We start from the raw sequence: 115,343 nt of genomic DNA on the forward strand, positions 1-115,343 counted from the left end.
CGGCCCCCCCGCCCCCCCCGGGGGGCCCCCCCCCCCGCCCCCCCCCCCCGGCGGGGGGGGGGGGGGGGGGGGGGGGGGGGCGGGGGCCCCCCCCCCCCCCCCCCGCCCTTTGCGCTGCGTCGGTACCCGTCCGATGGCCCGATGGATACGATGCCTCGTGGTACGGCGCATCCACTGTGATCCACCTCGGAGGGGGAACGGAGCCATGCGATCGGTGAGCCGGAGCCAACTGGTGACTGCGGGTCTGGGAATCGGCGCGGTCGGTGGATTCGTCGGCAGCCTGCTCCGGGAATGGAGCGCGCTGAGTGCCGCCCGCGGTGCGGCAGGCGAGGAAAGTGGGGAACGGCCTTGGGTCGTCGGCTCGTACCGCTCACGCTGGACAACCTTGCGGATCTTCCCCAGCGGTGTCGCGGTTGCGTCTTCTGGGAACTCGACCCCGTCCGCGGTGAAGCGGCGATAGAGGCGGGTCGGGCTGAGTCGGAGAAGGAGGCCTGGATCTCCGCGGTGCTCCTGGAGTGGGGGTCCTGCGGCCGGATCGTCTACGTGGACGAGGTCCCGGTGGGCTTCGTGATGTACGCGCCGCCGGCCTACGTGCCCCGGGCGACGGCGTTTCCCACCAGCCCGGTGTCGCCGGACGCCGTGCAGCTGATGACGTCCCTGATCGTGCCCGGCTACCAGGGGCAGGGGCTCGGGCGGGTGATGGTGCAGACCGTGGCGAAGGACCTGCTGGGGCGCGGCTTCAAGGCGATCGAGGCGTTCGGCGATGCCCGGTGGAAGGAGCCCGGGTGTCTGCTGCCCGCGGATCATCTGCTGTCGGTCGGCTTCAAGACGGTCCGCCCGCACCCCACTCATCCCCGCCTCAGACTGGAGTTGCGGACCGCGCTGTCCTGGAAGGAGGACGTGGAGCTGGCGCTGGACAAGCTGCTGGGGGTCGTGCAGAAGGATCCGGTGCTGCGGCCGCTCTAGGGAGAACGCGCGGAGGCCCACCCCGTGCGGGGTGGGCCTCCGTGTTTCACGTGAAACAGCGCCGGTGATTACTCACCGATGAAGGAGTCCAGGTCGCGGACGATCGCGGCCTTCGGCTTGGCGCCGACGATGGTCTTGGCGACCTCGCCGTTCTGGTAGACGTTCAGCGTCGGGATGGACATGACGCCGTACTTGGCAGCGGTGGCCGGGTTCTCGTCGATGTTGAGCTTGACGACCTCGATCTTGTCGCCGTGCTCGGCCGCGATGGCCTCCAACGAGGGGGCGATCTGACGGCACGGACCGCACCAGGCGGCCCAGAAGTCAACGAGGACGGGCTTGTCGCTCTTGAGGACGATCTCGTCGAAGGAGTCGTCGGTCACGTTCTTCAGGTCGCCGGCCACGGCGGCCTCCTTCACTGCTCAGGGGTGTGGGGTGGGGTGGGGTTCAGACAGCGGGGGTCTTCTCGGGCTCGGCCAGCTTCTCGCTGTCGGCGAGAGCCGCGAGGTAGCGCTCCGCGTCGAGCGCGGCGGAGCAGCCGGTGCCCGCGGCCGTGATGGCCTGCCGGTAGGTGTGGTCGACGACGTCACCTGCGGCGAAGACCCCGGGGAGGTTGGTGCGGGTCGAGGGGGCTTCGACCTTCACGTAGCCCTCGTCGTCCAGTTCGACCTGGCCCTTGAAGAGCTCGCTGCGCGGGTCGTGGCCGACGGCGATGAACAGGCCGGTCACGTCGAGCGGGGCGGTCTCGCCGGTCTTGGTGCTGCGCAGCGTGATCCCGGAGAGCTTCTGGTCGCCTTCGAGGGAAGCGGTCTCGCTGTCCCAGGCGAACTTGATCTTCGGGTCGGCGAAGGCGCGCTCCTGCATCGCCTTGGAGGCGCGCAGGGTGTCGCGGCGGTGGACGATGGTGACGGACTTCGCGAAGCGGGAGAGGAAGGTGGCCTCCTCCATCGCGGTGTCGCCGCCGCCCACCACGGCGATGTCGTGGTCCTTGAAGAAGAAGCCGTCGCAGGTGGCACACCAGGAGACGCCGCGTCCGGAGAGCGCGTCCTCCTGGGGCAGGCCCAGCTTGCGGTGCTGCGAACCGGTGGAGATGATCACGGCCTTGGCGCGGTGCACGGTGCCGGCGGTGTCGGTGACGGTCTTGATGTCGCCCTTGAGGTCCACCGAGACGATGTCGTCGGGGATCAGCTCGGCACCGAAGCGCTCGGCCTGGGCGCGCATGCTGTCCATCAGGTCCGGGCCCATGATGCCGTCACGGAAGCCGGGGAAGTTCTCGACCTCGGTGGTGTTCATCAGGGCACCGCCTGCGGTGACAGCGCCTTCGAACACCAGCGGCTTCAGCGACGCGCGCGCGGTGTACAGCGCGGCGGTGTAGCCGGCCGGCCCGGAGCCAATGATGATCACGTTACGGACGTCGCTCACGGGTTTCTTCCTCGTCTCTGCAGACTGCTTACTGCCAACCGGGGCCCGGTCTGAACCTTTCACCCCACCCAACGGATACTACGGGGCTGGCATTCCCGAGCCGGACGTCCGCTTTGCGCGCGGGTCAGCCGCGGGGGTAGCCATGCGTCAGCAGCAGCTCGCCCTTGCCCGCGGGCGCCGTCTTCACACAGGCCGCGTCCACGACGTACGCCTGGACCTGCTTGGGGTCGGACGTGTGCGGGAGCAGGAGGAGGAAGGCCTGCTTGCCCTCGTAGGAGCCCTGCTTGGCGGCGAGCGGGGCGTCGGACCTGCCGGTGCCCTGCTGCACGCAGGCGGGGACGGCGACGGTCTGCACCGCGAAGGGCGTCTTCTCCTGGACGTCGACCGAGGGGGCGTTCTTGTCGCTCCGCACCGGCTTGGGAGGGTCCAGCAGAGCATCCACCTGTGTTTCCAGCGGGGTGCCGGCGAACTGCGGGGTCTGGGCCTTGGCTGCGTTCGGATGGTCGGCGTCGTTGCCGTCGGCCGGAAGGTTCTGGACGAGCAGGGCGCCCAGGCCCAGGGCTGCGGCACCCAGTACGGCGCTCCACACGGCACGGCGCCGTGGCGTGCGCTGGGAGGAGCGGCCGGGGCCGGTCGTTCCACGAGCGCGGCCCGCGGGGCGGCCTGCGGCCGACCGGGCAGGAGTCTGTGTTGTTTCACGTGAAACATCGCCTGTTGCCGTTTCACGTGAAACATCGGCGGCCGTCGTTTCACGTGAAACACCGTGGGCCGTGTCGGAGCTCGCTCCGGGGGCCGTGGAGTCCAGCAGGGCTTCAGCGGCGAGGGCGGCGTCGATGCGGCCGGCGATGTCGGCGGGCATCCGCTGCGGCCCCGGCAGTGTGCCGAGCAGTCCGCGGATCTCCTCCAGGGACAGCTGGACGTCGGCGCACAGCTCGCAGTCGTCGACGTGACGGCGTACGTCCTGAGCGCGGGACGGCGACAGCAGCCCCTCCGTGAGATCGGAGATCTCCGCGACATCCGGGTGCTGAGCCGTTCCGGTCGTGGATGTCACGCGCGCCCACCTCCGCCCTTCACAGCGGCAGGACCGTTCGGCCCTGCGTCCCTCGGTTCCGTTGCCGGTGGGACGGATGTCCCCGGCCTCCGGTTCCTTCCCCCTCCGCGGTCCTCGTTACCCCCGGTTCCGCTGCGCAGATGAGTGAGAAGAGGAAGGAGCCTGGCGCGGCCGCGTGCGCAGCGGCTTTTCACTGTTCCGGTGGGGACGTCGAGGACGCGCGCGGCCTCGGCCACCGGATATCCCTGCATGTCCACGAGGACGAGTGCGGCTCTCTGCTCGGCCGGGAGGGTACGCAGCGCGGCCAGGAGTTCACGGTGCAGGTCCTGGCGTTCGGCGGGGGCCTCGGCGGACTCGTGGGGCTCCAGGAGCTGATCGAGCCGGTCGGCGTCGTCCACGGGCGAGGTCTTGCGGGAGGCGGCCTTGCGGGCGCGGTCCAGGCAGGCGTTCACGGTTATCCGGTGCAGCCAGGTGGTGACGGCGGACTGGCCGCGGAAGGTGTGGGCGGCCCGGTAGGCGGAGACCAGGGCGTCCTGCACCGCGTCGGCGGCCTCCTCCCGGTCGCCGAGCGTGCGCAGGGCCACGGCCCACAGCCGGTCGCGGTGGCGGCGTACGAGTTCACCGAAGGCGTCGGGGTCTCCTCCGACGTGCTGGGCCAGGAGTTCCTGGTCGTCGGCATCGCGCAGTGTGACCTCGTCCAACGGTGAGCCCCCTTCCCCCCGGCGGCTGAGTCAGCCTGTGAACTTCACATCGGTTATGGCCTGCTTGTACCCGGCGTCGCTGTACTGGTCGTAGGGAGCCTGCGGCATGGCCGTGATCCACACAAGTACGTACCGGGTCTTCACAGGAGACTTTGCCCGCAGGGCGGCCGTCTTGCCCTCGGTCTCCGTGGAGGCGAACTTCTTCATCGAGTCCAGAGGGGTCGACGAGGAGAGGGACTTCGCGGCGTACAGGGAGATGGCGGTCTTGTTGCCGCTGTAGTTCAGCTGTATCGACGCGGTCGACACGTCCTTGGCCTCGCCGAGGTCGTAGACGATGCCGACGCCCTGCTTGAACGGGGCGAGTACCGGACCGCCCTTGAAGGAGTAGGAGCGCCAGTACGTCGAGCTGTCGCCGTCGTAGGTCTTGTCGACGTCCTCGGGGTGCTGCGCCTTGCCGTCCGGGTAGTACTCACGGGCGTCCTTGATCGCGACTGGCCCGGCGGGCCTGGGCTTCTCGTTGCCGCCCTGGTTGGTGGTGATCTCCGTGGGTTCGGCCACTTTGTTGCGGTCCAGGAGCGTGTCGGCGAGCTGCCAGCTCCCGAGGCCGAGGGCGGCGATCAGGAGGGAGGCGACACCCCACTTGAGGGCCCGGCCGGTACGGCTCTGCAGAGGACGGGGCGGCGGCTGCACGGGCTGCGGGGCGGCGGCGGGCCCTGGCTGCGGACGCCCGTAGGCGCCCTGCTGGTACGTGGTGCGCTGGTACTCGGGACGGGGGGCGAACTCGGGCTCCGGCGGGCGGACGCGCGGCATCGCCGCCACCGCCTTGGCCAGCTCGTCGGGGGTCGTGCAGGGCGGTTCCTGCCGGGACGCGGTCGCGCCGTCGTTGGCCAGAGCCCGCATGGCGAGCTCGGACAGGCCCCGGTGGACGCCGGCCCGCACCTGGTCGGGGGCGATCAGCCCGATGCCCTTGGGGAGCCCGGTGAGGCCGTAGGCGTCGCTCTCGTACGGCCAGCGCTGGGTCAGCGACGCGTACAGCAGGGCGCCGATGGCCTCGGTGTCTTCGAGCTGCGGGCGCTCGGAGGTGATGCCGCGCAGGGCGGCGCTGACCGCGAGGCCGCGGATGCGGTACTGGCCGGTGGAGGTGCGCAGGACGGCGTTCGGGGTGAGCTGGAGGTGGGCCAGGCCCTCGCGGTGGGCGGCGGCCATGGCCTGGGAGACCTGGCTGACCAGCTGGTACGCGTCGTGCGGTTCCAGCGGGCCGGAGGCGAGGACGGCGGTCAGCTCGGTGGCGTCGGGCAGCCACTCGTGGACGACGTAGACGAGGTCGTTCTCCTCGACGGCGTCCAGGACCTGCACGAAGCGGGGGTCGCCCAGCAGTGCGGAGGCGCGGGCCGCGGCGAGCACGGAACGGGCCCGGGCATGGTCTGCGGGCAGCAGGTGGACCCCGACGGCCCGGCGCAGCTTCTCGTCGACGGCCCGCCAGCTGCTGAAGCCGTCGAGCCGGGTGAGGCACTCCTCCAGTCGGTAGCGTCTGGCCAGCTTGTGGCCGCTGTGGAGTTCGGGCGCGACGATCGCGGACTCCGTGCCCTTCTTCGTACCGGGCTCGTCCTGCGTGCTCATCTCCGGTGTGTCCTGGCCTTCCGCCACCCCGTCGGCCGTGGCCCCGTCCGCACAGGCGGTGACCGGTCCTGCTCCGCCGGGGGCGGGAGTGGGACCGTCACCGCTGTTGTCGGCCACGTCGACGGCAGCCGTGCTACGTTCCGCCACCGTCGTTCCTGCCTCCCCATTCGTTGCGCGCTGCTGTGCAGCCCTGCCAATTGTGCCCACAGTCCGCCGCCGCGCACGACATGCGGCGGCGGGCGGGAGCGCCCCGGGCGCTTCGCCGGCTCAGCGGCCGAGGCGTCCGCGGACCATGCCGACCAGGGCGTTGAGTTCCGCGATGCGCATCTTCTTCGCCGCGACGAAGAAGACTCCGAGCAGGACCGCACCGCCGACTACCAGCGCCGCGATCGAACCGAGGACCCCCTTGCCGAGGGCCTGGGAGAGCGCGTACCCCACTCCACCGGCAAGCATGGCTGCGGGAATCGAGGCGATCGCGAGACGTGCGTACGTACGGAGGACGTTCGCGCCGTCCAGGTCGCCGCCCAGCCGCTTGCGCAGCCGCTGCCAGGCGATGCCGACACCGATGGCGTAGGCGAGGCCGTAGGCGGCCGCCATGCCGGTGACGGCCCAGCGGTCGGGCAGCAGCAGGTAGCACAGGGCCGAGGCGCCGGCGTTGACGGCGGCGACGATGACCGTGTTGTAGAAGGGGGTGCGGGTGTCCTCGTACGCGTAGAAGGCGCGCAGGACGACGTACTGCACGGAGTAGGGGATCAGGCCGAGGCCGAAGGCCATCAGCATGTACCCCATGTTCGTGGCGGCGGTGATGCCCGAGGAGCCGAAGATCAGGGTGCAGATCGGCACGCCGAGGGAGAGGAAGGCGAAGGCGATCGGGACGATGGCCACAGCGGTGGTGCGCAGCCCCTGCGAGATGTCGTCGCGGACGGCGCCCGCGTCGTTCTCGTTGGCCGAACGCGAGAGCCTCGGCAGCAGGGCGGCCATCAGGGAGACGGTGATGATGGCCTGCGGGAGGCCCCAGATCAGCTGGGCGTTGGCGTAGGCGGCGAAACCGATGCCCTCGCCGTGCTTGCCGACGGCGGCGGTGGCGAGCTGGATGACGACGACCGCGCCGACCTGGTTGGCGAGGACGAACAGGATCGTCCACTTGGCCAGCTTGGCCGCCTTGCCGAGGCCCTGGCCCTTCCAGTCGAAGCGCGGACGCAGCTTGAAACCGGTCTCGCGCAGGTACGGGATCATCGCCAGGGCCTGCACGACCAGGCCCAGCAGGACGCCGACGCCCAGCAGGCGCTCGCCCTCCGGCGGGATCGTCGAGACGGTCATTCCGGAGCTCGCCGAGGTGCCGTACACCCAGATGAACATGCCGAGGGTGGCGATGATGACGATGTTGTTGAGGACCGGGGTCCACATCATGGCGCCGAACTTGCCGCGCGTGTTGAGGATCTGGCCCATCACCACGTGAACGCCCATGAAGAAGATCGTGGGCAGGAAGTAGCGCAGCAGGGTCACCGCGACGTCGTTGGACTCCGGGTTGCTGGAGATCGGCACCGACAGGAAGCGCACCAGCAGCGGCGCGAAGACCATCGCGAGGGCGGTGAGCGCGCCGAGTGCGACCGTGACCAGCGTCAGCAGGCGGTTGGCGTACGCTTCGCCGCCGTCGGCGTCGTCCTTCATGGCCCGCACCAGTTGCGGTACGAAGACGGAGTTGAGGCCGCCGCCGACGGTGAGGATGTAGATCATCGTCGGCAGTTGGTAGGCCACCTGGAAGGTGTCGCCGAGCAGACCCGCACCGAGCGCCGCGATGATCAGCGCGGAGCGGATGAAGCCGGTGAGGCGGGAGACCATGGTGCCCATGGCCATGACGGCGCTGGACTTCACGAGGCCCGCCGCGCGGCCCGCGGGCTTCTTGGGCGCGACAGGCGGGGCCGCCTGCGGTTCCGGGGCCGCCGGGGCGGGGATTCCCGGGGTCTGCTGGTCGCGGTAGAGGTGCGCGAAGGCGTCCTTCTCCGGCTGCTCGTCCTGGGCGGCCCGGGTCACCAGGTCGTCGACGCCGGTGAACTGCACGGTGCGGGCGTCGTCCCCGTACGGCAGGTGGCGGGACGGGCCGTCCGGCTCGGGCGGCGGGGTCTGGGCCCACACCCTGGGGTCCGGGGCGTGCCGGGGCGCGGCGGGCTGCTGGTAGAGCGGAGGGGTGTCCGGGTAGGTGCCGGGCGGCGGCGGGGGGTGCGCGGCGCGGTCGTAGAGCGCCTCGGTCACCGGGTCCTGGGCGGAGAGGTCCTGCGACCGGTAGGGGTCGTGGTCGTAGGCGGAGCGGAGGTACGGGTCGTCCGGGGCGTCCGGTGCGGGCTGCTGCGGCGGGGCGTGGCCCGCCGCATCGCCGCCCGCGCGCTGGCCGCGGTCACCGTCGTACGGCGCGTTCATTGCAACCCCACCTCATCGTCCCCGGCCGACGGCCGCGACATCATGACATCGCTCAACGGTCCACTTTCTCACCCGTGGCCTTGGGCTCCCCGCTTTCCGGACCGGTGTCCGCGGGCGGATCACTCGGCTGCTCGGGGTTCTCGTCCTGATCCGTGCCGTCCTCGGGGACCTCGTCCCGGGCGGCGGCGCGCTTGCGCTGCGAGTACATCTTGATTCCGGCGAGCACCAGCAGGAGCACACCTCCGGCGATCACCAGCATGATCGTCGGGGTGACCTCGTTGACCTTGACCGTGAACTGCATCGGCGGGCCGTACGGCGTGTTGTCCTCGGTGAACAACTGCGCGACGACCTGGACCTTGCCGTTGGCGTTGGCGGTCGTGGGGATCTTCACGGACTGGCTGTGCCCGCCGCGGACCTTGATCGGCACACGGGTCTCCGCCTGGCCCTCGCCCTCGCCCAGCTTGAGCCGGGTCGGCATGGTCGAGCGGAGGCGCAGCACCAGGTGGTCGACGTCCTGCACCAGCTTGTTCTGCACCGTCACCGGGATCGTCGCGCTGCGGCCCGAAAGGGTCGCCGTGGACTTCTCGATCAGATTGACTTCCTCGGTGAGGGCCAGCAGATAGCCCTGGACGTCCTCCCGGTAGGCGCCCGCGGCGGTGTCCTTGCCGCGCCAGGAGGTCGACATCTCGCGGTTTATGGCGTTGCCGAACGGGGTGACCACCCGCTCCGGCCGGGTCAGGACCACCTTGAACTGGTCCAGCCGCTGCTGGGTGGCCTTGATGGTCTCGAAGGCGGAGGTCGGGAGCTCCCGGTCGCGCAGCTCCTCCGGATAGGCAGCGGAACCGGGCACCCGGGTGGTGGCGCCGGGGTCCGGCTTGGCCTTGGCCGCGGCCTCCAGGTCGAGGGGCTGCGTCCAGCGCCCGGCGCTCAGTGCGCGCAGGGCGGCGGCCATCGTCTGGACCTGGGTGACGCTGGGCATGCGCTGGGGCGCGACGACGATGCTGCGCTGCTTGTCCTCGTCCTGCAGGGTCAGCGCCAGGGTGTGGGCGAGGAACTGCTGGACGGCGCGCGTCGAGTTCTCCGCCCGGGACATGTCGCCCTGGAAAACGGTGGAGAGCCGCGCGTCGGCGACGACGGCGGTGCGTCCCGCGCCGATGGGACGGACGGCGGTCGGCGTGTAGCGGAGGTTGCCGCCCTCACCCAGGCTGTCACTGCGGGCGATCACGTGGTGGGCGCCCGCGGAGGTGGCCGCGTTGACGATCGCCGGGTCGACGGCCCCCTCCACCGGCCAGGCGAAGTCGGTGGACGGCTTCACGTGCAGGATCGAGTCCACGGTGATCACGGCGGCCTCGGTGGCCCGCTGGAGCTGGTTGAGGGAACCGGGGACCTGCTTGCCGCGGTGGGCGAGCGAGGCCAGGTCGGGGTCGGCGAAGGGCAGCGCGACCACCTTCTGGTCCTTCACCGCCTTCTCCAGCGAGTTCAGCCAGTCCTTGGCGACGTTCCGGTTCTCGCGGGTGCCGGCGGACGTGCTGCCGGTCGCCTTGTCCTTGACCGTGTAGCCCTTCACCATCGCTTCGACGGTGGCGAGCAGGTCGGGGTCGATCACCCAGGTCACGGGCAGTTCGTTGCCGAGCGAGACGAGCTGCTCCAACCGCCCGCCGGGAGCGAGCTCCCTGGCCAGGTCGTCGTTCTCGAAGACGGGGGTCTGCTGCTCGTCGGAGCCCGTCTCCGCGGACAGCCGGGTCGTGGAGATCAGCGGCCACAGGTAGGTGAGCTGCGTCTTCTGCTGCGCCGGGCTGCTCTGCCAGGGAAGGAAGGTGCGCTCGACGCCGAGCACCCGCTCGGTGCTGCGTCCCCTGGTCTTTCCGGAGAGAGTCACGCCGAGCTGGTAGACGCCGGGGTCGTCGAGGTCGAGCTTGTCGACGGGGACGGCCAGGCTGAAGTCCTTGCTTATCCCCGGCGCCAGTTCGGGGATCTTGACGACGTACGTCTCCAGCTCGTCCGGCTCGACGCTCTCGACGAAGCCGGTACGGTCCGCCGCGGTGTCGAGCTGCGTGCGGCCGGAGAGCGGCTTGCCGACGCGCAGACCGACATGAGCCTCCGTGACGGGGGTACGGCTCTTGTTGGTCACCGTGCCGGAGAGGGTCACGGTGTCGCCCTTCACCGGGGCCGCGGGAGACAGCGAGTCCAGCGACACGTCCACGGTGCGTGACCCCGAGGCCTCTTCCGCGGCCTGAGCGGCCGGTGCGGGCGGCAACTGTGCCGTCGCCGCCAGAAGCGGCGCTCCGACCAGCAGGGATGCCGCGCGCAGGGCCCATCGGCGGGCAGGAGAGGGAGTCATCCCCTGAAAGTCTGCCGCCTCGGCCACGCGCCCGCCCGTCCCTGTTCGTTGGCTGCCGTTGATGGTTGTCCGGTTGCTGCGTCCACGCATGGTAACGATGCGCGCGGCACCGAAGTGCCGCGGACCGTGCCACGTGATCGCACGAGTCTCTCAGGGGCCCGGAAAACGAGGACATCGCGCCCGGCGGGGGCACGTACCCTTTTCTGTTGTGCCGAACGCCAACGAAGACCACTCCAGCGCCCTGAGCCAGGTGCAGCACCGCGCAGTCAGTGAACTGCTGCGGGTCTCACCCGTCGCCGACGACCTCGCCCGCCGTTTCCAGGAGGCGGGCTTCAGCCTCGCCCTGGTCGGGGGTTCGGTCCGGGACGCGCTCCTGGGCCGGCTCGGCAACGACCTGGACTTCACCACCGATGCCCGCCCCGAGGACGTACTGAAGATCGTCAGGCCGTGGGCGGACGCCGTGTGGGAGGTCGGAATCGCCTTCGGGACGGTCGGGTGCCAGAAGAACGCCCGCGTCGGAGAAACCGATGTGAGCTTCCTCGTCGAGGTCACGACGTACCGCTCCGAGGCGTACGACCGGACCTCGCGCAAGCCCGAGGTGTCCTACGGCGACTCCATCGAGGAGGACCTGGTCCGCCGCGACTTCACGGTGAACGCCATGGCCGTCGCCCTTCCCGAGAAGGAGTTCGTCGACCCGCACGGCGGACTGGAGGACCTCTCGGCGAAGGTGCTGCGCACGCCGGGCACCCCCCAGGACTCCTTCTCCGACGACCCGCTGCGGATGCTGCGCGCCGCCCGCTTCGCCGCCCAGCTCGACTTCGAGGTCGCTCCCGAGGTCGTCGCCGCGATGACCGCGATGGCGGAGCGCATCGAGATCGTCTCCGCCGAGCGGGTGCGCGACGAGCTCAACAAGCTGCTGCTGTCCGCGCACCCCGCCAAGGGTCTGTCGCTGCTCGTCGACACCGGACTGGCCGCGCACGTTCTTCCCGAGCTGCCCGCGCTGCGCCTGGAGAGCGACGAGCACCACCGGCACAAGGACGTCTACGAGCACTCCCTGATCGTCCTCCAGCAGGCCATCGACCTGGAGGAGGACGGCCCGGACCTGGTCCTGCGGCTGGCCGCGCTGCTGCACGACATCGGCAAGCCGCGCACCCGCCGCTTCGAGAAGGACGGCCGTGTCTCCTTCCACCACCACGAAGTGGTCGGCGCGAAGATGGCCAAGAAGCGGATGACCGCGCTGAAGTACTCCAACGACATGATCAAGGACGTGTCGAAGCTGGTGGAGCTGCACCTGCGCTTCCACGGCTACGGCACCGGTGAGTGGACCGACTCGGCCGTCCGCCGGTACGTGCGCGACGCGGGCCCGCTCGTGGAGCGACTGCACAAGCTGACCCGTTCGGACTGCACCACCCGCAACAAGCGCAAGGCCGCCGCGCTCTCCCGGGCGTACGACGGGCTGGAGGAGCGCATCGCGCAGCTCCAGGAGCAGGAGGAGCTGGACTCGATCCGGCCCGACCTGGACGGCAACCAGATCATGGAGATCCTGGGCATCCGTCCCGGCCCCGCGATCGGCAAGGCCTACCAGTTCCTGCTCGAACTGCGGCTGGAGAACGGGCCGATGGAACACGACGACGCGGTCGCCGCGCTCAAGGAGTGGTGGGCCCAGCAGGACTGAGGGGCTGTCGCACGGGCCGATGTTTCACGTGAAACATCGGCCCGTCTTCGTGTGCGGCGACGGATGCTCCTCGTGCGTCGGCAAGCGGTGTTTCACGTGAAACATCACGCGCGCTCCCTCTGCCGGTTCCACCGGAACAGCGCCGCCGCCACCGCCGCGTACAGGACCGCGACCCCCAGAACCAGGGCCGCCGAGCGTCCGTCCGTCGGCAGGACCAGGGCGGCCGTCGCCGCCGCGCCGACGAAGGCGACGTTGAAGAGCACGTCGTAGAGCGAGAAGACCCGGCCCCGATAGGCGTCGTCCACCGCGGACTGCACGACCGTGTCGGTGGCGATCTTCGGGCCCTGGGTGACGAGCCCCAGCACGAAGGCGCCGATCAGAACCGGTACGGGCGAGAACGACAGCCACAGTGCCGGCACGAGGACGGCGGCCGAGGCGGTGCACACCACCATCCAGCCGTACGGGCCCCACCGTTTCGCGGCCCACGGGGTGAGCACGGCCGCGGTGAAGAAACCCGCGCCGGAGAGCCCGGCGGCCAGGCCGAGCAGCGCCAGACCGTCGGCTCCGCCGGAACGGGCGGGCTCCTCGGTCCAGGCATACCGGCAGAGCATCAGGACCGTGACCGTCAACGCGCCGAAGCAGAAGCGCAGCACGGTCATCGACGCCAGCGCACGGACGGCGGAGCGGTGTTCGCGCAGATGCCGCAGACCGTCGCGCAGTCCGTACGCCGTGGAGGCGAGCGCGGCACCGAGCCTGGGCTGCCGCAGTTCGGGTTCGGGCCCCAGCAGTTCCCGGTTCATGCGCAGTGAGGCCAGCGCCGAGCAGAGGTAGAGGACCGCGCCCAGCAGGACGACCACGGCGTCGGAGTCCGAGCCGAGCAGCCGTACGCCGAAGGCGAGCCCGCCGCCGAGCGTGGCGGCGAGGGTGCCGGCGGTCGGCGAGAGGGAGTTGGCGATGACCAGGCGATCGGCGTCGACCACCCGGGGCAGGGCGGCCGAGAGCCCGGACAGGACGAAGCGGTTGACGGCGGTGACCGACAGGGCGGAGGCGTAGAAGATCCAGTCCGGGGCGGATCCGACGATGAGCAGGGCGGTGCAGGCGGCGAGGACCGCGCGCAGCACATTGCCGTACAGGAAGACCTGGCGACGGCTCCAGCGGTCGAGGAGGACCCCGGCGAAGGGGCCGACCACCGAGTACGGCAGCAGGAGCACCGCCATGGCGGAGGCGATCGCGGCGGGCGAGGTCTGCTTCTCCGGTGAGAACACGACGTACGCGGCGAGGGCGACCTGGTAGACGCCGTCCGCGGACTGGGAGAGCAGCCGCACGCTCAGCAGGCGCCGGAAGTCGGGCAGGCGCAGCAGCACTCGTAGATCACGCACGACGGACATGCGAGCAAGAGTCACACACGGCGGACACGAGGAGGGGCCCGGGCAGTAGCTGCCCGGGCCCCTCCTCGTGGAGGACGGTGGTGCTTAGCGCTCGACCTCGCCCTTGATGAACTTCTCGACGTTCTCGTAGGCCTCGTCGTCGAAGTACTGCACCGGCGGCGACTTCATGAAGTACGAGGACGCGGAGAGGATCGGGCCGCCGATGCCGCGGTCCTTGGCGATCTTGGCGGCGCGCACCGCGTCGATGATGACGCCCGCGGAGTTCGGGGAGTCCCACACTTCGAGCTTGTACTCGAGGTTCAGCGGGACGTCGCCGAAGGCACGGCCCTCCAGGCGGACGTACGCCCACTTGCGGTCGTCGAGCCAGGCGACGTAGTCGGAGGGGCCGATGTGGACGTTGTTGTCGCCCAGCTCGCGGTCGCGGATCTGCGAGGTGACGGCCTGCGTCTTGGAGACCTTCTTGGACTCCAGGCGGTCGCGCTCCAGCATGTTCTTGAAGTCCATGTTGCCGCCGACGTTCAGCTGCATGGTGCGCTCCAGGCGCACACCGCGGTCCTCGAAGAGCTTCGCCATGACGCGGTGCGTGATGGTGGCGCCGACCTGCGACTTGATGTCGTCGCCGACGATCGGGACGCCCGCCTCGGTGAACTTGTCCGCCCACTCCTTGGTGCCGGCGATGAAGACCGGGAGGGCGTTGACGAAGGCGACCTTGGCGTCGATGGCGCACTGGGCGTAGAACTTCGCCGCGTCCTCGGAGCCGACCGGGAGGTAGCAGACCAGGACGTCGGCCTGGGCGTCCTTCAGGGCCTGGACGACGTCGACCGGCTCCTGCTCCGACTCCTCGATGGTCAGGCGGTAGTACTTGCCCAGACCGTCGAGGGTGTGGCCGCGCTGCACGGTGACGCCGGTCGGCGGCACGTCGCAGATCTTGATGGTGTTGTTCTCGCTGGCGCCGATGGCGTCCGCGAGGTCGAGACCGACCTTCTTGGCGTCGACGTCGAAGGCGGCCACGAACTCCACGTCCTTGACGTGGTAGTCGCCGAACTGGACGTGCATCAGACCGGGCACGCGAGCGTCCGGGTCAGCGTCCTTGTAGTACTCGACGCCCTGGACCAGCGACGCAGAGCAGTTGCCCACGCCGACGATGGCTACGCGAACGGAACCCATTGACGGTTGCTCCCTGTGTGTTCTGTACGAGACCTGCGGAGTGCAGGACCTCAGTTGGCGGTGGCGTCGGGCGTGTCCGGCGGGGTGGAACCCCTGTCCCGGGGCGGTCCGCCCTTGTCACCTGATGTGCGGTCACCGGCCGTGCCGGCGTCCTCGGCCCGGAGTCGGTCCCGGCCCACGCGCTCGCTCTCGATGAGCTCGTTCAGCCAGCGCACCTCGCGCTCCACGGACTCCATTCCGTGCCGCTGGAGTTCGAGGGTGTAGTCGTCCAGGCGCTCCCGGGTGCGGGCCAGCGAGGCCCGCATCTTCTCCAGGCGCTCCTCCAGACGGCTGCGGCGCCCTTCCAGGACACGCATCCGCACCTCGCGCTCCGTCTGCCCGAAGAAGGCGAAACGGGCCGCGAAGTGCTCGTCCTCCCAGGAGTCGGGACCGGTGTGCGAGAGCAGCTCCTCGAAGTGCTCCTTGCCCTCCGCCGTGAGCCGGTAGACGATCTTGGCCCGCCGTCCGGCGAGCGAGGCGGCGAGCGCGTCCTCGGGGGCGCTGCCCGGCTCCTCGATCAACCACCCATGTGCGACCAGTGCTTTGAGGCACGGGTAGAGGGTGCCGTAGCTGAAGGCACGGAAGACGCCCAGCGAGGTGTTGAGCCTCTTGCGGAGTTCGTACCCGTGCATCGGGGACTCGCGCAGCAGACCGAGCACGGCGAATTCGAGGATGCCGGAGCGTCTGCTCATCCTTCGCCTTCCCTGTCGCTGTCGTGAAGTCCCGCCCGCCGACCTGCACTTATGCTGATCTTATGCCGGACCGATGTATCGACTCGATACATCCAGACGATAGAACGGCCGTCTGCCCGCGACAAGGCCAGCCACCGTGAGCGGCGTCACATCATCAATTCGTGGGAAGCAACTTGCCTGATTTGGGGTGAACATCGGCACTGAGGCGGTTTTGAGCGTGCGTAGTCTGTGCGGCATGCACAACACCGGAAGCCGCGTGACGCAAGGGGGCGTCGTGCTTCCGGGAGTAGCGAGAGCGGGCCTGTGGGAAGGCTCGTTCGCATTTCGGGGGGACCGGAACTCAGCTGCCGCTTCCAGGCGAACTCGCCTGCCCGAGGAGTAGTCGTTCGATGAGCGAGCACCGTCGCAAGCCTCCGCAGCCTCAGGGCGGCGGGCGTGCCGCGGCCAGGAAAGCCGCCCAGCAACCGTCAGGCCGCCGCGCGGCCCCGCCGCCCCCCGGTGCTTCCGAGGGGTCGCAGTCCGGTGCGTACGGGCAGGAACGTCCGTACGGAGGAAGGGCCGAGGCGCGCCGTGCCGCCCAGCGGGGCAGTGGCGGTGGCGGCGGCAAGCGCGGAGGAGGCGGCGGCCGGGGCGGCCCCGAGGGCCCCGGCCGCGGAAGAGGTGGGCAGCCGCCGGGCAGAAAGAGGTTCATCGACTACCCGCGCTCCACGAAGTACGGGTGGCAGCGGTTCGTTCCGTCGTGGAAGCAGGTGGCGGGGCTGGGCATCGGCTTCGTCGGTGCGGTGATGGCGGCGGGCAGCATCGGGTACGCCATGGTGGACGTTCCGGACATCAACAAGGCCGCCAAGGCGCAGAACAACGTCTACTACTACTCGAACCCCGACGGGACCAGGGGCGACCAGATGGTCGCTACCGGCGGGGAGATCAACCGCCAGGCGCTGTCGATCAAGCAGATCCCCGACGCCATGAAGAACGCGGTGATCTCCGCGGAGAACAAGACGTTCAGGACGGACAAGGGCGTCGACCCCATGGGCATCGCCCGGGCCGTCTTCAACATGGCCAGGGGAGGCAACACCCAGGGTGGCTCCACCATCACCCAGCAGTACGTCAAGAACTCCCGGCTGAGCCAGGAGCAGACGCTCACCCGGAAGGCCGAGGAGCTCTTCATCTCGATGAAGGTCGGCATCGAGGAGGGCAAGGACACGATCATGGCGGGGTACCTCAACGTCTCGTACTACGGACGCGGTGCCTACGGACTCCAGGCGGCTGCCCGCGCGTACTACAACAAGGACGCGGTGGACCTCAACCCGAGCGAGTGCGCCTTCCTCGCCGCGGTCCTCAAGGGCGCGACGTACTACGACCCCGCCGGCGCGCCCGAGATCGACCCCCGGGCCACCAAGGAGCAGAACACCTACAACGCCACGAAGCGGTGGCGCTGGATCATGGACGAGATGGTCAAGGACGGTTCGCTGAGCGCCGGCGACCGGGCCAAGTACCGCGAGTTCCCCATGCCTCTCGCACCGCGCAAGAACGCGCAGCTCGGCGGGCAGGTCGGTTACCTGGTCGACCTGGCGAAGTCGTACATCCTGAACAACACGGACATCGACTCGGACAAGCTCTCCCAGGGCGGCTACCAGATCCAGACCACCTTCCAGAAGGACAAGGTCCAAGCCCTCTCGAAGGCCGTCAAGAAGGTCTACGACAAGAACATCGACCCGAAGAAGCGCCCCGACCTGGACTCCCACGTGCAGTTCGGCGGGGCTTCGGTCAACCCCAAGGACGGGGCGATCGTCGCCATCTACGGCGGCACCGACGCCACGAAGCACTTCACCAACAACGCCGACACGACGGGCGCCCAGGTCGGTTCGACGTTCAAGCCGTTCGTCCTCGCGGCGGCGATGGAGTGGGGCAAGCGCGACCCCGAGGGCGGCAAGGAACAGGGCGAATCCATGCGGACCAAGCTCTCGCCCAAGAGCATCTACAACGGCAAGAACAAGCTGAAGATCAAGAACTACGACGGAAGCGTCTGGCGGAACGAGAACGGCCTGGAGTGGCTCCAGACCAACGACGGTGACGAGTCGTACGGCGACATAGACCTCCGCAAGGCGATGGAGGTGTCGGCCAACTCGCCCTACGTGCAACTGGGCATGGACGTCGGGGTCGGCAAGGTCCGGGAGATGGCGATCAACGCGGGTCTGCTGAAGAGCAGCCTGGGCGGCGGCGACGTCCCGTCGTTCTCCATCGGCATCTCCGACCCGAGCGCCATCCGGATGGCGGGCGCCTACGCCACCTTTGCGGCCAGCGGGAAGCAGAACGACCCCTACTCCGTCGTCAAGGTGGAGAAGGAGGGCGTGACCAAGTACGAGCGGAAGTCGGACCCGGAGGCCAAGGCCGAGCAGACGATCTCCAAGAACGTCGCCGACAACGTCACCGAGGTGCTGAAGAACGTCGTGGAGAAGGGCACCGGCACCAAGGCCCGGATTCCGGGCCGCGAGGTGGCGGGCAAGACGGGCACGACCGACGGCAACAAGTCCGCCTGGTTCGTCGGGTACACACCGCAGCTGTCGACCGCCATCGACATGTACCGGTTGGACGACAACGCGGAGAACAAGAAGCGGGCGTTCCTGAAGATGTTCGGAACGGGCGGCCAGGAGAAGATCCACGGCGCCTCGTTCCCGTCGGAGATCTGGCGCGACTACATGGTCACCGCGCTCAAGGGAACGGACCCCAAGAAGTTCCCCGTCCCCGAGCCCATCGGCGAGACGGTCTGGGGCGGCGGTGCCAAGAGCCCGGAGCCCACGCCGACCGACACGCCCGACCCGACCCCCTCGGACACGCCCCCGGTGACGACACCGCCGGTGAACACTCCCCCGGCCCACACCCCGCCCCCGGAGCCGCCGGACGGCGGCGACAAGGAGTGCGAGTTCTGGGACTGGGAGTGCAAGCAGAACCAGAACGGCGGCGGCGACAACAAGGGCGGCGACAACAAGGGCGGCGACAACGGCGGCGGCGACCCGGGCCGCCCGCCGGAGGAGACCAAGCCTCCGGGCGGGGACAACGGCGGTGACAACGGAGGCGGCAACGCCAACGGCAACGGAGGCGGCGGCATCTTCGGCTGACCCCGGCCGTCACGCCGACGAGCCGGCTCCCGCCCCCGGGTTCGCCCGGCGCCGCCCAGGAGGGCCGTCGCACCGAGAATCCCGGTGCGGCGGCCCTCCGCCGTGACCGGGCCCGGCCGGCTCAGGTACAGGGGGCCTGGCCGTGTGTCCCGTCGCGCTCAGGCTCGTACGGCAGGATGTCCCGCATGACGAGCGTGCACGAGGACCGGCCCGTACCCCCCACACGGCAGGACGACGTCGCCGCCGCGGGCAGCGAGCTGATCGGCGGTCCCGTCGGCCGGTGGGCGAGACTCGGCAGCAGCCCGCTCACCCCGGTCCGGGTGGTCGCGCTCGTGATGATCGGCATGTTCGCCCTGGGCATGGTGCAGAAGCTGCCCTGTTACAACTGGGCCTGGTTCCAGGGCGCCAGCTCCCAGTACACGCACGCCTGCTACTCCGACATCCCGCACCTTTTCGTCGGACGTGGCTTCTCCGAAGGGCTCCTGCCCTACTTCGACCGGCTCTCCGGCGACATGGACTTCCTCGAGTACCCGGTGCTCACCGGTCTGTTCATGGAGGTCGCGTCCTGGTTCACCCCCTCCGGCGGGACGATCCAGTACCGGGAGCAGATCTACTGGCTCGTGAACTGCGGGATGCTGATGGTCTGTGCCGTCGTCATCGCGGTCTGCGTCGCCCGTACCCACCGCAGGCGTCCCTGGGACGGGCTCCTGGTCGCCCTGGCGCCCGCGTTCGCCCTCACCGCGACGATCAACTGGGACCTCTTCGCCATCGCCCTCACGGCCGCGGGCATGCTGATGTGGTCGCGCGGCCGCTCGCTGATGTTCGGCATCCTCATCGGGCTCGCCACCGCCGCCAAGCTCTATCCCGTACTGCTGCTGGGGCCGCTGCTCGTGCTCTGCCTGCGGGCCGGGAAATGGCGGGAGTTCGGGGCCGCCCTGTTGGGCACCGCGGGTTCCTGGCTGCTGGTGAACCTGCCCGTGATGCTCGCGGCGCCCGAGGGCTGGAAGAAGTTCTACTCCTTCAGCCAGGAACGCGAGGTCGACTTCGGCTCGTTCTGGCTGATCATCACCCAGAGCACCGGCGTCTCGCTCCGGCACGAGCAGGTCAACACCTACGCCATCGTGCTGATGGTGCTGGCGTGCGCGGGCATCGCCTGGCTGACGTTCACGGCCCCCCGCCGGCCGCGCTTCGCGCAGTTGGCCTTCCTGGTCGTCGCCGCGTTCATCCTCACCAACAAGGTCTATTCACCGCAGTACGTCCTGTGGCTCATCCCCCTCGCAGCGCTCGCCCTGCCGCGCTGGCGGCACTTCCTGGTCTGGCAGGCCTGCGAGGTCATGTACTTCCTGGGGATCTGGATGTATCTCGCCTACACGACCAGCGGTGACAAGCACCAGGGCCTGCCCACCGACGGCTACCACCTGGCGATCCTGCTCCACCTGGTCGGCACGCTGTACCTCTGCGCGGTCATCGTCCGCGACATCCTGCTGCCCGACCGGGACACGGTCCGCCGCGACGGCTCCGACGACCCTTCCGGGGGTGTGCTGGACCGGGCTCCCGACGTGTTCGCCCTCGGCCGGGCCGCGGCGCCCAGCCGGGGCGAGGCGCAACTGGTCCAGGGGCCGCGCGTGCAGTGGGGAATGCGGCAGGGCGGGGCCACGGCAGCCGACTGAGGAGGTGTTTCACGTGAAACGACCCATGTTTCACGTGAAACGCCGCACGGGCACGTGAGCCGCTCCACGGGCACGCGGGACGCTCCACGCGGCACGCGAAACGGCCGGTGTTTCACGTGAAACACCGGCCGCCGGTTTCCGCTCAGGGACGTCTCAGCGGTCGAGCATGCGATCGAACTGCGTCGTCGTGTGCCGCAGATGGGCCACGAGTTCGTCACCCACCGTCGGCTCCGTCGCGTCGGACGGCACGAACAGGATCGACACCTGCATGTGCGGCGGCTCCGCGAACCAGCGCTGCTTGCCCGCCCACACGAACGGCGACAGGTTCCGGTTCACCGTCGCCAGGCCGGCCCGCGCCACCCCCTTGGCACGGGGCATCATGCCGTGCAGCGCCTTCGGGGCCTCCAGGCCCACGCCGTGCGAGGTTCCTCCCGCGACGACCACCAGCCAGCCGTCGGAGGCCACCTTCTGCTGCCGGTAGCCGAACCGGTCGCCCTTGGACACGGGCGTCACGTCGAGCACCGAGCCCCGGTACTCCGTCGCCTCGTGGTCGCCCAGCCACAGCCGGGTGCCGATCCGGGCGCGGAACCGGGTCTGCGGGAACTGCTGCTGGAGTCGCGCCTGTTCCTCGGCCTTGAGGTGGCTGACGAACATGGTGTGCAGCGGAAGCCGCGCGGTACGCAGGCGGTCCATCCACGCGATGACCTCCTCGACCGCGTCGGAACCGTCGGCGCGGTCGAGCGGCAGGTGCAGCGCGAAGCCCTCCAGCCGGACGTCCTCGATCGCGGCGTGCAACTGCGCGAGTTCGGACTCCTTGACGCCGTGCCGCTTCATCGAGCTCATGCACTCGATGACGACCCGGGCGCCCACCAGGGCGTGCACACCGTCCACGGACGACACGGAACGGATGACCCGGTCGGGCAGCGGCACCGGCTCCTCACCCCGCCGGAACGGGGTGAGGACCAGCAGGTCTCCGCTGAACCAGTCCTTGATCCGAGCGGCCTCGTAGGTGGTGCCGACGGCGAGGATGTCCGAGCCGAAGCGCGTCACCTCTTCGGCGAGACGCTCGTGCCCGAAGCCGTATCCGTTGCCCTTGCAGACCGGAACCAGGCCCGGGAACTGCTCGATCACGGACTTCTGGTGCGCCCGCCAGCGCGCGGTGTCGACGGAGAGAGTGAGCGCCATGAGCCGGTCCGGAACCTTTCCTGTTGCTGCGGTGTGTCGGAGGTGGGAGAACGTACGGGGGCCGGGGAGGCCCGGCCGTCAGCGGCGTGACATGTAGACGTCGAGCGCCTTGTGCAGCAGCTTGTTGAGCGGGAAGTCCCACTCGCCGAGGTACTGGGCGGCCTCGCCGCCCGTGCCCACCTTGAACTGGATCAGTCCGAAGAGGTGGTCCGTCTCGTCCAGCGAGTCGGAGATGCCCCGCAGGTCGTAGACCGAGGCGCCCATCGCGTAGGCGTCGCGCAGCATCCGCCACTGCATGGCGTTGGAGGGACGGACCTCACGGCCGATGTTGTCGGAGGCGCCGTAGGAGTACCAGACGTGCCCGCCGACGACGAGCATCGTCGCCGCGGAGAGGTTCACACCGTTGTGGCGGGCGAAGTACAGCCGCATCCGGTTGGGGTCCTCGGTGTTGAGGGCCGACCACATGCGCTGGAAGTACGCCAGCGGGCGGGGCCGGAAGTGGTCGCGGACCGCGGTGATCTCGTACAGCCGCTGCCACTCGGCGAGGTCCTGGTAGCCGCCCTGGACGACCTCGACACCGGCCTTCTCGGCCTTCTTGATGTTGCGACGCCACAGCTGGTTGAAGCCCTTGTGGACGTCCTCCAGCGAGCGGTTGGCGAGGGGGACCTGGAAGACGTAGCGGGGCTGCGCGTCGCCGAATCCGGCGCCGTCGTCCTCACCCTGCTGCCAGCCCATCTTGCGCAGCCGGTCCGCCACCTCGAAGGCGCGCGGCTCGATGTGGGTGGCCTCGACGTCGCGCAGCCGCTTCACGTCCGGGTCCTGGATGCCCGCCTTGATGGCCGCGGCGTTCCAACGGCGGATGACGACGGGCGGGCCCATCTTCACCGAGAAGGCGCCCTGCTGCTTGAGGTGCGTCAGCATCGGCTGGAGCCAGTCGTCCAGGTTCGGGGCGTACCAGTTGATGACCGGGCCCTCGGGGAGGTACGCCAGGTACCGCTTGATCTTCGGGAGCTGCCGGTACAGCACCAGGCCGGCGCCGACCAGTTCGCCGTTGCGGTCGTCGAACCAGCCCAGGCTCTCCGAGCGCCACTCCGCCTTCACGTCGGCCCATGCCGGGACCTGCATGTGGCTCGCCGCGGGCAGGCTCTGGATGTACGCCAGATGCTGCTCTCGGGGGATGGTCCGAAGGGTCAGGCTCGTCATGCGGGGCGCTCCTCGGCAGGTGTGTCCCCATGGGGTCAGGGGCTCCGGCTCTCGCGCCGAAGCCTACTGGGCCGATGGAGCGCCCCGTCCGGCCCTGCCCGGCCGAAATGCCGCCGGGTTCAGCCCAGAAGGCCGCCGAAGAGCCCGCCGTGTGCCATCCCCAGGAAGAAACCGAGCGCGGAGGCGCCCAGACCGAGGATCAGAGCGAAGCGCTCGCGGGTGGTCGCGGAGACGTACATCCCGTAGCCCCCGGTGAGGATGCCCACCAGGCCGGCCCAGGAGGACAGGAGGTGGAGGTGGTGGAACATCGCCGTCACCAGGGCCAGCACGCCGAGGACCAGGGTGATCCCCAGGAGGGTGTCCTGGAGCGGATGGGGCTTGCCGTCGGTGGCGAAGAGGGAGACGGACGAGTCGTGTCGCATTGCCTGTGCCATGGGGCACCTCCTGGCAGAAGGCGGCGCACTGTAGCGCCGCTCACACCCGATGTGTACAGATTGCGGTCATCCGGGGCCCGATTTCAACCGGAAGCCTCTCTACGGGTACTCTGGACGGTCTGCACCGGTGTCACCCCTGCCCTAAACGTCTCCGCGGGCTCTTTCCCGCGGGATTGTCAGAGGCAGCCGATACCGTTGCGTACGCATCACGACCCTCCTGCCACGGAACGACCGTGGCCGCTGAGTCCAAAGGAGGTGGGTTCCACATGCGTCACTACGAAGTGATGGTCATCCTCGACCCCGATCTGGAGGAGCGCGCTGTCGCCCCCCTGATCGAGAACTTCCTCTCCGTCGTCCGTGAGGGCAACGGAAAGGTCGAGAAGGTCGACACCTGGGGCCGTCGTCGTCTGTCCTACGAGATCAAGAAGAAGCCCGAGGGCATCTACTCGGTCATCGACCTGCAGGCCGAGCCTGCGGTCGTCAAGGAGCTCGACCGACAGATGAACCTGAACGAGTCGGTCCTCCGGACCAAGGTCCTCCGCCCCGAGACCCACTGAACTTCGGTTCAGCGGTAATCGGGTTCGAGTAGCACCCACCAGCAGCACCACAGCTTTCCGCAGCAATCCCCGCCGAGAGGTTCACCCATGGCAGGCGAGACCGTCATCACGGTCGTCGGCAATCTCGTCGACGACCCCGAGCTGCGCTTCACCCCGTCCGGTGCGGCGGTCGCGAAGTTCCGTGTCGCGTCCACTCCCCGCATCTTCGACAAGCAGACCAATGAGTGGAAGGACGGCGAAGGCCTGTTCCTCACCTGCTCGGTCTGGCGTCAGGCGGCGGAGAACGTCGCGGAGTCGCTCCAGCGAGGCATGCGCGTCATCGTGCAGGGCCGGCTGAAGCAGCGGTCCTACGAGGACCGTGAGGGCATCAAGCGCACGGTCTACGAGCTGGACGTCGAAGAAGTCGGTCCCGCGCTCAAGAACGCCACGGCCAAGGTCACCAAGACCACCGGCCGCGGTGGTCAGGGTGGCGGCGGCGGATTCGGCGGCGGCCAGCAGGGTGGCGGCGGAAACTGGGGCGGCGGTTCCGGTGGCGGCCAGCAGGGCGGCGGAGCTCCCTCCGACGACCCCTGGGCCTCCAGCGCGCCGGCCGGTGGGCAGCAGCCGCAGGGCGGGGGTGGCTGGGGTGGGAACTCCGGCAACTCCGGCGCCGGCGGCGGCGGTGGCTACTCGGACGAGCCGCCCTTCTAGGGCTGTTCGTACCCCCACTTCTTGATCACACAGGAGAAACACCATGGCGAAGCCGCCTGTGCGCAAGCCTAAGAAGAAGGTCTGCGCGTTCTGCAAGGACAAGACCCAGTACGTGGACTACAAGGACACGAACATGCTGCGGAAGTTCATTTCCGACCGCGGCAAGATCCGTGCCCGCCGCGTCACCGGCAACTGCACGCAGCACCAGCGTGACGTCGCCACGGCCGTCAAGAACAGCCGTGAGATGGCGCTGCTGCCCTACACGTCCACCGCGCGATAAGGAAAGGGTGACCGAAAAATGAAGATCATCCTGACCCACGAGGTCTCCGGCCTCGGTACCGCTGGCGACGTCGTCGACGTCAAGGACGGCTACGCTCGCAACTACCTGGTTCCCCGCGGCTTCGCGCTGCGCTGGACCAAGGGTGGCGAGAAGGACGTGGCGCAGATCCGCCGCGCCCGCAAGATCCACGAGATCGCGACCATCGAGCAGGCCAACGAGGTCAAGGCCAAGCTCGAGGGCACGAAGGTCAGCCTCTCCGTTCGCTCCGGCGACGCGGGCCGTCTCTTCGGCTCCGTGACCCCCGCCGACGTCGCTGCCGCGATCGTCGCCGCCGGTGGTCCGAAGGTCGACAAGCGCAGCGTCGAGCTGGGCTCCCCGATCAAGACCCTCGGTTCGCACCAGGTCTCCGTGCGTCTGCACGCCGACGTGGCCGCGAAGCTCGGCGTCGAGGTCGTCGCTGCCTGAGTGCAGCACGCCCCGGCCTGAGAAGGTCTGAGCAGTGAGAAGGGCCGCATCCCCTCGGGGGTGCGGCCCTTTCTCATGGGCGGATGTTTCACGTGGAACATCCACCGCTACGTCACCGGGATGCGCCCGTGACGATCCAGCGGCCCGAGCGGGTCCGCCACCACAGGGTGACCATGCGGACCGCCATCATCAGCACCATCGCCCACCACAGCGCCGTCAGGCCGCCGCCCAGCGTCGGTACCAGCAGGGCCACCGGGGCGAACACGGCGAGCGTGGCCAGCATGGCCCAGGCCAGGTACGGGCCGTCGCCCGCGCCCATCAGCACGCCGTCCAGCACGAAGACCACACCGGAGACCGGCTGGCTGACGGCCACCACCAGAAGCGCGGGCAGCAGGGCGTCCCGGACGAGCTGGTCGCCGGTGAAGAGCGGGACGAAGAGCGGGCGGGAGAGTACGACCAGGACGCCGAGCACCACACCGGCCGCGATGCCCCACTCGACCATGCGGCGGCAGGCGGCCCGGGCGCCTTCTTCGTCCCCCGCGCCCAGACAGCGGCCGATGATGGACTGCCCGGCGATGGCGATGGCGTCCAGGGCGAAAGCGAGCAGGCTCCACAGGGTCAGGATGATCTGGTGGGCGGCCACGTCCGCGTCGCCGAGCCGGGCGGCGACGGCGGTGGCGATCATCAGCACCGCGCGCAGCGACAGCGTACGGACGAGAAGGGGGGCGCCGGCCTGGGCCGAGGCCCTTATCCCGGCGGCGTCCGGACGCAGGGAGGCGCCGTGCCGGCGGGCGCCGCGGACGACGACCACGAGGTAGACCGCGGCCATGGCCCACTGGGCGGCCACGGTGCCCCAGGCCGACCCGGCGATGCCGAGCCCGAAGCCGTACACGAGGAGCACGTTGAGGATGCCGTTGGCGACGAAGCCGCCGATGGCGACGTACAGCGGGGTCTTCGTGTCCTGGAGGCCGCGCAGGACACCGGTGGCGGCCAGGACCACGAGCATCGCGGGGATGCCGAGGCTGGAGATGCGCAGATACGTGAGGGCGTGGGGAGCGGCGGTGTCCGAGGCGCCGAAGAGCTCGACCAGGCCGGGGGCGGTCGGCAGCACGGCGGCGATGACGATCGCGCCCAGGAGCAGGGCGAGCCAGATGCCGTCCATGCCCTGGCGGATGGCGGCGGCGAGGTCGCCCGCGCCGACGCGTCGGGAGACGGCCGCGGTGGTGGCGTACGCGAGGAAGACGAAGATGCTCACCGCGGTGGTGAGCAGCGCCGAGGCGATGCCGAGACCTGCGAGCTGGGGGGTGCCGAGGTGGCCGACGATGGCACTGTCGGCCATCAGGAAGAGGGGCTCGGCGACGAGTGCGCCGAACGCGGGCAGGGCGAGGGCGACGATCTCGCGGTCGTGCCGTCGGCGGCCTGCTTTCGTTGTCGCGGGAGCCGATGTCATGGCCTCAATCTAATCTTCCACAGGTAAGAGATGCAATGGCTTTGGGACCCTTACTGATCGGCGTTTCGCGGTGCGCGGCGTGCGCCGTTTGCAGTGATCTTGGCCTGCTGGGGAAAGTTTTTCTCCCCCACAGCCGGTGGATGGCGTTTCCGCAGGTCAGATGGGCCACGGTGAGAGTGCTGTGAACTTGTCCACAGCACTGTCCCCCGGTCCGTGCACAGGTTCTGGGGAGTTCTCCACAGCAACGGCGTACTTTCTCACAGGGCCTGTGGATAACCAGATTGGCTGACGGGGCCCGCGGGCCTACCGTGGACCGGCGCCCGCCCTGTCTTCCGGCCGCGTTCGGCCTCCGGGTGCCTGCGGAGATCACGCCTCATCCGAACAGTGGGAAGCGGAAGTCGGGCGTCTCATTTGTCGGAGCCGTGCCGTAAGAAAGAGTGGCACAGCGAGGTCCGCGGAGCGGACGGGAGGAGGTGGGCCCGGTGACGATTTCCGAGCCCTTGGACGACCCCTGGGCCGACAGCGGTCCGGGTGACCGTCTGCCCGCCCGTAAGCGAGGCGACGGCGGCGGCCGAGGCCGTGACGACCGGCACGACCGCGGCTCCGACAGCGGGGGCTGGGACGGCGGCGGGGGCAGCGGCTTCGAGCGCGTACCGCCGCAGGACCTGGACGCGGAGCAGTCGGTGCTCGGCGGCATGCTGCTGTCCAAGGACGCCATCGCGGACGTGGTCGAGGTCCTCAAGGGACACGACTTCTACAAGCCGGCGCACGAGACCGTCTTCCAGGCGATCCTCGACCTGTACGCCAAGGGCGAGCCCGCCGACCCGATCACGGTCAGCGCCGAGCTCACCAAGCGCGGCGAGATCACCAAGGTGGGCGGCGCCCCGTATCTGCACACGTTGGTGCAGTCGGTGCCGACGGCGGCCAATGCCGAGTACTACGCGGAGATCGTCCACGAGCGGGCGGTGCTGCGCCGTCTCGTCGAGGCGGGCACGAAGATCACGCAGATGGGATATGCGGGCGACGGCGACGTCGACGAGATCGTCAACTCCGCGCAGGCCGAGATCTACGCGGTCACCGAGCAGCGCACCTCGGAGGACTACGCGCCGCTCGGCGACATCATGGAGGGCGCGCTCGACGAGATCGAGGCGATCGGCTCCCGCAGCGGTCAGATGTCCGGCGTGCCGACGGGTTTCACCGACCTGGACTCGTTGACCAACGGCCTGCACCCGGGCCAGATGATCGTCATCGCGGCCCGTCCCGCCATGGGCAAGTCGACGCTCGCCCTGGACTTCGCCCGCGCCTGCTCGATCCAGAACAACATGGCCAGCGTGATCTTCTCGCTCGAAATGGGCCGCAACGAGATCGCGATGCGCCTGCTGTCGGCCGAGGCGCGGGTGGCGCTGCACCACATGCGCTCGGGCTCGATGACGGACGACGACTGGACGCGGCTGGCGCGCCGGATGCCGGACGTCTCGGCGGCCCCGCTGTTCATCGACGACTCCCCGAACCTCTCCATGATGGAGATCCGCGCCAAGTGCCGCCGGCTCAAGCAGCGGCAGGACATCAAGCTGGTCATCATCGACTACCTCCAGCTCATGCAGGCCGGCGGCTCCAAGCGCAGCGAGAGCCGCCAGCAGGAGGTCTCGGACATGTCGCGAAACCTGAAGCTGCTGGCCAAGGAGCTGGAGGTGCCGGTGATCGCGCTGTCCCAGCTCAACCGTGGCCCCGAGCAGCGCACGGACAAGAAGCCGATGGTCTCCGACCTGCGTGAATCCGGTTCCATCGAGCAGGACGCCGACATGGTGATCCTGCTGCACCGCGAGGACGCGTACGAGAAGGAGTCGCCCCGCGCGGGCGAGGCGGACATCATCGTGGGCAAGCACCGCAACGGTCCGACGGCGACGATCACGGTGGCCTTCCAGGGCCACTACTCCCGCTTCGTGGACATGGCCCAGACCTGACGGGGCCCGGAGTTCGAGGACGGGCCGGGGGAAAGCGTCGGCGTGCGGCATCCGAACTGAAGTCCTCCGTCCGGCGGGGATAATCGCGGAGCATGACACCTTCTGCGGACACCGCCCCCGGCAGCCCCGACCATGAGTCCTGCGACCTCCTTGCGAGCACCCGTCGCTCCCTGCTTCGTTCCGTCGCCGCTTCCCAGGCCGGGGGGCGTGCGCCGTCCCTGGTCGCCGCCGTGCTGCGGGACGGGCGCGTCGTGTGGAGCGGGGTGCGGGGCACGGACGTCGACGGGCGTGCGCCGGGGGAGGAGGACCAGTACCGGATCGGTTCGATCACCAAGACGTTCACCGCGGTGCTGGTGATGCGGCTGAGGGACGAGGGACTGGTGGGTCTCGCGGATCCGCTGGAGAAGTACGTGCCCGACACGGGAGTCGGCGATGTCACGATCCGTCAACTCCTGGGGCACACGGCGGGGCTGGCGGCCGAGACGCCGGGGCAGTGGTGGGAGCGCACGCCCGGCACGCTGCGCCCGGATCTCGCCGATGTGCTCGCGGCGGACGGCAAGCCGGACGGAGCGCGTCCGCACGAGGCGGGGCGGATCTTCCACTACTCCAATCCCGGGTACACGCTGCTCGGCGCTCTGGTCGAGGCGGTGCGCGGGATGCCGTGGGCCGAGGCCGTGCGGCGCGAGATCACCGAGCCGCTGGGGCTGACGCGGACCAGCGCGCAGCCCGAGGCCCCGTACGCGGAGGGCTGGGCGGTGCACCCCTGGGCGGACGTGCTGATTCCGGAACCGGTGGAGGACCTGGGGCTGATGGCGCCCGCGGGGCAGCTGTGGTCGACGGCCGGGGACCTCTGCCGCTTCGGCGCCTTCCTGCTGCACGGCGACGACCGGGTGCTGTGTGCGGACTCGGTACGGGAGATGCGCGTGCCGGCGGCGCCGCTGGAGGCGGGCAACTGGTCCGGTGCGTACGGGCTCGGGGTGCAGGTGATCCGGGCCGGGGGACGGGAACTGGTCGGGCACGGCGGTTCGTTGCCGGGGTACGTGGCCGCGCTGTGGGTGGATCCCGCCGCCGGGGTGGCGGCCGCGGCGCTGGCCAACGCGACCTCGGGGCCCGCGACGGGCGCGCTGGCTGCGGAGTTGGCCATCACGGTCGCCGAGGCCGAGCCCGGCATTCCGGAGCCGTGGCGTCCGCTGCCGGAGGGCCAGGTGGACCAGACGCTGCTGGAGCTGACCGGCGCCTGGTACTGGGGCACGCTCGCCCACGGACTGCGCCTGACCGGTGACGGCGGGCTCTCGCTGGGCAAGCTCGACGGCAGCGCGGGGCGCACCTCGCGGTTCCGGGCGCGGCCGGACGGGACGTGGATGGGGCTCGACGGGTACTACGCGGGGGAGACGCTGCGGGTGGTGCGGCGGCCTGACGGCACGGTGAGCCACCTCGACGTGGCGTCGTTCGTCTTCACCCGGCAGGCGTACGACCCCGGGGCGCCGGTGCCGGGCGGGGTGGACGCGCGGGGGTGGCGGGGGATCGGCTAGCGGCCGGTACCGGGGGGCGCGGTCGGCGCCGCGTCCCCCGCCGGGCCGGATGTCGGGTCAGAGCGGGAGCTTGAAGCCCACGTGGGATCCGGTGAAGCCGAGCCGCTCGTAGAAGCGGTGGGCGTCCGTGCGGGTGGCGTCCGAGGTGAGCTGCACCAACTGGCAGCCCCGGGCGCGGGATTCCGCGATGGCCCACTCGATGAACCGGGTGCCGAGACCGCTGCCCCGGGCGTCCTCGTGGACGCGGACCGCTTCGATGATCGAACGGGTGGCGCCCTTGCGGGACAGGCCGTGGACGATCGTCAACTGGAGGGTGCCGACGACCTTTCCGTCCAGTTCGGCGACGACGACGTACTGGTTCGGGTCGTCCCGGAGCTGTTTCAGGGCGGCCGTGTACGGGGTGAGGTCGTCCGGCGATTCGCGGTGCGCACCGAGCGGGTCATCGGCGAGCATCGCGACGACGGCGGGGAGATCGGCCTCGGTCGCGGGCCGTATCCGGAGGTCTTCGGCAGTGGTCATGGCCGCAGGTTACGCAGGTCGGGCCGGGGTGCGCAGCTCTTCCACCGTGCGTACGAGAGGTGCGAGTTCGGGGTTCTCGGCGGCGGCGTCGAGGGCTTCGCGCAGGGCGGTGTCGTTGGTGGGGCGCGCCTCGGCGAGGAGGGCCTGGCCGGCGTCGGTGACGTCGGTGTAGATGCCGCGGCGGTCGGTGTCGCAGAGGTAGCGGGTGAGCAGGCCGCGGTCCTCCAGCCGGGTGACCAGGCGGGTGGTGGCGCTCTGGCTGAGCAGGACGGCCTCGGCCACCTGGCGCATCTGGAGGTGCCCGCCGGGCCCGCTGTGCTGGCGGCTCAGGACGTCGAGCAGGGAGTACTCGCGGACGCTCAGGTCGTGCCGGGCCTGCAGGGCCTTCTCGATGTGGGCCTCGATGCGGCTGTGCAGGAGGGAGAGCGCGCACCAGCCCTGGGCGAGGGCGGTGAGCGCGGGATCGGTGGCGGTCATCTGTTCTCTCCTCGTCCCCGGGCGCTGTGGAAGGGCCGGCGGTGTGCCGTGCCGTGGGCGGAGGGGGTGCGGCCCGCAGACCAGGATAGGCGACTTCCGCAATATCCCGCGCTTGCAATTAACCCGCGTCTGCAATTATTGTTTACGCTCGTAAGGGGTCCTTGCAAGCAACGGTGCGGGCAGGACCCCCAAGCCCCCCGCTCTCCTCCGGAAGGACCCCCATGCCGCTCGCGCTCCTCGCACTGGCCATCGGCGCCTTCGGTATCGGCACCACCGAATTCGTGATCATGGGGCTGCTCCCCGAGGTGGCCGCCGAGTACCAGGTCTCGATCCCCACCGCCGGACACCTCGTCACCGGATACGGCCTCGGCGTCGTCCTCGGCGCCCCGCTCATGACCGCGCTCGGCACCCGCGTCTCGCGCAAGAACATGCTGATGCTGCTAATGGGTCTCTTCGTCGTGGGCAACGTGCTCACCGCCGTCGCCCCCGCCTTCGGCGTGATGCTCGCCGGGCGGGTGGTCGCCTCCTTCACGCACGGCGCGTTCTTCGGCATCGGCTCGATCGTCGCCGCCGGGCTGGTCGCACCGGACAAGAAGGCCAAGGCCCTCTCGATGGTGTTCACGGGGCTGACCCTGGCCAATGTGATCGGCGTTCCGTTCGGGACCTGGCTCGGGCAGCAGGTCAGCTGGCGGGCCACCTTCTTCGTCGTCGCCGGACTGGGTGTGCTCGGCCTCGCGGGCATCGCCAAGCTGGTCCCCGAACAGCCGAAGCCGGAGGGCGTGCGGCTGCGGGACGAGGCGGCCGCCTTCCGCAACGTGCAGGTGCTGCTCGCGATGGCGATGACCGTGCTGGGCTTCGGCGGTGTCTTCGCCGCGATCACCTACATCACGCCGATGCTCACCGATGTCGCGGGCTACGCGAGCGGCTCCGTCACCTGGCTGCTGGTCCTCTTCGGCCTCGGCATGGTCACCGGCAACCTGATCGGCGGCCGGTTCGCCGACCGCGCCCTGATGCCCCTGCTGTACGTGTCCCTGGCCGGCCTCGCCGTGGTGCTCGCCCTCTTCACGGTCACCGCCCACAACAAGGCCGCTGCGGCCGTCACCCTCTTCCTGATCGGCGCGTTCGGCTTCGCGACCGTGCCGCCGTTGCAGAAGCGGGTGCTGGACCAGGCCGCCGCCGCGCCCACGCTGGCCTCCGCCGGGAACATCGGCGCCTTCAACCTCGGCAACTCCCTCGCGGCCTGGCTCGGCGGACTCGTCATCACCGGCGGACTCGGGCTGACCGCCCCGAACTGGGTCGGAGCCGGGCTGGCGGTGTCCGCGCTGGTGGTCGCCCTCATCTCGGGGTCGCTGGACCGTCGTACGGTACGAAACGGCAGCCGGGTCGTCAGGGGAAGCGCGCCCGAATCAGAGACGGCCGTGCTCGCCGCGCAACGCTGACCTGCGGCTTCTGCGCCGCCCGCCCCCGGACTCTCCCGCACGGGAGGGGCCGGAGGCGGGCCTTTTTCGATCACGGGGCAAACTGGGCAACCGGTCCATGCGGTGTGTTTCACGTGAAACATCGCGGTTCGGCCGGTGACGGAGGACGGCAGGAATGGTGTCGGGGTTACTGGGAATGCGCTGCCTCGGACCGAGGGCCCATGGGCATGGGGCGAAAGCAGCCTAGGCGTAAGGAGAGATCGGAAACCTGGACTTCCCGGTCTTCGCCCGCTGTGGGCGACGGGCTGACACGCTGCGACGACGAGAACTGCGGCCGACGCGCAGCCTTTTCCGCCTTGCTCTCACAGAGCTCTCACTGAGGGAGAAGCGCGACCACATGACGTTCGAGGCGAGGCACAGAATGGACGCTCCGACAGCGACACCGACCGGGAACACCGCCGCGGCCAGGCAGAACCGCATAGCCGAGGCCGGTGGAGAGGGAGCCGGAAGAGGCCCGGACGGCGACAGGAGCAGCGGGTGGTTCGTCCCCGCGCCCGGCGCCACGGCCACTGCTGAACCCGCGGAGGCGACCGAACCACCGGCCACCGGCCCCGCCCCGACGGCGGCCGCGCCGCAGGCCGCCGGCACGGACCCGGCGGACGGACCACGACGGGCCGCCGACGCCGCCCCGTCGGCCCCCGAGTCGCCGGCCGCGGACCCCGCGCCGACGGCTGCCGCACTCCTCTTCGGGAGCACCCCGCCCCGGCCCTTCGCCGCCCCCGAGGGCCACCAGCCCTCCCCGGACGCCCTTCGGGTGCGCAGGACGCTGGCCGAGATCGAGCCGGTGGCGGACCGGGCCACCTCGTACTTCTACGCGCTGCTGTTCGTCCGGCACCCCGACCTGCGGCCGATGTTCCCGCCGGCCATGGACACCCAGCGCGACCGGCTGTTCAAGGCGCTGCTGACCGCCGCCGATCACATGGACACCCCCGAGGTGCTCGGCCAGTACCTGCGCCACCTCGGCTCCGGGCACCGCAAGTACGGCACGCGGGCCGCGCACTACCCGGCTGTCGGCGAGGCCCTGATCGGGGCGCTGACCCGGTACGCGGCGGCGGTGTGGGACGCGGAGACCGAGGCCGCCTGGGTGCGGACGTACACGAAGGTCTCGCAGATCATGATCGACGCGGCGGCGGAGAGCGAACTGACCTCGCCGCCCTGGTGGCACGCCGAGGTCGTCGCGCACGACCTGCGCACCCCCGACATCGCCGTGATCACGCTCCGCCCCGACCAGCCGTACCCGTTCCTGGCCGGGCAGTACACCAGCCTGGAGACGCCGTGGTGGCCGCGGGTCTGGCGGCACTACTCCTTCGCGGCGGCCCCGCGCCCGGACGGGCTGCTCACCCTGCACGTGAAGGCCGTCCCGGCGGGCTGGGTGTCGAACGCGCTGGTGCACCGGGCCCGCCCCGGCGACGTCCTGCGGCTCGGCCCGCCCTCCGGTTCCATGACCGTCGACCACACCACCGACAACGGGCTGCTCTGCATCGGCGGCGGCACCGGCATCGCCCCCATCAAGGCACTCGTCGAGGACGTCGCGGAGCACGGGGAGCGGCGGCCGGTCGAGGTGTTCTACGGGGCGCGCACCGACTTCGACCTGTACGACATCGACACCATGCTGCGCCTGGCGAAGTCGCACTCCTGGCTGTCGGTGCGCCCGGTGGTCGACGACCGGTCCCAGTTCCCCGACGCGGTGCGCAAGTTCGGGCCCTGGAACGCGTACGACGCCTACCTCTCGGGGCCGCCCGGCATGATCCGCAGCGGACTCGACGCGCTCAGGACCGTCGGCATCCCGGGCAGCCGCATACGGCACGACGCGGTGGAGGAACTCGTCGCAGCGGTCGGCTAGCCCAGGTCGGGGGCGAGCAGTGCCCGTACGCCCTCGATGTTGCCGTCCAGGTAGTGCCGCAGGGACAGCGGTACGAGATGCACGGCCGCGATGCCGACCCGGCTGAAGGGCACCCGCACGATCTCGTACTCGCCGAGCGGCTCGTCGACCTCCGGGCCGTGCCGCAGCGCCGGGTCCATGGACTCCAGGCGGCAGACGAAGAAGTGCTGCACCTTCACGCCCGCGCCGGCGTTGCCCGCGATGTGCTCGACGGTGTCGACGAAGCAGGGGACCACGTCGCTGATCTTCGCCCCGAGTTCCTCGTCCACCTCCCGGTGCAGGGCGTCGACGACGGTGGCGTCCGTCGGCTCGACTCCTCCGCCGGGGGTCACCCAGTACGGGTCGACGCCGGGCTTGGTGCGCTTGATGAGGACGAGGTGGTCGCCGTCGAGGAGGACGGCGCGGGCGGTGCGCTTGACCACGGGACGTTCGGTCATGGCAATAACGTGGCCCGCGCGGGGCCGGTCGAAACTTCGGGCCCCCCTCGGCTCCCGCTCAGCACCAGTCTCCGGCAGCGCGCAGCAGCCATTCGTGCGCCCGCGCGAGATGGGGCTGGGCGAGCGTGCCGGTGCGCACCGCGAGGAAATAGGTGCGCAGGGGCGGCACCGCGGGCTCGTGCAGCGCCACCACGTCGCCGCGGGCGAGCGCGTCCGCGCACAGGTAGCGGGGCAGTACGGCCAGACCCGCGCCGGCGCTGGTGGCGGTCAGGACGGCGCGCAGGTCCGGGGCGACGACGGTGCCCGCGGACGCGGGCGGGGTGTCGAAGACGGCGGCCCAGTACCGGGTGACCAGCGGCAGGCTCTCGTGGACCTCGACCACGGGGAGGTTCTCCAGGACGACGGCGCCCTTGTCGGCGAGGAGTTCCGGGGTGAGGTGCTTGGCCCAGCGGGGTGCGGCGACCAGGACGTGTTCCTCGTCGCACAGGGCGGTGGCGGTCAGCAGCCCGCCGCGCGGCCGGTCGGTGGTGAGCGCCAGGTCGTGGTGACCGGCGGCGAGCCCTTCCAGGGTCTCCTCGGAACTGCCGAAGGCGGCCCGCAGCGCCAGTCCCTGGGCGGTGAGCGGGGCGAGCGCGGGCAGGGCGCGCAGCGAGGTGAACTCGGGCGGCCCGGCCAGATGCAGGGTGCGTACACCGGACTGGTCGTCGAGGCCGGTCTCGGTGATCTCGACCAGGGCGTCGAGGTGCGGGGCGGCCCGGTGGGCGAGTTCGTCGCCGATGGCGGTGGGGGTGACGCCACGGGCCCGGCGCAGGAACAGGGGACGGCCCAACTGCCGCTCCAGCGTGCGTATCTGGCCCGTGACGGCGGGCTGGGAGAGGCCGAGCAGGGCGGCGGCCCGGGTGAAGGAGCCCGCCCGGTGGACGGTGACGAAGGTGCGCAGCAGGGCCAGGTCCATGTCATGCCTTCCGCGTCGCGCGGTACCGGGACGGCGGTCGCGGAGGCCGGAGTGCGCCCGGCCCCGTACCGCTGTCCAGGTCCCGTGGTCCGGTCCCCGCCGGTGTGCCCGAAGACGCAGTATAAATATGTCGATAGGTCGCTGTCGCTAGCGTGATTGGACACTGACGCAGAGTCAACTAGCCTTGTGCAGGCGGTTCTTCGCGCGCAGAACCGGGGCGGTCCGAGCCACGAGGGGGGAGGTTCGGACCGCCCGTCCTACGCCGGGCGGCTACCCAGCGCTACGTACATGCGTGCCGCATCGAGCGCTCGGAGACCGTCAGCCGACCGGTCCGTCCAGCGGGCCGCCCGCCGCCTCCAGCGCCCGCAGGATGTCGACGAGCAGGTCGTCCGCGTCCTCCGCGCCCACCGAGAGCCGGATGAAGCCCTCCGGCACCGCGTCGCCGCCCCACCGCCCGCGCCGCTCGGCGGTGGACCGCACGCCGCCGAAACTCGTCGCGTCGTCCACCAGCCGCAGCGCGCCCAGGAATTTCTCCGCGAACTCCCGGTCCGGCAGCGTGAACGACACCACGCAGCCGAACCGCTGCATCTGCCGCGCCGCCACCGGGTGTGCGGGGTCCTCGGGCAGACCCGGGTGACGCAGGCCGCTGACGTACGGGTGCCCACGCAGGGCCGTCGCGAGCAGCAGGGCACTCGCGCCCTGCCGGTCGGCGCGCAGTTGCAGCGTGGCCAGCGAGCGGTGGGCGAGCCAGGCCTCCATCGGCCCGGGAATCGCCCCGACGACCTTGCGCCAGCGGCGCACCCTCGCCGCCAGTTCGGCGTCGCGGCAGGTCACGTAGCCGAGCAGCAGGTCACCGTGGCCGGTGAGCCCCTTGGTGCCGCTGGCCACCGAGAAGTCGGCGCCCAGGTCGAGCGGGCGCTGTCCGAGCGGGGTGGCGAGGGTGTTGTCGACGGCGACCAGGGCGCCGGCCTCGTGGGCGGCGTCGGCGAGGAGGCGGATGTCGCAGACGTCGAGGCCCGGGTTGGACGGCGACTCGATCCACAGCAGTCTCGCGCCGGTGAGGTGGACGATCTGCGCCTCGTCGGCAGTGGGCGCGGTACGCACCTCGACCCCGTACGCCTCCAGTTGCTCGCGGACCAGGGGGAGTGCCTGGTAGCCGTCGTCGGGCAGCACGACGGCGTCGCCCGCCTTCGCCTGGGAGAGCAGCACCGCCGAGATCGCGGCCATGCCGGAGGCGAAGACCACTGTGTGGGCGGCGCCGCCCGGGTCCTCCAGCTCTCCGATCGCCCGTTCCAGATGGGTCCAGGTGGGGTTCTCGTCGCGGCCGTAGGTGTACGGGCCCGTGGGTTCGCCCGGCAGGTGGAAGTGGGCGGCGAACACCGGTCCCGGCAGGGTCGGCTCGTAGGCGACGGGTTCGGGCAGCCCGGCCCGCACGGACCGGGTGCCGTCGCCGTCTTCGTCGGACATCGGCATGGAGGTCAGTCCCTTCCGTCGGGGAGGATCATGTTCAGGGCCCAGGACACGACGCTGATGATGAGCGCGCCGAGCACGGCGGTCCAGAAGCCCTCGACGTGGAAGGCGAGGTCGAACGTGTCGGCCAGCCACGAGGTGAGCAGCAGCATCAGAGCGTTCACGACCAGGGTGAACAGACCCAGCGTGAGGACGAACAGCGGGAAGGAGAGGAGCTTCACCACCGGCTTGACCAGGAAGTTCACCAGCCCGAAGAGCAGGGCCACCACGACGAGCGTGCCGATTCTGCGGCCGGTGCTGTCGCCGGTGAGCGTGATGTCCTGGACGAGCCACACGGCCACCCAGAGGGCGACCGCGTTGGCGATCGTCTTTACTGCAAAATTCATCATGTGCCCGATCGTGGCAGACGTGATCGGTCATACCCAGTACGGCGGTACGCGGCGAGGAGCGAGCAGGCATGAAGGCATTCCGACTGGACGATCTGGAGGCGGAGCGCGCCGCGAATGACGGCGCGTATCTGCAGTTCCTCAAGGAACGGAACATGTCGGCCGGTTTGTACGCGCTCGACGCGGGCGCGACGGACCCGCAGCAGCCGCACAACGAGGACGAGATCTACTTCGTGGTGAGCGGCCGCGCGGCGGTCACCGTCGGCATGGAGACGACGCAGGTGGCGCGAGGCAGTGTGGTCTACGTGCCGGCCGGGGTGGCGCACAAGTTCCACCACATCTCGGAGGACCTGCGGGTGCTGGTGGTCTTCTCCCCGCCGGAGGGCTGAACCCCACTGGAGAGCTGTCCCCTCCGGAGGGCTGTCCCCACCGGAGGGCTGAGCTCCCCCGGAGACCTGAGCTCCGCCGGAGGGCTGAGCCGCTTCCGTGGGCCGGCCCCCGAAATGTTTCACGTGAAACACCCCGGGTTCCCTAGGGGGCGGATCAGGGGTCTTCAAGGGCTGCACGGCCCCGTTGGACGTGCTTCCGCGCCTAGCATCGAAAGCAGGAAAACATCGCAGAGCCGGGCAGATTCCGGACCTAGGGAGAGGCACGAAGATGGCTGCACGAGAAGTATTCGAAGGTCTGCCGGGCTGGGTGAAGTGGGTCGCGATCCCCGCCCTCGTCCTCCTCGTGTTCGGCGGCGCGATCCTCACCGCGATCGGCACGCTGATCGGGCTGCTGTTCAAGCTGCTGGTCCTGGTCGCGCTGGTCGGCGGTCTGATCTACGTCATACGGCGCTTCAAGTCGTCCTCCTCGTCCGGCGGTTCCTCCAAGGGCTGGTGACGCCGCGCGCGGCGGGACCGTGGCCGCCGTCAGGCAACCCGTGCGGGCGTTAGCCCGCCGGGGGGAATCTGACACGTGAAAACAACTGAGCCCCCGGGCTTGGCAGTTAGGGTGAAAAACCGCTGCCGTCACCCGGGACTCCCGCTCCCCGGCGGCCGCACCGCCCCTCGGGACCCCGGGAGTGACCCATGGCCACGGCCCAGCCCACGGCCCGACCGACCGCCCCGCCCGCACCGATCACCGCGACCGTGCCGGCCGCCCCCCGCCCCCGCACCCCACCGGCGCCCGCTTCCGGAAGACCCGCGCCCGGAAGACCCGCGCCCGGAAGACCCGAGCCCGGAAGACCCGAGCCCGGCGGTTCCCCGACAGGTGGGCCCGTGCCCGGCGGTCCGGCATCCGCCCCCACCCTGATCGGCTCGGTCCAGCGCGCCCTGCGCCTGCTGGAGGCGGTCAGCGACCACCCCGGCGGCGCCCCCGCCAAGCAGCTCGCCCGCGAGGCCGGGCTTCCGCTGCCCACCGCCTACCACCTGCTGCGCACCCTGACCCACGAGGGATACCTCCGTCGCGAGCAGGGTGTTTTTGTGCTCGGACCGGCCGTCGGGCGGCTCGGGCGGGGGGCGGCGGGGCAGGACCGGCGCGAGGTCGTCACCGGGACGATGGAGCGCTGGCGCGACACGCTCGGGGTCGCGGTGTATTTCGCCGTCTACCGCGAGGGTGAAGTCGAACTGACGGCCCTCGCCGAGAGCATCGAACACCCGGCCGTCGAGGAATGGGCCGACCTCCGCGAGACGGCGCACGCGCACGCGATCGGCCAGTGCCTGCTCTCCCAGGTGGACACCCGAACCCGCCTCGACCACCTCGACCGCCACCCCGTCGAACCCCTCACCCCGTACACCGTGCGCGACGCGTCCGCCCTGCTGGAGAGGCTGTCGGCGGTCGAGCGGATGCAGACGGTGGTCGAGCGCCAGGAGTACGTGATCGGCACGGCGTGCGCGGCGATCCCGGTCACGATCGGGCCGACGGCGGCCGCGCTGGCGATCTCGCTCCCGCTCGATCAGGAACACCGGCTGAGACCCGCTGTCGAACAGATGCGCGCTGAACTCGGTGGGGTGATCCGTTCGCTCATGTTCTCTATCAGTATCTGAAAACTCACTCCTTGTGATCTGTTAGTGCTTCAAGCACGATGGCGTCAAGAGGTCCGGAAGGGATCGTTCCGGCCACTTTCATCTACGGCAGGGTTGGCTATGCGCGAGTCGGTTCAGGCAGAGGTCATGATGAGCTTCCTCGTCTCCGAGGAGCTCTCCTTTCGCATTCCGGTGGAGCTGATGTACGAGGCGAAGGACCCGTACGCGATCCGCCTGACCTTCCACCTGCCCGGTGATTCCCCTGTGACCTGGGCTTTTGGGCGTGAGCTGTTGGTCGACGGGATCAATGAACCCTGCGGCGAGGGGGATGTGCACATCTCGCCGTCCGATCCGGACGAACTCGCGGACGTCCACATCCGGCTCCAGGTCGGTGGCGACCGGGCGCTGTTCCGGGCGAGCGCGGCGCCCCTGGTCGCCTTCCTCGACCGCACCGACAAGCTGGTCCCCCTCGGCCAGGAGCACACGCAGAGTAACTATGCCGGGTGCCTGGAGGACGAGCTCGGCCGCATCCTCGCGGAGGAGAACGCGGGGTGACCCCGGCCCGCGTCAGCTCTTGCGGCGCCGGCCGCGTCCGCGTCGTACCGGCCGCGCGTCCGGCGCCGTGACCGAGCCGGAACCCGTACCGGCTCCGGTGCCCGAACGGTCCGCGGAGACCACCAGCGCCGCGAGCGCGGTGGTCACCGGCACCGAGGCCACCAGGCCGATGGAACCGACCAGGGTGCGCACGATCTCCTCCGCGACCAGCTCGCTGTTGGCCACCGTGCCGACGCTGGACTGGGCGATGGAGAACAGCAGCAGCAGCGGCAGCGCGGCGCCCGCGTAGGCGAGCACCAGGGTGTTCACGACGGACGCGATGTGGTCGCGGCCGATGCGGATGGCCGCCCGGTACAGCGCGCGCGGGCCCATCGTCGGGTCGGCCTGGTGCAGTTCCCAGACGGCGGAGGTCTGGGTGACCGTCACGTCGTCCAGGACGCCGAGCGAACCGATGATGACGCCGGCGAGCAGCAGGCCGCTCATGTCGATCGACGGATACAGGCTGTGGATGAGGCCGGTGCTGTCGTCGATGTTGCCGGACAGGAACGCCCAGCCGATGAACAGCGAGCCCAGCAGCCCGATCAGCAGCAGCGAGATCAGCGTGCCGAGCACCGCGACGGAGGTGCGCGCGTTCAGGCCGTGGCAGGCGTACAGCGCGATCAGCATGATCGCGCTCGCCCCGACCACCGCCACGACCAGCGGATTCGACCCCTGGAGGATGGCCGGGAGGATGAACAGGGTCAGCACCGCGAACGACGCCACCAGCGCGATCAGCGCCATCACGCCCTTCAGCCGGCCGACCACGACCACCGCGACGGCGAAGATCCCGGCGAGCAGGGCGAGCGGAAGCTTCCGGTTCACGTCGGTCACCGAGTACTGGAGGTCGCGGGGCGCGTTCGGGGCGTACGCGACGACGACCTCCTGATCCTGCTTCAACTGCCGGGAGGATTCCGGCTGGACGATCTCGGTGAAGGTGCGGCCCTTGTCGGCGCCGGTGGTCACCTCGACGGTGGCCTTCTTGCACTCGGTGGCGGGACCGCTGCCCGGCGGCGTCGTCCGCTCGCCCGGAGCCGCCTGCTGCGGGGCGACATTGGCGTCCTTGCAGTCGATGGTGTCGACGGCGACGACCCTGCCCTGTTCGCTCTGGCGGTCGAAGCCGACTCCGGTGCGCTCGTGGCCGGGTGCGCCGCCCGGCCACAGGATCGCCAGTCCTACGAGGACGGCGGTCGCGAAGGGGATCAGGATGGCCGCGATCACCTTGCGCAGGTGCTTGGACACCGGCGCGACCGGGCCGTGGCCGTGGCTGTGTCCGTGCCCATGACCTGCGGCGGGAGGCTGCTGGGGGGGCGTCGGCTGGGGGGAGGGCTGTGATGGGGTCACGAGGCGATCATCGCAAGAACGACAGGGGCCCTCTGTTCAGCGCGCCCGGCATGGCGCTAGCGTGGGGGCACCTTTGCACACGCGGGAGCTCGGAGCACCGGGCTGAGAGGGCGCTGACCTCCGTACGCATACGCACACGTATGCACGGAAACGGCTGCGTCGACCGCCGAACCTGTTACCGGGTAATGCCGGCGTAGGGAGTAGGTCTCATGACCACGATGGATGCACGCACGCCTGCCTCGGACCAGGACGGGCGCACGCCCGGCTGGCACAAGGGGTACGTCGAGGGATCGCGGCCGGACCTGCGGGTGCCGGTCCGTCAGGTGCACCTGACCAATGGGAAGGACGTGACGCTGTACGACACGTCCGGCCCGTACACCGATCCGACCGTCGAGACGGACGTACGGCGCGGCCTGGCCCCGCTGCGCGAGAACTGGATCATCGGGCGCGGCGACACCGAGGAGTACGCGGGCCGTCCGGTCCGCCCCGAGGACGACGGCATCAGGCACACGTCGCCGCGCGGGGGCCTGAAGAACCTCGACGCGGTCTTCCCCGGCCGGCCCCGGCAGCCCCGCCGGGGCCGCGAGGGCCGGGCCGTCACGCAGATGGCGTACGCGCGGCGCGGGGAGATCACGCCGGAGATGGAGTACGTCGCGATCCGGGAGAACGTCTCCCCCGAGGTCGTACGGGAGGAGATCGCGGCGGGCCGCGCGGTGCTCCCGGCGAATGTGAACCACCCGGAGATCGAGCCGATGATCATCGGCAAGCGGTTCCTGGTGAAGGTCAACGCCAACATCGGCAACTCCGCGGTCACTTCCTCGATCGAGGAGGAGGTGGACAAGATGACCTGGGCGACGCAGTGGGGCGCCGACACGGTCATGGACCTGTCCACCGGCCGCAACATCCACACCACCCGCGAGTGGATCCTGCGCAACGCGCCCGTGCCGATCGGCACCGTGCCGCTCTACCAGGCGCTGGAGAAGGTCGACGGCCGCGCCGAGGAGCTGTCCTGGGAGGTCTACAAGGACACGGTCATCGAGCAGGCCGAGCAGGGCGTGGACTACATGACCGTCCACGCGGGCGTGCGCCTGGCCTACGTGCCGCTGACCGCGCGCCGCAAGACCGGCATCGTCTCGCGCGGCGGGTCGATCATGGCGGCCTGGTGCCTGGCGCACCACCGGGAATCTTTCCTCTACGAGCACTTCGAGGAGCTCTGCGAGATCCTCGCCGCGTACGACGTGACGTACTCGCTGGGCGACGGTCTGCGGCCGGGGTCGATCGCGGACGCCAACGACGAGGCGCAGTTCGCGGAGTTGAGGACGCTCGGGGAACTCAACAAGACCGCAAAGCGTTTCCACGTACAGACCATGATCGAGGGCCCGGGGCACGTCCCGATGCACAAGATCAAGGAGAACATCGACCTCCAGCAGGAGATCTGCGAGGAGGCGCCGTTCTACACGCTCGGCCCCCTGACGACCGATGTGGCGCCCGCCTACGACCACATCACCTCCGGCATCGGCGCCGCGATGATCGCCTGGTGGGGCACCGCGATGCTCTGCTACGTGACGCCCAAGGAGCACCTGGGGCTGCCCAACCGGGACGACGTGAAGACCGGCGTCATCACGTACAAGATCGCCGCCCACGCGGCGGACCTCGCCAAGGGCCACCCGGGGGCGCAGGAGTGGGACGACGCGCTCAGTGACGCGCGGTTCGAGTTCCGGTGGGAGGACCAGTTCAACCTGGCCCTCGACCCGGACACGGCCCGGGAGTTCCACGACGAGACGCTCCCGGCGGAACCCGCGAAGACGGCGCACTTCTGCTCCATGTGCGGGCCGAAGTTCTGCTCGATGAAGATCAGCCAGGACATCAGGAGGGAGCACGGGGGGACCGCCGAGGAGATCGAGGCGGGCATGGCGGAGAAGTCCGCCGAGTTCGCGGCGGCGGGCAACCGGGTCTACCTGCCGATCGCCGACTGAGGCACGGCGTGGCCGACGGGGGCACGGCGTAACGGAAGCGGCGGCTCCGGGCCGCACCGGTCACTCCGGTGTGTGGTCCGGGCCGCCGAAGTCGGGGCTGGAGAAGTCCGGGCTGGAGTAGCTGGGACGGGTCTTGTGGCCGTTCTCGCCGGGGCTGCTGAAGTCCGGCCGGGAGTATCCGAGCCCCGGGATGCGGCCGGTCTGCCGGGGCGGCCCCGGAGCGGAGGAGTCCGGTTCGGGCGCGTCGGCGAGGGCCTCGCGGAGGAACGGGACGATGCCCCGCTCCATGAGGGCTTCCGTCCAGGCGTCCCTGGCCCGGTCGACCTCCTCCGCGCTCGCGTCCCGGTGGCTCGCCCGGAAGGCGGTCGAGCCGTTGCGCAGCGCGGTGAACAGCAGGCCCACCGCCGCTCCCAGCAGGCCCGCCGCGGCCAGCGCCGTAAAGACCCAGCCGGCGGTCAGCAGGGCGTCGGCGATCGCGGGCGGCGGGGTCAGCATCCGCAGCGAGAAGCCCACGAGCAGTAGCACCACGGCGGCGATCCCGGCCAGCACGGGGGTCAGCACGGCGACCACGGCGATCGCCCCGGCACCGGTCGTCTCGGCGTGCTCGCCGACCCCGGGCGCGAGCAGCGTGGTGGGCAGGGCCGGCGCGCGCAGCTCGCCCCGCACCTTCACGTAGTGGTCGTACTCGGCGAGAGCGTGACCGTTGATGATCTCCCTCGCGTTGAGGGCGGCGGTGCGGAGCTGATCATTGTTCAGCCGCCCGTTCCCGGCGGCCAGTTCTGGGCGTTCGCGCGCGGTGCGCAGTGCTTCGTCGAGGGTCCGCTCGAACTCCGGGCGGTCCTCGGCCAGCAGGTGCGGAGCGCTGTTCATGTGCATCCCCCGATGCTCCGTAGGGCCGGGTTGCCCGCTTCGGTGGGGCGGTTGGGCGGAAACGGAGGAGAGCCTGCTACGGATAACCCGATGGTAGAGCCGTTACGGCACGGGGTGACAGGGGGTTTGCGGAAATTGACCCGGCGCCGGGTTTGTGTTCGATTGGCGTGCGTATGAACACGTGACGCTCAGTCATTCAGCGGCAGTTGGACCACCAGCAGCTTTCCGGCCATGGTCACGCCGCCGTCCATGGCGATCGCGAGCGAGTCGGCGTAGACGTGCGGACCCTCCACGAGCGGTCCCGAGCTGCCCTCTCCGTCCGAGGGGTCCTCGCCCCCGACCTCGCCGAGAAGGTACGGGATGGGGCTGTGACCGTGCACGATGCGCTCACCGCCATATGCGGCGAGCAATTCCCGCACGGCGTCGGAGCCGCCTTCGTCACGGAACGCGAAGCGCTTGGTGAATTTGCGGAAGACGTCCCAGCACTCGTCGGCGTCATTGCGGTTGAGGATGTCGTGCACGGTGTCGTTGACGTCCTCGATGGTGCTGCCGTAGTCGAGGTAGGCGGTGGTGTCGGAGTGCGTCAGCAGGTGCCCGTCCTCCAGGGCGACGGCGTCCAGGCGTGCCATCCAGTGCAGGTGTACGTCCTGGAGGCGCTCCATGTCGTGCTTCTGGCCGCCGTTGAGCAGCCAGGCCGCCTGGAAGGTGGCGGTGCCGGCGCCGGAGTTGACGGGGGTGTCGCCGAAGCGGCGGGCGCCGAGGAGCAGGAGTTCGTGGTTGCCCATGAGGGCCTTGCAGTAGCCGCCGGCCGCCGCCGCTTCGGCGGACAGCCGCATCACCAGGTCGATGACGCCGATGCCGTCGGGGCCGCGGTCGGTGAAGTCGCCGAGGAACCACAGGCGCGCGTTGCCCGCCGACCAGTGGCCCTCGCCGTCGATCAGGCCCTGCTCGTGCAGGGCGTCCAGCAATTCCACCAGGTAGCCGTGCACGTCGCCGACGACGAACAGCGGGCCGGGGCCCTCGCCCTCGCTCCGGGCGGCGAAGTCCGGCCGCGGCACGCGCAGCGTGTCGCCGGGGCCGCGGTCGTCCCGGGTGATCACCGGGAGGTCGCGCTGGGTGGGGGTGTAGCCCTCGGGCTCGTCGCCCTCGTCGAAGGGGGGCTCGGGGTCGTACCCGTCGTGCGCCGAGACGTAGGGGGCAGGTGCGGGGGCGTAGGGCTCCTTGGCGAGGTCGTACGGCTGCGGCGTGGGGGCGTACGGCTCGTTGGACACGTCGTACGGCTCCTCGGAGAGGTCGTACGGCTCCTGCGCGACGACGTACGGGCGCCCCGTGTGCGCCTGCTCCCCCGGGTGCACCGGCTCTTCCGGACGCCTCTGCTCACCCACGTGCACGGGCTCTCCCGCGTGCACGGGCCCTCCCGGATGCACCGGCTCTTCCGCGCGCACCGGCTCTCCCCCGTGCGTCTGCTCCGCGTCGTACGCCGCGACGGGGGCCTGCGCATAGGGAGGCACCCGGAAGTCCCGCAACGTAGCCGTACGCACCGCGGGTCCCTGACCGGCCCCCTGAGTCATTGACCCCTCCACCACCGTCGCACCGCCGTACACCTTGGGGTCCCACCTGGTCTCGGGTGGTCCGCTGTGTCGTGCGCCCATCATAGGAATGCGTCCCGCGCTGTGTGAGGCACCAGGGGTGGTGAATCCGGGTACACCCGTGGTTCACCAGTGGTTTCGTCCGGATTGCGGAGATCGGTCCCGGTGTTGATTTCGGGGCGGCTCCCCGCCTGCCGCCCCGTCCGCCCCTTCGTGGCCCCCCTCGGGCCGTGCGCTCAGTCCCCCGCCGGCGACCGCGGGGCGCTCACCGTGGTGCGCGGCGGACGTCGCTGGGAAGACGTACGGATGATGAGCTCGGTCGGTATCACCTGCTCGACCGGGTGCCCGGTGTCCAGTCCCTCGATGGCGTCGATGAGGAGCTGCACGACGGCCGTGCCGATCCGGCGCGGCTTGAGCGAGAGCGTCGTGATGGGCGGCTCGGTGCTCGCGTACACCGTCGACTCCGAGCAGCAGACGAGCAGCAGGTCCTCCGGGACCCGCAGCCCGTAGCGCCGGGCGGCGGCCAGCAGGTCGGTGCCGTTGGGGTCGAAGAGCCCGTAGACGGCGTCCGGGCGGTCCGGGCGGGCGAGCAGCCGGTCGGCCGCGACGGCGCCCGCGCACGGGTCGTGCGCCGGGTAGGACTCGTACACCGGGTCCTGGCCGACGCGCTCGCACCAGCGCAGGTACGCGGTGGTGGAGAGCCGGGTGTACGTGTCCGTGGTGGTGCCGGTGAGGAGGCCGATGCGGCGGGCGCCGGCGTCCGCGAGGTGGTCGAGGAGATCGAGTACGGCGGCCTCGTGGTCGTTGTCGACCCAGGCGGTGACCGGCAGGGCCCCGGACGGGCGGCCGTCGGAGACGACGGGCAGGCCCTGGCGCATCAGCTCGGTGACGACCTGGTCGTCGTCGGAGGGGTCGATGACGACGGTCCCGTCGAGCGCCACGTTCTGCCACACGTCGAAGGGGCTGTGGCGGGAGGAGGCCGGAAGGATGACGAGGGCGTAGCCGCGGGCGAGGGCCGCCGAGGTCGCGGCCCTCGCCATCTCCGCGAAGTACGCGAACTCGGTGAAGGTGAAAGGTTCATCCCCGTACGTCGTCACGGTCAGACCGATCAGGCCCGACTTGCCGGTACGGAGGGTGCGGGCCGCGGCGGAGGGGCGGTAGCCCAGCCGGTCGGCGACTTCGCGGACGTGGCGGCGGGTGGCGTCCGGGAGCCGTCCCTTGCCGTTGAGGGCGTCGGAGACAGTCGTGATGGAGACACCGGCTGCGGCGGCGACATCCCGGATGCCCGCACGTCCTGGCCGACTGCCTCGCCGGGGTGTCTCGGTCCGGCTCACCTGATGCTTCCCTGCTGCTGTCATGGCGAGCCGATATTAGGGCGCGGGGGGCCGATTGACTGCCGTGCATATGCGCTCGGTGGCAGGCACGTTTTTGCACGGGTTGGATCGTCAATGACCATGGAAGTCAAGGGTGTTGGGGGGTGCGTTGCCGTGGAGTCCATGGGCTGACGGGGTGCGTCCGGCATCTGTCGTATGTTGCGGGCAGGTCTCAACTCACCGGTTCGGGGGACGCGCGCCACGGCGTGAGCCACCGGCGCGCGCGCAGACCGGGGGCGCGCCCCCCAGGGAGGTGCGCCGGTGCTTTCCGGACGGGCGGCGGTCTTCTGCGGCCCCTTCGCAGCGCTGCCCAATCCTCATAGGGTGTGCAGCATTGGCGGTACGTACGGTCGAGGAGGACCTGAAGTGAGCGAGACGAGCGCGGGGAGCCCCAAGCTGCGTGCGGTGCTGGACGGCATCCCCACGTACAAGCCCGGGAAGCCGGCCGCGGCCGCCGAGGGCGACGGCCCGGTGGCGTACAAGCTGTCCTCCAACGAGAACCCCTACCCGCCGCTCGCGGGCGTCATGGAGCAGGCGATCGCCGCGGCCGGGGTCTTCAACCGCTACCCGGACATGGCCTGCACGGGGCTGATGGAGGAGCTGGCGAAGCGTTTCGGCGTGCCGGTGTCCCACCTGGCGACCGGCACGGGCTCGGTCGGCGTCGCGCAGTCGCTGCTCCAGGCGACCTCCGGTCCGGGCGACGAGGTGATCTACGCCTGGCGCTCCTTCGAGGCCTATCCGATCATCACGCAGATCAGCGGGGCGACCTCGGTCAAGGTGCCGCTGGACGAAGGCGACGTGCACGACCTGGACGCCATGTTCGACGCGATCACCGAGAAGACCCGGCTGATCTTCGTCTGCAACCCCAACAACCCCACCGGCACCGTGGTGCGCCGGGCTGAGCTGGAACGTTTCCTGGACCGGGTGCCGAAGGACGTCCTGATCGTCCTGGACGAGGCGTACCGCGAGTTCATCCGGGACGAGCAGGTGCCGGACGGCATCGAGCTCTACCGGGACCGGCCGAACGTCGCCGTGCTGCGCACCTTCTCCAAGGCGTACGGGCTCGCGGGGCTGCGGGTCGGTTTCGTCGTGGCGCACGAGCCGGTGGCGGCGGCGCTGCGCAAGACGGCCGTGCCCTTCGGTGTGAGCCAGATCGCACAGGAGGCGGCCGTCGCCTCGCTGCGCGCCGAGGACCAGCTCCTCGAGCGGGTGGACGCGCTGATCGCCGAGCGGACCCGGGTGTACGACGCGCTGGTCGGCCAGGGGTGGACGGTGCCCGTGACGCAGGCGAACTTCGTGTGGCTGCGGTTGGGGGAGCGGACGACCGACTTCGCGGCGGCGTGCGACAGGGCCGGGGTCGTGGTGCGGCCGTTCGCGGGGGAGGGCGTGCGCGTGACGATCGGCGAGGTCGAGGCGAACGACCTGTTCCTGAAGGCGGCGGAGGCGTTCCGCAAGGAGCTGTAGCCCCGCGGGAGCGCACCGCGTCCGGTGCCCCTGCGAGCCGTGTGGCGGCTTGCGGGGGCACCGCTGTTTCTTAGGGGGACCCCCCTGGATTCCTCCGAATGGACGTGCGACATAATGCTTGTGAATGTGAACGCGTTCACAAGCGTGTCCCTGTTCGTCCCATGATGTGTGGGATTTACGGGGCGCGCAGCCCGATGGATGTCCCGCACGTCCGGGACCGTGCATGGGGCTGTGGGTTCGGCGACGTAAGGAGAGACGACGTGGAGCTGGCACTGGCGCCAGAGACCCTCGCGCGATGGCAGTTCGGTATCACCACCGTCTACCACTTCCTGTTCGTCCCCCTGACGATCTCGCTCGCCGCGCTGACCGCCGGCCTGCAGACCGCCTGGGTGCGGACCAACAAGGAGAAGTACCTCAAGGCGACCAAGTTCTGGGGGAAGCTCTTCCTCATCAACATCGCGATGGGGGTGGTCACCGGCATCGTGCAGGAGTTCCAGTTCGGCATGAACTGGTCCGACTACTCCCGCTTCGTCGGTGACATCTTCGGCGCTCCCCTGGCCTTCGAAGCGCTGATCGCGTTTTTCTTCGAGTCGACCTTCATCGGGCTGTGGATCTTCGGCTGGGACAAGCTGCCGAAGAAGATCCACCTGGCCTGCATCTGGCTGGTCTCGATCGGCACGATCCTGTCCGCGTACTTCATCCTGGCGGCCAACTCCTGGATGCAGCACCCGGTCGGCTACCGGATCAACGAGGAGCGCGGGCGGGCGGAGCTCACCGACTTCTGGCAGGTGCTCACCCAGAACACCGCGCTCGCCCAGTTCTTCCACACCATCACTGCGGCCTTCCTGGTCGGCGGGGCGTTCCTGGTCGGCATCGCGGCCTTCCACCTGGCCCGCAAGAAGCACGTCCCGGTGATGCGGACCTCGCTGCGGCTCGGCCTGGTCACCGTGGTGGTCGCGGGTCTGATGACCGCGATCAGCGGCGACACGCTCGGCAAGATCATGTACGAGCAGCAGCCGATGAAGATGTCGGCCGCCGAGGCGCTGTGGGAGGGCGAGGCGCCCGCGCCGTTCTCGATCTTCGCCATCGGTGACGTGGACAAGGGTCACAACCGGGTCGCCGTCGAGGTCCCCGGAATACTGTCCTTCCTCGCCCACAACAACTTCACCGACTACGTCCCCGGCATCAATGAGATCAACAAGGCCGAGCAGGAGAAGTTCGGCCCGGGCGACTACCGGCCCAACATCCCGGTCGCCTACTGGGGCTTCCGCTGGATGATCGGCTTCGGCATGGCGTCCTTCGCCCTCGGCATCCTGGGCCTCTGGCTGACCAGGAGGAAGTTCCTGCTCCCACCGGCTCTGCGAACCGGCGAGGACGAGGTGCCGAACCTGGTGCTGTTCCGCAACAAGGTGCTCAGCCCGCGCCTCGCGTCGCTCTACTGGGTCGTCGCGCTGTGGACCATGCTCTTCCCGCTCATCGCCAACTCCTGGGGCTGGATCTTCACCGAGATGGGCCGCCAGCCCTGGGTCGTCTACGGAGTCCTGAAGACCTCCGCCGCGGTCTCCCCCGGTGTCTCGCAGGGCGAGGTCATCACCTCGATGACCGTCTTCACCCTGCTGTACGCCGTGCTCGCCGTCATCGAGGTCCGGCTGCTGGTGAAGTACGTGAAGCTCGGCCCGCCGGAACTCACCGAGGCCGACCTCAACCCGCCCACGAAGATCGGCGGCGACGACCGCGATCCCGACCGGCCGATGGCCTTCTCGTACTAGGACTGGGGAACTGCTGTGGAACTCCACGACGTCTGGTTCGTGCTCATCGCCGTCCTGTGGATCGGCTACTTCTTCCTGGAGGGCTTCGACTTCGGGATCGGCGTCCTCACCAAGCTGCTCGCCAGGGACCGCAAGGAACGGCGGGTCCTGATCAACACCATCGGACCCGTCTGGGACGGCAACGAGGTCTGGCTGCTGACCGCCGGCGGCGCCACCTTCGCCGCCTTCCCCGAGTGGTACGCCACCCTCTTCAGCGGGTTCTACCTGCCGCTCCTGCTCATCCTGGCCTGCCTGATCGTCCGGGGCGTCGCCTTCGAGTACCGGCACAAGCGGGCCGAAGCGCGCTGGCAGACCAACTGGGAGCACGCGATCTTCTGGACCTCCCTGCTGCCCGCCGTCCTGTGGGGCGTCGCCTTCGGCAACATCGTGCGCGGCGTGAAGATCGACGCGGACATGGAGTACGTCGGGAACTTCTTCGACCTGCTCAACCCGTACGCCCTCCTCGGCGGGCTGGTCACGCTCACCCTCTTCACCTTCCACGGCGCGGTGTTCGCGGCGCTCAAGACGGTCGGTGACATCCGGATGCGGGCGCGCGCGCTCGCGGTGAGGACCGGTCTGGTGGCCGCAGTGCTGGCCATCGGTTTCCTGGTCTGGACCCAGGCCGACAAGGGCGACACCGCAAGCCTCGTCGCGCTGCTCGTGGCGGCGCTGTCCATGGTCGCCGCGGTCGCGCTGATCAAGCGGGGCCGCGAAGGCTGGTCGTTCGCCCTGTCGGGTGTCACCATCGCGGCCGCCTTCGCCATGCTCTTCCTGACGCTCTTCCCGAACGTCATGCCGTCCTCGCTGAACGACGCCTGGAGCCTCACGGTCACCAACGCCTCGTCCAGCCCGTACACCCTGAAGATCATGACCTGGTGCGCTGGCATCGCGACGCCGCTGGTGCTGCTCTACCAGGGGTGGACGTACTGGGTGTTCAGGAAGCGGATCGGCACGCAGCACATCGCCGACGCGCACTGATGCGGTCCGCTTCCGTTGATGCTGTTCGTTCTCGCTAGTGGGAGATGTTTCACGTGAAACCGATCGACCCGCGTCTGCTCAGGTACGCCCGGGCCACCCGTTTCTTCCTCGGAGCGGTCGTGGTTCTCGGACTCGCAGGCGCGGGTCTGGTCGTGGCCCAGGCCATGCTCATCGCCGAGGTGGTGGTCGGGGGCTTCGAGGACGGCCTCGGCTCCGCCGGTCTGCGCACTCCGCTGATCCTGCTGGCCGTGGTCGCGGCCGGGCGGGCACTGGTGGCCTGGCTGACCGAGCTGGCCGCCCACCGGGCGAGCGCGGCGGTCAAGTCCGAGCTGCGGGGCCGACTGCTGGAGCGGGCGGCGGGGCTCGGGCCCGGGTGGCTCGGGGGGCAGCGGGTCGGCTCCCTGATCGCGCTGGCCACCCGGGGCGTCGACGCGCTGGACGACTACTTCTCCCGGTACCTGCCGCAGCTCGGGCTGGCGGTCGTGGTCCCGGTGGCGGTGCTGGCGCGGATCGTCACGGAAGACTGGGTGTCGGCCGCGATCATCGTGGTGACGCTGCCGTTGATCCCGGTGTTCATGATTCTCATCGGCTGGGCCACCCAGTCCCGGATGGACCGTCAGTGGAAGTTGCTGTCGCGGTTGTCCGGGCATTTCCTGGACGTGGTCGCGGGACTCCCGACGCTCAAGGTGTTCGGCCGGGCCAAGGCGCAGGCCGAGCAGATCCGGGCCATCACCGGCGAGTACCGCCGGGCCACCATGAAGACGCTGCGGATCGCCTTTCTGTCGTCCTTCGCGCTGGAACTGCTGGCCACCCTGTCGGTGGCGCTGGTCGCGGTCACCATCGGCATGCGACTCGTGCACGGTGAGCTGGATCTGTACACGGGGCTGGTGATCCTGATCCTGGCTCCGGAGGCGTATCTGCCGCTGCGCCAGGTCGGGGCGCAGTACCACGCCGCCGCCGAGGGGCTGGCGGCCGCCGAGGAGATCTTCGAGGTGCTGGAGACCGGGCTGCCCGAGGGCGGCTCGGGGGAAGCTCCGGCCGCCGGCGCGCTGCGGGTCGAGGGGGTGACCGTACGGCACGAGGGGCGGACGGCCGCTTCGCTGGACGCGGCTTCGCTGGAGGTCGGGGAGGGGGAGACCGTCGCCCTGGTCGGGCCCAGCGGTGCGGGCAAGTCGACGCTGCTGAACGCGGTGCTGGGGTTCGTGCCGCTGGAGTCGGGGCGGGTGCTGGTCGGGGACACCGATCTGGCGACCGTGGACCCGGAGAAGTGGCGGGCACGGGTGGCGTGGGTGCCGCAGCGGCCGCACCTGTTCGCGGGAACCGTCGCCGAGAACGTACGGCTCGCCCGGCCGGAGGCGGACGACGCGGCGGTGCTGGAGGCGCTGCGGGACGCCGGGGCGCAGGATTTCGTGGCCGCGCTGCCGCAGGGCGTGGAGACTCTCCTCGGCGAGGACGGGGCCGGGCTCTCCGCAGGGCAGCGGCAGCGGCTGGCGCTGGCGCGGGCCTTCCTGGCGGACCGGCCGGTGCTGCTGCTGGACGAGCCGACGGCCGCGCTGGACGGCGAGACCGAGGCGGGCATCGTCGAGGCGGTACGGCGTCTGGCGGTGGGGCGGACCGTGCTGCTGGTGGTGCACCGGCCGGCGCTGCTGGCGGTGGCGGACCGGGTGGTGGCGCTGGGGGATGCGGGGGCTGTGCCGACGGGGGCGCGGGCGCCGCGGGCGGCGGTGAGCGATGTTTCACGTGAAACGGGCCTGGAGGCGGGGGGGCCGGTGGTGGATGTTTCACGTGAAACAGGTTCGGCCGCAGTGGATGTTTCCCGTGAAACGAGCTCGGCCGCTGAGGGTGCGGCGGTGGATGTTTCACGGGAAACAGCGCCGGTCGCAGGGGGCGGTGTGCTGCGTCGGGTGCGGCACGACGCGGGCGAGCAACGCGGGCGGCTTGCGCTGGCGCTGCTGCTCGGGAGCCTGGCGCTGGGGTCGGCCGTGGGGCTGATGGCGGTGTCCGGCTGGCTGATCTCGCGGGCCTCCGAGCAGCCTCCGGTGCTGTATCTGATGATGGCGGTCACCGCGACCCGCGCTTTCGGCATCGGGCGGGCCGTGTTCCGGTACGCGGAGCGGCTGGTGTCGCACGAGGCCGTGCTGCGGATGCTCGCGGACATGCGGGTGGCCGTGTACCGGCGACTGGAGCGGATCGCGCCCGCGGGGCTGCGGGAGACGCGGCGCGGGGACCTGCTGTCCAGGCTCGTCGCCGATGTGGACGCCTGGCAGGACTACTGGCTGCGCTGGCTGCTGCCGGTCGGCGCGGCGGTTCTGGTGGGCGGGGCCGCCGTGGGCTTCACCGGCTGGCTGCTGCCGGAGGCCGGGGCCGTGCTGGCGGTCGGGCTGCTGCTCGCGGGTGTCGGGGTGCCGCTGGTGAGCGGTGCGGCGGCGCGCCGGGCGGAACGGCAGCTCGCTCCCGCTCGGGGTGCGCTGGCGGTACGGGTGGCGGACCTGCTCGGCGGGGTCGGCGAGCTGACGGTGGCGGGCGCGCTGGGGCGCAGGCTGGCCGCGGTGCGGGAGGCGGACGGGGAGCTGACCCGGATCGCCTCGCGCGGCGCCTCGGCGACCGCGCTCGGCGGCGGGCTCTCGGCGCTGGTGTGCGGGCTGACCGTGGTCGGGGCCGCGTGGGCCGGGGTGCAGGCGGTGGCGGACGGGCGGCTGGCCGGGGTGGCGCTGGCGGTGGTGGTGCTGACCCCGCTGGCCGCGTTCGAGGCGGTGACCGGGCTGCCGCTGGCCGTGCAGTACAGGCAGCGGGTGCGGCGCAGTGCGGAGCGGGTGTACGAGGTGCTGGACGCGCCGCTTCCCGTTCGGGAGCCGAAGACGCCCGCGGCGCTGCCCGCGTCGCCGTTCCCGATCGAGGTACGGGGCCTGTCCGCCCGCTACGCCGGGCAGGAACGGAACGCGCTGAGCGAGGTGGACCTGACGCTGGAGGCCGGAAAGCGGATCGCCGTGGTCGGGGCGAGCGGGGCCGGGAAGACGACCCTGGCCCAGGTGCTGCTGCGGTTCCTGGACGCGGAAGCCGGGTCGTACACGATCGGAGGGACGGACGCCGACGCGCTCGACGGCGACGACGTACGGACGGTGGTCGGGTTGTGCGCGCAGGACGCCCACCTCTTCGACAGTTCGGTGCGGGAGAACCTGCGGCTGGCCAGGACCGACGCGGACGACGCGATGCTGCTGGAGGCGCTCGGCCGGGCCCGGCTGCGGGAGTGGGCCGAGGCGCTGCCCGAGGGGATCGGCACCCTGGTCGGCGAGCACGGGGCGCGGCTGTCCGGCGGACAGCGGCAGCGGCTCGCGCTGGCGAGGGCGCTGCTGGCCGACTTCCCCGTGCTCGTACTGGACGAACCGGCCGAGCACCTGGACCTGGCGACGGCCGACGCTCTGACGGCCGACCTCCTGGCCGCCACCGAGGGACGCACGACCGTGCTGATCACACACCGGCTCCGGGGTCTGGAGGCGGTGGACGAGGTGGTCGTGCTGGACGCGGGGCGGGTCGTGCAGCGCGGGGACTTCATGGCCCTGACCGCGGTGGAGGGGCCGCTGCGGCGGATGCTGGAGCGGGAGAGGGCGGCGGAGCCGGTGGCGTAGGAGAAAGGGGATGGCGGTGGGGCGGGCGGCGCTGGGGAACGGCGGGCCGGCAGCTCACCGGGTCCCAAGTGGGGGAAACGCGTTCTGGAGTGGTCGAAACGCGCTACGGTCGACTTTCCCCTTTAAATCGGACTAACTAGTCTCAAGGGCATGTCAGCGCAGCAGGACCCGCTCGTACCCGACGGCCGGTCCGCCTCACCGCACTCCCTCGATGCCGCGACCGAGGCGACACGCAGCCTGCAGGGGTTGTCGACCGAGCTCACCGCGCGGGTGCCGCACCTGCTGGAGGCCATGCGGTCGGTGGGTACCGGACTCGAACTGCACTCCACCCTGGACCGCATCTGCGAGACCGCCGCGGAACTGGCCGACGCCCGGTACGCGGCGATCGGCGTCGTCGACGACGAGGGCGACGGGCTGTCCGACTTCGTGACGTACGGCGTGACCGTCGAGCAGGCGGCCGCCATCGGCCGCCTGCCGGACGGACACAAGGGCCTTCTCGGGGCGTTGATCAGAGATCCGGAGCCGGTGCGGCTCGCGGATCTGACGGCCGACCCCCGCTTCGCCGGCTTCCCCGCGCACCACCCGCCGATGCGGACCTTCCTCGGCGTCCCCATCCGGGTACAGGGCAACATCTTCGGCAATCTCTACCTCACCGAGAAGAACGACGGCGGCGAGTTCAACGACTACGACCTGCACATGCTGCGGGTGCTGGCCACCGAGGCCGGCATCGCCATCGGCAACGCCCGCCTGTACGAGGCGGCCCGTCAGCGCGAGCGGTGGATCGACGGCTCGGTGGCCGTGACGACGGCCCTGCTGTCCGGCGGGGACGTGGATGACGCGCTCACCGTGGTCGCCGAGCAGGCACGGCGGCTGGCGGACTCGGACGCCGGGATGGTGCTGCTGCCCACCGAGGACGGCGGTCTGGAGATCGCGGCGGTGTCCTCCGAGAACCCCGGCGAGACGCTGGGCAAGGTGATGCCGGCGGAGAGCCCGATCGTGAAGCTGCTGCTGGGCGGTGAGTCGGTGTTCGTCCAGGACTCCGCCACCGACCCGCGCATGATCACCCGGATGTCCGCGCGGTACGGGCCGAGCATGCTGCTGCCCCTGCGCAGCGGCGGCCGTGTGCTGGGCGCGCTGGCGACTCCGCGGGGGCGGGGCGGGAAGCCGTTCACCGAGGCGGAGCGGACACTGGCCACCCAGTTCGCCTCGCAGGCGGCGCTGGCGCTGATGATGGCCGAGTCGCAGCGCGACCGTGAGCGGCTCGCGGTGTACGAGGACCGCGACCGGATCGCCCGTGACCTGCACGACCTCGTCATTCAGCGGTTGTTCGCGACCGGGATGATGCTGGAGAGCGCCCAGCGCAGGTCGGTCGTTCCGGCGGTCCAGGAGGGGGTCGGCAAGGCGGTGGACGAGCTGGATGTGACGATCCAGGAGATCCGTACGGCGATCTTCGCGCTCCAGCAGGGGCCGGCCGAGGCGCCGTCCGGGCTGCGCACCAGGGTGCTGCGCGAGATCAACATGGCGGCGGTCCCGCTGGGCTTCAAGCCCGGGCACCGCTTCGTGGGTCCGGTGGACGCGCTGGTCGGCGAACTGACCGGGAAGAACCTGATCGCGGCGCTGCGCGAGGCGCTGTCGAACGCCTTCCGGCACGCGGCGGCCTCCCGTATCGAGGTGGTCGTGGACGCGACGGTGGCGCTGGACGACGGGCAGCGCGCGGTGCGGCTCACCGTGGCGGACGACGGGGTCGGCATCCCGGAGGGCGGCCGGCGCAGCGGGCTGCGGAACCTGAGGCGGCGGGCGGAGGCGCTGGGCGGGTCGAGCTCGTACGGTCCGGGGCTGGGTGCGGACGGCGGAGGGACGACGGTGGTGTGGGAGGCGCCGTTGTAGTGGGCGTCGCCGAGGCGGACACAGGTGAGGGGCGTCCTCCCGGAGGACGCCCCTCACTGCCTGTGGCTCCTGGTGTCGCTGCTACCGCTGCCGCTCGGCCAGGATCTGCTCGATGACCGCTGCGACCCCGTCCTCCTCATTGGGAGCGGTGCGCCCCGAAGCGACGGCCAGCACCGCCGGGTGGGCGTTGCCCATGGCGTACGAGCGGCCCGCCCAGGCCAGCATCTCGATGTCGTTCGGCATGTCGCCGAAGGCCACCACCTCCTCCGGGAGGATGCCGCGCTCGGCACAGCAGCGGGCCAGGGTGCTCGCCTTGGAGACGCCCGGGCCGCTGATCTCCAGGAGCGCGGTCGTGCTGGAGCGGGTGACCGAGCCGTGGGTGCCGACGACGGCACGGGCCAGGTCGAGGAAGTCGTCCGGGGCCATCGCGGGGTGGTGCGCGAGCAGCTTGATCACCGGGGTGCCCGGGCCGGGGTCCTGCGCGCGCAGCAGTTCCTCGGCGGTGCCGATGCTCGCCGCCGGGTCGAACTGGAAGGGCGGGTAGTCGGGCTCGTAGTGGATGCCCGTGGTCAGCTCCACCGCGAAGGAGGTGTCGGGGGCGGCGGCGCGCAGCGCGGCCACGGTGGCGAGGGCGTCGGGCCGCTCCAGGGGGTGGACCTCGATGAGCTCCCCGCCCGCGTGCAGGTCGACGACGGCGGCGCCGTTGGCACAGATGGCGAGGCCGTGGCCGTGGACGTGCGCGCTGACGACGTCCATCCAGCGGGCCGGGCGGCCGGTCACGAAGAAGACCTCGATGCCGGCGGCCTCGGCGGCGGCCATGGCGGCGACGGTGCGTTCCGAGACGGACTTGTCGTCGCGCAGCAGGGTGCCGTCCAGGTCGGTGGCGATCAGACGGACGGCCGTGGCACCGCCGGTGCCGTCCTCGGGGTCGTCGGCCGGGCGGGAGCGGAAGTCGGTAGCTGAGGTCATCGCTTCATCTTCCCGCATGGAACGCACGGACGTGCGAAAGGCCGCACATCTGAGGGGACGTGGTCTGCTGGGTCACACCTCTGCGGGGGACGCAGAAAGGGAGCGGCCCACGTCTGGCCCGCGCCGGGCCCTGGCGGGTTCGCCCACGGGGTCCCGCCCCCGCCGCGCTCAGCCCAGCTGCGCGAGCCCCTCGCTCGCGATCTGCTCGAAGACCTTCTCGTCCGCCGCGAACTGCGTGTCCGCGACGGGCCAGTGCAGCACCAGCTCGTCGAAGCCCAGCTCCGCGTGCCGCCCCGCGAAGTCCACGAACGCGTCGAGGGATTCCAGCGGACGGTCCGGCGTGAACCCGGTCAGCAGGGTCTTGCCCAGCTCGCCGACGTCCCGCCCGACGGCCTCGCACGCCGTGCCGAGCTTCGTCACCTGGCCCCGGATCGCCGCCAGGGACTCGTCGGGCGTGCCGTTCTCGTACAGCTTGGGGTCGCCGGTGGTCACCCACGCCTGCCCGTACCGCGCGGCCAGCTTCAGCCCGCGCGGACCGGTCGCCGCCACGGAGAACGGCAGCCGCGGCCGCTGCACGCACCCGGGGATGTTCCGTACGTCCCCGGCCGACCAGAAGTCACCCTCGTAGGACACGGCGTCCTCGGTCAGCAGCCGGTCCAGCAGCCCCAGGAACTCGGCGAACCGGTCCGCCCGCTCGCGCGGCGTCCACGGCGCGGTCCCCTCGGGCGCCAGGGCCGTCGCGTCGAACCCGCCGGCGCTGCCCGCGCCGATGCCCAGGGTGACGCGCCCGTCGCTGATGTCGTCGAGTGAGATGAGTTCCTTGGCCAGGGTCACCGGGTGCCGGAAGTTCGGCGAGGTCACCAGCGTGCCCAGGCGCAGCCTCCGGGTGGCCGACGCGGCAGCGGTCAGCGTGGGCAGCGCCCCGAACCACGGGCCCTCCCGGAAGGGCACCCGCCACGACAGGTGGTCGTAGGTGTACGCGGTGTGGAAACCCAGTTCCTCGGCCCGTTGCCACACCTGCTTGCCGCCCTCGTTCCAACGGCGGATCGGCAGAATCACAGTGCTCAGACGCATGATCCGACTGTACGGGCCGGGCCTGCGGAGCCGGGACCCGTGGCCCGCCCGCCGACGTCGGGGCCCCGCCGCCGCCCGAAAGCACCCGGAAAGCGCCCGCCACACCCCGAGAAGGCCGCGTCACGCCTCCGGGAAGCGCAGGAATTCCACTGGCACCCGGGCCGTCAGCCACACCCCGTTCGCGCTCACCCGGAAGGTGTGGCCCGCCCGGTGCATCGCCGCCGCGTCCACCGACAGCACCACCGGTCGCCCCCGGCGCGCGCCGACCCGTGTCGCGGTCTCCCGGTCGGCCGACAGGTGCACGTCGTGCCGGGTCATCGGGCGCAGGCCCTCGGCGCGAACGGCCTCCACGGCCCGGTGGTGGGTGCCGTGAAAGAGGTACGCCGGGGGCTCGACCGGGTCCAACGCCAGATCGACCTCGACGGTGTGGCCCTGGCTGGCCCTGATCAGGGTCCCTCGAACCTGGTCCTCCCGTACCGCGAAACGCTTCTTGTCGTTGGTGGCGACGACGTGGTCCAGCTCGGCCCGGGTGAAGCGGAAACCATGTGCGGCGGCGGCTTGGACGAGGGCGTCGATCTCGACCCAGCCGTTCGCGTCGAGGGTGAGGCCGATGCGCTCGGGCTGGTGGCGCAGATGTCGCGAGAGGTACTTCGAAACCTTCACGGTGCGTTGTTCGTCCATGCGGTCACAATCCCCGGCACGATGCCGTGCGCGCATCCGAATTCCCCTGGATCGTGCAGCAGTTGTCGGTAATCCACAGCCAACCGCCCTTTTCCACAAGGGAAATGCAAGATCTGTGGATAACTGATGTCCATTTTAGGGAGCTTCATCACTTTTCATGTGATTGTGTTGTGTCGCTGACAAGGCGTCCAAGGTCCGGGCGTGAAGCTCCCGTTCCGTGGCCGCCGTGACAAAGGCCGACGCGTTCTCTGCTCCGACCAGCGCCTGGACGGCGGCGATCGTTCCCGCCGGAAGGGCGAGCGCCTGCGGCCGGACGTCCGGATCGGCCGCAGGCGCCGTGCCCAGATGCCGCTGGAGGTGCCGGGTGGCGTACAGCCTCATGGCACGGGCCAGTTCGGCGTCCACGCTCTGCTGGGCGAGCGGCCGCAGCCGGCGTACGAGAGCGGCCGCCTCCGCCGCCTCCGCGTCGGTGGGAGGTGTGTGCCCCAGGTAGCGCGCGAAGACGTGCTCGGTGGTGAACTCCAGGAACCTGGCTGCTATGTGCTCGACCTGGCCCCGCAGCTCCCGCAGGTGGCCCGAGATCGCGCGCAGCGGAACACCCGCCGCGTACAGCTCCACGGCCACCGCGAGCTCCTGCGGAGAGGGCACCAGGAACTCGTCGTCACGGCCCTCGATCCTCTCCAGCACCCCGAGCTCGACCGCTTCGGCGACCGCCGCGTCGTCGGGCCGGCCGCCGAACCGCGCGTCCAGTTCCGCGCGGGTGATCCGGCTCGCCTCCTCGTCGGTCCACGGCCCGCCGACCTCCGCGACGAGGCCGAGCACCCCGCCGAGACCCCGGCCCGCGTCCCACGCCTCCAGCAGTTCCTTGATGCTGGCCAGGGTGTAGCCGCGGTCCAGCAGGTCGGCGATCTGGCGGAGCCGGGCCAGGTGCGCCTCCCCGTACACATTGGCCCGCCCGCGTCGCTCCGGCTTGGGGAGCAGCCCGCGGTCCTGGTAGGCGCGGATCGTGCGGACCGTGGCACCGCTGTGGTGCGCGAGGTCCTCGATCCGGTACTCGCCCTGCGCCTGTCGCTCGGGCATGACCACTCCCCTTCCGTCCGGCTCTGTCCCGGTGTCCGCCGGCCTCTCCCCGGCTCAGGGCCGCAGTGCCGCCGTGCTGTCGCACTCGCCCCACCGCACCCACCGCGCCCGCTGCGCCCGCTGCGGCGCGGGCCGCGAAACGGGGCGGTCGGGTACGGGGCGGTCGGGTACAGGACGACCGTGCGCAGCGAGCCTTCCTGCGAGGGATGGTACGACCGCCCCAGGTACCGGGATGGCGCCGCGCCCGGTCCCCGCCGGTCGGCAGCACGACCATGCCCTCCCCCGGGGTCCGGTGCTCACAGCCGCGGCTCCCAACGGGCGACCGCGCGCAGCGCCCTCGGTGTGAAGCGCGACATCAGGTGCGAGGCGCGCGCCTCCGGCGTCACCGGCACCACCGCCTGGTTCTTCACCACGGCGCGCAGTACGGCGTCGGCGACCTTCTCCGGTGGATAGTTGCGCAGCTGGTACAGCCGCGCCGAACGCTGCTGCTTGCGCTCCTCCTCTTCCTCGGACACTCCGGTGAAACGGGCGCCGGCCGTGATGCCGGTGTTGACGAGGCCGGGGCAGATGGCGCTGACTCCGATGCCCCGGCCCGCCAGTTCGGCGCGCAGGCACTCGCTCAGCATCAGCACCGCCGCCTTCGAGGCGCTGTAGGCGGACAGCGTCCTGGAGGGCTGGAACGCCGCCGCGGAGGCGGTGTTGACGATGTGACCGCCCTGTCCGCGCTCGGCCATCTGCCGGCCGAAGGTGCGGCAGCCGTGGACGACACCCCACAGGTTGACGTCCAGGACCTTCTTCCAGTCCTCCGCCGAGGTGCTCATGAAGGGCCCGGACATGCCGATCCCGGCGTTGTTGACCAGTACGTCCACGACGCCGTGGTCGGCGGCGACCTTCTCGGCCAGCTTCTCCATCGCCTGCCCGTCGCTGACGTCGACGACCTCCGCCCAGGCGTCGGGCGCCCCGATCAACCGGGCCAGCTCCGCCGTCCTGGACGCCCCCTCCGCGTCCCGGTCGACGGCCACGATCCGCGCCCCCGCCTCGGCGAACGCGAAAGCGGTGGCCCGTCCGATCCCGCTGCCCGCGCCGGTCACCAGGACCAGCTGCCCGCCGAAGCGGTCGGCGTACTTGCCGTTGGCCGCCGGCGCACGTGGGGCGACGCCCGCCGCGCTGTCCTCGTTCGCCAGGACGAACTCGGCTGTCCACGCCGCCAGTTGGTCGGGACGGGTGCGGGGCGCCCAGTGCTTGGCGGGCAGGGTGCGGCGTACCAACTGCGGAGCCCACATTTCCAGTTCGTCGTACAGGTGCTCCGACAGGAAGATGTCGCCGGTCGGGATGATCAGTTGCACGGGTACGTGCGCGTACGCGTCGGCGCGCGGCCTGCGCAGCCGGGTGCGCACGTTGTCGCGGTAGAGCCAGGCGCCGTGGGCCGCGTCCCGCGGCAGCGAGGACGTCGGGTAGCCGTCGGCCGGGACCTTCTCGACCCGCTCCAGTAGCTTGGGCCAGCGCTTGCCGAGCGGACCGCGCCAGGCCAGCTCCGGCAGGACCGGGGTGTGCAGCATGTACACGTACCAGGACTTGATGCCCTGGTCGAGGAGCTGGGCGGCACGGCGCGGGGTCGGCCGGGTTGTCCGCTTCTTGATCCAGTGGCCGAAGTGGTCCAGGGACGGGCCCGACAGGGAGGTGAAGGACGCGATCCGCCCCTGTGTGCGCCGGGTCGTCGCGAACTCCCAGCCCTGTACGGACCCCCAGTCGTGCCCCACCAGGTGCACCGGCTTGTCCGGGCTGACCGCGTCCGCGACCGCCAGGAAGTCGTCGGTGAGCTTCTCCAGCGTGAAGCCGCCGCGCAACGGCTTCGGCGCCTGCGAACTGCCGTGACCCCGTACGTCGTACAGCACCACGTGGAAGCGGTCTGCCAGCCGCGTCGCGACCGCCGACCATACCTCCTTGCTGTCCGGGTAGCCGTGCACCAGCAGCACGGTCGGCCGTGCCGCGTCGCCCAGTTCGACGACGCACAGTTCGATCCCGCCGGTGCGCACCCGGCGCTCGCGCGCTCCTTCGAGTCCGGGCGCTCCCCCGGAGTGGCGCCCGGTCGTCCCCTCTGCGGGGTGGTCCTTCTCCACGCTCATGCCGCCTTCTCCTCGGCCCAGCGCCGCACGTGCGGCAGGTCGTCGTCCAGCCAGAACGCGCTCTGCTCGGGGTCCCTGGAGTCGGTGACCACCAGGATCTCCTCGAACTTCGCGCCCGTACCCCGGAATCCGAGGTGCGGTTCCACCGCCCACAGGCCCGGCTGCGGCGGATGATCGGAGAACGTGTACGGGCTCCACAGGGGCGACCAGCCGTCCCGGTGCCCGTGCAACGCGTCGCCCGCCAGTCCTTTCAGCGACTGCGTCCCGAATCCGAACACCTGGGGCGACCAGGAGCGTTCCCTCACCCGGCCGACCTTGTGGGCGATCACGCCGAACGGATACGCGCGGTGCCGGTTGGTGTAGCCCTGGCGGGCCATCAGCCGCTCGACGTTCTGGTAGATCTCCCGCAGCGTGCGCCGCTCGCGGACCTGGTCCAGGATCAGCGTGCGGTGCGCCTCCAGGTCGGCGAGCAACCGGTCGTGCACCGGATGCGGGCCCAGACAGCCGGAGTAGCCGATGTCCGCGGTGAAGCCCTGGTGGACCGGGGCCATGTCGAGGATGAACGGCATGCCCGCCTCCAGCCGCCGGTTCGTCGGGAAGAACTGGAGGGGTATCCGGAATCCGGTGAACGCCGTCCGGTCGCCGAACCACGCGAAGGGCAGGTGGAACCAGTCGCGCACCCCGCGCTCGCGCAGCCACACCCGCTGCATACGGGCCGCTTCGCGCTCCGTGACACCGGGCCTGAGCTGCGCCGCGACGGCTTCGGCGCACTCGTACGCGAGGCGCTGCACGTGCCTGAACCCGCGCAGTCGCCGGGCGAGTTCATCCCGCGAGCCGGAGACTTCTGTGATTGCTGAGGTCATGCCACCCGTCCGTCCCGTGTAGCGGTACGCGTCCGTAACTTGACACTGATGAATGTGACAATGCCCGGCGGCTGCGTCAAGGGCTGTGCATGACGGCCTGTGGACAACGCCGCGCAATCAACCCGTGGTTCCCTTCGGAGGCCGTTTTCGGCCGTCGGGTCAACCTCCGGTACTGCTCCCCCCTACGGGTCCGTACGACCAGAGGGGGAGAGGAGAACAACCGCCAGGGCTGACGTGGATTGTGGCCTGCGCCACTACCTTCGGACTTGTGACTGCCGTGATCGCAACCGAAGCCCTGAGCAAGCGGTTCCCCCGGGTGACCGCGCTTGACCGGCTCACGTTGGACATCGGGCCCGGAGTGACGGGTCTGGTGGGAGCCAACGGAGCCGGCAAGTCCACATTGATCAAAATCCTGCTCGGCCTGTCCCCCGCCACGGAGGGCACGGCCGCCGTGCTCGGCCTCGACGTCGCGACCAGCGGCGCCGAGATCCGCGAGCGCGTCGGGTACATGCCCGAGCACGACTGCCTGCCGCCGGACGTCTCGGCCACCGAGTTCGTCGTCCACATGGCGCGGATGTCGGGCCTGCCCGCGACCGCCGCCCGCGAGCGCACCGCGGACACCCTGCGGCACGTCGGCCTCTACGAAGAGCGCTACCGCCCCATCGGCGGCTACTCGACCGGTATGAAGCAGCGGGTGAAGCTGGCCCAGGCCCTGGTCCACGACCCGCAGCTGGTCCTCCTGGACGAGCCCACCAACGGTCTCGACCCGGTCGGCCGCGACGAGATGCTCGGCCTGATCCGCCGCGTGCACACCGACTTCGGGATCTCGGTCCTGGTCACCTCGCACCTCCTGGGCGAACTGGAGCGCACCTGCGACCACGTCGTCGTCATCGACGGCGGCGCGCTGCTGCGGTCCAGTTCGACCAGTGACTTCACCCAGACGACCACGACCCTCGCGGTCGAGGTCACCGACTCCGACACCCACCCCGACGGCACGCGGGCGCTGCGCGAGGCGCTCACCGCGGCCGGCGTCACCCTGCACGCCGCCGAGGAGCAGGGCCTGCCCGGCGCCGGTCACATCCTGCTCGTCGAGGGCGAGGGCGACGCCACGTACGACCTGGTCCGCGACACCGTCGCCGACCTGGGCATCGGCCTGGTCCGCATGGAGCAGCGCCGCCACCACATCGCCGAGGTCTTCCGCACCGACCGGAACACCGACCGGAACACCGACCGGAGCGCCGACCGGAGCAGCGGTCGGGGCACCGGCCCGAGCGCCGACCCGGTCACCGGCGAGAGCACCGACCAGCCCGCGGGCGCGGCACCCGTTCCGTCCGCGGCCCCCGCGGGCACCGCCCGGGGCGCCCAGCGCAACGACCAGCAGAAGGGAGGCGGCCACGATGGCAACTGAGCTCACGCCGCAGGGCGCCGACCCGACGCGCATCCACAACATCGGCTACCGCAAGTACGACGGTCCCCGCCTCGGCCGTGCCTACGCCCGCCGTTCGCTCTACTCGCAGTCCCTGCGCGGTGCGTACGGACTGGGCCGCAGCGCCAAGTCCAAGGTGCTGCCGATGGTCCTGTTCGGCGTGATGACCGCCACCGCGGCGATCATCGTCGCCGTCGCCGTGGCCGCCCCCGCGGGCACCATGACCAAACTGCCGCTGTCCTACACGGCGTTCGCGATCTCCCTGCAGCCCGTCATCGGTCTCTACCTGGCCGCCCAGGCACCCCAGACGGTCTCGCGCGACCTGCGCTTCAAGACGGTGCCGCTGTACTTCTCCCGGCCCATCGAACGCCGGGACTACGTGCTCGCCAAATACGCCGCGATGGCCTCGGCGCTGTTCGCCCTCACGGCCATCCCGCTGGTCATCCTCTACGCGGGCGCGCTGCTCGCGAAGTTCGACTTCGGCACCCAGACCAAGGGCTTCGCACAGGGGTTGGTCTCCGTGGCACTGCTGTCCCTCCTGTTCGCCGGGATCGGCCTGGTGATGGCCGCCCTGACGCCGCGCCGCGGCTTCGGCGTCGCCGCCGTGATCGCCGTGTTCACCATCTCGTACGGCGCCGTCTCGACCGTCCAGGCCATCGCCACCAGCCAGGAGGCGGACAGCGCGGTGGAGTGGCTCGGCCTCTTCTCGCCCGCCACCCTCATCGACGGCGTCCAGACGGCCTTCCTCGGCGCCACCTCCGCCTTCCCCGGAGGCACCGGCCCCGGTGCCGGCACGGGCGTGGTCTACCTGCTGGTCGTCCTCGGGCTCATCGCCGGTTCGTACGCCGTCCTGATGCGCCGCTACCGGAAGGTCGGACTGTGACCACGATCGACATCTCCAAGGCCTCCCGCTGGTTCGGGAACGTGGTCGCCGTCAACGACGTCACCATGAACATCGGCCCCGGCGTCACCGGCCTGCTCGGCCCCAACGGCGCGGGCAAGTCCACCCTGATCAACATGATGGGCGGCTTCCTCGCCCCCTCCAACGGCTCCGTCACCCTCGACGGCAAGCCGATCTGGCGCAACGAGAGCATCTACCGGGAGATCGGCGTCGTCCCCGAACGGGAGGCGATGTACGACTTCCTCACCGGCCGCGAATTCGTCGTCGCCAACGCCGAACTCCACGGTCTGGACGAGCGGGCGGCGCAGAAGGCACTCGCGACCGTCGAGATGGAGTACGCCCAGGACCGCAAGGTCGCCACGTACAGCAAGGGCATGCGCCAGCGCGTGAAGATGGCCTCCGCCCTGGTGCACGACCCGGCGGTGCTGCTGCTCGACGAGCCGTTCAACGGCATGGACCCCCGCCAGCGCATGCAGCTGATGGACCTGCTGCGGCGCATGGGCGCCGAGGGCCGCACGGTGCTCTTCTCCTCGCACATCCTGGAGGAGGTCGAGCAGCTCGCCTCGCACATCGAGGTGATCGTCGCCGGCCGGCACGCGGCATCCGGCGACTTCCGCAAGATCCGCCGTCTGATGACCGACCGCCCGCACCGGTACCTCGTACGCTCCAGCGACGACCGCGCCCTGGCCGCCGCGTTGATCGCCGACCCGTCCACGGCGGGCATCGAGGTCGACCGCGCCGAGGGCGCCCTGCGCGTCCAGGCCGTCGACTTCGGCCGCTTCACCGAGCTGCTCCCGCGGGTCGCCCGTGCGCACGGCATCCGCCTGCTCACGGTGCAGCCCTCCGACGAGTCCCTCGAATCGGTCTTCTCCTACCTCGTCACGGCCTGAAAGGAGCTTGCTGCGATGTACGAACCCACCGTCGCCCGGCTCACCTACCGGGCCCTGCTCGGCCGCCGCCGTGCGGCCATCCTCTTCCTGCTGCCCGCCCTGCTCATCGTGATCGCCGTCGCGGTGCGGGCCCTGGTCGGCGTGGACGACGGCGTCGCCGCCGACGTCCTGGGCGGCTTCGCGCTCGCCACGATGGTCCCGCTGATCGGCGTCATCGCCGGCACGGGAGCGATCGGCCCGGAGATCGACGACGGATCGATCGTCTATCTGCTGTCCAAGCCGGTGAAGCGGCCCACGATCATCTTCACCAAGCTGATCGTCGCCATCGCCGTCACCATGGCGTTCTCCGCGATCCCCACCTTCGTCGCGGGCCTGATCCTGAACGGCAACGGCAGCCAGATCGCCATCGCCTACACGGTCGCCGCCCTCGTCGCCTCCATCGCCTACAGCGCCGTCTTCCTGCTGCTCGGCACGGTCTCGCGGCACGCGGTCGTCTTCGGGCTGGTGTACGCGCTGGTGTGGGAGGCCCTGTTCGGCAGCCTGGTGCCGGGTGCCCGGACGCTCAGCATCCAGCAGTGGGCGCTGTCGCTGGCCGAGAAGATCGGGGCGGACGGCGCGATCGCCTCGGACGTGGGGCTGCCGACCGCGGTGATCCTGCTGGTCGCCGTCACGGGCCTGGCCACGTGGTACGCGGGCCAGAAACTGCGCTCGCTCACTCTTGCGGGTGATGAATAGCCGTATCGGCTCCTTCCGGGAACGGGGAGCGCCCCCGGTTCGTATGTCAGACACGAACCGGGGGCGCTCCCCGTTTCGGTGACAGGCCGGGAATGCCTGGCCCTGGGGACAAGGACCCCTCGGACCTTGACACCTGAAAAGCGTCAGATCTTGCGGTCCCGGGCCGCGAACAGGCCCACCGACAGAGCCGTCGCGCACACGCCCAGCATCAGGGCGATCGGCACCGTCCAACTGCCGGTCACCTGGTACACGGCCCCCGCCGCCAACGGGCCCACGGCGGCCAGCAGATAGCCGATCGTCTGCGCCATGCCGGACAGCCGCGCAGCCGTCGCCGCGTCACCGGCGCGCAGCACGATCATCGTCAGCGCGAGACCCACGGCGCCGCCCTGGCCGACGCCGAGGACCGCCGACCACAGCCAGGCCCCGGACACCGGGGCGACCATCAGACCGACGTAGCCACCCGCCACCAGAGAGGAGACCAGCACCACCAGCGGCCGCTGCGAGCGCATCCGCCCCGCCAGCAGCGGTACGGCGAAGGCGCCCGCCACCTGGATCAGGTTGTTGAACGCGAAGATCACGCCGGCCGTGGAACGGCTCATTCCGTGATCCGTGAAGATCGTCGGCATCCAGGCGATCAGGACGTACGACCACAACGACTGGAGGCCCATGAAGAGAGTGACCTGCCAGGCCAGCGCCGAACGCCAGACGCTCTTCGGCGCGGTCCCGACGACGGGCTCGACCCGTACCTCGTGTCCGGTACGGCCCCGGGCGATCAGCACCTGGGGGAGCCAGGCCACCGCGGCCACGGCCGCCAGCAGCGACCAGAACGCCAGCGACGCCTCCCAGCTCCCGCCGAAGGCCTTCTCCAGCGGCACCGAGGCCGCGGCCACGACGGTGGCACCGGCGATCATCGAGCCCGTGTAGACCGACGTCATCGAGGCGGCCCGGTCGGGGAAGTCCCGCTTGATCAGACCGGGCATCAGCACATTGAGGAGGGCTATCGCGACACCGATGAGCACCCCGCCGCCGTACAGTGCCACCGTCGAGGGCACCACGCGCACCACGATGCCGATGCCCAGCAGCACCAGCGCGCAGAACAGCACCGCCTCGGTGCCGAAGCGCCGGCCCAGCCAGGGGGCCGCCATCGCGCCGACGCCCAGGAAGAGCACCGGCACGGACGTCACCAGGCTGGTGGCCGTGGACGACAGGCCGAAGGCGTCACTGATCTCGCCGACCAGCGGGGACACACTCGCGAGTGCCGCGCGCATGTTGAGCGAGGCCAGCACGATGCCGACCATCAGGATCACCGGATGCGCAAGCAACGCCCGCCGCGCGGCGACCCCTTGAGGGGTGGGCCGGACGTCGGCCTCGGCGTCCAGCAGGAGTTGATCGGCTTCCGGGCGTGACAAGACGAACACCTTTCCAAGGGGGGTGAGAGAAACGAGGGAACGAAGGGGCGGAGGAACGAGGTGAAGGGGGCGGGGACTGCCGAGGGCCCGCAGGCGGACCGCAACGGCCCCGGCCGCAGGGCCTCAGCGGCCGACCAGACCCCGGATGACGTCGATGGGCACCTGGAGCAGCGCTCGCGCCGCCTGCTCGGCGGCGGCGGGGTCCCCGCTCTCGACGGCGTCCACCAGGGCGGCATGGGCGACCAGATCGATGGGCGGCATCTCGTGATCGCCGAGCGAGGTCACCAGCGACTCGTGCACCTGGGCCGAGAAGAAGCGGTAGACCTCGGTGAACGCGGCGTTGTGGGTGGCCTCCACGATCCCGAGGTGGAAGGCGAGGTCGGCGTCGGCCGCCCGGTCGCCCTGCTCGTGCAGCTTCGCGAGGGCCGCCCGCAGGGCGAGCAGGTCGTCCGCGTCCCGGCGCACCGCGGCCAGCCGGGCCGCCTCCGCCTCCAGGGCCACCCGCAGCTCCAGCACGTCAAGGGCGCCCGCGTGCCGCATCCCGCGCAGCACGGCCGCGGGGTCGGCGGTCGAGCGGACGAAGGTGCCGTTGCCCTGCCGGGATTCCAGCAGCCCCGCGTGCACCAGGACACGCACGGCCTCCCGGACGGTGTTGCGGCCGACACCGAGCTGCTCCGCGAGGTCGTGCTCGGTGGGAATCCGGTCGCCGACGGACCACTCGCCGTCGGCGAGTTGATCGCGGAGCTGCTCCACGACGGTGTCCACCAGGGACTTCCGCCCCGCCGCCCGAAGTGCCATGCCGTACCCCGTATCCGGTCCGCTCGCCGCTGACGACCGGACGAGGATTCGCCCGGTTGCCCAGTCATCCTACAACCGAAATCGTTGTACGGTGCACGCGGTCGGAAAAGGAGTGGCGGGCGGCGGACGTTGACGCGCACAGTGGTGGGGCGGCGACGCCCGACTGCCGGGGGTGGAGCACTCGTCGGCCGGACATCCGGCCCGCGTGGCTCCCGTCGGGGCAGCGGAGCGGGGCCGGCACCGGAGGGGCGCACACCCGTCACTCCGTCGTGCGGCCCTGCGGCGACTGCCCGGGGCGGCCCTGCGCATCGCGCCGGGCCGCCTCTTCCCCGCACTCGGCCGAGGATCCGTCCGCTCAGCGGGTGTCGGCGAGCAGGTTCTCCAGGACCACGGCGATGCCGTCGTCCTCGTTGGACGCGGTGACCTCGTGCGCGACGGCCTTCAGCTCGGTGTGCGCGTTGGCCATCGCCACCCCGTGCGCCGCCCAGCCGAACATCGGAACGTCGTTCGGCATGTCGCCGAAGGCGATGGTGTCCGCCGCCTTCAGTTTCAGCCGACGGGCCGCCAGGGACAGCCCGGTCGCCTTGCTCAGGCCCAGCGGCAGGATCTCCACGACTCCGGCCCCGGCCATGACGACGTCCACCAGGTTCCCCACCGTCCGGCGGGCCACCCGGGCGAGGTCGTCGTCGGACAGGCCGGGGTGCTGGATGTACAGCTTGGTCAGCGGAGCCGCCCAGACGTCCGCGATGTCCGTGAAGGGGACGTACGGCAGCTCGCCCTCGTGCACCCGGTAGCCGGGGCCGATCAGGACCGCGCCGTCCATCCCGTCGCGGCTCGCGGCCAGGGCCAGCGGCCCGATCTCCGCCTCGATCTTGGACAGGGCGAGACCGGCGAGCTGCCGGTCCAGCGTCACCGAGGTCAGCAGGCGGCGCTCGCCCGCGTGGTAGACCTGCGCGCCCTGGCCGCACACCGCGAGTCCGTCGTAGCCGAGGGACTCGAAGATGTGCTTCGTCCAGGCGACCGAGCGTCCGGTCACCACGATGTGCGCGGCGCCCGCCGCGCAGGCGGCGTCCAGCGCGTCACGGGTGCGCTGCGAGACCGTCTCGTCGGAACGCAGCAGCGTGCCGTCGAGATCGGTCGCGATCAGTTTGTACGGGAACGGCGCGGGCGCGACCGGCCCCGCGGAGGGAGCGGTGCTCACGTGGCGATCGGCTCCAGGACCTCGCGGCCGCCCAGGTAGGGGCGCAGGATCTCGGGGACCCGTACCGAACCGTCGGGCAGCTGGTGGTTCTCCAGGATCGCCACGATGGTGCGCGGGACCGCGCACAGCGTGCCGTTCAGGGTGGCCAGCGGCTGGACCTTCTTGCCCTCGCGCATGCGGATCGAGAGCCGGCGGGCCTGGAAGCTGTTGCAGTTGGACGACGAGGTGAGCTCGCGGTACTTGCCCTGGGTGGGGATCCACGCCTCGCAGTCGTACTTCCGCGCCGCCGAGGCGCCGAGGTCGCCGGTCGCCACGTCGATCACCTGGAACGGCAGCTCCAGGGCGTTCAGCCACTGCTTCTCCCACTCCAGCAGCCGCTCCAGCTCGGCCTCCGCGTCGTCCGGGTGGACGTAGGAGAACATCTCGACCTTGTCGAACTGGTGCACCCGGAAGATGCCCCGGGTGTCCTTGCCGTACGTCCCGGCCTCGCGGCGGAAGCAGGGCGAGAAGCCCGCGTACCGCAGCGGCAGCTTGTCCGCCTCGATGATCTCGTCCATGTGGTACGCCGCGAGGGGGACCTCGGAGGTGCCGACCAGGTAGTAGTCGTCCTTCTCCAAGTGGTAGACGTTCTCCGCGGCCTGGCCGAGGAAGCCGGTGCCCTCCATGGCGCGCGGGCGGACCAGCGCGGGGGTCAGCATCGGTACGAAGCCGGCCTCGGTGGCCTGCGCGATCGCGGCGTTCACCAGGGCCAGCTCCAGGAGCGCGCCGACGCCGGTCAGGTAGTAGAAGCGGGAGCCGGAGACCTTCGCGCCGCGCTCGACGTCGATGGCGCCCAGCGCCTCGCCGAGCTCCAGGTGGTCCTTGGGCTCGAAGCCCTCGGCGGCGAAGTCGCGGATGGTGCCGTGCGTCTCGCGGACGACGAAGTCCTCCTCGCCGCCGACCGGCACGTCCTCGTGGACGATGTTGCCGAGCTGGAGCAGCAGGCGCTGGGCCTCTTCGGCCGCCTCGTTCTGCTCGGCGTCCGCGGCCTTCACGGCGGCGGAGAGCTCGCCGGTGCGCTTCAGCAGCTCGGCCTTCTCGTCGCCGGAGGCCTTGGGGATGAGCTTGCCGAGCGACTTCTGCTCGTTGCGGAGCTCGTCGAAGCGGACGGCGGACGACCTGCGCCGCTCGTCGGCCAGGAGCAGGGCGTCGACGAGCGCGACGTCCTCTCCACGGGCGCGCTGGGAGGCGCGAACACGGTCGGGGTCCTCACGGAGCAGGCGAAGGTCAATCACCCCACCAGGCTACCGGTGCCCGCCTGCGCCACTCGACTTGATATCCAGGCACCTTCTCATTTGTCCGTATTGCCGGGAATGGTAATGCGGACAAAGGCACTCGCCGCAGGGAGCGGAATCGCATCGCGGAAGCCCCCGCGAACCTCCCCGTGTTCGACCCGGCGGGTGCCGCATTTCTCCGGACGCGGCGACAGGCCAGGGTTCGGCGCCCCTCCGGCCTTGTGCGAGGCGGTAGTTGGGGGCCCTGTCCGAACCCCTTTTCCACAGGGAGCCGCGATTTCCGAAAGTTATCCACAGGGTGTGCGAAAGTTCTGTGGATGTCGGAATCAGATCTTCCGAATGGAGTGGAAGGGGCGGGGATTCCCAGTCCAAACCCACCCCACTCGGCTCATTCGAGTGGGAATTGCCCCCCTAAAGAGTTGATCAAGGCAAATGGGGTGACGGCACCGGCCCTGCCGAGCTGTGGAGCGCCCCTGGGCCGCTGGGGCGATTTGTCGACCATGTCGCATTGCGTTGTCGACTTGTCCCCAACCCCGACCACTGGCCTGTGGATAACTCTGTGGGAAACTCCGACGCCCACCCGTCCCGCCTTTCCGGGCCGCCGCGGTCTCCTCCTCAGCCCCGCCCGTCCTGGCAGCGCGCCAGCCAGTCCGAGGCCTCCGTGAACTCCCGGTCCGACGTCCCGTGCCGCAGCTCCGGCACGTCCTCCACCGCCACCCCGGCCCTCGGGTACGAACCCAGGAACCGCACCTTCGGGGCAATCCGCTTCAACCCCATCAGGGCCTCGCCCACCCGACGGTCCGCGATGTGCCCCTCCGCGTCGACCGCGAAGCAGTAGTTCCCGATCCCGGCCCCCGTCGGCCGCGACTGGATCAGCATCAGGTTCACCCCGCGCACCGCGAACTCCTGGAGCAGCTCCAGCAGCGCACCCGGCCGGTCGGGACCCAGCCAGATCACCACCGACGTCTTGTCCGCCCCGGTCGGCGCCGCCGGCCGGGCCGGCCGTCCCACCAGCACGAAGCGCGTCTGCGCGTTCACCGCGTCGTGGATGTCGGTGACCAGCGGCTCAAGCCCGTACGTCGCCGCCGCGAACTCGCCCGCGAAGGCCGCGTCGTACCGCCCCTCCTGCACCAGCCGCGCACCGTCCGCGTTGGAGGCCGACGACTCCCACAGCGCGTCCGGCAGGTTCTCCCTCATCCAGTTGCGGACCTGCGGCTGGGCCGCCGGGTGGGCGGTGACCGTCTTGATGTCCTGGAGCTTCGTCCCCGGCCGCACCAGCAGCGCGAACCGGATCGACAGCAGCACCTCGCGGTAGATCATCAGTGGCTCGCCGGAGGTCAGCGCGTCCAGCGTCGCCGTGATGCCGCCCTCCACCGAGTTCTCGATCGGCACCAGGGCCGCCGCCGCCTCGCCGTTGCGCACCGCGTCCAGCGCGGCCGGGACCGACAGCATCGGGGCGAGCTCGCGGGTGGCGGCTTCGGGGAGCGTACGAAGGGCGACCTCGGTGAAGGTGCCCTCGGGGCCGAGATAGGCGTAGCGCGTCGCTGACATGCGGTCACCCTAATGCGCCGGACGGGGCCGGGACGCGCCGTACGGGAACGGGCGGAGCCTCACGCCTCCAGCAGCCGCTGGCCCACGTACTCGCCCTCGCGCGGACCGCCCGGCACCGCGAACAGCCCGCTCGACTCGTGCCGGATGAACTTCGACAGCGCGTCCCCCCGGTCGAGCTTGCGCTGCACCGGCACGAACCCCCGCATCGGGTCCGCCTGCCAGCAGATGAACAGCAGCCCCGCGTCCGGCACCCCGTCCGCCGAGATGCCGTCGTGGTACGAGAACGGCCTGCGCAGCATGGCCGCCCCGCCGTTCTGCTCCGGGGCCGAGATCCGGGAGTGCGCGTCGGACGCGATGACCAGCTTGCCGTTCGGCCCCGCCTTCTGGAGGTCCGGCTCGGTGAACTCGTCCCCGCCGGTCAGGGGCGCGCCGTCCTTCTTGCGCCGCCCGATGACCGCCTCCTGCTCGCCGCGCGGCAGCTTCTCCCAGTCGTCCAGGAGCATGCGGATGCGCCGTACGACCGCGTACGAACCGCCCGCCATCCACTCCTGACCGGCCGGGCCGCCCTTCTCCGGCACGAAGATCCGCTTCTCGAAGTCCGGCTCCGACGGCTTCGGGTTGCCCGTCCCGTCCACCTGGCCCATCAGGTTGCGGGTCGTCATCGGGGCGGCCGTCGCGCCTGGCGAGCGGTTGAACCCGTTCATCTGCCAGCGCACCCGGGCCGCGTCCCCGGCCTCCCGCTGCACCGCCCGCAGCGCGTGGAAGGCGACCAGCGCGTCGTCCGCGCCGATCTGCACCCACAGGTCGCCGTTGCTGCGCCGGGCGTCGAGCCGGTCGGAGGAGAAGTCCGGCAGCGGGTCCAGCTCCACCGGACGCTTGGCCGTCAGCCCCGTCCGGTCGAAGAAGGTCCGTCCGAAACCGAAGGTGACGGTCAGCGACGAAGGACCCGCGTCGAACGCGACTCCGGTGTCCTCCCCGGCCAGCGGCCGCCCCGCCATCAACTGCTGCGCCACCTCCGACCAGCGGCGCAGCAGTGCCGTGGCCTCCTTGCGGCCGGACCCGGGAGCCAGGTCGAACGCGATCAGATGGCCGCGGGCCTGGAGCGGAGTGGTGATTCCGGCCTGGTATTTCCCGTGGAACATCGCCTTGGCCGTGCCCAGCGAAGCCAGCACCGCCGGACCCTCGCCCCGCGAGGAGACCGCGGTGGCGACACCCGCGCCGCCCGCCGCGCCCACGACCAGTCCGGCCGCCGCGGCCCCGCCCGCGGTGCCGAGCAGCCGCCGCCGCGAGATTCCGCCGGCAGCCGGGGCGTCAGCGTCCGGGGAGGTGGAAGAGGAGGGGGAGGACGAGGTGGAAGAGGGAGTGTTGGTCACGCCGGTCAGCCGATCTTGACGTTCTGGGAAACGGTCACTTGGTCGATGTCGGAGGTGCGGATCGTCACGTCGATCTTCCAGCTCCCGGCGATCGGGATCTGTACACCGTTCGCACTCCAGTGTCCGGCAGCGAGCTTGTCGGGCACGACGGGCAGCGGGCCGATCTGTTTGTCCTCGTTGGTGAACGCGACCTTCAGCTCGGGTGCGTCCACCGGCTTGTTGTCCGGCGAATTGGCCCAGACGTGCAGGGCGTTGCTGCCGGTGCGGCCCGGGGTGACCTGGAGGCGGACGGTGCCCTTGCCGTTCGCGCCGCCGGTGTCGAAGGGCAGGGTCAGGTCGACGGGCCGGTCGGCGACCGCGGGGGCGGCGGCACTGCCGCGGCCCGCCTCCTTGAGTTCGGTACGACCCGGTTCGGTGCCGGTCAGAACGGTGGTGACGGCGAGCAGCACCACGGCGACCCCGGCCTCCAGAAGCACGGAACGGCGCAGTCCGGTGCGCTCCGGGTCGGCGTCGCGGACCCGCTTGGCCCGGACGGTGTTCATGGCGGCCCGCTGCCGGGCGAGCTGGGCGGCCCGCTCGGGGTCGTCGGGCACAGTGACCTCGGCCTCGGCCTCCTGTGCCGCCCGCTCCTCGCGCTGTGCGAGTGCGTTCTCCGCCTCGGCCTCCGGAGCCGTCCGCTCCGCCATCCGCCCGATCCACCGGCGGGAGAACCACGCCGCGGCGACCATCACCGCGACCAGCGCGATCTTCGCCAGCAGCAACTTCCCGTACGCCGTCCCGAAGAGGGCGTCCCAGGAGCCGACCTGCCGCCAGGACTGGTAGAGCCCGGTCGCGGCGAGCACGACGACGCTGCCGAAGGCGAGCCGGGAAAAATTCCGTACCGCCGTCCGTTCGAGGGAAGGGGACCGGTAGAGCGCGGTCAGCAGCGCGGCGAGCCCGCCCAGCCACGCGGCGACCGCCAGCATGTGCAGCACGTCGACCGGCATCGCGAGGCCCGGCTGAAGACCCGTCGAGGCGTGCTCGGACATCGCCCAGGTCGCGGCGATGCCCGCGGCCACGACCCCGCCGCCCAGGGCGAGACCGAAGGTGAGGTCCTTGCGCGAGGAGTCCTCGTCGTCCTCCTCCTCGGGCTCCTCGGGCTCCTCGGGCTTTTCGGGGTGGGCCGCCACCTTCTTCGCGTACGCCCCGAAGAGGACGGCGACGAACAGCGCCGCCGCGCCGAGCAGCAGCAGCCGCGAGACCAGCGCGGCCCCGGTCTTGGTGGTCAGTACGGCCTTGAGCGCGGCCAGGTCGAAGATCCCCGACAGCTCTCCCGACCCGGTGTACGGGGCGCGCAGCAGCAGCATCAGCAGGGTCGCGGCGGTCAGCAACAGCCAGCCGCGCACCACCAGCCGCTGCATCGGCCGCTCGGAGGCCCCGCGCCGCCAGCAGGCCAGGACGAAGGCCGCACCGCCGACGAGCAGGATGAACCCGGCGTACGCGGCGTACCGCGCGATGCCGTAGAGCACGCCGACGATCCCGCCGCCGGCCTCCTGCGAGGGCAGCACGACGCTGCTCTCGGAGGGGGCGCCGATGGAGAAGGTGAGCGCACCGGAGATGGGGTGGCTGTCCGCGGAGACGGCCTGCCAGGCGACGGTGTACGTGCCGTCGGGGAGTCCCTTGTGCAGTGCGACCCCGTACTGGACCAGGTTGCCGTTGCACAGGTCGAGCACTTCGCCGGTGTCGGCGCGCTTGCCCGTGGGGTCGAGGACGCGGATGGCGTCCTCGCCGAGCTGGATCTGCTCGGAGAAGTTCAGGGTGATGTTCTCGGGGGCGGTGGCGACCACCGCCCCGTCCTTCGGGTTGCTGTCGGTGAGCGCGGCGTGCGCGGCGGCGGGACCGGCGCTCACGAACAGCGCGCCGACCAGGGCGAGCACCACGAGCAGTGCGCGCACTGCCGTGGAGGCCGCCGAGGGTCCGAAGCGCGGGGCGGTGGTGTCCTTCATGGTGAGTCCTCAGCCCCTCAGTGGTGCTGCTGCGGGTTGTGGGTGGCTGCTTCGACCGACATGTCGACCTGCACGGTCCCGGCCTTCTCGAAGTGCAGCTCGACGGCGACCTTGTCGCCCTTCTTCGGCTTCTGCTTCACCTCGAGGAACATGATGTGCTTGCCGCCGCGCTTGAGCTCCAGCGTGCCGTTGGCCGGCACCGGGAAGCCCTCCTTGGCCTCCTTCATCTTTCCGTCCGCGGTCGTCTCGTGGATCTCGGCCTTGCCGGAGAACGCGGAGGCGGTGACGGACTTCAGACGGTCGGCGACGGAGCCGGAGTTCTTGACGACGAGGAAGCCGCCCGCCATGTCGGCCATGGCGGGTTCGGGCATGAACGCGCCGGTGACCGCGATCTTCGGCTTGCTGTCGGCCGCCGGGGCGGTCGTCTTGGCAGCGGCCGGGGAGCCGGTCTTGGCGTCGCCGCCGCACGCCGTCAGCGCGAGCGAGCCCGCCACGGCTATGGCGGCGAAACCGGTGAGGCGCGTCGTCCAGCGGAGGGAACGGGTGGTGCGGGTGTTCACGGGGTCTCTCCCTTGACGATCTTCGGGAGATCGGCGGTGTAGTCGTCTGCGGTCGCCTCGTCGGTGTAGAGGAGGTACCCGGCGTCGGTCTTCGGCGAGAACGCGATGACCTGCTTGGTGTGCATCGAGGTGACCTTGCCGTCCTTGTCCTTGGTGGACGGCTCGATGCTGACGCCCAGTTGGCGGGCGCCGGCCTGGATGGTCGGGAAGTCGCCGGTCAGCCCGATGAAGTCGGGGCTGCCCGCGCCCTTGAGCCACTTGCCGAGTTCCTTCGGCGTGTCCCGCTCCGGGTCGGTCGTCACGAAGACGACGCGCAGCTTCTCCTGCTCGGCCTTGGGCAGCTTCTTGTACGCGACCGCGATGTTGCTCATCGTCAGCGGGCACACGTCGGGGCAGTTGGTGTAGCCGAAGTAGATGAGCGTCGGCTTGCCCTTGGTGGCCTCGCGGAAGTCGTACTCCTTGCCGTTCGTGTCCTTCAGGACGAGGTTCGGCTTGGTGTACGGCCGGTCGAGGACCGTCGCGGCCTTCTCCTTGGTCGGGGTGATGTTCGTGGCGGTCCGGCCGTCCTCCTGCTTCGGGGAGGATTCGCCGCCGCACGCGGACAGGGTGAGGGTGGCCGCGGCGACGAGAGCCGCCGCGACCAGCACGTTCTTCTTGTGCATGAAAATCCTGGAACTGTGAGAGGGCGGGTCAGGAGGCGCGGCGACGGCCCGCGAGAACCCCGAAGGCCACACCGGCGACACCCACGATGATGCCCACGATGCCGAGCACGCGGGCGGTGGTGTCGCTGGCGGAGGCCGCGGTCTCCTTCTTGTCGTCGTCGTGCGCGTCCGAGGCCTTGGAGTCCTTGGCCTTCTTGTCGTCGGCGGGCGCCGCGCCGTGGCCGTCACCGGCCGGGGCGGTCAGCTTCAGGACGGGCGCCGGGCTCTGCGGCTCCGGCTGGCCCGCCTTGGGCTCCTCGATCCAGCGGACGACTTCCTTGTTGTCGTACGTCTGGATGGCCTTCAGCACGAGCTGGTCGGCGTCCTCGGGGAGCTGGCCGAGCGAGAGCGGGAACTGCTGGAACTCACCGGGGCCGATCTTCCCGCCGGTCCAGGTGATCTTCGAGACGGCTTCCTTGATCTCCTTGCCGTGCACCTTCAGCGGCTTGTCGAGCTTGGCCTTCTCGACGTTCACGGTCCAGCCGGGGACGGCCTGCGGCATCACGGAGGTCAGCGGGTGCTCGGTGACCGGGAAGCTCACTTCGAGCTTCACCGTCGAGGCGTTGTCCCGCTCGTTGGGGACCTTCACATTGACGGTCGCGTAGCCGCCCTTGGCGGCAGCGCCGACCGGCTGCACGGTGACGTGCGCGAAGGCCGGACCGGCGAGCACCACGACGGACGCGGCCGCGGCGACGCCGACGGCGGAGAGGCGGGAGATACGGGTGCGACGGTTTGCGTTCATGACGGTGAACCCCACATGGAAGAAGTGGATCGGGTGAGAGGCACACCTCGCGGGGCGCGCCGATGTTTCACGTGAAACGTGGAACACCGCGGCGCACACCTCGGCGAGGCGCGCCGGAAGCACGACCCGCCTCCGGTGACGTACGCGAGGGGGCCGTGTCAGGCAGCGAGGGAGAACGCCGTCGCGGGCGGCCCGCGCCTGATCACCGAGTGCTGGAGGTCCTCCTCGCCCGTGCGCACGGGAACGAGGAAGGGTGCGGGCGCCGACAGCGGCCCGCACGCGGGCGCGCCGGAAAGCCCCGCCCACAGGGCGCGCACCAGCGCGAAGGCGGCACGCAGGGCGCGTACGAGCACTCCCACGGCCACTTCGTACGCCCCGTAGGCGGACAGCCGGGCCAGCCGGCGCAGTGCGAGATCGCCGTGCCGCAGCAGCCACCCGGTCGCGAGCGCGGCCAACAGGTGACCGAGAAGCATGGGGAGGCTGGGGACCAGGGAATGCAGACAGCCGGCCGCACCGGCGCCGATGTCCTGTCCGCCGCCCGTACCGAGGGCGGCGTAGCCCTCGTACGCCGTCCCGGACGCTCCCGTTCCGTGGGCGGTGTGCGCACCGGAGGCCGGGTCGAGGCCCGCCGTGGCGAGCACCTTCCGCGTCTCGGCGTCGCTCATGCCGGCGCCGCCGCCGCACATCAACTGCGCGGCGAGTCCGGACAGCGGCGCGTCGCCGTTGCCCCGCACCGTGCCCGCGTGGTTCTGGCCGAGGCCGAACAGGGCGTGCAGCGCGAGCTGTCCCGCCGTCATCGCGAAGGTGATGCCGGGCAGGGAACGCGTGCGCCCGGCCAGCGGCACGGCCAGCGCGAACACCCCGGCGAAGGCCACCGCGAGGGTCCACCACGGCACGCTCGCCGTGGAGCCCAGCACGTGCCCCGTCGCGGACAGCACGACGCAGACCGCGGCGAACACCGCGGCCCTGGCGAGTCGCGGAGCGACCCGTTCGTGTGCGCCCGGCGGGGCGGGGGGCTGTGACATGGCGCAGCCATCATCGCACTGCGCCCCGGTGGCGGACCGGGCAGGTCCGGAAGCTCACAATCGTCCGGTACGTCACGGGGCCCGGCCGGCGCCGGGGCCCCGCGGCGGCCTCCGGCGGCCCGGCGCGCGGAGTGCGCGCATCCGCCGAACGAGCGCTCCGGCACCGGTTCCTGGCTTACCGACCGCCGTCGGCGGCAATAGGTAGTCGTATGTCGAGCCGCAGCCAGGAGGCTGGAGCATGAGCATCTGGTGGTCACTCCACTTGCGGCGCGAAGCCGCGAGCGTTCCGCTCGCCCGCCGTCTTCTGCTCGACAGCATGAACACCGCGGGCGTCGATCCGGACATCTCCTACGACCTCTCGGTCGCCCTCAGCGAAGCCTGTGCCAACGCGGTCGAGCACGGCGGCGACGACGAACCGGACCCGCAGTGCGCGGCGTACCAGGTCACCGCCTACCTCGACGGCGACACCTGCCGCATCGAGGTCGCCGATTCGGGTCCCGGCTTCCCGGCCGAGCGCAGACGCGGCAGGGGCCGGGCGCGCACGCACCTGCGCGAGAGCGGCCGCGGGCTGTGCCTCATCGAGCAGCTCGCCGACCACGTGCACTTCCGCAACCGGCCCGGCCGGGGCGCGGTGGTCAGCTTCGACAAGATCCTGAAAGGGCGCGAGGGCACACTGCTCCGGGCATCCTGAGATCCCCGGGCGGCATGCCCTCGTACGTCACCCCCGCACGGCCGGCCCGCGTACGGGCGACCCGTGCCCGGCTCCTACTCGGCGGCCCTGGTCGCCGCCATCCACGCCTCGACCTCGTCGGAGCGGCGCGGCAGCGCGGCCGACAGGTTCCGGTTGCCGTCCTCGGTGACCAGGATGTCGTCCTCGATCCGCACGCCGATGCCGCGGTACTCCTCGGGCACCGTCAGGTCGTCGGCCTGGAAGTACAGGCCGGGCTCGACGGTCAGGCACACGCCCGGCTCCAGGACGCCGTCGGCGTACGCCTCGCGGCGCGCGGCGGCGCAGTCGTGGACGTCCAGGCCCAGCATGTGACCGGTGCCGTGCAGGGTCCAGCGGCGCTGGAGACCCAGCTCCAGGACGCGCTCGGCCGGGCCCTCCACGAGGCCCCACTCGACGAGCTTCTCGGCGAGCACGCGCTGGGCGGCCTCGTGGAAGTCGCGGTAGGAGGCGCCGGGCTTGACGGCCGCGATACCGGCCTCCTGGGCCTCGTACACCGCGTCGTAGATCTTCTTCTGGAGCGGCGAGAACGTGCCGTTGATCGGCAGCGTGCGCGTCACGTCGGCGGTGTAGAGGGTGTGCGTCTCCACGCCGGCGTCGAGCAGCAGCAGGTCGCCGGAGCGCACCGCGCCGTCGTTGCGCACCCAGTGCAGCGTCGTGGCGTGCGGGCCGGCGGCGCAGATCGAGCCGTAGCCGATGTCGTTGCCCTCGACGCGGGCGCGCAGGAAGAACGTGCCCTCCAGGTAGCGCTCGGAGGTGGCCTCGGCCTTGTCCAGGACCTTCACCACGTCCTCGAAGCCGCGGACGGTGGAGTCGACGGCCTTCTGGAGCTCGCCGATCTCGAACTCGTCCTTCACCACGCGGGCCTCGGAGAGGTAGACGCGCAGCTCCTCGTCCGTCTCGGCGGTGGTCTTGTCGGCGAGGGCGGCCTCGATGCCCGCGTCGTGCCCGCGGACGTTGCGGACCCGGCCGGTGGCCTCGCGCAGCGCCTTGGGCAGTTCGCGGACGTCCTTGGCGGGCAGGCCCAGCAGTTGCTCGGCCTCGGTGAGGGAGTGGCGGCGGCCGACCCACAGCTCGCCCTGGCCGTCCAGCCAGAACTCGCCGTTCTCCCGGTTGGAGCGCGGCAGCAGGTAGACCGTCGCGTCGTGCCCGGACTCGGTCGGCTCCAGCACCAGGACGCCGTCCTGGGTCTGGTCGCCGGTCAGGTACGCGTACTCGGTGGAGGCGCGGAAGGCGTACTCGGTGTCGTTGGAGCGCGTCTTGAGGTTGCCCGCGGGGACCACCAGGCGCTCGCCCGGGAAGCGCGCGGAGAGCGCGGCGCGGCGGGCGGCGGTGTGCTCGGCCTGCGCGATCGGCTCCAGGCCGTGCAGCTCGGTGTCCGCCCAGCCGGACTTCATGTTCTCGGCGAGCTCGTCGGACAGACCCGGGTACAGCCCGTTCTTGCGCTGCTTGATGGGCTCTTCCTCCGTGGCTTCGGCCTCGCCGTCCACAACTTCCGGGGTCTCCGGCTTGAGCTCCTCAGACACGACACGTCTCCTCATACGACACAGGGACCAGGGGTTTCCCGCCTCCTGGTTCTCCATCGTATGTCCGTGCGGTCGATCGCTCCCCGGCCTGTGGACAACTGTGAGGAATCCATCCGCACCGGGCCGCACCGGCCCCCGTCGGCGCCCCGGCGGTCCCGTCCGGGCCGCGGGATCAGTCGAAGCGGGCCGCCAGCAGCACGACGTCCTCCGCCGAGTCCACCGCGTCCAGCCCGTCGGGCAGCACCGTGCGCAGCACGTGGTCGCAGATCGCCCCCGGGTCGTTCCGGACCGCCTTCGGCACGCCCGCCGCCGCCGCGTGCAGCCGCGCGAACGCCCGGTCCATCGGGTCGCCCGTGCGGCGCAGCAGTCCGTCGGTGTAGAGCAGCACGGTCTCGCCCGGGTGCGGGCTGATGTCCACGCTGGGCGCCTCCCAGCACGAGAGCATCCCCAGCGGAGCCGACAGCGACGTCTCCGCGTACTCGGTGCGCCGCTCGCCGACGATCAGCGGCGGGGTGTGCCCCGCCCCGGCGAGCACGATCTTCCGCTTGGCCGGTTCGCAGTACGCCAGCAGCGCGGTCGCCGAGCGCGCGGGCTCGGTCAGCCGCAGCAGCAGCTCCAGGTCGGAGAGGACGGCGACGGGGTCCTCGCCCTCCATGACGGCGTACGCCCGCATGCTCGCCCGCAGCCGTCCCATCGCGGCGGTCGCACTGGGCCCGGCGCCGGTGACCGACCCGACGACCAGACCGAGCGCCCCTTCCGGCAGCGGCAGCGCGTCGTAGAAGTCGCCGCCGCCGCGCGGCCCGGTCCGGTGGCGCACCGCCAGCCGTACGCCCGCGACCCGGGGCAGGCGGCTGGGCAGCAGCTCCTCGGTCAGGGCCCGCACCTGCGCCCGCGCCCGCTCCAGCTCCAGCAGCCGGGCCAGGTGCTCGGAGGCGTACCGGCCGTAGAGCCGCACCAGGTGCCGCTGGCGCTCCGCCGGTTCGGCGGGCTCGTCGTACAGCCAGACGGCCGCGCCGAGCCGACCGGCGGCCCCGGCGAGGGGGAGCGCGTAACTGGCGGCGTAACCGAGGCGGCGGGCGACCTCGCGGTGCAGCGGGTCGAGCCCCTCCTCGTGCAGCAGGTCGGGGCTGGCGCCCGGGTCGCCGTCACCGGGCCCGGCGACGCCTTCGAGGAAGCGGCCGTACGCGGTGGCGTCGCGCGGCACGGTCTCGATGTGGCCGAGGTCGGCGTGCGCGAGACCGAGGCCGACGGTGCTGGCGGGCCCGAGGCCGTCGGCCGGCTCCAGCACGGCGAGTCCCCGGCGGGCCCCGACGAGGGCGGCTCCGGCGCGCACCACCTCGTGCAGCGCCTCGTCGAGGGTGCCCGTCGCCACCAGGCGTTCGGTCAGTTCGTGCAGGGTGGTCAGGTCCGAGACCCAGCCCGCCAGCCGGTCCTGGATCACCGCTCCCGTGGGGACGGAGGGCGTTCCCGCAGGCGCGGGAGTCTGCGCGGGGGGCGGAACCAGTGGATCGATTCCGGCCACTTTCGGCACGTTCGGGGCGCTCATGTCAGCCGGCTTTCCACCTGGTGCGTTCTGCTCAATAGCATCGCAAACCCCCATGTCATTCTGCGCCGCTATCAATGGATCCACATCTACACGCAGATGTAAGGCCATGTCCAGCATTGTCCTTGAGGGATTGATGGTGTCCCTGGGAAAACAGAGGAATGTGTACCTGGCCGGAAAAAGCCGCCCCGTACCCGCATTTGCGGTCGACTGAGGGCGTTCGACAGCGCGTCATATCGGCCGTGCTGGGTATCTGCCTCAGGTGATGACCGGGGGACTGCGGCCGTGCCGCCGTCGGCCCGGAACCCGGCGGCAGGCGCAGGCGTCCTATCCGCTGTGGGCCCGGCGCCGTTCCGAATGACGGTCAGGGACCGTTCAGGCACCAGGGATCAGCACCAGGGATCAGCACCACCGGAAACGACGGCGACGTCCCTCGGGGACGGGAAAGCGCCCTGTGCGCGCCACCCCCCGCCACGTTCCGCGCTCGGCCCCTGTGGGGCTGCCGTACCGCAGGCTGTCGAGTGGCTCTGAAATACGTCCCGTAAGTACGCGCAGTGTGCAGCAGTGAGTGCAGTAGTCATGTGGACCTCGGCGTTCAACGGAAAGGAACGAGCGCTCATGCGCGAGATCCTCGGAAGGCGACGCAGGCTCCGGTTCCGGCGGAGCGAGCGGTCGGTCCTGCCCGGTACGGCGCTCACCTGCGCCACCGTGTGGCAGTGGCCGGTCCTGCCGGGCGTGGGGCTGACGGCGGCCGACGGCCGCGCGGGCGCGGCGGTTCGCTGCGCCTGTCCCGACCCCGAGTGCGTGGTGCCCGGCGCGCACCCCTTCGACCCCGGCCTGCCGGCCGCCACCACCGACGCGCGCATGGTGCGCTGGTGGTGGGAGAAGCGCCCGGACGCACCGGTGGTGCTCGCCACCGGCGGGCGCGCTCCCTGCGCGCTCAGCCTCCCGGCGCTGGCGGGCGCGCGGGCGCTGGTGGCGCTGGACCGGATGGGGGTGCGCCTGGGCCCGGTCGTGGCGACGTCCACCCGGTGGTCGCTGCTGGTCGCTCCGTACTCCCTGGAGCGGCTCGGTGAACTCCTGTACGCCAAGGACCGGGTGCCCTCCTCGCTGAGGTTCCACGGCGACGGCGGCTATCTGGTGCTGCCGCCCGCCGAAACGGGTGCGGGGCAGGCGCGTTGGGAGCGCGAACCGGCGCTCGGCGGGGACGGGCGCCCCTGGCTGCCGGACGTGGAGACGGTGCTGGACGCCCTGGTGGTGGCGAGCAGCGGTGCTCCCGGCGGCGGCAGCAGGCTCGCCTACTGACCCGTGTTCGGTGAGCGGCGGCGGCGGACCGCCGTGCGCCGCTCACTCGTAAGAGTGCGAGACGGCGCGAGTTCAGCGGAATTGGGCGCGCGGCCGTCGAACCGTGCGCCCACCGTCGATATCTTCGGCCCACCGTCACGAATTCCCCGGCAGTTGACAGGTGGGACTCCCCTTGAATATCCGCATGATCGGGCTTTCGGCCGTCGTGGTGTTCACCGTTCTGCTGCCGTTCGCGGGAGCCTCCGCGGGGCCCGCGCCCGGAACGCCGGCCGAGCCCGGCAGGGCGCTCGCCGGCGTGCCGCGCGTGACGGACGACCCGAAGCCCCGCGAGACCGAAGCCCCGGGGCGCGTGCGCGCCCGGTGCGGTCCCGAGGTCTCCTCCCCCGACGGGGTCGAGGCGCAGACCTGTGTGCTCACCGAGGCGGGGAGGGCCTGGGCGCGCACGTACTACCGCAACGCCACGGGCGAGGAACTCGACGCCGTGCTGACGCTGATGGCTCCGGCCGGCCGTACCGTACGGATGCGCTGCGCGATCGGCGCCGGGGACGAACCGGGGTCGTGCGAGACGCCGCGCGAGCCGGCGGCGCAGCGGTGGGCGGCGGCACCCGAGAAGGACGCCTCGTACACGGCGGTGTCGGAATTCGCGGCCCGGGGAGACGGGCCGCTGCTGCTGCGCTCCGGGAGCAACTCACCGGAGTCGGCGCGGCCGTAAAGAGGCCGTAAAAATGAAAGGCCCGATCGCTGGCGACGGGGGATGCACCAGCGACCGGGCTCCTAGAACGGTAACAAGAGATCTGCTGTTCGCAAATTCGATCTCGTGTATTCAGACAGGGATTTACTCGTCAGTACGGGTCACTGTGACCGGAGTCACTGCGCCCGCTCCGTCCCGTTGTGCGACGTGCAACGGAGGGGCCCCGAAGAGCCCCGTCCGGGGAGTCAGCTCAACGTCACCTGACGGTTCGTGAGGCCGCCGCGCGAGCGCCGCTCCTCGGCCGTCAGCGGGGCGTCCGAGGCGAGCGCGCCGGCGAGCCGCTCGGCGAACGCGGCGGCGGGCTTCTCGCACTCCTCGGCCGTCATCGCGCTCGGCAGGTCCCAGACCGGAACGATGATCCCGTGCGCCCGGAACGAGCCGACGAGGCGGGTGTCCTCGCCCAGCGACGAGGCGCCCGCGGCGTGCAGCCGGGCCAGCGCGTCCAGGAGCTTCTCCTCCGGGTGCGGCATGGCCCACCGCAGGTGGTTCTTCTCGGGCGTCTCGCACCAGTACGCACTGTCCACACCGGTCAGCCGCACGGTCGGGATCGCGGCCGCGTTGGCGCGCTCCAGGGAGGCGGCGACCTCGGGGTCGGCGTTCGCGCCGTTCTCGGCGTCCGGCACCCAGAACTCGAAGCCCGTGTGCACGTCCGGCGCGAAGGCGGCGTCCGGGTCCAGGAGGTCCTGCAGCCGCGGGCCGTCGGCGGGCGCCGTGTCGGCGGTGACCGGGTTGCCGGGCTCGGCGACGAGCGCCCGCCGCAGGGTGGTCGCGAGGTCGCGGCTCAGGTCGCCGGAGGGGGTGTCGTTCTGCAGGCCGAGGAGGACGGAGCCGTCCGAACGGCGCAGCGCGGGCCACGCCATCGGCAGCACCGTCGCGAGGGTCACCGAAGGAACGCCGTCGGGGAGCCCGTCCTTCAGGGTGAGCGCGACCGTCGCGGCCGGCACCAGCTCGCGCAGCGCGACCCAGTCACACTCCCCGGCCAGGCCCTCGAAGGGGCGCTGGACCAGCTCGGTCACGGCGTGCGAGGCGGCACGGCCGTGACACGCCTTGTAGCGGCGGCCCGAGCCGCACGGGCAGGGCTCGCGCGCCCCGACCACCGGCACGGGCTCGTTGCTGGCGGTCTGCGGCTTGGCGGCCTTGGTCTGCGGGCGCTTCTTGGCCATGCGTGCTTCTCCCCTTGCGGCAGTGCGGTGTCGGCGCGAGCCTAGCCGCAATGGGGGACACGTCCGGCGTACGTCCTCACCCGTCCCGCGCACGTCCTCGTGCGTCCCCGGCGCGGCGGGCGCCGGCGCCGCCCGACGGCGCGGGCCGTCAGCCCAGGTCGTCGAACGGGACCGCGAAGTCCAGCACCGGCGGTGCCACGCGCGTGGCGAAGTCGCTGTGCCGGTCGCTCTCCTCGAGCACCACCCACACCGTCACCTCGCCGGACGCCCGGTCGTCCCGGACGCCCCAGTCGCGGGCGAGCGCGCTGATGATGTTCAGCCCGCGGCCGCCCCGCGCGGTCACCGAGGGAGTGGCCGGAACCGGCCGGGTCGGGCCGCCGCCGTCCGTCACCTCCACGGTCAGCCGTCCCGTCGGGCCGACCTGCCAGGCGGCCCGGACGGCTCCGTCGCCGACCTCCGCCGCCCCCAGTGGCCTGCCGTGCCGGCAGGCATTGCTCAGCAGTTCGGAAAGGACCAGAACCGCGTCGTCGACGACCGATTCCGACACCCCTCCGGTGCGCAGCTCCGTACGCATCCGACGTCTTGCCGCGCCCACGCCGGCAGGGCCATGCGGAATGGCCATGCACGACGACGTGGGCACCTCCTGTGCCTCCATCAACGCCACCCCCGAGACCTCCTTCGCCCCACGCCACGGTGTGGATTCCCCAATGGCCTGGACCGGAAACCGGCCAAGCATTGGCCAATGATGCACTCGTAACGATCGAATCCGGTACGGATGCGCCGGTGCACTCCCAGCGGCGGCCGGGGCCGGTCCCCGGGCGTCAGGCGCGGCCGAGCTGCGCGAGCACCTGCCGGGGGCGGTTGGTGATGATCGCGTCCACGCCCAGGCGGACGCACAGCTCCACGTCCTCCGGCTCGTTCACCGTCCAGACGTGCACCCGGTGCCCCGCGCGGTGCAGGCGGGCGATGTAACCGGGGTGGTTGCGCACGATGCGCATGCCGGGGCCCGCGATCCCGGCGCCCGCCGGGAGCCGCCCGTCGCGCAGCCGGGGCGTCACGAACTGCATCAGGTACACCGTGGGGAGGGCGGGCGCGGCGAGGCTCACCCGGTGCAGGGAGCGGGCCGAGAAGCTCATCACGCGCACCGGGGCGGGCGCGCCCGCCTCCCGGGGCGGCCCGTCGAGACCGAACCGCCGCAGCATCTCCAGCAGCCTCTCCTCGACCCGGCCCGCCCACCGGGTGGGGTGCTTGGTCTCGATGGCGAGCTGAACCGGACGGCCCGCGTCCGCGACCAGTTCGAGCAGCCGCTCCAGGGTCAGCACGGAGGTGAGCTCGCCGCGGTCCGGGTCCCGGTCCGGACGCTCCCCGCTCTCCTCGATGCCCTTCCAGGACCCGAAGTCCAGGGCGGCGAGGTCGGCCAGCTCCAGTGTGGAGACGGCGCCGCGGCCGTTCGAGGTGCGGTTGACCCGGCGGTCGTGGACACAGACGAGATGGCCGTCGGCGGTCAGGCGCACATCGCACTCCAGGGCGTCGGCCCCGTCCTCGATGGCCCTGCGGTACGCGGCCAGGGTGTGCTCGGGGGCCGCTTCGGAGGCTCCGCGGTGGGCGACTACCTGGATGGTCTGCTGTCGTGCGTGAGTCACCGCGTCATGGTGTCACCGCCGGCGGGCAGGTGTACGCGAAGCAGTGCGGGGAACGGGTGGCCGCGAGGGAAACAGGGGGCCGTTCGGCCGCTTCGAGGCCGGTTCCGGGTGCGTCCGTTTGGTCCGGAATAAAGGATGACGAGCGGACGCACAGGTCCCGTTTACAGTGCTCTGACGTGCTGTGGGAAAAGCTGACAGCACACACTTGCACAGCGGAAAACGGCCTACAACGGGACCAGGCTTCCCGGAGCGTGCCGCACCATCAGAAACAGGACGACGTGGAACCGAGGAGAGAGCTGTGAGCACCGAGAACGAGGGCACTGCGGTACCGGCCGCCCCGTCCGTACCGCCGTCTCCCGTCCCGGCCACGGAACAGGACGCGAAGCCGTCCGGCGCCCCGGGCGCGGGTGCTCCCGCGGCTCCCGCGGCCGGTGCCGGTGCCGGTGCCGGTGCTCATCCCGACGCGGCGGCGCCCGCCGACCGGACGCCGGCCCCGGAGCACCCGGCGGAACACCCGCCGACCCCGCCGTCCGCCGCGCACCAACCCCCCGGCCAGCAGCCTCCCGCCCATCAGCCCGCCGCGCACCAGCCCCCGGCGCCGCAGGCCCCCCAGCAGCCCGCCCCGCAGCAGCACCCGGCCGCGCCCGGCGCGGCCTGGCCCCCGCCGCCGCCCGCGTTCCCGGCGTACGGCACCGCCTACGGCAGCGGCCACGGCGGCGACGCGCACCACGGCGGCGGCCACGGCGGTGGCGGCCACGGCGGCGGCGACCCCTGGGGCGCCCCGCTGGGCCAGGAGCCCCCGGCCCCCAAGCGCCGGGGGCGCGGCGGGCTGATCGCCGCCGTCCTGGTCGCCGCACTGGTGGCGGGCGGCGTCGGCAGCGGCATCGGCTTCTGGATGGCGAACCGCGAGGCGAACTCCCCGGGCGGGTCCACCACGATCTCCGCCGCGGGCAACCCGCAGGACTTCAAGCGCGACCCCGGCAGCGTCGCGGGCGTGGCGAGCAAGGCGCTGCCCTCCGTCGTCACCATCGACGCGCAGAGCGGCAGCGGCGAGGGCGGCACCGGCACCGGCTTCGTCTACGACAAGCAGGGCCACATCCTGACCAACAACCACGTGGTCGCCTCCGCGGCCGACGGCGGCGACCTGTCCGTCACCTTCTCCAACGGCAAGAAGTACGCCGCCGAAGTCGTCGGCCGGGCCCAGGGTTACGACGTGGCCGTCCTCAAGCTGAAGAAGGCGGGCGATCTCGCCCCGCTGCCCCTCGGCGACTCGGACAAGGTCGTCGTCGGCGACGCGACGATCGCCATCGGCGCGCCCTTCGGCCTGTCCAACACGGTCACCACGGGCATCGTCAGCGCCAAGGACCGCCCGGTCGCCTCGGGCGACGGCCAGGGCAGCAAGGCCTCGTACATGAGCGCCCTGCAGACGGACGCCTCCATCAACCCGGGCAACTCCGGCGGCCCGCTCCTCGACTCCCGCGGCGCGGTCATCGGCATCAACTCCGCGATCCAGTCCGTCCCCAGTGGCGGCTTCGGCTCCGGCAGCGGCCAGGCGGGCTCCATCGGCCTCGGCTTCGCGATCCCGGTCAACCAGGCCAGGACGGTCGCCGACCAGCTCATCAAGACGGGCAAGCCGGTCTACCCGATGATCGGCGCGACGGTGGCGATGGACCAGAAGGGCGAGGGCGCGAAGATCTCCGAATCGGGCGCGGGCAACACCCCCGCGATCACCCCGAACGGCCCGGCCGCCGCCGCCGGCCTCAAGCCCGGTGACGTCATCACCAAGTTCGAGGACCGCGTCATCGACAGCGGCCCGACCCTGATCAGCGAGATCTGGACGCACAAGCCCGGCGACAAGGTCAAGCTGACCTACACGCGCGGCGGCAAGGAGTCCACCACCGAAGTGACCCTCCAGGCACGCGAGGGCGACAACTGACCGGCTAGGCTGTCCTCGCGTCCCCGCAGGCGGGTGACGCGAGGGTGGGTTGCCCGAGCGGCCTAAGGGAACGGTCTTGAAAACCGTCGTGGCAGCGATGTCACCGTGGGTTCAAATCCCACACCCACCGCCAGGTCAGGGAAAGTGCTGGTCAAAAGGGGTGCTCCCCTCACGGGAGCACCCCTTTCGCGTGTGCACTGTCTCACTCCTTCTCGCCCGTATCCCAACGTTGACCAGTACGTATGGGCCATCTGTGGGCCAGGTTCAAGGCCGTTCGTCCTCGTCCAGCGCGCGGTCGATCAGCGCGTTGGAGTGGCCCTGACCACCTTTGAGGATCTTGGCGTAGAAGCGATACAGCATGGCGATGCTGTGGCCGGCGCGAGCGGCCACTTCCGCAGGGTCCACCCCGGATTTGATCCAGAGCGAGATTCCCGCGTGCCTGAGCGAGTAAGGCACGGCAGCGAGCGCAGACCCGGCTTCGCTGGCAGTGAGCACCTTTGCGCGGGCTCGTTCCCAGACATCGCAGTATTCGGTAGACGCAACTGGGTCTGTCGCACGGTCGGGTGACATCTGAACTGGCTTGCTCTGTGGGGTGGGTGGGGAGGATGTCGCTGTGCCCAAGCCTTGTCCGCAAGAGTTCTGCGAGGATGTCGTGCGGTTCACGAGGAACCGCGGCCCGGGCGTGACGGTCGAGCAAGTCGCCGCCGACTTCGGCGTCCATGCGATGACGCTGTGGAAGTAGATGCGCCGGGCGGACATCGATGACGGAGTGAAACCCGGAACGACCAGCCAGGAGAGCATCGAACTGCGGGACGCACGTCGGCGGATCAAGCTGCTGGAGCAGGAGAACGAGGTCTTGCGTCGGGCCGCGGCCTACCTGTCAGAAGCGCATCTGCCGGGAAAAGGATCTACCCGCTCGTGAGAGAGCTGGCCACCGACGGAAAACCCCGTCACGGTCGAGTGCCGGGTCCTCAAGCTCGCCAGGCAGCCCTACTGCCGCTGGCTCGAATGCCCGGTGAGTCAGGCCTAGTTCGAGCAGGCTGCCCGCGCGAACGCACTGTTCGATGCCCATCGCGAGGATCCGGAGTTCGGCTACCGCTTCCTGGCCGACGAGGCCCGTGACGCCGGGGCCGGCATGGCGGAGCGGACCGCGTGGCGGGTCTGCCGGGACAACCAGTGGTGGAGCGTGTTCGACAAGAAGCGCGGGCGGGGCAAGAAGGCCGGCCTGCCGGCCCACGACGACCTCGTCCGCCGGAACTTCGCAGCTGGCCGGCCGAACCGGCTATGGCTCACCGACATCACCGAACACGGCACCGGTGAGGGGGAGTTGTATCTCTTCGAGGTCGAGGACGCCTTCAGCAAGCGGATCGTGGGCTACTCGATCGACTCCGGGATGAAGTCCCGGCTGGTCGTCACGGCCCTGGACAACGCCGTGGCCCGACGCGGCGATGTGGCGGCTGCGTGCTGCACAGCGATCGCGGATCACAATTTTTGTTCCAGGAAATTCGTCCGGTCGCTCGCCCGCCCTCACATGGCCGGATCGATAGGGAGGGTCGGCGCGGCCGGCGACAACGCGGCCATGGAATCCTTCTTCAGCCTGCTGCAGAAGAACGTCCTTGACCGCCAAAGCTGGGCCACCCGCGAGGAACTGCGGATCGCGATCGTGACCTGGGGCGAGCGGACCTATCACCGACGCCGCAGACAAGCCGCCCTCGACCGACTGACGCCCATCGAATACGAAACCGTCATGACCACACCGGCCCTCCAGGCCGCGTAACTGAATTTGTCACTTGAAGCTGCAGCAGACCCATGACATTCCTGTCGGGCTCGCGCGGGCTATAGCTGGCATTATTTACGAGAGACTTAAGCACACGACGTGAGATATAGGGCGGGACGTATCCTGTTGCAATACCCAACTCCTGACGCGGGCACGGTCAGCAGGGCCATTCCACCTCATTGTGTTAGCCGTTATTAGAGCGCCCACGCTCCTGGAATTCTCCCAACGGATCGCACGTAGGCGTCAACATGCTCCTTCAGCACGTGGTGTATCGCAGCCGCGAGATGCCTTGTGAAGTGAACATCGAATCTGATCTCTGCCGGAGAGGAGGGGATGCGTGCACCGCTGTGAGCGACAACGTTTCGCAATCCGACGAGTTCTCTAAGCCGCTCCTGTAGGTCTCCAACTGCTATGCCCGCAAGTTCTGGACTGGCGGGGGGTTCATATATCGCATCGAAATATTTCGCGATCTCATTCCATGGTTTCGTCACGCCGACAAGCTTCATCAAGTCAGCAACCGTGTCAGGGCCAGGATTCCCGCCGGTTTCGATTGCTTTGCCCGCGTTGATTCGCCCTCGGGTGATGTCCTGAGCGACAGCCAGTCCATCCCTGAGTCTGTCGCCTGGACTGCGTAGCCTTCCAAATCTTTTAGCCTGTAAAGCGGCCGTCATATTCTTAGAGATTAGGAGCACCTGCAGTTGCTCCGGTAGATCCCAAAGAAGCAGGTTCGGATCTGCTTCCTGATGCTGCTCCAACGCATATGTAACGACGTCTTTCACGAACTCTTCAAATCGCGCACAAAGAAGCACGACTGCGCCCGCGAGAATAGGACCTGGAGTCGGCCGCTGAGACAAGTACGAGAAAGCCGGATGGCGTAGTGTAATGGACTCGGCGAGATGCAATAGCTCTTCGACGTCATCGAGTTGTGTGGTAAATTTTTGGGTAGGCATAGCTACCTCGCGACGCTTTCAATCATCTCCATGACGCTGCTAACTCTATAATTAAGCGAGTGCGGGGTAGTCGCCTTCAGTGAGTTCGTGAATTCCCCGCTTGAGAAAAGTCTGTGCATCCCGAGTCGAATTTCGTTCGCATGTCGAAAGATCAGATCGCGCGAAAATTCAGTAACAGCCAGCATTTGCGCATCATAAAGCGGGACGGAAAACCTGGGATCGACCTTTCCGGATTCCGGTCGCCAACGCCTAAATACCTCGCCCTCGAAGGCGTTTAGGCACTTCTCCAGCGACTTTACAAATGACGTTTGATATTTCTCTAGCTCTGATGATGTGGATTCATTCTTTCTCCGCAAAAATTCCGTGAACATACGTTGGGAAATTGCGAAATCGCGATTCATCTCCTCAGATAGGACAAAATATCGGAGCACCAATTCTGCGTCGCGAAGATTGCCGGTTGAGTTCGCCCCTGCGCCGATTGCTTTTCGAAAGTCCGGCAGACGGGATAGTTCGACCGTAAGTGTATTGAACGGTCCCTGGTGTGTTGCATTCCGCAGTTCCTGGGTGGTTAGGGCTGTTCCTCCGGTGTTAAGGCGGGAGAAGACTTCTGTCTGCACGTGGGTGCTCGATGCTGAACTGATAATTACCGCTCGCATTGTGGACATGCGGAGGTGCATCTGCATTCGAATCGGCAAACCCTCAAAACAGGTTTCATTCGCCGAAATGAGGTCGGTGAGGCCTTTTAGTGTGTACTCCCCTTGCAAGTATGAGATTGCGGCGTGCAGTCGTTGTGCTCCATCAAGTACTGAATATTGGTAAGTCTCTGGATTTTCGGAAAAAAAGAGGGATGGGATGGGCAGGTCTAGAAGGAGCGATTCGATGAACTGTGACTTCTGGACCTGACTCCAAACCATAGGGCGCGCGAAAGCCGGAATAACCAATTCCCCTTGATTGAAAAGCCTTGCTAGTGACTCAATGTTAAAGTCCATGGCGTGAGTTCGGATGTCGGATCGAAGGGCTTCCCAATCATTCTGAATGGCTTCACTAGCGGTTTCCTTACCCTGGTCTTTGCCTTGCATTAAAATTCCCTCCATCATTGATTTCTGCAGGATGCGCTGACTGTCAGTGCCCGGGCGCATATGCTGTGCCTCCCCGTGGACTTCGACTGAAGGAGCCTTCCTGCTGCCTTCCTACGTGCTGTGCCGCCACTCCATACGTAGTACCCCACGAACCTACAGCGGCTTGAGCATTGCAGGGTTAGATGCCGCATCAGCGGCGCGGACCGTTACGACGTGCCGAGCAGCTGCTTATCACGGTGGTGGAGGCCTCCGGCGTAGCGGACTCGATAGCGCCGGGCTATTGCCTGCCGTGCTCCTGGTGATCTTTACATGCTGCAGGTGGTGCGTGACCGTGTCGAGCAGTTCGGCCGGCAAGGAGACGGTGCGCACCCCGGCCGCGGACTCCGGCGCCTCGCCGAAGGACCGGTCGTCCTGCAACTCGGTCTGAGCGCGGCGCATGGTGACGGTCAGCCCTTCCAGGTCGATGGCCCAGTGCCGCAGGGCTACTAACTCCCCGAATCGCAGGGAGTGCGCCGCTCCTGGCCGTGAGGGTCACTTCTTTGTTGGGCCACAGGGCGGGTAGTCGCGGCAGATCAACTGCGCGTGCCCAGGCAGGAGCGGGGCGAGGGCGATCATCTGTGGGTGCCGTCTGTCAGCATGGTCGCCCTCGGACGGCCTAGGGACGACCCAGGGACAGCCCAGAGGGACGGCCGCAACCGTCTCCTGAAGCAGCGCCCCTCCGCAACGACCATGTTAATACGCAGTAACTTACGAAAATGTCAGCGAAGTGCTGGAAGCAGACAGCGATGCCTTCGTTGCGGGCGGCCGTGGCGTCGTGCATGAGTTCAGGCCGCAGGGCATCAGTCCACCATGTGCGGCCCCGCCAGTCGGCGATCACGGTGGCTTTCATCGTGTTCTGCTTCTTCTTGCCCGAGACGAACGCACGGTGTCCGCCACGGTTGGCCGGCGGCCTGCGGACCTGGATCCCGGTGGCGTCGAGCCGCAGTTCGGCGCCTTCGGCCCGGGCGTAGGCACATACGTCCGTCAGCGTCCGAAGACGCAGACCAGGACGGTCGGGGACGGCACACCCCCGCTCGGCAAGGAGCGCGCGTATCTCTGCGATCGCACGGGTGAGGGTGGAGCGGTCGACGCCGAACAGCAGGCTCAGCACCGAATGCGGCAGGTCGTGCCGCAGATGGATCAGCGTGACCACCAGCCGGTCGACGAACACCAGCTGGTGGCGGGCGTCGGCACCCGCGGCCCGCTTCCGGACCCCTCCTCGTGCAGCATGGCGTCGGTCCTTCGAGGCCGGTCTGCCACGGCAGAGCCAACTCCTGTACCAGGCACGCGAGATGCCGCCGAGAGATTCCCGTGACATGCCGATGCGACAGCACCGTCCGATTGACCACGATCGCTACACCCGGATCATGCCATCCGTCAGGCCCGACGCCTCACCCGCTATCACGCACTAACTCGTTACTCGCCTACGCGGGGCTGCGAGTCGGGGAAGCGTTCGCACTGCGGCGAGCGGATATCGACGTGTCTGGCGGCCTGATCCTCGTCGATGAGAACCTGGCCTAAGCGAACGGCACCCTCGTCTTCGATACCCCCAAGTCCCATCAAAAACGCGTCCTGCGGATCGGGCCGTCATTCGCGGCGCGGATCGGCCAGCACTTGGAGACGCTGCCCGGCGGGGAGGATGCTCTCCTCTTCGTCACGCCCGGCGGCAAGTCTCTGCGCTACAACCAGTGGCGCAAGGCGTACTTCGATCCCGCCGTGGCGGCTGCCGGGCTCACCGACGTCACGCCGCACGATCTCCGGGCCTGGCACGGGACGTGGGTCGCCGACCGGTACGGCGTGATGACGGCCGCCTACCGGCTCGGGCACTCAAACGCCAGCGTGACGACTCGGCACTACGCTCGGCCGGTGGCCGGCCGTGATGACCAGGTGGCTGAAGCAGCGGACTTCTGGCTCAGTGGGCGTGATCACGAATCTGGAACACGCACCGCCGGAGAGTATGACGGGTGAGCTGCGGCCACATCACCCAGCCTATTTCGCACAGAGTCGCGCCTATTGGCTGCGAGATCGAACTCTAAACACATAGCGTGTACGGCCCCTGACGCTCATCGGGGGCCGTCGTGTTGCAGCGGCGACCCATCTGAAGCGTTAAAGATCATGGGTTCCCGGCAGAGGTTCCACTTGATGTCTCTTCGTTTCGATCAACATCGGTCAAATCTCGCAGAGAGATGATCGATAGATGCGAGAATCGGGGAAATAGAGACCAAATGGCTGTCCGAAGGGGGCTAGGTGGTATTAATTTATCGTTCTGGCGGTGAATTGTTAGGAGTGACTGTGAGTAATGGTGACGTGTTCGAGGAATTGAAGCGAGAGAGGGCCAAGATTCTGGAAGAGTCTCATTCTCAAGTGCTTCGACTGCAAGAGGAAGTGAGTATTAGGCTGCTGAAGGTTACTCGAAAGGCCGCCAAAGTGGCGAAAGAGAGTGGGGGGATTCCATGCCTGGTGCGATGGACGCCGGGACCGGAGCTGACTATCTATCACTCTGCTGATTCCCCCTGTGGCCGGGTTCGTGATCGCCATAATTTTAGGCGCTTGAGTGAGAAGGCTGCACGAGATGCGTCACCCTATGCGTACCTTGACCGATGTAGCGCATGTTCTTGGCCTGAAGCCGCCGTGGCGTACGGCAAAAGGATGTTGGAATGGAAGTAGCCAGAAAAGCGCTTGAGCACTATGGGGGCTGATTGAAATGAGCGGACCCCGTCCTGGTCTTCCAGCCGCACTGGAGCGCGATCGTCGCCTTGAGGTTGGGGGAGTTTGTCCATTTGCATCCTGTCGAATGCCCGCACAGGAGAACTGTCACATCTGGGATCGCGCTAAGGGTGGACCTGATGTCTTTGGTAACCTTCTCAGGGCGTGCGCGGCTCACCACCATGAGCATACTGCTGGGCGTATTCAAGATCATGACCTGCGAGTAATTAAAGCGCGGCTTGCTTGGGCTAATGATAGATACACAGGTAGTGAGTACATGTGGCTACAGGTCTTTGCGCAGCGTGGTGGTGTGCGGTTCCAGCACCCGCTGAGCCAGCGTTCCTGCCTCAGATTCTTGGAATCCGACGGTTACGTGCAAATTACCGGAGCATCGCAGGCGGCGGGCAACGGGCGCAGTCTGGATAATTGGCGCCTCACGGAAATCGGTCAGTGGTTCGCTAAAGCTTGGGCTGAGTCAGGCGCTTTCCCCGTTGCTCTCCGCTTCGCACGGTGATGGGGCACGTAGCGGGCACGGCAAGCACCGTAGCAACTGAGGTGGGGCGGCTCCGCATGCCTGACCTGCACGGGATCGGGTAAGCCGCCCGACCTACGAAAGGTCTTGAAAACCGTCGTGGCAGCGATGTCACCGTGGGTTCAAATCCCACACCCACCGCACCGGGTCAGTCGGCGCACTGATCAGAAGGGGTGTCCCCGCCAGGGGGCACCCCTTCGTCGTGGGGCCTGCCTCCTGCTGATCCGCCCGTGCCGGGAGCGGCGCCCGCCGGAAGACCGTTCGGCGGGCCGGCAGCCGGCCGTCCGGGGTCAGGAGCGTTCGCGGGCGGCCGGGTTGTTCAGGCAGAGCGCGATGTTCCGGACCGCGGCGGTGAGTTCCTCGATCACTCGGGCCGCCTGCTCCGCGTTGTGGAACGCCGGGCGTTCCGCCAGGGCCAGGCCCAGTTCCTGGGCGGACCGGAGCGCCGGCTCGACGCTCTCGACGGAAGGGACGACGGGTACGGGCGCGGGCGCCTCGGCCGCGGGGAGGGGCTCCGGTGCCGCCGGGCCTGCCGTGGGCGCGCCGGAGACGGCGGGCGCGGGCTGGTACGCCGACGTGGGTGCGACGGGCGCGGGCGCCGACGCGGGTACGCCGGTCGTCGGCGTGCCGGTCCCCAGAGCCTCCCGGTGCGCGTCGAACCGGGTGTGCACGGAGCTGAAGTCACCCGTCATGGAGGAGCACTCCTCCGTCGGCCGCGACGACATGGCCGACACGGACTGCTCGGGACGGAATTCGTGGGAGGCCCGCGGGGGGTGGTGGGACACGTCCTGCGCGTGCCGTGTCCGGGGGAGCGTGAAGTGGTCGAAACCCGGGAACGCCGGAGCGGCCGGCAGCGAGGGGGCCGCGTGGGGCCGGGGGCTGTACTCGGTCTGCCACTGCATCCGGTAGCAGTCGACCTGGTCGGCGCAGGAGGTGCGGCCGTGGAAGACGGCCGTGTCCTCGCCCAGGTCCGGGTACCAGAGGTTGGGGCCCGGGAACCGCACGGTCCGCACCCGTGGCTTGATCGGCTCGGCGCACCCCATGCAGCAGTCCTCCGGCACCATGAGCGGGATGCCGCCGTTCTGCTCCGGCCAGCGGGGGCCGCCCTCCCAGCGGTACTCCCCGTGCCGGCAGGGCGGCAGCTCGCCGCAGGCCCGGCAGACGGCGTAGTGCTCGGGCAGGACCCGCCAGTCGTGGCTGGCGGGAGCGCACCAGTGCTTCGGCGCGGAGCGGGGCAGGTTCTCGTTGCGCAGCACCAGCACCACCGGGCGCTTGTAGAACTCGGCCTGCTCGGGGACCGGTTTGATCGACTGGTTGTTGGCCCGCCGCAGTTCGTTGGCGTGCCACCACAGTTCCACGTGGTCGCGCCACGCCTTCTCGTAGGAGTCCGGCCACCGGTCGCCCGGATAACCGTTGATCTCCAGGATCCGCCACGCCTGCCGATCGAGTACCACGATGGAGCCGACTCGCAGTCGCATGTGCGTTCCGTTGTTCCCGTCGTCCGGCCAGTCGTGCCGGCCGATACAGGTGGGCTGGTCTGGGAGCCACTTGCGCGTCTGCATGTCATGCTCCTCGGCAACGAAACTTCATAGTTCCAACTGGGGCAGTAAGCAACATTCTGAACAATCAGGATGTTTAGGACGGTGTAGACACGCGCACGTTGCTGATCGAAGGCGACCGGAAAAGCCTTCCGGCGTACCGCTTTTTTCGCGTACAGCGTCGCTGCCAGGCATTTCGACCGTGAAGGACGTCATTCGTTCGGGTCCTCCCCGGTGGGCGGTCAGCAACCCCGTACCCCTGCGACCGGACCCGACACTCACCCATACGTGTGGTGACATGTGCGCTGCTGTCACTCCGTACGGGTACATCGCCTCCTATGCGCGATGCCGACCGCCTCGCGGTGGTGCCTGGCCCGGCCCGAAGAGTGGTACTGGGCGGGCGTCGGCCGGGGGCCGGGCGCGGGTGCCCGTGGAACGGCGGGCGGCCGAGGCGAGGGTGGAGTGGATCTCCGGGAGGGCGAGGCCGGTGTGGAGGGCCGCGGCGGTGAGGGCGGCGGCGAGGGTTTCGCCGAGGCCGTTCTCGTAGGCGCGGCAGGCGGCCCAGAAGAGGCGGGTGTTGCGCTGGCCCTCGTGGGCGGTGCGGACGAATTCCACCAGTCCGTGTCCGTGCGCGGTACGTAACGGGGCCGGCGGTGGGGGCTTGCGGCGCTCCCGGGTGAGGAGCGCGAGGAGGGGGCCCGGGCAGGGGGCGGCCGGGAGGTGGGCCGTGCCGGGGGCCAGGCGGTAGACGCCGGCCGTGGTGAGGGAGCCCGGTCCGACCAGGTAGCCGCCCGCGCCGCGGACGTCGACGCCCGGGGCGAGGCGGCTCGCGGAGTTGGGCACCGGGACGCCCGGCGGTCCGGTGAGCCACACGTGGCGGCCGCCGGAGGGGGTGAGCACCGTGAGGGTGGCGGGGATCGTGAAGCCGTGGTCCCGGGCGAGCCGGTGGAGGGCGGCGAGCGGATCGGCGCCGTGCTTGGTGTCCAGGTCGAGCCCGATGAGGTGGTGCCGGGGCCGGCCGCAGGCGATGCCGTAACCGGTCGCCCAGGGGGCGGCGGCGAACAGGGCGCGCACCACCGCGGGGTCGGTGGAGGCGTCGTGCACGCCGTGCCCGGTCAGGCCGCAGGCGCCACGGCAGGGCGGGCCTGCCGCGGGGGGTTCTTCGCGGTGCGGCGAGGGCAGGGCCGGGAGCTTGGTGCGGGACAGCGGGATGACGGGCAGTCCGCGCTCCGCGGCCGAGAGCGCGTGGGCGAGGGCCAGGGTGGCGGTGAGCCGGTCTGGAGTGGCCATAACTCCATCGTCGTACGAATGTTCGAATAAGGGAAGCCGGGAAAGTTGGCTGAAAATGTGCCGGAACGGTTCCTCTTATGGGGTTACTGGACTCTGTGGGCTATTTGGCCAGTAGGAGGGGGATTTGCGACGGGGTCGGGGGTTTATCGACAAAAGCTCACGCTTGCGAGCGAATAAGCGCGTGGGGGGTGGTTCGCCGGGGATTCGGTGGGTCAACCTGATGTCGCGACGTCGACACCAGCGCCGAGGCGGTCGGCCGACTCTCTCGGTATCAGCCGTACTTAACAGTTCCTGGAGGAATTGACATGGCACGTATCCGTAACGCTCGCGTCATCGCCGCTGTCGCCGCTCTCCCCCTCGCGGCCGCCCTCTTCACGGGTGTTGCCACGGCCGACAACGGTTCCTTCGCGGACGACGGATCGAACGCGACCGTTGCCACGCAGATCGGCACCGGCGTGGGCGGCACGAACAACGGCAACTCCGTCTCCACGCAGCAGGTGGCCACCGGTGCCGGCGCCTCGAACCAGAACAACACCGCCGCGGTGAACGACTCGGACGACACGGCCATCCAGCAGGGCAACTACAACGTCGCGGTGAGCTTCACCGAGCTCTGGTAGTGCCGCACGGCCTGATGGGGGGCCGTGCTGCGGGGTGAATGACTGCCTGTGCGGCGGTGCTTCGGCGCCGCCGCACAGGCATGTGTGCGTGCGGTCCCCGCCTCTTGACACGGTCACGGAATCTGACGGACAGTCAGGAACTCTGCTCCGTACGTCCGGACACCAGCCGGAGGCCACCGCCGTGCACCTCGCACCGACCGGGCGCCAGCGACGGCTGCGCGCCGAACTCCGTTCGTACTTCCGCGAGCTGATGCCGCACGGGCCGCCGCCGGACCCGGCCGGGCAGCGCGCCCTGCTGCGGCGGATCGGCGCCGACGGGATGCTCGGGCTCGGCTGGCCGCGGGAGTACGGGGGCCAAGGACGCGGTCCGGACGAGCAGTTTGTGTTCTTCGACGAGGCGTACCGGGCGGGCGCCCCCGTCTCGATGGTCACGCTCAACACGGTCGGCCCGACCCTGATGAAGTACGGGACCCAGGCGCAGCGGGAGTTCTTCCTGCCGCGGATCCTGCGCGGCGAACTCGTCTTCGCGATCGGCTACAGCGAGCCCGAGGCCGGCACGGACCTCGCGTCGCTGCGTACCCGCGCCGTGCGGTCGGCGGACGGCGAGACGTGGCTGATCGACGGGCAGAAGGTCTTCACCAGCAACGCCCAGAACGCGGACTGGATCTGGCTCGCCTGCCGCACCGATCCCGAAGCCCCCAAGCACCGGGGGATATCGATCGTCCTGGTCCCGACGGACGCGCCCGGTTTCTCCTGGACGCCGATCGAGACCGTCGGCGGCCTGACCACCACCGCCACCTACTACGACGGGATACGCGTCCCGGCCGCCCATCTCGTGGGGGCCGAGAACGAGGGCTGGGGGCTGATCACCAACCAGCTCAACCATGAACGGGTGGCCCTCGCGGCCATCGGGATGCAGGCCGAGGACGTGTACGCCGAAGCTCTGGCCCACGCTCGGCGCATCGACCCGGAGACCGGGGAAATGCCAGGTCAGAAGCCCTGGGTGCGGGCCTGTCTGGCCGAGGCGCACGCCCGGCTCGCGATGGTGCGGCTGCTGAACTGGCGGCTGGTGGGCGATGTCGGCGCGGGAACCCTGGCACCGGGCGACGCGAGCGGAGTGAAGTTCGTCGGCACCGAGAGCGCGGTCGCCGTCTACCGGCTCTGCCAGGAGGTGGTGGGCGACGCGGGTCTGGTGCGGGCCGGTTCGCCGGGCGTCTTCGGGGACGGCGAGCTGGAACGGCTGAACCGGGCCGCGCAGATCAACACCTTCGGCGGCGGGGTGAGCGAGGTGCAGCGGGAGATCGTGGCGACGATGCGGCTCGGGATGCGGAGGGCCAAGCGGTGACGGGTGACTCGACGAGCGACCGGTCCGTGACGGACGGTGCGGGAAAGCGGAAATTCGTCACAGAAAGTTATGACGATGGGGAACGCGACGGATTCCACGCCCGTTTGAAGAAGTACGAGGGGCAGACGGCGGCCTCCTCGGCAGTGGGCAAGGACCTGGTCAACGAGCCGATGATCAGGCATTGGTGCGAAGCGATGGGAGACACCAGTCCGGCGTACGGGGGGCCGGACGCGACAGCTCCGCCGACGATGCTTCAGGCCTGGACGATGGGCGGCCTGTCCGGGCACACGGATCGTTCGCCGGCGTACGAGGACCTGTTCGCGCTGCTCGACGGCGCCGGGTGCACGTCGGTGGTGGCCACCGACTGCGAGCAGGAGTACGTGCGGGACCTGCGGCCCGGACAGCGGATCACCTTCGACGCGGTGATCGAGTCGGTGTCCGACCGCAAGACGACCAAGCTGGGCTCCGGGTACTTCGTCACGACCCGGACGGACGTCTTCGGGGACGGGGAACTGGCGGGCACGCACCGCTTCCGCATCCTGAAGTACGCCCCGGGGCGACGCCGCGAAGACCCGGCTGCGAGCACAACTCCACAGGGAGCGGCGGCACAGGAGCGCGCGGAGGTCCGGACGGAGGCCCCGGCGGAGGACCGGGCGGGGGCCAGGGCAGCGGCCCGGGCGGAGCCGCCGAAGGACGTGCCGCCCGTGCTGCGGCCGCGGCCGGTGGTCAACCGCGACAATGCCGGTTTCTGGGAGGGGGTCTCCGCGCACCGGCTGCTGATCCAGCGCTGCGGGACGTGCGAGCTGCTGCGGTTTCCGTGGCTGCCCGGGTGCAACGGGTGCGGTTCCGCGCGGTGGGACACCGTCGAGGCGAGCGGCGAGGGCACGGTCTTCAGCTACGTGGTCATGCACCACCCGGTCTTCCCCGCCTTCGATCCGCCGTACGCGGTCGCCCTGGTCGAGCTGGCCGAGGGCGTGCGGATGATCAGCAACGTGGTCGGGGTGCCGGCCGGGCGGGTGCGGATCGGGATGCGGGTGAGGGCGGAGTTCCAGCGGTACGACGCGGAGTTGGAACTGCCGGTGTTCCGGGCCGTGGACGGTGCGGGCGACGCGCGGGGCGAGGGGTGACCGGGATGGACTTCACTCCGAGCGAGGAGCAGCGGGCCGCGCGGGACCTGGCGGCGCGGATCTTCGGCGATCTGGCCACGCACGAGCGGCTGGCGGCGGCCGGCACGGGCAGCGACGCCGAGCTGTGGAAGCGGCTGGGCGGGGCGGGACTGCTGGAAGCGGTGGCGGAGGTGGGCCTGTTGGGGCTGGTCCTGCTGCTGGAGGAGCAGGGGCGGACCACGGCGCAGGTTCCGTTTGCGGCCACGAGTGTCGCGGGTGTGCTGGCGATCGGCGCTTTCGGGACGCGAGAACAGCGGGAAACGATGGGCCCGGGGCTCGGAAACGGTTCCCTCGTGGCCGTGGGTGCGTTTTCGGCCACCGGCCCCGGACGCGTTCGGGTGAGCGGCGGTGCGGAAACCGGAGACGGCTCGTACGCGTGTGCGCTGTCCGGGGTGGTGCCGGTGGTCCCGTGGCTGCGGGACGCCACGCATGTGCTGGTGCCGGACGCGGACCGGGGGCTGTGGATCGTACGGGCCGGGGAGGCGGGCGTCGGGGTGGCGCCGGTGGAGACCACGGCGCCCTGGGCGGCGGGGCGGCTCACCCTGGACGGGGCGCGGGCGGAGCGGCTGGGCGGGCCGGGTCCGCGGGCGTACGAGAGCGTGCGGGGGGCGGCGACGATCGCCTACGCGGGTCTCCAGGCGGGGGTGTGCGCGGGCGCGGTGGCGCGGGCCGCCGAGTACACCTCGCAGCGGGAGCAGTTCGGGCGGCCGCTGTCCACCAAGCAGGGGGTCCAGCTGCGGGCCGCCGAAGCGCACATGGACACCGAGGCGATCCGGGTCACCGCGTACGAGGCGGCCTGGCGGTACGACCGGGGCCTCCCGTACGCGACGCACGCCCTGACCGCGGCCTGGTGGGCGTCCGAGGCCGGGCGGCGGGCGGTGCACGCGGGGCAGCACCTGCACGGCGGGGTGGGCGCGGACCTGGCGCACCCGGCGCACCGGCACTTCCTCTGGGGCCGGCAGATCGATGCGTACCTGGGCGGCGGGGGCCAGGCGCTGGAGAGGCTCGGGGAGCTGCTGGTGGCGGAGGAAGGGGCGTGGGGATGAGTTCCGGAGGGGTACGGGAGCTGCGGGCCGGCGAGGAGCTGGCACCGCTGGAGATCGCGGTGACGCGGACGCTGATCGTCGCCGGGGCGGTGGCCTCACGCGACTACCAGGACGTGCACCATGACGCCGAGGCCGCGCGGGAGAAGGGGTCGCCGGACATCTTCATGAACATCCTGACGACGAACGGGCTGGTCGGACGGTACGTGACCGAACGGCTCGGGCCCGGGGCCCGGCTGCGGGCGGTGAGGATCCGGCTCGGCGCACCCAACTATCCGGGGGACACGATGGTGTTGCGCGGGACCGTCAGCGAGGTCGACGGCCCCGCGGGCACGGCCGAGATCCGCGTGGTCGGCGTGAACGGCATCGGCCACCACGTCACCGGCACGGTGAAGGTGGCGTTCACCGGAACCCTCCGGACCCCCGGGGTCCCGGAGCCCTCCTCGGGCCCCGACGCCCCCGAGGAGGAGCGCGCGTGAGCATCCACCGGGCGGACGAGCTGGGCGGGAAGGCCGCGGTCGTGGGGATCGGGGCGACCGAGTTCTCCAAGGACTCCGGGCGCAGCGAGCTGAAGCTGGCGGTCGAGGCGGTGCACGCGGCACTCGACGACGCCGGGCTGGTCCCGGCGGACGTCGACGGGCTGGTCACCTTCACCATGGACACCAGCCCCGAGATCACCGTCGCGCAGGCGGCCGGGATCGGCGAGCTGTCGTTCTTCTCCCGCATCCACTACGGCGGCGGCGCGGCCTGCGCGACCGTGCAGCAGGCGGCGCTGGCCGTGGCGTCCGGGGTGGCCGACGTGGTGGTCTGCTACCGGGCGTTCAACGAGCGCTCGGGGCGCAGATTCGGGTCCGGGGTGCAGCGCAGGGAGCCGTCGGCGGAGGGGGCGGCGCTGGGGTGGGCGCTGCCGTTCGGGCTGCTCACGCCGGCGAGCTGGGTGGCCATGGCGGCGCGGCGCTACCTGCACACGTACGGGCTCACCCCCGAGGCGTTCGGACACGTCGCGGTGACCGACCGGCGGTACGCGGCGACCAACCCGGCCGCGTACTTCCACGGGAAGCCGATCACGCTGGCCGACCACGCCGCCTCGCGGTGGATCGTGGAGCCGCTGCGGCTGCTCGACTGCTGCCAGGAGACCGACGGCGGCCAGGCGGTCGTGGTGACCACGGCCGAGCGGGCCCGCGACCTCGCGCAGCCGCCCGCCGTGATCGTGGCCGCCGCGCAGGGCGCCGGGCGTGGGCAGGAGGCGATGACCAGCTTCTACCGGGACGACCTGACCGGGCTGCCGGAGATGGACGTGGTGGCGCGACAGCTCTGGCGGACCTCCGGGCTGGCGCCTTCCGACATCGATGTGGGGATCCTCTACGACCACTTCACGCCGTTCGTGCTGATGCAGCTGGAGGAGTTCGGCTTCTGCGAGCCCGGCGAGGCGGCCGACTTCGTCGCGGCGGACGCCCTGCCGCTGAACACGCACGGCGGCCAGCTCGGTGAGGCGTACCTGCACGGCATGAACGGGATCGCCGAGGCCGTCCGGCAGTTGCGCGGCACCTCGGCGAACCAGGTCGAGGGCGCGGCACGGACGCTGGTGACGGCGGGCACCGGCGTTCCCACATCCGGGTTGATCCTGGGCGTCGATTGCTGACCGCCCCGGCGTGAGTCGTGGACTCCGGTGCTGAATGACCGTTAGCTCACCTTATGTACCGATTCTCTGACTCAGCGTACGTACCGTACGTACGAAAATGTTCCTCCCTCAGGTGGGCGGCGCTCGCGGTCGCACTCGTCGCCCTGTTCACCACCCTGGCGCTGCCCGCACCGCGGGCGGCGGCCGAGCCCGCGGCGGGCGGGGCGGCGGCGAGGCCGTACTCGGGGCGGCCCGTGCACTTCAACGGCTGGGCCTTCGACACCTGCGAGGCCCCCTCCGTCGCCACCATGAAGGCGTGGCGCTCCTCCCCGTACCGCGCCGTCGGCATCTACTTCGGCGGCCGGGCCCGCGGCTGTCCGCGCCAGACGAACCTCAACAAGCAGTGGATCAAGTCGGTGGACCGGATGGGCTGGTTCCTGCTGCCGGTGTACGTCGGCTCCCAGTCCCCGTGCGTCACCCTCAAGCACAAGCGCAGCCTCACGATCGGCCGCGACCCCTGGCGCCAGGGAGCCGCGGAGGCCCGTGACGCGGTCAACCGCGCCCGCTGGCACGGCATGATCCCCGGCAGCACGCTCTACCTCGACATGGAGGCGTACGACACCGGCAACCGGGCCTGCGCCGCCCGTACCCTGGACTTCGTGCGCGCCTGGAACCGCGAGCTGCGCCGCCATCGCTACTTCCCCGGCTACTACAGCAGTGCCGACTCCGGCGTCGCCCACCTGGAGTGGGCCCGCCGGGCGAAGTTCAAGGACCTGCCCACGGTGGTGTGGTTCGCCCGCTGGGGCAAGAAGCCCTCGGTGTCCGGAGAGCCGTCGCTGAGCCCCCGGGCCTGGTCCCCGCACCGCCGCATCCACCAGTACGCCGGCAACGTCAAGGAGACCCACGGCGGGCACCGGCTCAACATCGACCGCAACCGCATCGACGCCCTGGTCGCCCGCACCTGGGAGTGACCCCGCCGGGGCTCCACGGCCTCGTTCCGCGCCCCCGACCCCGACCCCGCCGCCGTCCCGACCCTGACTTCCCCCCGGCCCCCCTCCACCTTCAGGAGGTGGGGCCTGCCCCACCCCTACAACCTGAGGCGGAGACGCCTTCGGGACCTGGGGCCGATCCCCGGGGCCGCCGCCACTTCTAGCGTGGAACACATGACCACGCCTGTCTGCACCAGCGCATCGAAGGCCGCCACCGGGCACGCCGGGCACACCGCGAACCCCGGCCGCTCCGCCTTCCCGGGGTACCCGTCGTTCTCCTCCTACGTCCGGGCCCGGGGCCCGGTCCTGCTGCGCACCGCGCGCTCGCTGACGGCCAACCCCAGCGATGCCGAGGACCTGCTGCAGACCGCCCTGACCAAGACGTACGTCGCCTGGGAGCGCATCGAGGACCACCGCGCCCTGGACGGCTACGTGCGCCGGGCGCTGGTCAACACCCGCACCTCCCAGTGGCGCAAGCGCAAGGTCGACGAGTTCGCCTGCGAGGAGCTGCCCGAGCCGAGCACGTCCTCGGTCGCCCCCGCACCGGACCCGGCCGAGCGGCAGGTGCTGCACGACGCCATGTGGCGCGCGATCATGAAGCTCCCCGAGCGGCAGCGCGCCATGGTCGTCCTCAGGTACTACGAGGACCTCAGCGAGGTGCAGACCGCCGAGGTGCTCGGTGTCTCCGTCGGCACGGTCAAGAGCGCCGTCTCGCGCGCCCTCGGCAAGCTCCGCGAGGACCCCGAGCTGACTCCGGTGCGCTGACCGGCGGAGATCCCTCCGGCGGGCTCCCGGATTTTGCCTGCGTTTTGGTTACCTCCAGGTAGTGACATACCACCGGGTACGCGCGCAGAATCGGCCGCACAGCCACGGGCGACATTTCGCCGCCGGGCTCTTTGTGCCTTTTCGCGCGCCCATCGGGAGGACGCCGTGCTCAGCACCATGCAGGACGTATCGCTGACCGTGACCCGCATCCTGCAGCACGGGATGACCATTCACGGGAAGTCGCAGATCACGACCTGGACCGGCGAGGCGGAGCCGCAGCGCCGCAGCTTCGCGGAGACAGGCGAGCGCGCCGTCCGCCTGGCGAACGCCCTGCGCGACGAACTCGGCGTCGTCGGCGACCAGCGGGTCGCCACCCTGATGTGGAACAACGGCGAGCACGTCGAGGCGTACTTCGCGATCCCCTCCATGGGCGCGGTGCTGCACACCCTCAACCTGCGCCTTCCCCCCGAGCAACTGATCTGGATCGTCAACCACGCCGCCGACCGCGTGGTCATCGCCAACGGCAGCCTGCTGCCCCTGCTCGCCCCGCTCCTTCCGCACCTGCCGACCGTCGAGCACGTGGTCGTCGCGGGCCCCGGAGACCGGTCCCTCCTCGACGGGTGCGACCCCCAGGTCCACGAGTACGAGGAGCTGATAGCGGACCGCCCGACCACCTTCGACTGGCCGGACATCGACGAGCGCTCCGCCGCGGCCCTCTGCTACACCTCCGGCACCACCGGGGAGCCCAAGGGCGTCGCCTACTCCCACCGCTCCATCTACCTGCACTCCATGCAGGTCAACATGGCCGAGTCCATGGGCCTCACCGACCAGGACACCACCCTCGTCGTCGTCCCGCAGTTCCACGTGAACGCCTGGGGCCTGCCGCACGCCACCTTCATGACCGGCATCAACATGCTGATGCCCGACCGCTTCCTCCAGCCCGCCCCGCTCGCCGAGATGATCGAGCGCGAGCGCCCCACGCACGCCGCCGCGGTGCCCACCATCTGGCAGGGCCTCCTCGCCGAGGTCACCGCGAACCCGCGCGACCTGTCCTCCATGGCCCAGGTCACCATCGGCGGCTCGGCCTGCCCGCCGGCCCTCATGGAGGCGTACGACAGGCTGGGCGTCCGCCTCTGCCATGCCTGGGGCATGACCGAGACGTCCCCGCTGGGCACCATGGCACGGCCTCCGGCCGGGCTCACCCCCGAGGAGGAGTGGCCGTACCGCATCACCCAGGGCCGCCTCCCGGCGAGCGTCGAGGCGCGGCTGGTCGGCCCGTCCGGCGAAGTCCTGGCCTGGGACGGCGAGTCCGCCGGTGAGCTGGAGGTGCGCGGCGCCTGGATCGCGGGCTCCTACTACGGCGGCGCGGGCGGCGAGAACTTCCGCCCCGAGGACAAGGTCAGCGAGGACGGCTGGCTGAAGACCGGCGACGTCGGCGTCATCAGCCCGGAAGGCTTCCTCACCCTCACCGACCGGGCCAAGGACGTCATCAAGTCCGGCGGCGAGTGGATCTCCAGCGTGGATTTGGAGAACGCCCTGATGGCCCACCCCGAGGTCGCCGAGGCCGCCGTCGTGGCCGTCCCGGACGAGCGCTGGGGCGAGCGCCCGCTGGCCACCGTGGTCCTCACCGAGGGCGCCACGGTCTCGTACACCGATCTGCGCGACTTCCTCGCGCAGAGCATCGCCAAGTGGCAGCTTCCCGAGCGCTGGGCGCTGATTCCGGCGGTGCCGAAGACCAGCGTGGGCAAGTTCGACAAGAAGGTGATCCGCAAGAGCTACGCGGACGGGGAGCTGGAGGTCACCCAGCTCTGAGCGGGCGGCGAGGGCCGGGGCGGTGTTTCACGTGGAACACCGCCCCGGCCCTCGTGGTGTTCCACGTGAAACACCGCCGAAGGCCACCCCGGAAGTGGATGTTTCACGTGAAACATCCCTCTCCGTACGTCAGTTGGTGCCGATCTTCGCCAGCAGGTCCACGATCCGGCCCTGTACCTCTGCGCTTGTGGACCGTTCCGCCAGGAAGAGCACCGTCTCGCCCGAGGACAGCCTCGGCAGCTGTGCCTGGTCGAGTCCGGCGGACGTGTAGACGACCAGCGGGGTGCGGTTCAACTGCCCGTTGGCACGCAGCCAGTCGACGATGCCCGCCCGGCGGCGGCGTACCAGCATCAGGTCCATCACGACCAGGTTCGGCCGCATCTGGGTGGCCAGGTTGACCGCCTCGGTGTCCGTCGCGGCGCGTGCGACCTGCATGCCCCGCCGTTCCAGCGTCGCGGTCAGCGCCTGCGCGATCTCCTCGTGCTCCTCGATCAGCAGAACGCGCGGCGGGTGCTGCTCACTGTCGCGCGGTGCGAGCGCCTTCAACAGCACGGCCGGGTCCGCCCCGTACGCCGCCTCACGCGTCGCCTGCCCGAGTCCGGCGGTGACCAGCACGGGCACCTCCGCCGCGACGGCCGCCTGACGCAGCGACTGGAGCGCGGTACGGGTGATGGGCCCGGTCAGCGGGTCCACGAACAGGGCGGCGGGGAACGCCGCGATCTGTGCGTCGACCTCCTCGCGGGAGTGCACGATCACCGGCCGGTAGCCGCGGTCGCTGAGTGCCTGCTCCGTGGAGACGTCCGGCGCGGGCCACACCAGCAGCCGGCGCGGGTTGTCCAGCGGCTCCGGGGGCAGCTCGTCGTCCACGGGCTGCGGCACGGGCCGGTTGGAGACCTCCACCGCGCCGCCCGGTCCGTCCAGCGGCTCCGGGCCCTCGCTGCCCTCGTCGGGGGCGTCTATGGCGTACGCACGCCCTTCGGAGGCCTCCGGGATGAGCTGCTGGTGCTGCTGCGGGGCGGCCGGTCCGGTGGGCGTGCCGCCGGTCGGGGTGTGCTGGGCGCTCTGCGGGTGCGGACGGGCCTCGGGCTCCGCCTCGGCCGCCCCGGCGAGTGCGGCGGCCGCCGGACGTTCGGCCTCGGTGGGGGCCGCCAGCTTGCGGCGGCGGCCCGAGCCCAGCACCTGGTTCTGCTGCTGGGCGATCTGCTGCGAGAACGGCGCGCCCTGTCCGAGCGTCCGCACGCTGAAGGCACGCCCCTGGGTGGAGTGCGGGGACTCGGCCGGGAGCGGCTGCGCCTGCGGCGCCGGGTGGCCCGGCGGGTGCGGGGCGTTCTGCGGGGCCTGCGGGCTCGGGGCGTTCTGGAGGTTCTGCGGGTTCTGGGGGTTCTGCGGGACCTGCGGGTTGGCCACGTCGGCGGACGGCGTCGGCCAGCCGCCCGGCACACCCTGCGCGGACCGCTCCTGCGGTACGTCACCGGGCCGTCCGGGAACCCGGTCCGCCTCGGCGGGCGGCAGCGCGAACGGGCTCCGCGCCTCCTCGGGCTCGGCCGGGGCGGTGGCCAGCGCACGCCGGGCGCGACGGCCGCCCCCGGCCTGGGCACGGGCGGCCCCGGCGGACGCGAGCACCTGCTCCTGCCCGGAGGTGTCGTCCGCACCCGCGCCGGCACCGCCCTCGGTACGGGCGTCGGGCATGGCGGAGCCGTCCGCACCCGGCCGCCGGCCGGGGGCGGCGGGGGCGGGCGGCAGCGCGGGCATGCCGCCGCCCTCGTGCGGGGCAGGGGCAGGGGCACGACGGGGCGCCTCGGCGGTGCTCTGCGCGGGGAGTCCCGGAGCCGGAAGTCCCTGCGCGGGGAGCCCCTGCGCGGGAACGGAGTGCGGGGGCACGCCCTGCGGCGGCACGGTCTCACCGAGCGCGGCACGCCCGGCGGCGCCTTCACCGGCCGTCACGACGGAACCCTCGGCAGGACCGGCAGCGGCACCGGAGGCACCATGTGTGCCGGTCGGGTCGGCGGGCCTGGTCGGGCCCGGCAGCGCGAGTGCCTGACCGGTGCCGGGCGCGGGGGCGTCGGTACCGGAGCCTCCCGCGCTTGTCGTGCTCGTACCGGCGCCGTCGTTCGCGGAGGCCGGTGCGGGCTCCTCGCCGGGGCTCGGACGGCCGCGCCTGCGGCCCGTGCCGCCCGTGCCCTCGCCGGTGCCCTGGGCCGGGATCAGCTCGGGCTGCTCGTCGGCGGGGCCGCGACGGGCCCTGCGCCGCCCGCTGGGGGCGGCCGTGCCGGGCGCGGCCTCCGGGGGTGCGCCGGGGGCCTCCGGGGCGCTCTCCTCGACATCGAGGAAGGCGTCGGTGGAGGACCTCCGGGCGCGTCGGCCGCCGGACTGCTGGGCGGGCACGGCGGCTTCCGCGACAGGCGCCGTCTCCGTCTCCGGCTGCGGCTCCGTCTTCGGCTCCCGGGCGGCCCCGGAACCGGAGCCGTCACCGATCGGCACCTCCAGGACGTACGCGCTGCCGGTCATGCCGGGCACCTCGTGCGTCTGGAGCACGCCGCCGTGCGCCTGGACGATGCCCCGCACGATCGGCTCGTGCACCGGGTCGCCGCCCGGGTACGGGCCGCGCACCTCGAACCGCACGACCTCGCCGCGCTGGGCGGCCGCCACCACGATCGTCGAGTCGACGTAGCCGCCGGCCGGCGCCGCTGCCGGGGCCACCTTGCCGGTGGAGTCCACCCCGGCGACGTCCGCCACCAGGTGGGCCAGGGCGGTGGCCAGACGCACGCCGTCCACCTCGGCCTCTATGGCGGGCGCGTGCACCGCGAACTGGGCACGCCCCGGGCCGATCAGCTCGACCGCGCCCTCGACGGCCGCCGCGACGATCCCGTCCACCAGGACGTTCGCCTTGACCAGCGGCTCGACGCCGGAGGCCAGGCGCTGGAAGCCGAGCACGTTGTCGACCAGCGTCGTCATCCGGGCGTATCCGGCGGCCAGGTGGTGCAGCACCTGGTTGGCCTCGGGCCAGAGCTGTCCGGCCGGGTCGGCGGCCAGCGTGCCCAGCTCGCCCCGCAGCTCCTCCAGGGGGCCGCGCAGGGAGCCGCCGAGCACCGCGCTCAACTGGGTGTGCCGGTCGGCCAGTTCCTCGTACCGCTCCTGACCGAGCGCGACCTCGGCGTCGTACCGCTCGCGCGTGGCGGACAGCTCCTCGGCGTGCTCGGAGGTCATCCGCTCCACGACGGCGGCGTGCTCGGACGTGAGCCGCCCCAGCTCCTCGGCGTGCTGGGCCGCCTGCTCCTCGTACGCGCGGCGGTCGGCGAATGTCATGACCGCGCCCACCAACTGCTCGCCGTCGCGCACGGGGGCGGTCGTCAGGTCGACCGGCACCTGCTTGCCGCTCTTCGCCCACAGCACCTGGCCGCGCACCCGGTGCTTGCGCCCGGACTTCAGGGTGTCGGCGAGCGGGGACTCCTCGTACGGGAACGGCGTCCCGTCCGCCCGCGAGTGCACGGCGAGCGCGTGCAGCTCCTTGCCGCCCAGGTCGCTGGCCCGGTAGCCCAGGATCTGCGCGGCGGCCGGATTCGCGAGGACGATGCGGCCCTCGGTGTCGGTCCCTACCACGCCCTCGGAGGCGGCGCGCAGGATCATCTCGGTCTGCCGCTGGGAACGGGCCAGTTCGGCCTCGGTGTCGACGGTGCCCGAAAGGTCCCGTACGACCAGCATGAGCAGTTCGTCACCGGTGAGGGAGGTGGCGCCGGCCGGGCGCTCGGCGGAGAAGGCGTCCCGCCCGTCCTCCAGGTTGGCGCTGGTGACCTCGACGGGGAACTGGCTGCCGTCGGTGCGTCGGGCGGTCATCCGGGCCGGCTTGGTGCGGCCCTGCGGGTCGACCCCGGAGGGGCGGCGCATGGACCCGGGGATCAGCTTGGAGTCGAACTCCGGCAAGAGGTCGAGCAGTCCGCGTCCGACCAGCGCGGTGCCCGGGGCCTCGAAGGTCTCCAGGGCGATGGTGTTGGCGTTGACCACGGTCCCGTTGCAATTGACGAGCAGAAGCCCGTCCGGGAGAGCGTCGAGTATCGCTGCGAGGCGAGCAGCGCCTCGGAATGGCCTGCTGCTCACGACGACGGTTCCTCCCTGAATTACTGCATTTTGCCCAGTCGGTGACCCTCCGGCGGCCTCAATTTTTCCCCTCGGGCCGCGCGTTGTCACTGGAAGGAGTCTAAAGGCTGGGGATGCGGGCGTGACGGCGGATGACGGGGAGTCGCCGCGGAGCCTCCCCCGCGGCTGAAGTGGATCTTCGCGGTGATGCGCCGACGATCATGCGTCGCCCGTCGCCCGTCGCCCGACCCGGCCCCCGCACTGCGCCGGCACGAAGTGGATCTTCGCGGCGAAACGCCCCGCCGGGCCGTCACAAGTGCTTTGCCCTGCCGCCCGGTCGCCTAGTACCGTGGGGTGCGATTGGTGACACCGCGCAATGCTGTGCCATCATCTGCAACGCACCTACTCGCGAACGCGCAAGCGCTGGCGTGTGTGGGTCGTGCTGGAGGCGTCGCCTAGTCCGGTCTATGGCGCCGCACTGCTAATGCGGTTTGGGTCTTAAAGCCCATCGAGGGTTCAAATCCCTCCGCCTCCGCCAGCACCATCGAAGCCCCGGTCCTCCAGGACCGGGGCTTCGGTCGTTCCCGGGACCGGTCCGGGCGGCGGGGCCCGGTTTCCGGAAGTGATCGCCGGGCGCGACTGCGCCCGACGCGACGCGCCCGTCACTCGTCCGAGTGTTTGTGCAGGTCAGGCCGGGTGTGCGGAATGGATTTCGCATGACGGCGCAGGTCATGTAATGTTCTTCTTGCAACGCCGACGGGGCGGAAAACGGCCCGGAAGCACAGCGACAAGCACTCGTAGCTTAACGGATAGAGCATCTGACTACGGATCAGAAGGTTGCAGGTTCGAATCCTGCCGAGTGCACAGTGAGGGAAGCCCCCCGGACGGAGTCCGGGG

The 115,343-nt window shown here is 70.5% G+C and carries 93 protein-coding genes, 3 tRNA genes, 2 pseudogenes and 1 riboswitch; of the genes and pseudogenes, 45 read left to right on the forward strand and 53 right to left on the reverse strand.

Going from position 1 to position 115,343, the window contains the following annotated elements; translation table 11 throughout:
* Positions 1 to 348: 348 nt before the first annotated feature.
* Positions 349 to 966, forward strand: coding sequence for a GNAT family N-acetyltransferase (locus ACIP93_RS03515; RefSeq protein WP_401755192.1), 618 nt, complete (start codon positions 349 to 351; stop codon positions 964 to 966).
* A gap of 68 nt (positions 967 to 1,034) precedes the next feature.
* Here the strand turns inward: ACIP93_RS03515 and trxA are convergent, their stop codons facing one another.
* From trxA to ACIP93_RS03550, 7 genes are all read right to left on the reverse strand, one after another.
* Positions 1,035 to 1,367, reverse strand: coding sequence for a thioredoxin (gene trxA, locus ACIP93_RS03520; RefSeq protein ID WP_401755195.1), 333 nt, complete (start codon positions 1,365 to 1,367; stop codon positions 1,035 to 1,037).
* A gap of 43 nt (positions 1,368 to 1,410) precedes the next feature.
* Positions 1,411 to 2,385: a thioredoxin-disulfide reductase gene (gene trxB, locus ACIP93_RS03525; RefSeq protein WP_345220894.1), complete on the reverse strand. Its 975-nt coding sequence runs from the start codon at positions 2,383 to 2,385 to the stop codon at positions 1,411 to 1,413.
* A 124-nt stretch (positions 2,386 to 2,509) separates the two neighbouring features.
* Positions 2,510 to 3,436, reverse strand: coding sequence for a hypothetical protein (locus ACIP93_RS03530; protein WP_401755199.1), 927 nt, complete (start codon positions 3,434 to 3,436; stop codon positions 2,510 to 2,512).
* Entirely contained in the window at positions 3,433 to 4,137 is a 705-nt protein-coding gene (gene sigM, locus ACIP93_RS03535; protein WP_401755202.1) for an RNA polymerase sigma factor SigM, read from the reverse strand. Before sigM ends, ACIP93_RS03530 begins: the two co-directional genes overlap by 4 nt.
* Positions 4,138 to 4,167: 30 nt before the next feature.
* Complete coding sequence (locus ACIP93_RS03540) at positions 4,168 to 5,904, reverse strand: protein kinase family protein (protein ID WP_345220887.1); 1,737 nt, start codon at positions 5,902 to 5,904, stop codon at positions 4,168 to 4,170.
* A 120-nt stretch (positions 5,905 to 6,024) separates the two neighbouring features.
* Positions 6,025 to 8,175, reverse strand: a complete 2,151-nt coding sequence (murJ, locus tag ACIP93_RS03545) for a murein biosynthesis integral membrane protein MurJ (protein WP_345220884.1) — start codon at positions 8,173 to 8,175, stop codon at positions 6,025 to 6,027.
* A 52-nt stretch (positions 8,176 to 8,227) separates the two neighbouring features.
* Positions 8,228 to 10,543, reverse strand: coding sequence for a DUF6049 family protein (locus tag ACIP93_RS03550; protein ID WP_401755207.1), 2,316 nt, complete (start codon positions 10,541 to 10,543; stop codon positions 8,228 to 8,230).
* A gap of 181 nt (positions 10,544 to 10,724) precedes the next feature.
* Between ACIP93_RS03550 and ACIP93_RS03555 the strand changes: the two genes are divergently transcribed.
* Complete coding sequence (locus ACIP93_RS03555; protein ID WP_345220879.1) at positions 10,725 to 12,191, forward strand: CCA tRNA nucleotidyltransferase; 1,467 nt, start codon at positions 10,725 to 10,727, stop codon at positions 12,189 to 12,191.
* A 104-nt stretch (positions 12,192 to 12,295) separates the two neighbouring features.
* On the opposite strand, the gene ACIP93_RS03560 is transcribed toward ACIP93_RS03555, so the two are convergent.
* From ACIP93_RS03560 to ACIP93_RS03570, 3 genes are all read right to left on the reverse strand, one after another.
* Complete coding sequence (locus ACIP93_RS03560; RefSeq protein WP_401755210.1) at positions 12,296 to 13,579, reverse strand: MFS transporter; 1,284 nt, start codon at positions 13,577 to 13,579, stop codon at positions 12,296 to 12,298.
* Between the two features lie 84 nt (positions 13,580 to 13,663).
* Positions 13,664 to 14,746, reverse strand: coding sequence for an inositol-3-phosphate synthase (locus ACIP93_RS03565; RefSeq protein ID WP_345220875.1), 1,083 nt, complete (start codon positions 14,744 to 14,746; stop codon positions 13,664 to 13,666).
* 50 nt (positions 14,747 to 14,796) lie between these two features.
* Positions 14,797 to 15,477 (reverse strand): helix-turn-helix transcriptional regulator, encoded by a 681-nt coding sequence (locus tag ACIP93_RS03570; protein WP_345220871.1) that lies wholly within the window; start codon positions 15,475 to 15,477, stop codon positions 14,797 to 14,799.
* Between the two features lie 389 nt (positions 15,478 to 15,866).
* On the opposite strand from ACIP93_RS03570, the gene ACIP93_RS03575 reads away from it, so the two are divergent.
* Positions 15,867 to 18,596 (forward strand): transglycosylase domain-containing protein, encoded by a 2,730-nt coding sequence (locus ACIP93_RS03575; protein ID WP_401755213.1) that lies wholly within the window; start codon positions 15,867 to 15,869, stop codon positions 18,594 to 18,596.
* Positions 18,597 to 18,781: 185 nt separating this feature from the next.
* Entirely contained in the window at positions 18,782 to 20,266 is a 1,485-nt protein-coding gene (locus ACIP93_RS03580; RefSeq protein ID WP_401755216.1) for a glycosyltransferase family 87 protein, read from the forward strand.
* Positions 20,267 to 20,419: 153 nt separating this feature from the next.
* On the opposite strand, the gene ACIP93_RS03585 is transcribed toward ACIP93_RS03580, so the two are convergent.
* From ACIP93_RS03585 to ACIP93_RS03595, 3 genes are all read right to left on the reverse strand, one after another.
* Complete coding sequence (locus tag ACIP93_RS03585; RefSeq protein ID WP_345220864.1) at positions 20,420 to 21,451, reverse strand: alanine racemase; 1,032 nt, start codon at positions 21,449 to 21,451, stop codon at positions 20,420 to 20,422.
* Between the two features lie 78 nt (positions 21,452 to 21,529).
* Positions 21,530 to 22,654, reverse strand: a complete 1,125-nt coding sequence (locus ACIP93_RS03590) for a peptidoglycan bridge formation glycyltransferase FemA/FemB family protein (protein WP_345220862.1) — start codon at positions 22,652 to 22,654, stop codon at positions 21,530 to 21,532.
* Positions 22,655 to 22,773: 119 nt separating this feature from the next.
* Positions 22,774 to 23,088 carry a hypothetical protein gene (locus ACIP93_RS03595; RefSeq protein ID WP_345220860.1) on the reverse strand — a complete coding sequence of 105 codons (315 nt, stop codon included), beginning with the start codon at positions 23,086 to 23,088 and terminating at the stop codon, positions 22,774 to 22,776.
* A gap of 266 nt (positions 23,089 to 23,354) precedes the next feature.
* Here ACIP93_RS03595 and rpsF point away from each other — a divergent pair, with 266 nt between their 5' ends.
* From rpsF to rplI, 4 genes are all read left to right on the forward strand, one after another.
* On the forward strand, positions 23,355 to 23,645 hold the full coding sequence (gene rpsF, locus ACIP93_RS03600) for a 30S ribosomal protein S6 (RefSeq protein WP_005482942.1): 291 nt from the start codon (positions 23,355 to 23,357) through the stop codon (positions 23,643 to 23,645).
* A gap of 87 nt (positions 23,646 to 23,732) precedes the next feature.
* Positions 23,733 to 24,335: a single-stranded DNA-binding protein gene (locus ACIP93_RS03605; protein ID WP_345220858.1), complete on the forward strand. Its 603-nt coding sequence runs from the start codon at positions 23,733 to 23,735 to the stop codon at positions 24,333 to 24,335.
* Positions 24,336 to 24,378: 43 nt separating this feature from the next.
* On the forward strand, positions 24,379 to 24,615 hold the full coding sequence (gene rpsR / locus ACIP93_RS03610; protein WP_003967857.1) for a 30S ribosomal protein S18: 237 nt from the start codon (positions 24,379 to 24,381) through the stop codon (positions 24,613 to 24,615).
* Between the two features lie 18 nt (positions 24,616 to 24,633).
* Complete coding sequence (gene rplI / locus ACIP93_RS03615) at positions 24,634 to 25,080, forward strand: 50S ribosomal protein L9 (protein WP_345220855.1); 447 nt, start codon at positions 24,634 to 24,636, stop codon at positions 25,078 to 25,080.
* A 112-nt stretch (positions 25,081 to 25,192) separates the two neighbouring features.
* Here the strand turns inward: rplI and ACIP93_RS03620 are convergent, their stop codons facing one another.
* Positions 25,193 to 26,530, reverse strand: coding sequence for an MATE family efflux transporter (locus ACIP93_RS03620; protein WP_401755222.1), 1,338 nt, complete (start codon positions 26,528 to 26,530; stop codon positions 25,193 to 25,195).
* A gap of 500 nt (positions 26,531 to 27,030) precedes the next feature.
* On the opposite strand from ACIP93_RS03620, the gene dnaB reads away from it, so the two are divergent.
* Positions 27,031 to 28,494 carry a replicative DNA helicase gene (gene dnaB / locus ACIP93_RS03625; RefSeq protein WP_401755649.1) on the forward strand — a complete coding sequence of 488 codons (1,464 nt, stop codon included), beginning with the start codon at positions 27,031 to 27,033 and terminating at the stop codon, positions 28,492 to 28,494.
* A gap of 92 nt (positions 28,495 to 28,586) precedes the next feature.
* A complete protein-coding gene (locus tag ACIP93_RS03630; RefSeq protein ID WP_401755225.1) occupies positions 28,587 to 30,026 on the forward strand; it encodes a serine hydrolase domain-containing protein in 1,440 nt (479 codons plus the stop codon).
* Positions 30,027 to 30,083: 57 nt separating this feature from the next.
* Here ACIP93_RS03630 and ACIP93_RS03635 read toward each other — a convergent pair whose 3' ends face one another.
* Both ACIP93_RS03635 and ACIP93_RS03640 read right to left on the reverse strand, forming a co-directional pair.
* Positions 30,084 to 30,545, reverse strand: a complete 462-nt coding sequence (locus ACIP93_RS03635; RefSeq protein WP_401755228.1) for a GNAT family N-acetyltransferase — start codon at positions 30,543 to 30,545, stop codon at positions 30,084 to 30,086.
* Positions 30,546 to 30,554: 9 nt separating this feature from the next.
* Positions 30,555 to 31,022, reverse strand: coding sequence for a MarR family transcriptional regulator (locus ACIP93_RS03640; RefSeq protein ID WP_345220846.1), 468 nt, complete (start codon positions 31,020 to 31,022; stop codon positions 30,555 to 30,557).
* Between the two features lie 221 nt (positions 31,023 to 31,243).
* Here ACIP93_RS03640 and ACIP93_RS03645 point away from each other — a divergent pair, with 221 nt between their 5' ends.
* Together ACIP93_RS03645 and ACIP93_RS03650 are read left to right on the forward strand one after the other, a co-directional pair.
* On the forward strand, positions 31,244 to 32,461 hold the full coding sequence (locus ACIP93_RS03645; RefSeq protein ID WP_401755232.1) for an MFS transporter: 1,218 nt from the start codon (positions 31,244 to 31,246) through the stop codon (positions 32,459 to 32,461).
* Positions 32,462 to 32,861: 400 nt separating this feature from the next.
* Complete coding sequence (locus tag ACIP93_RS03650) at positions 32,862 to 34,343, forward strand: globin domain-containing protein (protein ID WP_401755235.1); 1,482 nt, start codon at positions 32,862 to 32,864, stop codon at positions 34,341 to 34,343.
* Here ACIP93_RS03650 and ACIP93_RS03655 read toward each other — a convergent pair.
* From ACIP93_RS03655 to ACIP93_RS03670, 4 genes are all read right to left on the reverse strand, one after another.
* Positions 34,340 to 34,819 (reverse strand): NUDIX hydrolase, encoded by a 480-nt coding sequence (locus tag ACIP93_RS03655; protein WP_345220836.1) that lies wholly within the window; start codon positions 34,817 to 34,819, stop codon positions 34,340 to 34,342. The two genes, ACIP93_RS03650 and ACIP93_RS03655, sit on opposite strands and share 4 nt — an antisense overlap.
* Before the next feature lie 58 nt (positions 34,820 to 34,877).
* Positions 34,878 to 35,774: a LysR family transcriptional regulator gene (locus ACIP93_RS03660; RefSeq protein WP_345220834.1), complete on the reverse strand. Its 897-nt coding sequence runs from the start codon at positions 35,772 to 35,774 to the stop codon at positions 34,878 to 34,880.
* A gap of 318 nt (positions 35,775 to 36,092) precedes the next feature.
* A complete protein-coding gene (locus ACIP93_RS03665) occupies positions 36,093 to 37,241 on the reverse strand; it encodes a cystathionine gamma-lyase (protein WP_401755239.1) in 1,149 nt (382 codons plus the stop codon).
* An 11-nt stretch (positions 37,242 to 37,252) separates the two neighbouring features.
* Positions 37,253 to 37,633, reverse strand: coding sequence for a phage holin family protein (locus ACIP93_RS03670; RefSeq protein ID WP_345220830.1), 381 nt, complete (start codon positions 37,631 to 37,633; stop codon positions 37,253 to 37,255).
* A gap of 68 nt (positions 37,634 to 37,701) precedes the next feature.
* Here ACIP93_RS03670 and ACIP93_RS03675 point away from each other — a divergent pair, with 68 nt between their 5' ends.
* From ACIP93_RS03675 to ACIP93_RS03690, 4 genes are all read left to right on the forward strand, one after another.
* Positions 37,702 to 38,019 (forward strand): cupin domain-containing protein, encoded by a 318-nt coding sequence (locus ACIP93_RS03675; RefSeq protein WP_345220827.1) that lies wholly within the window; start codon positions 37,702 to 37,704, stop codon positions 38,017 to 38,019.
* A gap of 268 nt (positions 38,020 to 38,287) precedes the next feature.
* A complete protein-coding gene (locus tag ACIP93_RS03680) occupies positions 38,288 to 38,515 on the forward strand; it encodes a DUF5326 family protein (protein WP_401755243.1) in 228 nt (75 codons plus the stop codon).
* Between the two features lie 377 nt (positions 38,516 to 38,892).
* Positions 38,893 to 39,660, forward strand: coding sequence for an IclR family transcriptional regulator (locus tag ACIP93_RS03685; RefSeq protein WP_401755245.1), 768 nt, complete (start codon positions 38,893 to 38,895; stop codon positions 39,658 to 39,660).
* A 99-nt stretch (positions 39,661 to 39,759) separates the two neighbouring features.
* Positions 39,760 to 40,194 carry an SsgA family sporulation/cell division regulator gene (locus ACIP93_RS03690; protein ID WP_345220823.1) on the forward strand — a complete coding sequence of 145 codons (435 nt, stop codon included), beginning with the start codon at positions 39,760 to 39,762 and terminating at the stop codon, positions 40,192 to 40,194.
* Between the two features lie 12 nt (positions 40,195 to 40,206).
* On the opposite strand, the gene ACIP93_RS03695 is transcribed toward ACIP93_RS03690, so the two are convergent.
* Entirely contained in the window at positions 40,207 to 41,574 is a 1,368-nt protein-coding gene (locus tag ACIP93_RS03695; RefSeq protein WP_401755248.1) for a YibE/F family protein, read from the reverse strand.
* 71 nt (positions 41,575 to 41,645) lie between these two features.
* A riboswitch (TPP riboswitch) is annotated at positions 41,646 to 41,791 on the forward strand.
* On the opposite strand from ACIP93_RS03695, the gene thiC reads away from it, so the two are divergent.
* Positions 41,784 to 43,550, forward strand: coding sequence for a phosphomethylpyrimidine synthase ThiC (thiC, locus tag ACIP93_RS03700; protein ID WP_401755251.1), 1,767 nt, complete (start codon positions 41,784 to 41,786; stop codon positions 43,548 to 43,550). Its footprint overlaps the riboswitch before it by 8 nt.
* A gap of 60 nt (positions 43,551 to 43,610) precedes the next feature.
* Here thiC and ACIP93_RS03705 read toward each other — a convergent pair whose 3' ends face one another.
* From ACIP93_RS03705 to ACIP93_RS03715, 3 genes are all read right to left on the reverse strand, one after another.
* Positions 43,611 to 44,426: a hypothetical protein gene (locus ACIP93_RS03705; protein WP_345220815.1), complete on the reverse strand. Its 816-nt coding sequence runs from the start codon at positions 44,424 to 44,426 to the stop codon at positions 43,611 to 43,613.
* Between the two features lie 182 nt (positions 44,427 to 44,608).
* Positions 44,609 to 45,991, reverse strand: a complete 1,383-nt coding sequence (locus ACIP93_RS03710; RefSeq protein WP_401755254.1) for a metallophosphoesterase — start codon at positions 45,989 to 45,991, stop codon at positions 44,609 to 44,611.
* A 254-nt stretch (positions 45,992 to 46,245) separates the two neighbouring features.
* Complete coding sequence (locus tag ACIP93_RS03715) at positions 46,246 to 47,367, reverse strand: LacI family DNA-binding transcriptional regulator (RefSeq protein ID WP_345220812.1); 1,122 nt, start codon at positions 47,365 to 47,367, stop codon at positions 46,246 to 46,248.
* A gap of 381 nt (positions 47,368 to 47,748) precedes the next feature.
* Here ACIP93_RS03715 and hisC point away from each other — a divergent pair, with 381 nt between their 5' ends.
* The 5 genes from hisC to ACIP93_RS03740 all read left to right on the forward strand — a co-directional run bounded on the left by hisC (position 47,749) and on the right by ACIP93_RS03740 (position 57,145).
* The gene (gene hisC, locus ACIP93_RS03720) at positions 47,749 to 48,846 is read left to right on the forward strand and encodes a histidinol-phosphate transaminase (RefSeq protein WP_401755258.1); all 1,098 of its coding nucleotides are present in this window, start codon (positions 47,749 to 47,751) and stop codon (positions 48,844 to 48,846) included.
* Positions 48,847 to 49,106: 260 nt separating this feature from the next.
* Positions 49,107 to 50,615, forward strand: a complete 1,509-nt coding sequence (locus ACIP93_RS03725) for a cytochrome ubiquinol oxidase subunit I (RefSeq protein WP_401755261.1) — start codon at positions 49,107 to 49,109, stop codon at positions 50,613 to 50,615.
* A 15-nt stretch (positions 50,616 to 50,630) separates the two neighbouring features.
* Positions 50,631 to 51,632, forward strand: a complete 1,002-nt coding sequence (gene cydB, locus ACIP93_RS03730) for a cytochrome d ubiquinol oxidase subunit II (RefSeq protein WP_345220807.1) — start codon at positions 50,631 to 50,633, stop codon at positions 51,630 to 51,632.
* 53 nt (positions 51,633 to 51,685) lie between these two features.
* Positions 51,686 to 55,258 (forward strand): thiol reductant ABC exporter subunit CydD, encoded by a 3,573-nt coding sequence (gene cydD / locus ACIP93_RS03735; protein WP_401755265.1) that lies wholly within the window; start codon positions 51,686 to 51,688, stop codon positions 55,256 to 55,258.
* A 150-nt stretch (positions 55,259 to 55,408) separates the two neighbouring features.
* On the forward strand, positions 55,409 to 57,145 hold the full coding sequence (locus tag ACIP93_RS03740; RefSeq protein WP_401755268.1) for a GAF domain-containing sensor histidine kinase: 1,737 nt from the start codon (positions 55,409 to 55,411) through the stop codon (positions 57,143 to 57,145).
* Between the two features lie 81 nt (positions 57,146 to 57,226).
* Here ACIP93_RS03740 and ACIP93_RS03745 read toward each other — a convergent pair whose 3' ends face one another.
* The 6 genes from ACIP93_RS03745 to ACIP93_RS03770 all read right to left on the reverse strand — a co-directional run bounded on the left by ACIP93_RS03745 (position 57,227) and on the right by ACIP93_RS03770 (position 63,938).
* On the reverse strand, positions 57,227 to 58,114 hold the full coding sequence (locus ACIP93_RS03745) for a Cof-type HAD-IIB family hydrolase (protein WP_401755271.1): 888 nt from the start codon (positions 58,112 to 58,114) through the stop codon (positions 57,227 to 57,229).
* 168 nt (positions 58,115 to 58,282) lie between these two features.
* Positions 58,283 to 59,188: an LLM class flavin-dependent oxidoreductase gene (locus ACIP93_RS03750; RefSeq protein ID WP_401755274.1), complete on the reverse strand. Its 906-nt coding sequence runs from the start codon at positions 59,186 to 59,188 to the stop codon at positions 58,283 to 58,285.
* 120 nt (positions 59,189 to 59,308) lie between these two features.
* Positions 59,309 to 59,869 carry an RNA 2'-phosphotransferase gene (locus ACIP93_RS03755; protein ID WP_345220795.1) on the reverse strand — a complete coding sequence of 187 codons (561 nt, stop codon included), beginning with the start codon at positions 59,867 to 59,869 and terminating at the stop codon, positions 59,309 to 59,311.
* A 135-nt stretch (positions 59,870 to 60,004) separates the two neighbouring features.
* Positions 60,005 to 60,949, reverse strand: coding sequence for a MerR family transcriptional regulator (locus tag ACIP93_RS03760; protein ID WP_401755278.1), 945 nt, complete (start codon positions 60,947 to 60,949; stop codon positions 60,005 to 60,007).
* Positions 60,950 to 61,245: 296 nt separating this feature from the next.
* Entirely contained in the window at positions 61,246 to 63,075 is a 1,830-nt protein-coding gene (locus ACIP93_RS03765; protein ID WP_401755281.1) for an SDR family oxidoreductase, read from the reverse strand.
* Positions 63,072 to 63,938 carry a M24 family metallopeptidase gene (locus ACIP93_RS03770; RefSeq protein WP_345220789.1) on the reverse strand — a complete coding sequence of 289 codons (867 nt, stop codon included), beginning with the start codon at positions 63,936 to 63,938 and terminating at the stop codon, positions 63,072 to 63,074. The genes ACIP93_RS03765 and ACIP93_RS03770 overlap by 4 nt, the downstream gene beginning before the upstream one ends.
* A gap of 277 nt (positions 63,939 to 64,215) precedes the next feature.
* Here ACIP93_RS03770 and ACIP93_RS03775 point away from each other — a divergent pair, with 277 nt between their 5' ends.
* From ACIP93_RS03775 to ACIP93_RS03790, 4 genes are read left to right on the forward strand one after another with little or no spacing between them, the layout of a single operon-like run.
* Entirely contained in the window at positions 64,216 to 65,346 is a 1,131-nt protein-coding gene (locus ACIP93_RS03775; protein ID WP_401755652.1) for an ABC transporter ATP-binding protein, read from the forward strand.
* A complete protein-coding gene (locus ACIP93_RS03780) occupies positions 65,336 to 66,247 on the forward strand; it encodes an ABC transporter permease (protein ID WP_345220787.1) in 912 nt (303 codons plus the stop codon). The genes ACIP93_RS03775 and ACIP93_RS03780 overlap by 11 nt, the downstream gene beginning before the upstream one ends.
* Entirely contained in the window at positions 66,244 to 67,155 is a 912-nt protein-coding gene (locus ACIP93_RS03785) for an ABC transporter ATP-binding protein (protein ID WP_345220785.1), read from the forward strand. Before ACIP93_RS03780 ends, ACIP93_RS03785 begins: the two co-directional genes overlap by 4 nt.
* A 15-nt stretch (positions 67,156 to 67,170) precedes the next feature.
* A complete protein-coding gene (locus tag ACIP93_RS03790) occupies positions 67,171 to 67,890 on the forward strand; it encodes an ABC transporter permease (RefSeq protein ID WP_401755286.1) in 720 nt (239 codons plus the stop codon).
* Positions 67,891 to 68,033: 143 nt separating this feature from the next.
* On the opposite strand, the gene ACIP93_RS03795 is transcribed toward ACIP93_RS03790, so the two are convergent.
* From ACIP93_RS03795 to ACIP93_RS03845, 11 genes are all read right to left on the reverse strand, one after another.
* Positions 68,034 to 69,299 (reverse strand): CynX/NimT family MFS transporter, encoded by a 1,266-nt coding sequence (locus tag ACIP93_RS03795; RefSeq protein ID WP_401755289.1) that lies wholly within the window; start codon positions 69,297 to 69,299, stop codon positions 68,034 to 68,036.
* Positions 69,300 to 69,422: 123 nt separating this feature from the next.
* Complete coding sequence (locus ACIP93_RS03800; RefSeq protein WP_345220776.1) at positions 69,423 to 70,097, reverse strand: FCD domain-containing protein; 675 nt, start codon at positions 70,095 to 70,097, stop codon at positions 69,423 to 69,425.
* 355 nt (positions 70,098 to 70,452) lie between these two features.
* Positions 70,453 to 71,298 carry an HAD-IIB family hydrolase gene (locus tag ACIP93_RS03805; protein ID WP_401755293.1) on the reverse strand — a complete coding sequence of 282 codons (846 nt, stop codon included), beginning with the start codon at positions 71,296 to 71,298 and terminating at the stop codon, positions 70,453 to 70,455.
* The gene (gene serS, locus ACIP93_RS03810) at positions 71,295 to 72,572 is read right to left on the reverse strand and encodes a serine--tRNA ligase (RefSeq protein WP_401755296.1); all 1,278 of its coding nucleotides are present in this window, start codon (positions 72,570 to 72,572) and stop codon (positions 71,295 to 71,297) included. The genes ACIP93_RS03805 and serS overlap by 4 nt, the downstream gene beginning before the upstream one ends.
* Positions 72,573 to 73,187: 615 nt before the next feature.
* Positions 73,188 to 74,123 carry a prephenate dehydratase gene (pheA, locus tag ACIP93_RS03815; RefSeq protein ID WP_401755299.1) on the reverse strand — a complete coding sequence of 312 codons (936 nt, stop codon included), beginning with the start codon at positions 74,121 to 74,123 and terminating at the stop codon, positions 73,188 to 73,190.
* 59 nt (positions 74,124 to 74,182) lie between these two features.
* Positions 74,183 to 75,415 carry an iron uptake transporter deferrochelatase/peroxidase subunit gene (gene efeB / locus ACIP93_RS03820; RefSeq protein WP_401755655.1) on the reverse strand — a complete coding sequence of 411 codons (1,233 nt, stop codon included), beginning with the start codon at positions 75,413 to 75,415 and terminating at the stop codon, positions 74,183 to 74,185.
* An 86-nt stretch (positions 75,416 to 75,501) separates the two neighbouring features.
* Positions 75,502 to 77,481: a copper resistance CopC/CopD family protein gene (locus ACIP93_RS03825; protein ID WP_401755302.1), complete on the reverse strand. Its 1,980-nt coding sequence runs from the start codon at positions 77,479 to 77,481 to the stop codon at positions 75,502 to 75,504.
* Positions 77,482 to 77,498: 17 nt separating this feature from the next.
* On the reverse strand, positions 77,499 to 77,981 hold the full coding sequence (locus tag ACIP93_RS03830; protein WP_401755658.1) for a copper chaperone PCu(A)C: 483 nt from the start codon (positions 77,979 to 77,981) through the stop codon (positions 77,499 to 77,501).
* A 56-nt stretch (positions 77,982 to 78,037) separates the two neighbouring features.
* On the reverse strand, positions 78,038 to 78,703 hold the full coding sequence (locus ACIP93_RS03835) for an SCO family protein (protein WP_345220761.1): 666 nt from the start codon (positions 78,701 to 78,703) through the stop codon (positions 78,038 to 78,040).
* Between the two features lie 28 nt (positions 78,704 to 78,731).
* Entirely contained in the window at positions 78,732 to 79,484 is a 753-nt protein-coding gene (locus ACIP93_RS03840) for a YcnI family protein (protein WP_401755305.1), read from the reverse strand.
* A gap of 158 nt (positions 79,485 to 79,642) precedes the next feature.
* The gene (locus ACIP93_RS03845) at positions 79,643 to 80,509 is read right to left on the reverse strand and encodes a hypothetical protein (protein ID WP_401755308.1); all 867 of its coding nucleotides are present in this window, start codon (positions 80,507 to 80,509) and stop codon (positions 79,643 to 79,645) included.
* A gap of 238 nt (positions 80,510 to 80,747) precedes the next feature.
* Here ACIP93_RS03845 and ACIP93_RS03850 point away from each other — a divergent pair, with 238 nt between their 5' ends.
* The gene (locus tag ACIP93_RS03850; protein WP_345220754.1) at positions 80,748 to 81,200 is read left to right on the forward strand and encodes an ATP-binding protein; all 453 of its coding nucleotides are present in this window, start codon (positions 80,748 to 80,750) and stop codon (positions 81,198 to 81,200) included.
* Positions 81,201 to 81,274: 74 nt separating this feature from the next.
* Here ACIP93_RS03850 and ACIP93_RS03855 read toward each other — a convergent pair whose 3' ends face one another.
* Complete coding sequence (locus tag ACIP93_RS03855; RefSeq protein ID WP_345220752.1) at positions 81,275 to 82,762, reverse strand: aminopeptidase P family protein; 1,488 nt, start codon at positions 82,760 to 82,762, stop codon at positions 81,275 to 81,277.
* Positions 82,763 to 82,934: 172 nt separating this feature from the next.
* Positions 82,935 to 84,425, reverse strand: a complete 1,491-nt coding sequence (locus ACIP93_RS03860) for a PP2C family protein-serine/threonine phosphatase (RefSeq protein WP_401755313.1) — start codon at positions 84,423 to 84,425, stop codon at positions 82,935 to 82,937.
* A gap of 498 nt (positions 84,426 to 84,923) precedes the next feature.
* Between ACIP93_RS03860 and ACIP93_RS03865 the strand changes: the two genes are divergently transcribed.
* Positions 84,924 to 85,610, forward strand: a complete 687-nt coding sequence (locus tag ACIP93_RS03865) for a bifunctional DNA primase/polymerase (RefSeq protein ID WP_401755316.1) — start codon at positions 84,924 to 84,926, stop codon at positions 85,608 to 85,610.
* 184 nt (positions 85,611 to 85,794) lie between these two features.
* Entirely contained in the window at positions 85,795 to 86,322 is a 528-nt protein-coding gene (locus ACIP93_RS03870) for a hypothetical protein (RefSeq protein WP_401755319.1), read from the forward strand.
* A gap of 224 nt (positions 86,323 to 86,546) precedes the next feature.
* Here ACIP93_RS03870 and ACIP93_RS03875 read toward each other — a convergent pair whose 3' ends face one another.
* The 3 genes from ACIP93_RS03875 to ACIP93_RS03885 all read right to left on the reverse strand — a co-directional run bounded on the left by ACIP93_RS03875 (position 86,547) and on the right by ACIP93_RS03885 (position 89,167).
* A complete protein-coding gene (locus tag ACIP93_RS03875; RefSeq protein ID WP_401755322.1) occupies positions 86,547 to 87,524 on the reverse strand; it encodes a DUF5926 family protein in 978 nt (325 codons plus the stop codon).
* Between the two features lie 148 nt (positions 87,525 to 87,672).
* Entirely contained in the window at positions 87,673 to 88,260 is a 588-nt protein-coding gene (locus tag ACIP93_RS03880; RefSeq protein ID WP_345220742.1) for an ATP-binding protein, read from the reverse strand.
* Between the two features lie 85 nt (positions 88,261 to 88,345).
* Positions 88,346 to 89,167, reverse strand: a complete 822-nt coding sequence (locus ACIP93_RS03885) for a glycerophosphodiester phosphodiesterase (RefSeq protein WP_345220740.1) — start codon at positions 89,165 to 89,167, stop codon at positions 88,346 to 88,348.
* Positions 89,168 to 89,465: 298 nt separating this feature from the next.
* On the opposite strand from ACIP93_RS03885, the gene ACIP93_RS03890 reads away from it, so the two are divergent.
* The gene (locus tag ACIP93_RS03890) at positions 89,466 to 91,103 is read left to right on the forward strand and encodes a S1C family serine protease (RefSeq protein ID WP_401755326.1); all 1,638 of its coding nucleotides are present in this window, start codon (positions 89,466 to 89,468) and stop codon (positions 91,101 to 91,103) included.
* 43 nt (positions 91,104 to 91,146) lie between these two features.
* Positions 91,147 to 91,236 (forward strand) — tRNA-Ser (locus tag ACIP93_RS03895).
* Positions 91,237 to 91,367: 131 nt separating this feature from the next.
* Here ACIP93_RS03895 and ACIP93_RS03900 read toward each other — a convergent pair.
* On the reverse strand, positions 91,368 to 91,598 hold the full coding sequence (locus tag ACIP93_RS03900; protein ID WP_401755328.1) for a hypothetical protein: 231 nt from the start codon (positions 91,596 to 91,598) through the stop codon (positions 91,368 to 91,370).
* Between the two features lie 247 nt (positions 91,599 to 91,845).
* On the opposite strand from ACIP93_RS03900, the gene ACIP93_RS03905 reads away from it, so the two are divergent.
* The gene (locus ACIP93_RS03905; protein ID WP_401755331.1) at positions 91,846 to 92,025 is read left to right on the forward strand and encodes a hypothetical protein; all 180 of its coding nucleotides are present in this window, start codon (positions 91,846 to 91,848) and stop codon (positions 92,023 to 92,025) included.
* Positions 92,026 to 92,160: 135 nt separating this feature from the next.
* Positions 92,161 to 92,880, forward strand: coding sequence for an IS3 family transposase (locus ACIP93_RS03910; protein WP_401755661.1), 720 nt, complete (start codon positions 92,161 to 92,163; stop codon positions 92,878 to 92,880).
* 194 nt (positions 92,881 to 93,074) lie between these two features.
* Here ACIP93_RS03910 and ACIP93_RS03915 read toward each other — a convergent pair whose 3' ends face one another.
* The 3 genes and pseudogenes from ACIP93_RS03915 to ACIP93_RS03925 form a co-directional block, all read right to left on the reverse strand.
* Entirely contained in the window at positions 93,075 to 93,830 is a 756-nt protein-coding gene (locus ACIP93_RS03915) for a HEPN domain-containing protein (RefSeq protein ID WP_345220734.1), read from the reverse strand.
* A 2-nt stretch (positions 93,831 to 93,832) separates the two neighbouring features.
* Positions 93,833 to 94,969 carry a DUF262 domain-containing protein gene (locus tag ACIP93_RS03920; RefSeq protein ID WP_401755334.1) on the reverse strand — a complete coding sequence of 379 codons (1,137 nt, stop codon included), beginning with the start codon at positions 94,967 to 94,969 and terminating at the stop codon, positions 93,833 to 93,835.
* Positions 94,970 to 95,657: 688 nt separating this feature from the next.
* A pseudogene (locus ACIP93_RS03925) lies at positions 95,658 to 96,297 on the reverse strand (transposase family protein); the annotation flags it as partial.
* Between the two features lie 28 nt (positions 96,298 to 96,325).
* Between ACIP93_RS03925 and ACIP93_RS03930 the strand changes: the two are divergent.
* A pseudogene (locus tag ACIP93_RS03930) lies at positions 96,326 to 96,916 on the forward strand (tyrosine-type recombinase/integrase); the annotation flags it as partial.
* A gap of 1,560 nt (positions 96,917 to 98,476) precedes the next feature.
* Here the strand turns inward: ACIP93_RS03930 and ACIP93_RS03935 are convergent.
* A complete protein-coding gene (locus ACIP93_RS03935; RefSeq protein WP_401755337.1) occupies positions 98,477 to 99,748 on the reverse strand; it encodes a hypothetical protein in 1,272 nt (423 codons plus the stop codon).
* Positions 99,749 to 100,060: 312 nt separating this feature from the next.
* A complete protein-coding gene (locus tag ACIP93_RS03940) occupies positions 100,061 to 101,014 on the reverse strand; it encodes a bifunctional DNA primase/polymerase (protein ID WP_401755340.1) in 954 nt (317 codons plus the stop codon).
* Positions 101,015 to 101,319: 305 nt separating this feature from the next.
* On the opposite strand from ACIP93_RS03940, the gene ACIP93_RS03945 reads away from it, so the two are divergent.
* The 9 genes from ACIP93_RS03945 to ACIP93_RS03985 all read left to right on the forward strand — a co-directional run bounded on the left by ACIP93_RS03945 (position 101,320) and on the right by ACIP93_RS03985 (position 110,372).
* Positions 101,320 to 101,631, forward strand: coding sequence for a hypothetical protein (locus tag ACIP93_RS03945; protein ID WP_345220726.1), 312 nt, complete (start codon positions 101,320 to 101,322; stop codon positions 101,629 to 101,631).
* A 181-nt stretch (positions 101,632 to 101,812) separates the two neighbouring features.
* A complete protein-coding gene (locus tag ACIP93_RS03950) occupies positions 101,813 to 102,976 on the forward strand; it encodes an acyl-CoA dehydrogenase family protein (RefSeq protein ID WP_401755344.1) in 1,164 nt (387 codons plus the stop codon).
* Between the two features lie 104 nt (positions 102,977 to 103,080).
* The gene (locus tag ACIP93_RS03955) at positions 103,081 to 104,103 is read left to right on the forward strand and encodes a bifunctional MaoC family dehydratase N-terminal/OB-fold nucleic acid binding domain-containing protein (RefSeq protein WP_401755347.1); all 1,023 of its coding nucleotides are present in this window, start codon (positions 103,081 to 103,083) and stop codon (positions 104,101 to 104,103) included.
* A 5-nt stretch (positions 104,104 to 104,108) separates the two neighbouring features.
* Positions 104,109 to 105,188 carry an acyl-CoA dehydrogenase family protein gene (locus tag ACIP93_RS03960; protein ID WP_401755350.1) on the forward strand — a complete coding sequence of 360 codons (1,080 nt, stop codon included), beginning with the start codon at positions 104,109 to 104,111 and terminating at the stop codon, positions 105,186 to 105,188.
* Positions 105,185 to 105,664: a MaoC/PaaZ C-terminal domain-containing protein gene (locus ACIP93_RS03965; protein ID WP_345220715.1), complete on the forward strand. Its 480-nt coding sequence runs from the start codon at positions 105,185 to 105,187 to the stop codon at positions 105,662 to 105,664. The genes ACIP93_RS03960 and ACIP93_RS03965 overlap by 4 nt, the downstream gene beginning before the upstream one ends.
* Positions 105,661 to 106,827: a lipid-transfer protein gene (locus ACIP93_RS03970; protein ID WP_345220713.1), complete on the forward strand. Its 1,167-nt coding sequence runs from the start codon at positions 105,661 to 105,663 to the stop codon at positions 106,825 to 106,827. Before ACIP93_RS03965 ends, ACIP93_RS03970 begins: the two co-directional genes overlap by 4 nt.
* A gap of 233 nt (positions 106,828 to 107,060) precedes the next feature.
* A complete protein-coding gene (locus tag ACIP93_RS03975; RefSeq protein WP_401755354.1) occupies positions 107,061 to 107,777 on the forward strand; it encodes a DUF1906 domain-containing protein in 717 nt (238 codons plus the stop codon).
* A 192-nt stretch (positions 107,778 to 107,969) separates the two neighbouring features.
* Positions 107,970 to 108,560: a SigE family RNA polymerase sigma factor gene (locus ACIP93_RS03980; RefSeq protein ID WP_345220709.1), complete on the forward strand. Its 591-nt coding sequence runs from the start codon at positions 107,970 to 107,972 to the stop codon at positions 108,558 to 108,560.
* Positions 108,561 to 108,725: 165 nt separating this feature from the next.
* Positions 108,726 to 110,372, forward strand: coding sequence for a long-chain fatty acid--CoA ligase (locus tag ACIP93_RS03985; RefSeq protein ID WP_401755357.1), 1,647 nt, complete (start codon positions 108,726 to 108,728; stop codon positions 110,370 to 110,372).
* 129 nt (positions 110,373 to 110,501) lie between these two features.
* On the opposite strand, the gene ACIP93_RS03990 is transcribed toward ACIP93_RS03985, so the two are convergent.
* Entirely contained in the window at positions 110,502 to 114,467 is a 3,966-nt protein-coding gene (locus ACIP93_RS03990; protein ID WP_401755360.1) for a PAS domain-containing protein, read from the reverse strand.
* A 423-nt stretch (positions 114,468 to 114,890) separates the two neighbouring features.
* Between ACIP93_RS03990 and ACIP93_RS03995 the strand changes: the two genes are divergently transcribed.
* Together ACIP93_RS03995 and ACIP93_RS04000 are read left to right on the forward strand one after the other, a co-directional pair.
* Positions 114,891 to 114,984, forward strand: a tRNA-Ser gene (locus ACIP93_RS03995).
* A 253-nt stretch (positions 114,985 to 115,237) separates the two neighbouring features.
* Positions 115,238 to 115,310: transfer RNA gene (locus ACIP93_RS04000), tRNA-Arg, on the forward strand.
* Positions 115,311 to 115,343 lie beyond the last annotated feature (33 nt).

It is taken from the genome of Streptomyces sp. NPDC088745, from assembly GCF_044751045.1.
Lineage (GTDB): Bacteria > Actinomycetota > Actinomycetes > Streptomycetales > Streptomycetaceae > Streptomyces > Streptomyces cremeus.

Coding starts and splice junctions, on each gene's coding strand:
- murJ (WP_345220884.1), bottom strand. CDS start 8,175: ATGAACGCGCCGTACGACGGTGACCGCGGCCAGCGCGCGGGCGGCGAT.
- ACIP93_RS03560 (WP_401755210.1), bottom strand. CDS start 13,579: ATGTCCGTCGTGCGTGATCTACGAGTGCTGCTGCGCCTGCCCGACTTC.
- ACIP93_RS03565 (WP_345220875.1), bottom strand. CDS start 14,746: ATGGGTTCCGTTCGCGTAGCCATCGTCGGCGTGGGCAACTGCTCTGCG.
- ACIP93_RS03570 (WP_345220871.1), bottom strand. CDS start 15,477: ATGAGCAGACGCTCCGGCATCCTCGAATTCGCCGTGCTCGGTCTGCTG.
- ACIP93_RS03575 (WP_401755213.1), top strand. CDS start 15,867: ATGAGCGAGCACCGTCGCAAGCCTCCGCAGCCTCAGGGCGGCGGGCGT.
- ACIP93_RS03580 (WP_401755216.1), top strand. CDS start 18,782: ATGACGAGCGTGCACGAGGACCGGCCCGTACCCCCCACACGGCAGGAC.
- ACIP93_RS03585 (WP_345220864.1), bottom strand. CDS start 21,451: ATGGCGCTCACTCTCTCCGTCGACACCGCGCGCTGGCGGGCGCACCAG.
- ACIP93_RS03590 (WP_345220862.1), bottom strand. CDS start 22,654: ATGACGAGCCTGACCCTTCGGACCATCCCCCGAGAGCAGCATCTGGCG.
- ACIP93_RS03595 (WP_345220860.1), bottom strand. CDS start 23,088: ATGGCACAGGCAATGCGACACGACTCGTCCGTCTCCCTCTTCGCCACC.
- rpsF (WP_005482942.1), top strand. CDS start 23,355: ATGCGTCACTACGAAGTGATGGTCATCCTCGACCCCGATCTGGAGGAG.
- ACIP93_RS03605 (WP_345220858.1), top strand. CDS start 23,733: ATGGCAGGCGAGACCGTCATCACGGTCGTCGGCAATCTCGTCGACGAC.
- rpsR (WP_003967857.1), top strand. CDS start 24,379: ATGGCGAAGCCGCCTGTGCGCAAGCCTAAGAAGAAGGTCTGCGCGTTC.
- rplI (WP_345220855.1), top strand. CDS start 24,634: ATGAAGATCATCCTGACCCACGAGGTCTCCGGCCTCGGTACCGCTGGC.
- ACIP93_RS03620 (WP_401755222.1), bottom strand. CDS start 26,530: ATGACATCGGCTCCCGCGACAACGAAAGCAGGCCGCCGACGGCACGAC.
- ACIP93_RS03630 (WP_401755225.1), top strand. CDS start 28,587: ATGACACCTTCTGCGGACACCGCCCCCGGCAGCCCCGACCATGAGTCC.
- ACIP93_RS03635 (WP_401755228.1), bottom strand. CDS start 30,545: ATGACCACTGCCGAAGACCTCCGGATACGGCCCGCGACCGAGGCCGAT.
- ACIP93_RS03640 (WP_345220846.1), bottom strand. CDS start 31,022: ATGACCGCCACCGATCCCGCGCTCACCGCCCTCGCCCAGGGCTGGTGC.
- ACIP93_RS03645 (WP_401755232.1), top strand. CDS start 31,244: ATGCCGCTCGCGCTCCTCGCACTGGCCATCGGCGCCTTCGGTATCGGC.
- ACIP93_RS03650 (WP_401755235.1), top strand. CDS start 32,862: ATGGACGCTCCGACAGCGACACCGACCGGGAACACCGCCGCGGCCAGG.
- ACIP93_RS03655 (WP_345220836.1), bottom strand. CDS start 34,819: ATGACCGAACGTCCCGTGGTCAAGCGCACCGCCCGCGCCGTCCTCCTC.
- ACIP93_RS03660 (WP_345220834.1), bottom strand. CDS start 35,774: ATGGACCTGGCCCTGCTGCGCACCTTCGTCACCGTCCACCGGGCGGGC.
- ACIP93_RS03665 (WP_401755239.1), bottom strand. CDS start 37,241: ATGTCCGACGAAGACGGCGACGGCACCCGGTCCGTGCGGGCCGGGCTG.
- ACIP93_RS03670 (WP_345220830.1), bottom strand. CDS start 37,633: ATGATGAATTTTGCAGTAAAGACGATCGCCAACGCGGTCGCCCTCTGG.
- ACIP93_RS03675 (WP_345220827.1), top strand. CDS start 37,702: ATGAAGGCATTCCGACTGGACGATCTGGAGGCGGAGCGCGCCGCGAAT.
- ACIP93_RS03680 (WP_401755243.1), top strand. CDS start 38,288: ATGGCTGCACGAGAAGTATTCGAAGGTCTGCCGGGCTGGGTGAAGTGG.
- ACIP93_RS03690 (WP_345220823.1), top strand. CDS start 39,760: ATGCGCGAGTCGGTTCAGGCAGAGGTCATGATGAGCTTCCTCGTCTCC.
- thiC (WP_401755251.1), top strand. CDS start 41,784: ATGACCACGATGGATGCACGCACGCCTGCCTCGGACCAGGACGGGCGC.
- ACIP93_RS03705 (WP_345220815.1), bottom strand. CDS start 44,426: ATGCACATGAACAGCGCTCCGCACCTGCTGGCCGAGGACCGCCCGGAG.
- ACIP93_RS03710 (WP_401755254.1), bottom strand. CDS start 45,991: ATGACTCAGGGGGCCGGTCAGGGACCCGCGGTGCGTACGGCTACGTTG.
- ACIP93_RS03715 (WP_345220812.1), bottom strand. CDS start 47,367: ATGACAGCAGCAGGGAAGCATCAGGTGAGCCGGACCGAGACACCCCGG.
- ACIP93_RS03740 (WP_401755268.1), top strand. CDS start 55,409: ATGTCAGCGCAGCAGGACCCGCTCGTACCCGACGGCCGGTCCGCCTCA.
- ACIP93_RS03745 (WP_401755271.1), bottom strand. CDS start 58,114: ATGACCTCAGCTACCGACTTCCGCTCCCGCCCGGCCGACGACCCCGAG.
- ACIP93_RS03750 (WP_401755274.1), bottom strand. CDS start 59,188: ATGCGTCTGAGCACTGTGATTCTGCCGATCCGCCGTTGGAACGAGGGC.
- ACIP93_RS03755 (WP_345220795.1), bottom strand. CDS start 59,869: ATGGACGAACAACGCACCGTGAAGGTTTCGAAGTACCTCTCGCGACAT.
- ACIP93_RS03760 (WP_401755278.1), bottom strand. CDS start 60,949: ATGCCCGAGCGACAGGCGCAGGGCGAGTACCGGATCGAGGACCTCGCG.
- ACIP93_RS03765 (WP_401755281.1), bottom strand. CDS start 63,075: ATGAGCGTGGAGAAGGACCACCCCGCAGAGGGGACGACCGGGCGCCAC.
- ACIP93_RS03770 (WP_345220789.1), bottom strand. CDS start 63,938: ATGACCTCAGCAATCACAGAAGTCTCCGGCTCGCGGGATGAACTCGCC.
- ACIP93_RS03780 (WP_345220787.1), top strand. CDS start 65,336: ATGGCAACTGAGCTCACGCCGCAGGGCGCCGACCCGACGCGCATCCAC.
- ACIP93_RS03790 (WP_401755286.1), top strand. CDS start 67,171: ATGTACGAACCCACCGTCGCCCGGCTCACCTACCGGGCCCTGCTCGGC.
- ACIP93_RS03800 (WP_345220776.1), bottom strand. CDS start 70,097: ATGGCACTTCGGGCGGCGGGGCGGAAGTCCCTGGTGGACACCGTCGTG.
- pheA (WP_401755299.1), bottom strand. CDS start 74,123: ATGTCAGCGACGCGCTACGCCTATCTCGGCCCCGAGGGCACCTTCACC.
- ACIP93_RS03825 (WP_401755302.1), bottom strand. CDS start 77,481: ATGAAGGACACCACCGCCCCGCGCTTCGGACCCTCGGCGGCCTCCACG.
- ACIP93_RS03835 (WP_345220761.1), bottom strand. CDS start 78,703: ATGCACAAGAAGAACGTGCTGGTCGCGGCGGCTCTCGTCGCCGCGGCC.
- ACIP93_RS03840 (WP_401755305.1), bottom strand. CDS start 79,484: ATGAACGCAAACCGTCGCACCCGTATCTCCCGCCTCTCCGCCGTCGGC.
- ACIP93_RS03845 (WP_401755308.1), bottom strand. CDS start 80,509: ATGTCACAGCCCCCCGCCCCGCCGGGCGCACACGAACGGGTCGCTCCG.
- ACIP93_RS03850 (WP_345220754.1), top strand. CDS start 80,748: ATGAGCATCTGGTGGTCACTCCACTTGCGGCGCGAAGCCGCGAGCGTT.
- ACIP93_RS03860 (WP_401755313.1), bottom strand. CDS start 84,425: ATGCTGGACATGGCCTTACATCTGCGTGTAGATGTGGATCCATTGATA.
- ACIP93_RS03865 (WP_401755316.1), top strand. CDS start 84,924: ATGCGCGAGATCCTCGGAAGGCGACGCAGGCTCCGGTTCCGGCGGAGC.
- ACIP93_RS03870 (WP_401755319.1), top strand. CDS start 85,795: ATGATCGGGCTTTCGGCCGTCGTGGTGTTCACCGTTCTGCTGCCGTTC.
- ACIP93_RS03875 (WP_401755322.1), bottom strand. CDS start 87,524: ATGGCCAAGAAGCGCCCGCAGACCAAGGCCGCCAAGCCGCAGACCGCC.
- ACIP93_RS03880 (WP_345220742.1), bottom strand. CDS start 88,260: ATGCTTGGCCGGTTTCCGGTCCAGGCCATTGGGGAATCCACACCGTGG.
- ACIP93_RS03905 (WP_401755331.1), top strand. CDS start 91,846: ATGCGCCGGGCGGACATCGATGACGGAGTGAAACCCGGAACGACCAGC.
- ACIP93_RS03915 (WP_345220734.1), bottom strand. CDS start 93,830: ATGCCTACCCAAAAATTTACCACACAACTCGATGACGTCGAAGAGCTA.
- ACIP93_RS03920 (WP_401755334.1), bottom strand. CDS start 94,969: ATGCGCCCGGGCACTGACAGTCAGCGCATCCTGCAGAAATCAATGATG.
- ACIP93_RS03935 (WP_401755337.1), bottom strand. CDS start 99,748: ATGCAGACGCGCAAGTGGCTCCCAGACCAGCCCACCTGTATCGGCCGG.
- ACIP93_RS03940 (WP_401755340.1), bottom strand. CDS start 101,014: ATGGCCACTCCAGACCGGCTCACCGCCACCCTGGCCCTCGCCCACGCG.
- ACIP93_RS03945 (WP_345220726.1), top strand. CDS start 101,320: ATGGCACGTATCCGTAACGCTCGCGTCATCGCCGCTGTCGCCGCTCTC.
- ACIP93_RS03960 (WP_401755350.1), top strand. CDS start 104,109: ATGGACTTCACTCCGAGCGAGGAGCAGCGGGCCGCGCGGGACCTGGCG.
- ACIP93_RS03965 (WP_345220715.1), top strand. CDS start 105,185: ATGAGTTCCGGAGGGGTACGGGAGCTGCGGGCCGGCGAGGAGCTGGCA.
- ACIP93_RS03980 (WP_345220709.1), top strand. CDS start 107,970: ATGACCACGCCTGTCTGCACCAGCGCATCGAAGGCCGCCACCGGGCAC.